Genomic DNA, 115,343 nt, shown 5'->3' with positions numbered 1-115,343 from the left:
GGCCAGGCAGGCGAGGGCAAGGGATTGCTTCCTAATCATTGGCGTACTCCTTTCTTTAATACGTGCGATCTGTTTCGTGCGGTCTCGAAGCCAACCGTCAGTTGGCTTTGAGGACCGCGGGCGGGGTCCATTTGCCTTGAAGAATCTCCTGTTTGGGCCAGTAGTTGCGCTGATACAGCGAAAACTTGCCCTTGGGGGTAGGGATCCAGTTGGATTCCTTGTCCGGCCCGGGAGAGTCGGCCTGCACATACAGCGTCAGCGTGCCATCCGCATTGCGCTTGAGCGATTTGCTTTTCGTACCCAACGAGTAGCGATTCAGCGAGTTCGGCTCAAAGAGGTGGTGCTCGTTGTACACGGTCAGCGACCAGAAGCCATTGACGGGTGGAAGCGTCTTGAACGTGACCGTGTAGCGATTGGCACCATTGAGAAGCTGGTCCGCGCTGTCCACGTCCAGATAGAAGTAGCGGGTTTCCTCAGGCCGGTTCACGTACATGTTGGAACGGGCGATGGCTGCTCGGGTAAGGTAGTCGTAACCGAAGCGACCGCCGTTCGGCGCCGTTGTCCAACCATTGCCGACGGCGATGCCATTGTTGCGGAACTCGAAGATCGGCCCCATGAGCGTTTTCTCCGCATCAATTGCCAGGGCCTTCAATTGGTCCTTGACGGCCGGGTCTTTCGCTGCGGCATCCAGCACAACTTTCATCTGGGCGTACCAGGCTTCTTCACCTGGCAGCGGCGGTACCTCGCGAAGCACGTCAGGCAGTTCGTCGAAGAATGTCTCTGGGTTGACCCACTTGGTTTCGCCCTGGCCTTGATCGCCAGCCGGAAACTTCGGTACCTTCGACCAGTCTTTTGTCTGCGCCTTGCCCGTGAACTTGCTCAAGGGGTAAACCATGACCTGGTTGAGCAAAGGCTGGATGGCCTTGCGGTCCTGGTCCGTGTCATCCATGAATATGCGCGGCCCCATGCCGATGGTGTCCGTGGGTGCGTGAATGACCTGGGTAACGCCCTTGGGTGTCTTGCCTTTCCAATTTGGCCCCACGACCATATAGATGCCCGGCTTTGTGCCGTACTGCTTGCCCAGCCCGCCGAAACTGTTTGTGCGCGCGTCGTAGAGCGCATAGACCCAATAGCGGTTCCCGAAGTCCGGCACCTGGATGATGACGGGCTCCTTGTCGACCTTGGCGAAGCCGAACCCATACACAACGTCCTGGTTCGGGCACGTGACGAAGCGTTGTTCGGGTGCGATGTAGTCCGTCAGCAGGCCGACATAGCCCGACGGGCCGACGGGAACCACGCCGCCGAGCAAGCCCGGCTCAGGGGCTTTATTGAAGGAGTCATGGCGGTGCCGCTCGTTGATGAGCGGCCAGCCCCAAAGATAGGCCATACGGCCGACGGCCTCGACATACTCCTTGGTGACGATGACATCGGGCAATGGCGGTGTGGTCATGTTCACGGGTGGAACCGGCATGGTTTGCTGCGCAGGCGCTGCGGCCGAGAACATCGAGATTACTGCGGCTGCCAATATCGACTTGGTGGCTCTCATGATGAACGCTCCGGATTGTGGAAGTCGTGCGTTGTCGCGGTGCTTACTTGACGCGCTCGATATCGCCCGGCTTCCAGCTTCCGTCCAGAGCGGGCTGCGATGGTGCGTAAAGGCGCAGGATCGCGAAGAAACCACGTGCCGGAGCCGTTGCCAGCCAGTTATGCTCCGCGCCCTTCGGCGCTTTCGGACCGATGTACAGCGTGGTGCTGCCGTCTGCGTTCTGTTTCGGGTTGTTGAGCTTTCCCAATGAGGGGAAGCCTTGGCCGTTTGCCAGCCCCGATGCGTTCTCGGCCTCATAGAGCGTGACGGACCAGAACAGCTCTGCGGGGATGTTCGCCGGGAGGGTGACTTTGTAGCCGTTCGCTCCGACTAGTGGTCTGCCGTCCTTGTCGTTAAAGGCGATCATGTAGTACGCGCCCTTGCCGGGCGTCATCGAGACCATGCCCGGGCTGATGGAGTAGTAGTCCGTGAAGAACCAGGCACGGCTATCGATATCCCGGTAACCGCCGGTACGCGACGTGAAACTCAGGTCGACCAGCGCGTCGGGCCAGCGCGCCGCCATATTGTTGACCGGATTCAACCACTGCCGATCGGCATACACGCGGAAGTCGGCGTCGCCCGACTTTCCTTGCAGGCCGATGACGCGGCTGGTCTTGTAAGCCGTCTTCGCCGCGGCGGAAAGGACCTTCTTCGTGCGGGCGTCCGGTTCGAATGGCTTTCCCTTGACGATTCCCAGGCCAGCGAGCATGCCCAGCCAGTCCGGATCGGCGAGGTTGGCGCCTTCGGTGTCGACGAGGTACTTGAGCTGCCGGAACGCGTCGGCATCGGAGCGGGGCAACATGTTGTGAGGCTTGCCCGATGCGTCGAAGAACTTCATCTTTTCGGCGCTGTCCTTTTTGCCCAGGGGATAGAGCACCGATTGCTTCAGGACGTCCACGGCGGGCTGGATGTTGTCCAGGCTCTGGTAGAACGAGCGCAGGAATATGAAGACGTTATTGGTGGCCGAACGGTAGACATAGTATCCGTCTGGTACGTCGCCTTTATAGCCAGGTGGCAAGATCAGGAACTTTCCACCCTTGCCCCCATCGGGGCCTGGCAATCCGACGTCGCCAAAATACTGGCCGCCGTCTACAGGAATCGGGCGCTGCCAGAAGTCGAGCAGGATGCCTTGCAATTTGGGAGGGGCCTCAAACACCAGCGGCCCCGTATCGGCAAGGTTGACGAACACCATGCCGTAGATGAGATCGGAGTTGGGCGTTGTGATGAGAGTCTTGGCGTCCAGGCGCTTTTCCCAGATTGCCATGGTGTTGTAAGTGGGGGGGTACGACGCCGCGAAGCCGTCCCGCATGCCCATCGTGTTCAGCAGTGGCATGGCCCAGAGATACGTCTGCGTCGCACGCTGAAAGACGAGTTCTTCCGCCAGCGTTTTGGCGGTTGCCGGTGTGGGCCGATTCTGCTTGAAGGGCAAATTCGCAAGCGATTCGAAACGGTCGGTCTCGGCTTGGGAAGGCGCGATCATGGTAGCGCCGATGCTGAGCGAGGCTACGCACATGGCAGCCATCTTGCGTGTTGCTGGAAAAGCCATCGATCTCTCCTTGCTGGAAATCCTGCTTGCCGCCTGCATTACCGCGCGAGTCAGTTCGGGAATTGCATATTCATTCCGAAGAACAACTGCCATTTAGGCTGGCCCGGCCCTCTGTCGGCGACCGAGACCTGGGGCTCGACAAAGAAGTTATACACGGTCTTTCCGCGCTTGATGACCTGGCCGACGCCCAGGCCAATCGGCACGCTATAGGCGTCGTTTTGGAAGTTGTAGGCCCAGATTGGCGCTGCGCGAAGATAGGTGCCGCCACCAAGCTGGTAGAAAGCGAAGGGCTGGAATGCGCCGATGTTCACGCCGGCCCGATTGCTGTTGCCGGCGAAGCTTGTCTGCCAGGTCAGCAGGTATCCATATTGAAATTTCGACGAGCTGGCATCGAACAGCACGTTGACCAAGCCAGCGGACCACTTTTCGCTGCCCACCTCGTTCTTGCTTGCGGTCGGAGCGGTGATCTGCGGTCCCACGCCGAAACTCACTGCGGGATTGCCGACATCTATCAGGTACGCTGCGAAGGCGTTGAGATCGCCGATTCCTGTCTGATGGCCACCCGATGACGCGCCAGGAAAGCTATTGACCGGAAGCGAAGCGCGAAAGATCCAGTTGGCGCTACCGACTGAAAACGGTTTGGCATAGCGCATCCAGAATTGGTTGGCGTCTTTTTCAGATCCCGAGACGTCGCCGATGTAGTAGTTCTGTAGGTTGAATGCGGTCGTCTTGGCCAAGGGATTGTTGGCCTGGGCGGACTCATCAGCAACTGCAGCGCTTGCAATAGCTGCCAGCACGACACCCAATGCGGCACACTTTCTTTGCATGAAATCACCTGCGACGACGTTGGGGACCTGGAGCACGAGAGGGCTAAGCAATGCGAAAGCGTGCGCGGTCCTTCCCACGAATCCAATTGGGCGGCCGGCCGAACCCGCACCAGGTGTTGCCTGTCTCTGGATCTTGGTAGCGAACGAGCTCAGCAAGTGCCGACAAATCAGGGTTTCCACTACCGTTTGGAAGTTCGGCCTTGGATAGATCAGTCGGCGCCTTAGCGCCAGGGGGGCCTTTTCTCGGATGGTTCTTGGGCGTCATGGATCTGCTTTGTTTGAAGGTTGGGGATCAAGGTAGTGCTAATCTGCCAACGCTGCTATCCAAAAAGCGAAATCTTTGGGGTGGATGCCGAATGCTGTTTCAGCCGACCTATATGCGACACGTCTATACGGGCTTAGAACCGTCCCAGGCGTTTGATATCGTTTACGGAGGGACGTTCGAACATCGCCTACTGTCCTCCAAACTTGCGACCATGGAGCACCAGCGCCTCAACCTCGGCAATCTGAGACTTGAGACAGGTTGCTATGATTTTCCGGTGGTTGCACAAGGGTCCATGCCAAAAGAGGCCGTCTGCATTGGGTTCATGGCGGCGGGTGGTCACGTCACGCGATACAACACCTCTTTGATCGGTGACGAAGATATTCAGATCTATCCGCCTGGCGCGGATCTTCTGTATCACGCATCCGGTTCGTCTCGTTGGGTAAATTTCACAGTACCCGAAGACCAACTTCAACAGGCCGCTTTTGTTCGCAACGGGCGGCCACTCGAAATCTTGAAGAACGCTGCCTACTCGGTGCGTTTGCGTGCCGGGGAAAGACGCGCCTTGACCGTGCTCGCTGATGACGCTATGGCTGTCGCGAGGCGACTGGAAAACTCAGGAGGCATGGCGCCAGACTTGGTGTCGGTGATGGGTGACTCGATGTTGACGCGCTATGTCGATGTATTGCGGGATGCAGAGCCGACCGCGAAGCCCAAAGCATCGTCGGCGTCGCAGCGCCATCATTACCTGGTTTCGGCCTGCGAACGCTTGGCCATTTCCGGCGCGAGTTCGGAGATAACCCTGGTCGAGATTGCTCGGCGTAGCGGCTATACGCTGCGCTCGCTGGAGTTGATCTTTCGTCGCAGCGTGGGGATGACGCCGGGGCGCTGGTTCATGAACGCGCGGCTAAACGGTGCGCTTCGCGATTTGATTGCATGCAGTGCAGAGCGAACAATCTCTGACATTGCAATCAAATGGGGATTCCGGCATCTGTCTCGTTTCTCTCAGTACTATCGGCAAGCTTTCGGCGAGTTGCCCAGTGATACTTTGAAACGTGGTCGTTCAGGCATACTCGGCACATCGCCCTGTGATGGGATCCGTTTCAAGGACTGAAGCCGAACACGTCCTTGGCTGCGCCACTTGGATACAAACCGAATGATATTTCTTGACATGAATATCTAGGGGCGGAGTATTCTAAATTGCTACTGCATGAGTCAGCACCCGATGTTCGTTTCCCATCCATGTCGCGGGATGCCGCTATGAATTGCTTCGCTTGCTGGAGAAGCCGATGCGACGGTCGTTGCGGTGCCGGTGTTGCCCGACGTTCCCCTGTCAGACCTTTCCCCTCCCATATCACTCAGAAGGCCGGATTTTTTCCGTGCGCCCTGCGCGGCGTGCCGCCGTGGCCGATCGAATAGCCGTCGTGTGACCATTTCCCTGCGGAGTCAATCCGCGCGAGCAAGCAACACTGATCCAATCGGAGTCAGCGCATGCAACAGGAAGACCGTCTAGCGTTTCATCCGATGTCGCGGACTTTGGCGCTTGAGCCCCGTCTGCTTTTCGACGCGGCGGGCGCCGTCGCCGCCGAGCAACAGCACAACGCCCAGCCCGACGCCGCTCACGCCGACTCAGGGTCCGGCGATACGGCCCCCGCCAAGAACGTGCTGGTGATCGACGCCCGGGTGAACGGCGCGAAGGCACTTGCCGATAGCGCCACGCCCGGTACAAAAGTCGTGGTGGTGGACGCCGCCCGCGACGGCATCGCTGCGGTGCAAGCGGCGCTGGATGCGCTGGGCCAGGTGGATTCCATTCAAATTCTGGGCCATGGCACACCCGGGCAAATGATGTTGGGCAGCAGCGTGTTGTCGGCACAGTCCGCCGACACGCTGCGCACCGCTGGCTGGGGTTCGCACTTGAGCGCTAACGCCGACATCCTGCTCTACGGTTGCGACACCGGCCAAGGGCAGGGGGGAAACGACCTGATGGCCAAGATGGCGTCCTTGACGGGCGCCGACATCGCTGCCTCGACCAACGATACCGGCAACGCCGGGCAGGGCGGGGACTGGCTGCTGGAAACGTCTACCGGCCCTATCGAAAGCCGGCTGGCGATCAGCGCCGCGGCGCTGGCGTCGTACCAAGGGCTGCTAGCCAACGCTGATCCGACCCTGACGGTCAGCGGCACCTCAGCCGACATCCTTTTGGGCAGCGATGCGCTGATCCAGGCGACCGTGACCAATCCGTCCACCCAGACGGGTTACGCGCCATTCATCGACGTGCTGCTGCCCACCACCGGATTCGACGGCGATGACGGCGTGACTTTTGTGTCCGCCAGCGCGCTGGGCATCAACCTCGTCAGCCATGTGGTCACCTTTGGCGCGGACGGCACGGCGCTGCATCCGCTTGCGCGCGACGTCAACGGCAACCCGCTGGTGATTCGGGCGTCGGACTATGGCTATCGGGCCGGTGATCAACTCGTGGTGCTGGAGCTGCCATTCGCAGGCTTCGGCAAGGACCAACCGGCCATTGTGGTGGACATCAAGTTGCATATGAGCGACCTGGCCGATGTGAACAAGGACCACATCGTCAGCCTGCGCAGCGGCTTCCAATACGGCAATGATGCGCTGGACAACCCGCAGCAGGATCCGTCTATCCTGGAGGCGTCGTTTGACACCTACGCATTGCGGTCAACGCCGCTGACCGTGACGCAAACCTTGGACATGGTGGAAGGCGAGACCGTCACCGGCGAGAACTTTCCGCACACGTTGACGGTCACGGCCACACCCGCGCCTGGCCAGACCTTGCAAAACGTGGTGCTGAACCAGACACTGCCCGACACCATTCGCGTGCAGAGCATCACGCCGGACGCGGGCGGCGTGATCACTCGCCTGGTGTTGGCCGACGGCACCGAACTGACGTCGTCCCTCGCGATCACGGCGGCCTTGTCGACCTCGCCGTACCTGAAAGCCTACACCGTTACCTACGCCAGCCTGTCCGCGCCTGCGGACACCTTGGTGAAGTTCTATGTGGCGCAGACGGACGCGGGCGGCGTCGCCGTGCTGGACCCGGTGTCGGGCGACAACCGCACGATCGATATCGGCAGCCCCACCGTGGCCGGCGGCTGGCATCCGTTGGACCCGCGCGATGTGCCGTCGCCGTTGCCGCTGGTGCCGGTGGTCGACATTGGCGACCCGGCCGCCTTCGTGGCCAAGTCCATCACGTTGCACAAGACCGGCGCCATCGCCGTGGATCAGGGAATTTCAGGCTTGTCGCCCGGCGACACGCTGGGCTTTCAGTACGATATCGCGCTGTCCGACTACTTCGCTTTTGGCAAGACCGTGCTGGGGCAGGGGCAGTTGTCCGTGACGGACATGTTGGGCAATGGACTGACGTTTACCGGCACGCCGATGCTGACCTTCACGCAAGACGGCCAGGTCTATACGGTCGCGCTGGTCTATTCGCTAGGCGCGAAGACGGCCGCCGGCACGCCCATCACGTTCGACATCGCCGCGTCGCTGCGCAATGCCGGCCTGCCGCTGGAGATTCTGGCGGGCGACATTGCCAGCAACGACACGAAGGAAGCCGCCACGCGCGCCACGGTCACCTATCAGGCCGTGGTGGATCAGGCCTACCAGGGCGCATATCCGCAAGCCGAAATCAATGAAGGCGATACGCTGGGCAACAGCGCGGTGCTGGAAGGCACCGTCGTGCAGAACCGAGTGAATCTGGGCGGCAGCGAAAGCGACAGCTCTGACGTCACGTTGACCATCCCCACCGGAACGGTCGATATTGGCGTCTTCCAGGTCAACGGCAATGTAGTGTCGCCGTCTTACGAGCTGAAGCCCGGCGACGTGGTGACTTTCCGCCTGCGCTACGACCTGCAGACGGGCGACTATGAAAACTTGAAACTCACGGCCTACCTGCCGTTGCCGCTCTTCAATACCAGCGGCGCGTGGTCCCAAGGCATCGGTGACCACAATTGGTCGTACGGTTTGAATGACAGCCATCCCGGCACCGTCCAGTCGGTCACGGCCGCGGCGGGCGACGCACTGGTGTTCGACTTTGGCAACTACGCCATGCAAGCCGACCCCACGGGGCAGAATCGTATCGAAGTGCTGTTCACGTTACGTGTGACCGATCAGCCGTTTGCCGACCAGCGGTCCATCACCGTGCTGGGGCAATCGAACCAATTGACGACCATCGGCCAGCAGCAGCTCGTCAGCACCGATACGGTGTTGATTCAATCCGTGGCGGAGCCTGTCCTTTCCATCAAGCACGGCGTGGTCGCATCTACCGGCGGCGCGGTCACCGGAACAACCGGCACGTGGTCGGGCGCGGGCACGGGCGGGCCGGCCTTCACAGGCTCGGTCACGGACCTGGCGGCGCTTGAAGGAACCGTTGCAGGCATGGACGCCGGCGACATCGTGCGCTTGGCCACCGGCATCGAGAACACGGGTGGCGGCGGCGCGTTTGACGTCAGTACGACGGTGCAACTGCCGTCGGGGCTGGGCTTTCTGGGCGGTAGCCTGGCCGCCGCAAATCTGGTCGTGACGCGTGGCGACGGCACGGTGTTGCAGCTGAACGTGGACTATGTCGTCAACGGCAACGCCATCACGTTTCTGGACGCGGGCGGGCAAGCATCGCTGCTGGCCGGGCGTGCGGGATCGGCGGCGGACACGGCGGGCAGCAACGTTGTGGTCATCACCTATGACACGGTGGCCAGCGCGTCGGTGGCCGCCAGCCAGAATCTGCGCAGCACCGCTGTGTTGACGCGCTATGCCAGCACGAACGACGGCACGGATTTCACGCCCACTGATCTGACGGATACGGCCGATGCCTCTGTCGCCGCGCCCACCGTTGAAAAAGTCTTTGCGGGCGGCAGCCTGGACCCCACCGATTCCAGCGCGGCTCACACCAGCGGCAGTGATCTGGTGGTGGGTGAACGCATGCTGTACGACATTATCGTGACCTTGCCCGAAGGCCAAACGCAGAATTTGCGGCTGGATGACCTGATCCCTGCGGGCATGGCGCTGGACACGAGCTTCGGAACGGGCGGCTACCTGCTGATCACGACGCGGTCTGGCAGCACGGCGCTCAGCGCGGACTTTGCCGGCGTGGTTGCGGTGGCCAGCGTGGGAGGCATTGGCGGCACGGCAGGTACGGATGGCACCGACGTTCGGATGACCTTCAGCGCTAGCTCCGCGTCGGCCAACAACAACGCGGCCGACAATCGCTTCGTGATTCGCGTGGCGCTGATTGCCGTGAACGCGCAATCGAACCAATCGGGAACGCTGCTGGTCAACGACGCGCGGCTGACCTATAGCGATCCGGACGGCGACACCCCCAATGGCGCCACGCCCGCCGACCGCAATGTGGCGGCGCAGGGCGCTTTGCCCACCGTCACCATTGTTGAACCCACGCTAAGCGTCACGCAGACGGCCGTCAGCAGCGGGTCGAGTGTCGGGGTGGACCGCGGCGATACGCTGACCTATACGATCACCATCAGCAATGGCACGGCGGCAAGCGATGTCGACGCGTTTGACGTGACCCTGCGCGACGTGTTGCCCACTGAGCTTAGCGGCGCGCAGATCATCGGCGTAACGCTGTATTCGGGCGCCACCATCACCGGCACCGGCGACTTCATCATTCAGAACGGTGAACTGCGCACGGCGGATGGCAGCAAGCTGGATATCCCGAAGGGCGGCGCGGTGGTGTTGCGTGTCACCGGAACCCTGAATGCGTTGACCGGCACCCAGGGCTCCGTCGATAACCAGGTCAACGTGCAGTGGACCAGCCTGAATGGGGCGGCGGCCGGAGAGCGCACGGGCGTTGACGGCGTGCTGGCCAGCGGCGTGCTGAATGACTACCAGCTCAGCAACACCTTGTCCGAGCGGATCGCGGCCGACGCCACGATCAGCCACGTGGGCGGGCTGACGGATACCGCCGCTGGCACGCCGTCCACCGCCGACCCGCAAGACGTCGCGGTGGGCGAAATCATCCATTACCGGGTCGCCTTCGTGGTGCCCGAAGGCACGGACCCCGCCGCCGCCATTCGTGTGCTGCTGCCGCAAGGTTTGACCTTCATGAACGACGGCACTGCCACGCTAGGCTTCATCGCCGACAGCGTGGGCGGCGTGGCGGGCTTGCAATCGACGCTGGCTGGGTTGATCGCGTCCGGCAGCGTCGCCATCAATGGCGGCATCACCGACGAAAGCCAGACCTTGCTGGCGCCCGACCTGTCCGGCACCCGCGCCACCGGGGTCATCAATCAGGCCAACATCAATACCAGCGACCCGCGCGCGGTCATGCTGCAACTGGGCACACTCGTCAACGCCAACAACGACGCCGATTTCGAAGTGATTTATTTCGAATTCAATGTGCGCGTGGATAACGCCGCGGGCGTGGCGGCGGGCCAGCAATTGGCGGTCAAGGCCGATTTCCTGAGCGGCGGGGAAGTGCGGACCAGCACGGATTCCGCCGTCGAGCGGGTCGTGGAACCCAAGATCGACAATCTGGACAAAACCGTCACCGCATTCGACCCTGGGGTGGGCGGCGCTACGGGCCAGGCTACCTATGGGATCACCTTCGGCAATACCGGCAGCGCCATCGCCTATGACGTAACCCTTACCGACACGCTGCCCGCGGGCGGCACGAACCTGACCGTGCAGGGGCTGACGATCGACGGCGTGCTGTACGCGCCCGGGGCGTATCCGGCCGGCGTCGTGGTGACGGTAGCGGGCGACACCATCACTGTCACGATGGATCGCCTGGCTGTCGGCCAAACCGTCGGCTTGGTCTATACCGCCGACTTGCCCAACAACGTGCTGCTGGCCGACACACAGGCGCGCGTCGCCTACACCAGCCTGCCCGACAGCTTCCAAAGCTACGCCGGCACAACGGTCGGCGCGGCAGGCACGACGGGCGGCGAACGGACGGGCGCCGGGGCCGCGCCCAATACCTACACAGACAACGACGCCGCCGGCGTTAGTTTGATCAGCGGCGTGTTGTGGAACGACACCGATAGCGCCACCGGCAGCACCGCGGCGGACGGCCCGGGTTTGCAGGGCCAGAACGTGACCCTGACGTGGGGCGGGGCGGACAACGACTTGGCCACCACTGCCGACAACCGCACCTGGACGGTCGCAACCGACGCCAACGGCTACTACCATTTCGGCGTGCTGGGCGCGGGCGTCTTCCGTATCGACGCCGCGCCGGGCATCACCCTGGCGGCGCCTGTGGGCCAACTGAACGTCAGAATCGATAGCGATGGTGGCACGCTGGCGCAGGTGGGCGCGCAGTTTGGTGACTTGGGCGCAAGCACCACGGGCAACATCGGTTATGTGGAGCGCAACGACGCGCCCACGGTGACACCGTCCGGCGCGCAGACCGTGGATGAAGACACCACGCTGTTGATCCCCGGCGTCACCGTGGACGACCCGGATTCCGGCACCGGTTTGATCCGCGTAACGCTGACCGTGGGGCATGGCGGATTGAATCTGACCTTGGGCGGCGCAACCGTCGTCGCCGGGGCCTTGAACAGCCGCACGGTCACCTTGCAAGGCAGCAAAGACGACTTGAACACGGCGCTGGCCACCTTGGCCTATACGCCATCCGCAAACTACAACGGCGACGAAACCCTGGCGATACGGGTAGACGACCAGGGGCAGCGCGGCGATGTGGATGGCGATGGCATCCCGTTCGAAACCGGTGACGACAACCTGAGTGCGTCTGCCACCGTGGCCATAACCGTGACGCCGGTGAATGACGCGCCGCTGGGCGTCAATGACACCGACGAAGCCGTCGAAGCGGGCGGGGTCGCCAATGGCACGCCGGGCGTCGACCCGCGCGGCAATGTGTTGGCCAACGACACCGATGTCGATATCGAAACCAATCAAGACATCCTGAGCGTCACGTCAATTTCGCAAGGCGGGGCGACGCAAACGGTATCGCCCGGCACCACCGCCGTGCTGATTGGCGTGTACGGCGAATTGCATATGGACGCGCTGGGCGGCTACCAGTACGTGTTGAACAACAACAATACGGCGGTTCAACAGCTGTTGACCTCCAGTGCGCCGCTGACCGAAACCTTCGGCTATACGTTGCGGGATATTGCCGGCCTGACGTCGTCCGCCAGCCTGACGATCACCATCCGTGGCGCAAACGACGCGCCGCAGGCGCAGCCCGACACGGCTGGCGTCACGGAAAAGGGCGGCACGAACAACGACACCGGCGGCGGCCCGACGACGGGTGAAGTGCTGTCGAACGATTCGGATGTGGATCTGGGCGATACGCGCACGGTCACGCTGGCGCGGCCGCTGCTGTCCACCGGCTTTGGCGAACTGGTGACCGTGGCCGCCGGCACCACGCGCGACGACGCGGCGCCAGTAGTCGGCCGCTACGGCACGCTAACACTGGGTGCAGATGGCACATACCGGTATGTGCTGGATGACGCCAACCCGCAAGTCCAGGCCCTGAACGTGGGCCAGACGCTGACCGAAGTGTTCCAGTACGCCGTCACTGATGCTGGCGGCCTGAATGCGGTGGCCACCATCACCATCACCATCAACGGCGCCAACGACAACCCGGTGGCCCGCGATAACGCGGCCGACGGCTACACGGCTCGCGTGGATACGGCGAACGGCACAGTCATCGGCACGCCGGTGAATCCGTCGGGCAACGTGATTCTTGACGAGCGCGACGCGACGACAGCGGGTGACGTGGATAGCGATGTCGATAACCCCGTTGCCGCAGACACCATCAGCCAGATCCGACTTTCTGGCGGTGCCGACCAAGACCTGACTGGCCCCGGTGATGTGCAGGTGGTCGGCCAGTACGGCACGTTGTTCATCCGCCCGGACGGCACGTATCGCTACGAAATCAACAGTTTGAGCCCCGCGCTGATTGCACTGGCCCCCGGTGAGACGGCCACCGAGAATTTCATTTACACCTTGCAGGATGCCCAGGGCGGCAAGTCGTCGGCCAATTTGTCCATCGTGATCCACGGCGTACAGGACCAACCCGTGGCCAGCGACATCATCGGCGTGGCCGTCGAGGCGGGTGGCGTCGCCAACGGCCAGGCCGGCCTGGACGCATCGGGCGATGTGACGCGTAACGACACGGACCCCGATGGCGATGCGCTGAACGTGGTCGGTATCCGTACCGGACGGGAGGCGGCTACCGGCAGCACCGGCACCATCGGCACGGCACTCACTGGCCAGTACGGGACGCTGATCCTGGGCGCAGACGGCCGCTACACCTACGAATTGAACAACGACGACGCCACGGTACAGGCGCTGCGCACGGCGGGCGACACGCTGGTGGACTATTTCACCTACACGGTTAGCGACGGTACGCTGACCGACACCGCCGAACTGCGTATCCGCATCTTCGGCCGCAACGATGCGCCCGACGTCAAGGACCATACCGGCGAAGCCGTGGAAGCGGGCGGCACCAACAACACAAGCGGCGGCCAGGCGGCATCGGGCAATGTGCTGAATGATGCCGAAGATGTGGACAGCGGCGACACGCTCACCATCACCGGCGCACGCACGGGTGCGGCTGGGCCGCCGGTGGCCGATGGTCCCGGCGGGGTCATCACCATCGTCGGTACCTACGGCACGTTGACGCTGCGGCCCGACGGCAGCTATGGCTATACGGTAGACAACAACAATCCGCTGGTGCAGGCGCTGGCGCCCGGCCAGACTTTAAGCGAGACCTTCAGCTACAAGGCGACGGACACGGGCGGCCTGTCTGACGTGGCGGAGCTGACCATCACGATACGCGGCGCGAACGACGCGCCCACGTCCGACAACGAAACCGCCATCGCCGAAGAGAAGGGCGGCACCGCTAACGGCACGGGCGGCCTTGATCCCACTGGCAATCTGCTGGACGCGGGCGACACCGACCCCGACAACGGCGACGCCTTGCACATCAGCGGCTTCCGCACGGGGGCGCTTGGCGACGGCGGCGCGATGACCAACGCCGGCACCGATCTGGTCGGCCTGTACGGCACCTTGCGGGTGAATGCAGACGGCAGCTACACCTACACGGTCAACAACGACCTGACCGCCGTGCAGCAACTGCGCTTGAGCACGCAAACGCTGATCGACACCTTCACATTCCGCGTATCGGACACGGGCGGGCTGTTCAGCGATTCCCAATTCACCGTCACGATCCGTGGCGCGAACGATGCGCCCGTGGCCGCGCCCGATGCCGGATCGGCCGAGGAAGCGGGCGGGGTGAACAACGGCACCGGCGGCCAGGCCGCCAGCGGCAATGTGCTGAACAACGACAAGGACGTGGACGCGGGCGACACGCTAAGCGTGGCGGCGGTCGTCAATAGCAACAACGCGGCGGGCGTGATTGGCGGGGACTCGGCCGGTTTGTACGGCACGCTGCGCCTGGGTGCCGATGGCACGTATACCTATGAGGTCAACGACGCGCTGGCCGCCGTGCAACAACTGCGCGCCGGGCAGTCGCTGCAAGAGACCTTTACCTACACCGTGCAGGACGCAGGCGGCTTGACCCACACGGCCGTGCTGACCATCACCATCGCCGGCCGCTACGACACCCCCATTGCCGTCGACGATACCAACACCGCCACGGCAGGCTCGTCGGTAGTGGCGCCCATCGACGCCACCGGAGAAGTGCTGGGCAACGACCTGGACGTGGACGGCGGCGACACCAAGGCGGTCAATGGCATTCGTGCCGGCATCGAAGACCCGATCCGTCCGCTGGTCAGCGTGGGCGGCACGCCGGTGCGCGTGAACGGCCAGTACGGCTGGCTTGAGATTGGCTCCGATGGCCGCTACACGTATCACGTCGATTCCAGCAACGAGCAAGTGGCGGCGCTTGCGGCGGGTCAAACCCTGGTGGACTCCTTCACGTACCGTGTCGTTGACGGCGGCGGCCTGACCGACCTGGCGCAGCTGGACATCACCGTCATCGGCGTGAATGACCCGCCCGTTGCGGCGCCCATTGTCGGTGTCGCCATCGAACAAGGGGATGTGGCTGGCCGGTCCGGCGGGCGCGACGCCAGCGGCGACTTGACGCGTAACGACGTCGACGTCGAAGGCCGGGCGCTGACGATCACGGAAATTCGCACGGGGCTCGCGGGTGGCGCTGGCACCGTCGGCACCGTGGGCGTGCCCTTGCAGGGCAAGTACGGCACCTTGCTGGTGCTGGCAGACGGCACCTACCGCTACACGCTGGACAACAGCCTTCCCGAAGTCCAGGCGCTGCGGACCTTGCGCGACACGCTGATCGACACCTTTACCTACACTGTGGCGGACGATCAGGGCGCCAGCGACCAGGCGTCTATCGCCATCTTGATCCTGGGCCAGAACGACAAGCCGGTGGCGCTGCCCGACCAGGCCATCGCCATCGAGGCGGGCGGACGCGACAACGGCACGCCGGGTGTGGACCCGACGGGGAACGTCTTCGCCAATGACACGGACGTGGATGCGGGCGACACGCAGACCGTGTCGGCCATTCGCACCGGCGACTTGACGGCCACAGGCGTTCAAGGGCAGGTAGGCGGCATCACGGCGGGCCTGTACGGCACGTTGACGCTGGCCGCCGACGGCACCTACCGCTATGTGGTCGACAACAACAATGCGCGTGTCCAGGCGCTGCGCACCAACGGCGAAACGCTGACCGAGGTATTCACCTACACGCTGACCGATACCGCCGGCGCCTCCGTGCAAGCCACCTTGACGATCACCCTCCATGGCCAGGACGACACGCCGGTGGCGCGTGACGACGCGGGCAGTGTCAACGACGTGAGCGGGCCGCCGGTCACGCAGGGCAATGTGCTGACCAATGACAGCGATGTCGATGCGAACGAGCAGTTGACGGTGGTGGGCGTGCGCACGGCGGGCGAGGGCGGGTCAGTCGTTACGGCGGGGCAGATCGGTCAACGGCTGGCCGGCCGCTACGGTTTCCTGACCTTGAACGCCGACGGCAGCTACACCTATGAAATAGACCTGAGCAATCCCGAGGTCGAGGCCGCGCGCGGCCAAGGCCCGCTGTTGCGCGATGTGTTCGTCTACACGATCAGCGACCGCAGCGGGCAGACGGACTCGGCGCAATTGACCATCACGCTGGATATGGACGCCATCTACGTGGCTGGCGCCGACCCGCATGCGCTGTTCCGCGACTTCGAGCCACCGGGGCCGTTCTCTGACCTGACGCTGGACCCGGCGGTGTACGTGACGCCGGCCGTGCGCGACGCCTTGCTGCTGCATCAATGGCTGGATGCGCTGGTGCGGGGCGAACGCCCCGGGATGGCGCTGCCGCCCGAGATTTCGCTGGAATCGTTGGCGGACGGTCTGGGGCAGGACGGCATGTCGCTGTCGCTGACCGGCACCATCGAGGCCTTGCAACGCTTGTCGCGCTACGAGGACGCGCGGATGCAGGCGCGACATGGCGCGATTTCGCTGTCTGCGGACGGTTTGCTGCCGGACGTGTCGGTATTCGCCCGCAAGGAACTGGAGATGCATCGGCCGCACAAGAGCGTTCCGCAGGACAAGGCCCCTGCACAAAAAGAGGCCCCGAAAGAGGCCGCCCCGAAGCGGGGAACGTTCAGTGATCAGATCAATCGGCTGGCGTTGCGGCAGACGTTCAACGCTACACCGACCACGCCGCAACGGTGAAGACGGAGCACGCGGGATGAAACTGAAGCAAAACCGACGTTACTCAGGCGCTATCGCCACCATCGCCATCTTGGGACTGACTGCCTGTTCGTCGCCCCAAACCCCGCAGGCTTTCAGCCGCGACGAAGTCCGCCAACGCGTGGAAGACGACCGCAAGCTGATGTACGCGGATCAGGAACCCATTACGCGACCGCTTACCTTCTACGACGCCGCCGCCCGGGCCCTCAAATACAACCTGGATTACCGGTTGAAGCTCATGGAGACGGCGTTGTCGCGCAATCTGGTCGACGTGACCCGGCACGAAATGCTGCCCCGCCTGGTGGCCTCGGCCGGCTATACATCACGGTCGAACGATTCGGGCGGCACCTCCGTCGGCATCGAAGACGGCGAAGTCAGCTTGCGTCCGTCGACGTCGGAACAGCGCTATCACCGGCTGGCGGATCTGGAGATGACCTGGAGCACGCTGGATTTCTTCGTCGCCTATGAGCGCACTCAGCAGAAGGCCGACCAGGTGCTGATGGCTGAAGAGCGCCGCCGCAAAGTGATTCAGAATGTCTTGCAGGATGTGCGCAATGCGTACTGGCGCGCGCTGGGCGCCCAGCGCCTGATTGCCGCCGTGGATATCTTGACCGTGCAGGCACGTAACGGCATCAAGTCCGCGCAGGAAGCGGAAACGCGCGGGCTGTTGCCGCGTCAGCAGGCGCTGGCTTATCAACGTGCGCTGCTGGACGCGGTGGGCTTGCTGGCCACGCGTCGGCAAGATCTGGAGCTGGCGCGCGCCGAGCTGGCGGCGCTGATGTCGCTACCGCCGGGCACGGAATTCCAGGTGGCCGACGACGCCGAGGAAAAGATTCCCCCGCCCAATTTCAACATCGCCGCGTTGGAGCGCCTGGCGCTTGAGAACCGGCCTGAGATCATGGAAGAGTGGTATCGCAAGCGCGTCACCGACAACGACATCAAGATCGCCAAGGCCGAACTCTGGCCCAACCTGAGCCTGACCTTGGGTACGCATTACGATTCCAACGACTATCTGTACAACAACAGCTGGTCGTCGGTGGGGCTGCGCATTTCGTGGAACCTGCTGAACATCCTGAAGGCGCCCGCCTTGCAGGCGGCGGGCGATAACCAAAGCAAGGTGGCCGACTTGCGCCGCATGGCCTTGTCCATGGCCGTCTTGACGCAGGTGCGGGTCGCAGCGCAGCGCTATTACCTGGCGCGCGAGCAGCTGGACTTTGCCGACCAGAGCATGCAGGTCGATGGGCGTTTGCGCGACTACGCCAAGGCCAGCGCCAGCATTTCCGCCGACTCAAAGCTGGAATTCCTGCGCGCGGACGCCCGCTGGCTGCTGTCGCAGTACCAGCGCTATGCGGCGTATTCGGATGCGCAGGCGGCCTGGGGCCGTTTGTACAACTCGGTGGGACTGGACGTGATGCCTGAAACCATCGCCAGCCACGATCTCAGCACGCTTGCCACGCAGATCGAACAGACCATGCACGGCTGGGAGCATTCGGCGCTGCAAGCCATGAGCACGCCCCAATGACGATGCACGGATGAAGATGCACCCATGACGATGCCCCTTGCAGGTTGGAGCGGCGTAGCCGCCCTGGTATTGATGTCAGCCGCCTCGGCGCAACCCCTTACCCCCCGCGCCGGGCAGAATGACCCGAACGCCATCCGCGTATTGCTGAGTGCGAATCCGGAAAGCACGATTTCCGCACCGATGACCGGACGCCTGGAAAGCCTGGACGCGTCATTGGGCCAGACGGTGGCCAAGGACGCGGTGCTGGTCCAGCTGGAATGCGCCGAACCCAAGGCGCGGCTGCGGATGGCGAATGCGGAGTTGGCCGGCGCGCGGGAATCGCTGAAAGCCAAGGTGGGCTTGCGCAAGCTGGATGCGGCGGGCGATACCGAGGTCAATCTGGCCCGCGCCGCCACCGACCGTGCCGCCGCTGCGACCGCACTGGCCCAGGCGCAGGTGGACTACTGCGCCGTGGCCGCGCCGTATTCCGGACGTATCGCCAAGGTGTATGTGCGCCCTCACGAAAGCGTGGCTGCGGGCGCGCCGCTGGTGGATCTGGTGGGCGACGGCCCATTGAAGGTGCGCCTGAACATGCCGTCCCGATCGTTGCGCGACATCAAGATAGGCACCGAGTTCCAGATCGATGTCAGTGAAACCGGCAAGACCTATGGCGCGGCCGTGTCCGCCATCAACGCGCGCGTGGACGCCGTGGCGCAATCAATTGAACTGGAAGCTGAGGTGCGCGACCCTGCCGGCGAACTCCTGCCTGGCATGAGCGGCATCGCGGACTTTCCGTTGCCCCGTTGAACACGATGCAGAACGATCTCTTGCTGTTGCTGCAACTGGCGGAAGTGGAGGGGCTGGCGCGTCAGGCTGATAGCGTGCAGCAACTGAGCTTTCATATCGCCAATGACGCGCACCCGCTGCTGGCCTACCGGCAGGCGCTGGTCTATGCAGACGACGGGCACGACTGGAAGCTGCTGAACATTTCCGCGCTGGTGTCGGTGGATGAGCAGTCGCCTTATATCGTGTGGCTCACCGAGGCGCGCAAATGGTTGCGGCAGCGCACGGCGGGCGGGCAGGCGGTGTGGATCGATGCACCCGCCGCGGATGAAGCCAGCCCGCTGATTCGTGATGGCTGGCGCGAATGGTGGCCGGCGGGCGTCTGGGCCTTGCCCCTGAAAACGCGTAGCGGCGCGGTGCTGGGCTGGGTGCTGTATCTGCTGGAACAAGCGCCCACTGCCGGCCAGGCCACAGTCATGGGTCGGCTGTGCCAGACCTGGGCCTACAGCTGGGAACTCCTTGAACGCCGTCGCAAACCCATGCGTCGGCTCTGGAAGCGGCGGTTCCGCTACTTGGTGGCGCTGGTGCTGCTGGCCCTGTGCCTGATGCCGGTTCGCCAAAGCGCCTTGGCGCCTGCAGAGGTCACGTCCCTGGACTTGCAGGTAATCAGTGCGCCGTTGGATGGCGTGGTGAAGAGCGTGCACGTCAGTCCGAACCAACCCGTCAAGGCAGGGCAGCCTCTGTTTTCGCTGGATGACACCACGCTCAGTAACCGGCTTGACGTCGCGACTCAGGCCGTGGGGGTTGCCGATGCCGAGCTGATGGCGGCGCGGCAGACGGCATTTCGCAGCGAAGACAGCCGCGCCCGGGTGACCACATTGCTCAGCCGGGCCGAAGAGCGCCGCGCGGAACTGGAATCCATTCGCTCGCAGCTGCAACGGCTTGACGTGACCGCGCCGCGTGACGGCATTGCCGTCTTTGTCGACGTCAACGATTGGCTGGGCAAACCGGTGGTGACGGGCGAACGCATCATGCAACTGGCCGACCCGCGCCAGCCCTCCATGCTGATTCAACTGCCCGTGGCGGACGCTTTATCGCTGGAAGTGGGCGCGCCCGTGACGCTATTCCTGACGGTCAAACCGCTGGACCCGTTGTCCGGCAAGATCATCGAAACCAGCTATCAATCTGCGCTGACGCCTGAAGGCGTGCCAAGCTATCGGCTGCGCGCCAGCATTGATGCGGCCGACGCGCAAGATGCGCGCATCGGTTTGAAAGGCACTGCCCGCATTCAGGGCGGGCGCTCGTTCCTGGGCTACGAGGCGATCCGCCGGCCACTGGCCGCGCTGCGCGCCTTTACGGGCCTGTAGGGCAGGGCGGGGCGCACCATGGATGATCCGCTCGCCCAGCCGCTAGCGCCCATGCGCGAAGACTTGCGGCTGTTCGCGGGTGCGCCGTACCCGGACGGCAGCCCGGCGTGGATCATTGAAGATCCGGTGCGCAACCGGCATTTTCGTATCGGCTGGCTGGAATTCGAATGCCTGGCGCGCTGGCATCTGCTGCCGGCCGCGATGCTGGAAGACATCCGCAAACAGACGCCGTTGCAGCCGGACGGCGCACAGGTGCTGCAATTTGCAGGGTTCCTGCATCACAACCAATTGCTGCGTCCGCATCCTGCTCGCAGCCAGTCCATGGCGGCCGCCGCACCGGCGGGTCGCGAATGGCTGACGGCGAACTGGTGGCTGCACCATTACCTGTTCTTTCGCGTCCCGCTGCTGCGGCCAACCTATCTGTTGCAGCGTCTGTATCCCTGGCTGCGGTGGCTGTTCCGGCCGGCAACCGCCTGGACGATCGTGGCCCTGACGCTGTTGGGCCTGTTCCTGACTGTGCGCCAGTGGGACACGTTCCGCCATACGCTATTCGAATCCGTGTCGTGGGAAGGCGCGTTGGGATTTGCCTGCGCGTTGGTGGTCGCGAAAACCTTGCATGAACTCGGCCATGCGCTGATGGCCACCCACATGGGCGTGCGCGTCGGTCACATGGGCGTGGCCTTCCTGGTGATGTGGCCGATGCTGTACACGGACACCAGCGAATCCTGGCGCCTGGCCGACGCGCGCAAACGGCTGATGATCGCCAGCGCCGGCATCATCACCGAACTGGCCATCGCCGGGCTGGCGACCTTGGGCTGGGCGCTGCTGCCGCCCGGCGTGCCGCGCCAGGCGTGCTTTTATCTGGCCACGACCAGTTGGGTCTTGTCATTGGCGCTGAACGCCAGCCCGTTCATGCGCTTTGACGGCTACTTCATCTTGTCCGACTGGCTGGACATGCCCAACCTGCACGAGCGCGCCAGCGCCCTGACGCGCACCGCGATCCGGCGGCGGCTTTGGGGCTGGCAAGACCCGTGGCCGGAAGCGCTGCCCGGACCCTTTCGACGCAAGTTGATCGTGTTCGCCTGCGTGACGTGGGTGTACAGGCTGATCGTGTATTTCGGCATTGCGCTGGCCGTTTATCACTTGTTCTTCAAGGCGTTGGGGCTGTTCCTGTTTGCTGTGGAAATTGCCTATTTCATCGTGTTGCCCTGTTGGCGGGAGGTCAGAATGTGGATGCAGCGACGACAGGAAATCGAGCGGTCGCGCCGGTGGCTGGTGCCGCTCGTTCTGGTCCTGGCGCTGGCGTGGCTGGCCGTGCCGTGGCCCACAGCCGTGCGGGCGCCGGCGCTGGCCCGCAGCATCACGCTATGGACGGCATATGCGCCCGCGCCGGCCTTGATCCAGGACAATCATCCGCCTGGCATGGTCAAGGCGGGCACGCCACTCGTGGTGCTGGATCGGCCGGAGCTGGCCAGCGAAGCGCGTGCCGCGCAGGCGGGCGTGGCAGGGCAGTCCGCGCGTTTGACGGGTCTGTTGGGGCAAAGCGCAGGACTTGACCAGCAGGCCGCCGCCATCGAAGCGCTGGCCCACAGCCGCGCCACGGCCAGGTCCGTCTCCGCCGAGCAAGACAAGCTGCTGCTTGCGGCTCCTATCGACGGGCTGTGGGTGGACACTGCCGCAGAACTCCGGCCTGGCACGTGGGTCGGCCCCAAACAACCGCTGGGTCATCTGATCGACCCGACGCGTTGGGTGGTGGACACCTATGTGGGCGAGGCAGATGTTCATTTGCTGGCGGTAGGCGGTTCGGGTTGCTTCTATCTGGAGGATGGGCCAAAGCGTGTGTGCGGGCGGATTCGCACCATTGCACCGGCGCGCACGCAGCAACTGAACGCGCCGTTGCTGGCGACAAGTCATGGCGGACCGATTCCGTCCGTGCAAAAGCAGGGTGCATTGATGGCCGAAGATGCGCTGTATCGCGTCATCCTCGACATTGACGCGCCGATGCCGGGCTTGATGGAGCGACGCGGAAAAGCTTACTTTGAAGGCGCCGCACGCAGCCGCTTGCTGCACTGGATGCGTTCGCTGGCAAGTTTGGTTGTGCGCGAAAGCGGGCTGTAATTTCCGGGTTTGGATGGTCCGTAGTCGGACGGTTCGGGCTAGCCAAGCACTCGTGGCCGTCGACCCGGCAGGCGTGCTGCGTGCGGATCTCGAATGGATCTTTTGTCGCCCCGAAAAGGGCGGAGGCTGCCGTTCGGAATTCGCCGGAAGGCCCATTGCTCTGGGGAGCAACGGGTCAATCGGCAGGTTGCGCTTCCAAAATGAAAAGGCTCCGATTCGGGTACGGACAGAGGTCCAGCAGGAATGATGGCGCCAGACACCCACGGCACCTATTACTGCGGCTCGATTCTTGCTGCTCTTACCACTTGCGCATACTTTCGCATCTCGTTCTGGAAATACGCGGCCGTATCCGAGGGATTGCGCAAGGTGATCAGGTTGCCCTGCTGGTCCATGGCTTTGCGGGTTACCGGGTCCCGGTAGGCCTTCGCAAAGGCCTCGTACGCACGCTGCACCTGCCCGGCCTCCAGGCGGGCAGGGCCGATGGCGGCAAACCAGCCTTCCACCTCGTAATCCGGCATGCCTTGCTCGCGCAGCGTCGGGATTTCGGGCGCCGCCGCGCTACGTTCCTTGCTGCCCGTGCCGATCGCCTTGAGCGCGCCGCTTTTCAGGTGGGGCAGGATGGAGGGCAAAGAGGTCACCCCAAAATCCACTTGTCCACCGATGATGTCCGAGACCATCGGGCCGGTGCCCTTGTACGGGATATGCCGAATCTTCAGCCCGTTTTGTTGTAGGAACAGCTCACAGGCCAGGTGCAGGATGGTGCCGTTGCCCGACGATCCGTAGTTGTACGCGTCGGGGTTGGCCCCCAACGCCGCCACGAGATCGTGCACGTTGCCCTGAGGCAATTTCGTCGGATTGACCACCAGCAACAAAGGCGTGGTGCCGATAAGCGTGATGGGCGTGATGTCCTTTATCGGATCGAAGGGAAGCGATTTCAATACGCTGGGAAAGATAACGTGGTTGTTGGACACGACTCCGAGCGTATTGCCATCGGCCGTGGCGCGCGCAATGGCGGACGTGCCCAGGATGCCGCCTGCGCCTGGTTGGTTCTCCACGACCACCGTTTGCCCGAACGCCTGGTTCAACGCTGGCCCCGCCGACCGCACAATCGTGTCCACTCCGGATCCCACACTGATGGGCAGGATCAGGCGCAAGGGCCGGCTGGCCTGTGCCTGCCCGGCGCGCCACGGCAAAGCCGCGCCTATCATGCCCGCGCCCATCGCGCCTAGCAACGCACGGCGCTGGTGTGAAGCTTCATTAGTCTTCATGGTTGTCTCCTTGATTTATAGGTATGGAATTCGTGCGTGAAGTCAGTGGATGGCACCCCGCTCGCGCAGTGCTCGGATCTCCTCGGTCGAATACCCTAGTCCGCCCAACAACTGCATCGTGTGTTCGCCCAAAAGGGGCGGATGCAATCGCACGGCCAGCCGTTCGCCTCCCATCGTGAGGGGGAACAGGGTAGCCTGCGCAGTTTGGCCGGCGCGCTCGCCGTCAGGCAGCCGGATGTCTGCCAGGCCGCCGGTTGCGCGAAGATGGGGATCGGCAAACAGCTCTTCCGGTTTCACGATGGGTGCAAACGGCAGGCCACACTGCTCGAAGATGCGCTCCAGCTCGTCCACCCCATACTTTTCCAGACGCGATCGCAGATCGGTCAGCAAGGCCGGTCGTACTCTTACGCGGTCGTTGTTCGTCTTCAGGTGCGGAGCGTCTTTCAGATCGTCGAATCCGAAGGCGTCGCAGAAAGTGATCCACTGGGCATCGCTGACCGCCGCCAGGAATATCTGCCCGCCATCCTTGACGTTAAATACGTCGTACAAGGCCCAGGCGGAGATACGTTCAGGCATGGGCGCCGCCGCTTGGCCCGTGATCGCGTACTGCAACATGTGCTGTCCCACCAGGAAGACATTGTTTTCGAACAACGCCGACTGCACCTGCTGGCCGTGGCCCGATGTCTTGCGTTCCAGCAGCGCTCCCAGGGCCCCGATCGCTCCGAACATGCCGCCCATGATGTCGTTGACGCTGGAGCCGGCGCGCAGGGGATCGCCGGGACGCCCGGTCATGTAGGCCAGCCCGCCCATCATCTGTACCACTTCGTCCAGCGCCGTGCGGTGTTCATACGGGCCAGGCAGGAAGCCCTTGCAGCTGACATAGATCAGCCCGGGGTTTTGTGGGCTGAGCCCGGCATAATCCAGTCCGTATTTGGCCATCACGCCGGGCCTGAAGTTCTCGGCGACGATGTCGGCGCTGGCGCACAGCTTTCGCGCGATCTCGGCACCCTCAGCGCTACGCAGGTCCAGCGCGATGGACTTCTTGTTACGGTTGAACATGGGGAAGAATCCCGCACCGGCGCCCAGCAGATGGCGTGTGCGGTCGCCGTCGATGGGTTCGACCTTGATCACCTCAGCGCCTAGGTCGGCAAGAACTAGTCCACAGGTCGGTCCCATGACCATGTGCGTGAATTCCACCACGCGGATGCCGGCCAACGGCAGGCGGCGAGGCGCCGTGGCGGGCGTGGCGCGCTCCGTTGGAATGGCATGCGGGGCCGGGCGCGAGGCAGTGTTACCCGCCTGGCCGGACCCGGCGGCCGGCCAGGTTACGGGCAGGCCCGCCTGAGCGATCGCGCCGCGCAGCGTCTCGCCTTCGAGCCAAGCGCCCGCCTGCTTGCGCAGGGCGAGCAGGCGCGCCATGTCCACCCCCGTCTCCACGCCCATGCTGCCCAGCAGGTACGTTACGTCCTCTGTGGACACATTGCCGCTGGCGCCCGGCGCATGCGGGCATCCACCGATGCCCGCCAGGCAGGCGTCGAACCGGGTCATGCCCGACTCCAGGGCCGCCATGACATTTGCCATGCCCAGGCCACGCGTGTCATGGAAATGCGCGCATGTGAGGCGGTCGCCGGCAATCTTGCGTGCAGCATCGAACAAGCGCCGCACCATCAGGGGGTCGGCATACCCCACGGTGTCGGCCAGGCTGACTCGGTCGGCGCCGGCGTTCAGCAAGTCTTGCATCAGGCGCAGCACCTCGGCCGGCTGCACGACGCCCTGCAGCGTGCAACCGAAGGCCGTTCCCACCCCACCCTCCAGCAGGGCACGCGAGCCCGCAGCGTCGCGCGCCGCCCGTATGCGGCCGACCTCCTTGACGACCTCGTCCGGTGTCTTGCGCAGATTGGCCAGGCTGTGGGAGCGGCTGGCCGACAGCGGCACGATCATGAGGTCGACGCCAGCCTCGATGGCGCGTTCCGCGCCTTTCAAGTTCGGAACCAGCACCGAGACATGCAACCCAGGCAGCGTCTTGGCATAGGCGACGAGTTCCGCGGTGTCGGCCAATTGTGGCAGCAGGCGTGCGGGCACAAAGGAGCCGACTTCGATTTCACGCAGGCCAGCCGCATAGGCCTGGGTTATCCATTCGAGCTTGATCTTGGTAGGCAGCACACGGGCCAAGCTTTGCAAACCGTCGCGCAAGCCCACTTCGCGCACGATCGCGCGTGCGGGCCAGTCGGTAGGAAATTCAGTAGTAGACATGGATGACAAGCGCCCAGAGTAGACAGCAATAGGCACAGTTTAGATTTCGTGAATTCTTCCGATAGCGATTATTTGGAATGCATGAAGTTCCTAAATGGAATATCTTGGGTGTTTCGTGGTGACGCGATTTTCTCGAGGGCCTCTTCTCATGCGCGATCTGGATCTGACTTCATTGCGGCTGTTCGTGGCCGTCTGCGAAACCCGCAATATCGCGCGAGCCGGTGCGAACGCAAATATCGTGGGATCCGCCATCAGCAAACGCATGGCGCAACTGGAGGATGTTGTGGGCACCAAGTTGCTCTCCCGCCGCAGGCATGGCGTGGAGCTAACGTCTGCGGGCGAGACGCTGCTCGAGCACGCGCGCGCGATCCTGACCAGCACGGCGCGCATCGAACGCGACATGTCGGCCTATTCCCATGGGCTGCGCGGCCAGGTGCGCGTACTGGCCACCTCGTCAGTGCTGGCGGAATCGCTGGCCGAGGACGTGGCCGTGTTTCTGCAGGATCCGCGTCATCGCAGCATTCGGATCGACTTGGAGGAAGGCCTGAGCCATCAAGTGATCCGCGGCATTAAGGAGGGCGTAGCGTCGCTGGGCATATGTTGGGATGCGTCACCGCTGGACGGGTTGCAGTCGCGGCGATACCGCAATGATCATTTGGTCATCGTAGTGCACCCCAGCCATCCGCTTGCGCACATGCGCAGTCTGCAATTCCATCAGACGCTGGACTACGAACACGTGGGTATGCCTGTGGCAAGCTCCGTGCAAGTCATGCTGCATCGGTCCGCGGCGCAGGCCGGGCAGGCTTTGCTGCACCGGGTGATCGTCTCCAACTTCGATTCTGCATTGCGTGTGGTGCGCGCCAACCTAGGCATTACGGTCGTACCGTTCGAGGTCGCGCAATCCTATGCCGACGCGACGGGATTGGTCGTGATCCCGCTGACCGACGCTTGGGCCACGCGCAGTTTCATCATTTGTTTCCGTGATGAAGAGAGCTTGGCGCCGGCAGCGCGCGTCCTGCTGGAGCATTTGGCGAGTGTCGAGCCCGTTGCGTAGATCGAATAGCGGTCACCCCCAACCGTAATTCGCTCCCGATCCTACTGCTCCAGGTTCGCGCCTTGCGGCTAACCGCGGGCAAGTCGGCCACGGGCAGACGGGTTCCGCCTGTTCTGCCTGCGCGACCGGGCCTGCTGGCGGTGCTGCTTTCTGGCCCGGGCCGTGCACGCAGCGGCCAGAGCCAACAGCTTGCCTTCATCCAGGCGCTCCACGTCGACCAGACCTGCGTCGGCACCCTTGACTGCGATTAGCAGCTCGTCAAGCTTCAGGTGTAGGGCCTCGCTGTCCTTGTTCTGGCTTTGCTGGATCAAAAAGACCATCAGGAACGTTACGATGGTCGTGCCAGTATTGATGACCAATTGCCAAGTCTCCGAATACCCGAACGCCGGCCCCGATATGCCCCAAACGATTACGGTGATCAACGCGATGCCGAATGCGACAGGGGACCCGGCCCATTTCGTCACCAGTGCGGCGAAGTGGTCGAAGAACTGGGAAATTGTCATTCCCTGGCGATTCTTGTCGGACGGTTTCTCCGGCTTGGACTTTTGCCGCCGAGCTTCGAAGTTGTTCGACATGGCGCTCTCTTCCTGCGGGTACGGAAACCGTTTCCAGCAAGCTGCGTGCCCGGGAGCGCTGCCTATCAGACGCGGGTGCGTGCGCTGGTCTCAAAATATACTGGCCCGTTACGTTAGGATGAATTTCATGCTGCGGTCCGAAAAGCCCTTGCTGATGGTCTGCCTGCTTGCGGCAGGTGGATATGCCGCAACCCCGTTGCTGGAAAGGCTGAGTGAGTGGCCCAGCCTACTGGAGACGGTAGTGCTGATTGTGGCCATACTGGTGGCATCCCTGAGCGTGGCGCGACACGCCGAACGCATCGCACAGAAGCTGGTGATCCCTACGGGAGCATGATCCTCACACTGTCCGCCGTGCTCGTCGAGGTCATCGTGTTGGTGATCGTGTCGGCCCGCGCCGGATCGCCCACTCTGGTGCGGGACAGCATTTATTCCGCCGTCATGCTGGACATCAACGGCATCCTCGGGGTGGCCGCCCTGATCGGAGGCTTCAAGCACGGCGAACAGGCCTACAACGACGATTCCGCACGTACCTACAGCGTGATGATCCTGACTGCGGTCACGGTGTCCATGATCATTCCCGCATTCGTACCGCAGTCCGGATGGCAGGCATACAGTGCTTTCACTGTGGTGGCGATGCTCCTGCTCTATGGCGTGTTCCTGCGTATGCAGACGGGACCGCACAGCTACTTCTTCAGCTATAGCTACCCGGAAAAGAACTCCCGCCGGCAGGCGCCGGCCAGCGGCTTTCCGCACTGGCGCCAGTCGGCCGTCGTGATAGCTGTTGGCATCGTTACGGTAGGAGCGCTGGCGGAACTGATGTCGCATTCGCTGAACCGCAGCCTGAAAGGCTTTGACGTGCCCATCGGCCTGCTTGCGCTGATCGTGGCCGGCATTTCGGCCGCGCCGGAAATGCTGACTGCGTTTCGCGCTGCGCTTGCCAACCGCATGCAGTCGGTGGTCAACATCGCTCTGGGAGCGTCTCTGTCCACGGTGATCCTCACCGTGCCGGCGATGGAGGCAATGGCTATGATTTCCGGCCAACGCATCAACATGGCGATGACGCCCCTGCAGACGCTGATGATGTTAGTGACGCTGCTGGCGGCGGCCATCAACCTGAACGACGGCCAGACGAACGCCATTGAGGGGATGACGCACTTTGTGCTCTTCGGGGCCTTCCTCACGTTGCTCGCGTTGGGGGTGTAGCGCAGCAGGATGGCGCGGTGCTCCAGCCCTGGCCACGATGGAGGGGTATGGACTACATGCGACACGCTGCCGTCAGGCGCCAAGCGCTTCCCGATGGCTCCGTCAGTAACGCCAGCTGAGTAGGACCGACGCCGAGTCCTCGCGGTCGCCGCCGCCAAACTGGCCGCCGTAGCTCACTCCAAGCTTGGCGTTGCGCGACAGCGTGACGTCCGCGCCCAATTCGACCAGTGCCGCGTCGCGCGCGATCGGCAGGCCGGCCACGGTGAAGGCTTGGCCGGCCTGGAAGGCCAGGGTAGAGATGGGGTTGACGTCGCCGAAGGCGTGGCGCCAGCCCAGGCTGGCCCGCGCCGTGCCCTGCATCCGGCCCAGCGCCAGCTCGGTCTGCGCGCGCAGACCCAGGGTGGTGCTGGTCTGGTCTTCGCGCTTGGCGCTGCCGCTCAGGGCAGCGTCGCCGCCCGATTCGGAAAATCGGCGCGTGCGGGTGTCGGTCCATGCAATGCCGGCGAACGGTTCCAATGTGACGCCGCTGCCTAAGGGGCGCGCATAGCCGGCTTCTGCGAACAGCTGGCTGGTGCTGGCGCCGTAGTCGGCTTTCAGCGTCTGGTCCATGCCGGCGGTGTTGACGGCGCGCTGTGTGCTGATTTCGTTCCAGGTGTAGGCGCCGCCCATCAGCAGGTTCACCTTGGCTGGGCCGGCGCCGAACGCCTTGCCGCCGTACAGTGCGGCGCTGTAGGCGCTGACATCGCTCTTGGCGCTGCGGCCGTCGACCTCGATGTTGCTGTCTGTGTAGCCCAGCGCGGCGCCCAGCCTCCAGCCATTGCCGATGGCATGGTCAGCGCCGACGAACAGGCCGCCAGTGCGTTGGGTGGTGGTGGCCGCATTGCCGTCGCCGCGTAGCGTCCGCCAGTTGCCGATGATCTCGGCCCAGGCCGGCAGCGCACCGGAACCAGGCATCGCGCTCAGGGACGGGGCGGCGTCGCTGGCGCCGACTTGCGCGGTGGGTGCCCCGGGAAGCTGGGGCGCGGCCAGGCCGGCGCGCAGGTATTTGAAGGGGGTGGCGCGCACGGTGGTGGCGCCGCTGTAGAGCGCGGAACCGATGCTGGCGTGAGCCTCGCCGGACAGATTGTCAAACACCGCCGGCGGTGAGCCTTCGGGTAGGGACAGGACGCGTTGATACAGCGGGTTGCTGGTGGGCAGGCTGTCGAGCGCGTTGGCCACGGCACGCTGGTTGCCGCTGCGGGCCGCGTCGGCAAAGCGGATCGGACCGGTGGCGGACTCGCGCCGCTGCAATGTCAAGGTAACGTCGTTGGCGCCGTAGGCCAGCGAGGGCGTCAGGAATGCGTAGTTCGAACTCACTTCGTCAAAACGCCCGTTCACGCCGCCCGCCGCCGTGAGCACGGTGTAGGTGGAGTAGGGCGCGAAGTTGCCATCGGGGCCGGCATGCAGCACCGACCCGCCCAGCAGGTTGGCGCGACCCGTCACTGCGACGCGGCTGCTGGCGGTTGAGGCGGAATCGGCCTGCACCTGGTAGATCGAGCCGGGCTGCATCGTCAGGTCGCCCGCGACCGACAAGGTGGCGGTTGTGTTGCCCGGCGCCAAGACGCCGCCCGCCAGGACGGTGGTCGCGCCCACTACACCGGTGCCGGCCAGCGTGGCGCCCGAACCGACTTGCAAGCCGGATGACGCCGCGATGGAACCCGTCACCCGCAGCACGCCGCCCGTCAGGGTGGTAGAGCCGGTATAGGTGTTGATGCCCGACAGCGTCAGGGTTCCGGTGCCTTGCTTGACCAACGCCGCGCCTGTGCCGCCGGCCAGCCCGCCATCCGCGATGACGCCGGATACTTCCGTGCTGGCGTTACTGGCACCCACAGTGAGCGTATTGCCGCCCAGCGCATAGCGGCCGCTGCCCGCGATGGAGCCGGCGCTCACGCGAGCATCGCCTGCGGGGCCGCGGCTGTCCGAGAAGTCAACGGTGCCGCTATTGCTGATCGCCAGCGCGGCGGCGGATGCGTCGTTCTGAAACGCCAAGGTAGCGGCGTTGTTCACCGGGCCCGAGCCCAGTGCGCCGTCACGCGCTGCCACCAGGGTGCCGGCTGCGATGGATGTGCCGCCCGTGTAGTGGTTGGCGCCGTTCAGCACCAGCGTGCCGGCGCCCAGCTTGGCCAGGCTGCCCGGACCGGTCAGTGCGTCGCTCACCGTAAAGGTATGGCCGGCGTCGGCGATGTCCAGACCGCCGCCCGCCGTGCCCAACACGATGGCGCGGGGCAGGGCCTGCAAGCTGCTGCCGCTGATGCGTAGCGCACCGCCATCCAGCGTCACGGCTTGGCCGGCCGCGCCCAGATTGCGGTCGTCGCTGACCGACAGGGTGCCGCCCTGAACCCAAGTGCCGCCGGAATAGATATTGGCGCCGTTCAGCACCAGCGTGCCGGCTCCGGTCTTGGCCAGGCCGTTGGCGCCAGCCAGCACGTTGTCCACGGTGGCGGTATAGCGCCCACTGCTGTGGCCACCGTCGCCCACGCGCACTTCCACCGGGCCTGCCGGCGCGGCGCCGGAGGTCAATGTCAGCGTGTCTCCCGCCAGGTAATAGCCGTCGCTGGCGAATTGCAGGCCAGTGGCCTGCACGGGGGCGGGCGTGCCGTCGACGATGACGGTGCCGGGCGTGCCAGCGAAAATCGCCATGCCGGGCTGCGGGAACATCGTGCCCGTGGCGGAACCGTTCGCATCAGCCCACACCGGCGAGGTCGTGGACCAAACGCCCGAGCCGCCGCCGAACTGACCTGGACCGGCCAGGCCGTTGGCGTTCCAGTAATGCAAGGGGTTTACCCCCTGAGCGCTCAGCAAGACGCGCTTTTGCGCGGCGTCTTGGACAATGACTGTCGAACCCGATGGGGACGACACCGGAAGGCCAAAGTTTCCCCCCAGCGTACCGCCATATTCGAGCAGGGTGTACAGCCCCGTCGCATAGCCACCCGCGTCGGTGATGCGCACCGTGGCATTGCCAAGTGACACGTTACCGATGACTTGCAGTGCGCTGGTGGAGTTGGGTGCGCCCAGGCCGAATTGCAACGTACTGCCCGTCTGCATGATCAGGTCGCCATTGATGGTCAACGGGCCGGTGGCGCCGTTCGCGCCGCCCGACACGAGCGTGCCGCCGGCTTGGACGGTGGTGACGCCCACCGTGCCATAGCCGCCCAGCCGGGCGCCGTTGCGTACTTGCACCACGCCGGGAAGGCTGGCCGACGCGTTGGCCGGGGAGCCGCCCACGAGCAGGGTGCCGGTTGACACCTCGGTGATGCCACGGTAGGTGTTGACGCCGTTGAGCGTCAACACGCCCGCACCATCCTTGACCACCGCTCCATTGCCCGAGATGACGCCGTCATAGGTCACGGCATCGCTGCGGTTGAAAACGACGCTGGAGTTGTTGGCGATATTGCCGCTGACCGATCCGGTCGTGCCGCCCGCGCCGATGCGCAATACGCCCAGGCTGGTGGAGACGTTACGGGTCACGGCGACATCGCCGGTCACCAGGGTATCGCTGCCTGCGGACAGCGCGAGGGAAGCCGCGTCCACATTGCCGCTGATCATGAGGGCGCCTGCGGCGGTCAAGCTGGCGTCGTTAGCGGCGTCCAGGCGAGCGATCGTCAGTGCGCCCGACGACTGCAACATCACGTTGTAGCCCGCCAGGGCAACCGCGCCGCCGAAGCGGTTGCCGGCGTTGGTAAGGAATAAATTGCTGGAGCTGGCGTCGATGGCCGTTGTGCCGGTTACCTGCATGGCATCGAGCTGGAACAGGGACCGCTGGTTGCTTAGTGAGAAATTGCCTCCCACCTGAATCGCGTTCAACAGGTTGATCTGGTTGTTGCCCGTCAAGGCCAGATCTCCCGTTGACGAGGCGGTCAGCGCATTGGCGTTTAGTTGGCCCGTGACGCGGATATCCATATCGGATTGCAGTGACAGCGTGCCACTGGCCGCGTCCAGCGTGCCGCTGGATGCGATGCTGCCGCCTTGTGCGGCCAGGGTGATGTTCTGCGCGGTAATGGTGCCCGTATTGCTGATCACGGGCGTGGTCAGCGAGGCCTGCGTTCGCGCCGTGCTGGCCTGCAGCAGAACGCTGCCGTTGGTCGCGGTCAGCGTTCCGGCGTTCAAGACCTTGGGGGTGGCGCCGGCCGCGCCAGTGGTGCCGGCCAGGGGCGCGGTGATCGAGAAGGCGGAGGGCGTGGAGGTGGTGGCGTCGGCGATCAGGCTGGAACCGGTGACCAGGGTGATGCGGCTCGCGGTGATCTTGCCGCCCGTCTCGTTCGAGACCGTCGGCCCGGACAGGTCGACGCTGCCGGAAGCCGAGATGGTGCCGGCGTTGCTGACCCCTCCCTGGCTTTGCCCATCAGTCAAGCTCAGTATCATGGCCGGTTGCGCCAGCAGCCCCAGGCTGGTCAACAGGACAGCCTGGGCCCCTATGATGGTGCCGGTGGACTGCACTTGCAGCCCGTACACGTTGGACACGGCGAGCAGGGCGCTGCCCTGGATCGTTCCCGCAAGGCTGCTGGCTCGGGCACCTCCCACGGCATTCAACAGCAAGGAGCCGGCGGTCGGCTGAGAGATATTCAGCGTGTAGCCTTGGGCGACGTCAAAGGATGCCCACTGTATCGCCGTGGCCGCGGCACCGGGCGTCGTGACTCCGATGGACAATTCGGTTGAGTTGAGCTGGGAAAAGCCGCTACCTGCCAACCACGCGCCGTTAATGGGCAGATTATCGGCGGCCCAGCCCGGCGCGGACGCAGCCATGGCCAGCGTTGCGGCGCCCAGCTCGATTGCGGCCCGCCTGGCGCGGCGACGCAGCCGGTTTCCCCCACAGGTCCGGCTTCTGGCGGTGTCGCTGACGACCTGCCACAGACCCAAGCTGCGGTTGAAAATAATGCGATAGAGGTGATTGTTCATGGGCTTGGCAGTTGTCCCAGTTTGCGCAATTGATTCGTGTGCGCAGGCAAGAGGGGCTGATTAAAAACCAAACCAAACCGCTCGCATATAACTGAAATTAGTGAATTGGAGGGGATGGGCAATGTCGACGTTGGGGCATGCAGAGCGCAACGGCCTCAAACATGCCAGTTATACGCATAATGTGTATTATGTAAAGCAAAGGATATGGGCTCGCAGTGCTTTGCGGGCAAATCTCTCTTTATTGATTCAATAATCGTTGTATCATCGATTCATGAACGAAGATCGAGCCATCTCGGCGCTAGGCGCCCTTGCCCATCCTCAGCGGTTGAGGACCTTCCGTGCTCTTGTCGTGGCCGGCTTGCCCGGACTCACGCCCAGCACGTTGGCCGACCAGCTTGGCGTCGCGCGCAATACGTTGTCCTTCCACTTGAAGGAGTTGTCGCATGCCGGGCTGGTCACCGTCGAACAACAAGGACGCAATCTGATCTACCGCGCCGACTTCTCCCAGATGAACGGGTTGCTGGGCTATCTGACCGAACATTGCTGTCAAGGCGCCTCTTGCGAGGCTTCCGACCCCAGCGCCTGCAAGACTTGCTGAAAACCAGGACTACCCGCCATGCCGCATCTTCCTTTCAACGTGCTGTTCCTTTGCACGGGTAATTCCGCGCGCTCCATCCTTGCCGAAGGGCTGCTCAAAGGGCTGGGCGGCGACCGCTTCCGGGCCTATTCCGCCGGCAGCACACCCAAAGGCGACGTCCACCCGCTGGCGCTCGCCACCCTCCTCTCGTTTTCGCTTCCCGGCGACGGTTACCGGAGCAAGAGCTGGGACGAGTTCGCGGAACCCGACGCACCGAAAATGGACTTCATCATCACGGTCTGCGACAACGCCGCCGGAGAAGTCTGCCCCGTCTGGCCAGGCCACCCGACGACCGCGCACTGGGGCATTGCCGACCCCGCCGCCGTCGAGGGGACCGAGGACGAGCGCCGCAAGGCGTTCCAGGATGCCGCGCGCGTGCTCAAGCGCCGCATCGAGCTTTTCCTGTCTTTGCCCCTCGAGCGCCTGGACGCGATGTCGCTCCAGACCGAATTGCGCGGCATCGGCAACGCTGAGGAGTAAGCCGATGCCCCCCAGTACGCAGGTAGCGCCCGTGGCGCAAGGGCGCGACGGGATGAGCGTCTTCGAGCATTATCTGACGCTCTGGGTATTGCTCTGCATCGTCCTTGGGGTTGCCCTGGGCCAGCTCATGCCGGCCCTGTTTCAAGCCATCGGGCACCTGGAGGTCGCGCAGGTCAATCTTCCCGTCGGCCTTTTGATCTGGGTGATGATCATCCCGATGCTGCTCAAGGTGGATTTCGGGGCGTTGGGCCAAGTCAGGCAGCATTGGCGCGGCATCGGCGTGACGCTGTTCATCAACTGGGCGGTCAAGCCTTTCTCCATGGCGTTCCTGGGGTGGCTATTCATCCGCCAGGTCTTTTCCCCCTGGCTGCCTGCCGACCAGCTGGACAGCTATATCGCGGGCTTGATCCTGCTCGCTGCGGCGCCGTGTACGGCCATGGTGTTCGTGTGGAGCCGCTTGACGGGCGGCGATCCCGTTTTCACGTTGTCCCAGGTCGCATTGAACGACACGATCATGGTTTTCGCCTTTGCGCCGATCGTCGGGCTGCTGTTGGGCTTGTCGGCGATTACCGTGCCGTGGGACACGTTGCTGATCTCCGTCGGGCTGTACATCGTTATTCCGGTCATCCTCTCCCAGCTCTGGCGCCGCGCGCTGTTGCGGCGCGGGCAGGCATCCTTCGAGGCGGCATTGGCGCGGATCGGCCCGTTCTCCATGGCCGCACTGCTACTGACGCTGGTATTGCTGTTCGCATTCCAGGGGCAAGCCATCATCAGCCAGCCGCTGGTGATCGCCATGCTGGCGGTGCCGATCCTGATCCAGGTGATTTTTAACGCGGGCCTGGCGTATTGGTTGAATCGTCGCGTCGGCGAAAAACACAGTATCGCTTGCCCGTCGGCGCTGATCGGGGCATCCAACTTCTTCGAGCTTTCCGTCGCGGCCGCGATCAGCCTGTTCGGGTTCCAGTCCGGCGCGGCGTTGGCGACCGTGGTGGGTGTGCTGATTGAAGTGCCGGTGATGCTGCTGGTGGTGAGGGTCGTCAACCAGTCCAGGAACTGGTACGACGCCGGGGCCACGCGGTGACCGGAACCCCCGTCCGGGTCGTCGGATCCCTGGGCACCGCCCAGACGCTGGCCTGGGCTTCGTCGTATTACCTGCCGGCCATGCTGGCCGCTCCGATGGCGGATGAACTGGGCATTTCGACTCCAACCGTCTACGCGGCTTTTTCCGGTGCAATGGTGGTGTCGGCCCTGGTCGGCCCCTGGGCTGGGCACGCCATCGACCGCCGCGGCGGCCGCGTCGTCCTTGTCGGCACCAGCCTGATATTCGCGCTGGGCTTGGCCGCGCTTGGTTCGGCAGAGGGGCTCTGGACGATGGCAGCCGCGTGGCTCATCGTTGGGGTCGCGATGGGTTCCGGCTTGTACGAAGCCGCCTTCTCCAGCCTGGTGCGCCTGTATGGCCACCAGGCCCGCGGCGCCATCACGGGCATTACGCTGATTGCGGGGTTCGCCAGCACCGTCGGGTGGCCGCTGTCGGCCTGGATGGAAACACAGTTCGGTTGGCGCTATGCGTGCCTCGGCTGGGCAGGCCTGCATCTGCTGGTCGGCCTGCCTCTGAACGCCTGGCTTCCGAAATCGCCCATGGCGAACAAAGCGGTTGCTGCCGAACCCGCTGCGGCTGTGCCCCTGCCTGCGCCGGCGCGCCAGGGGGCCACAACCGCCCTCCTCGCTTTCGTCTTCGCGGCGACATGGTTCATCAGCACGGCCATGGCCACGCATTTGCCGCGGATGCTGGAAGCCGCTGGCACCACGCTTACGGCGGCCGTCGCGGTGGGCGCCCTCATCGGTCCCGCGCAAGTCGCCGGGCGGATTCTGGAGTTCGGATTCCTGCGCCGCGTCCATCCCTTGCTGTCGGCACGTCTTGCCGCGTTGGCGCATCCGGCGGGCGTGGCGGTGTTGCTGCTGGCCGGTCCAGCTGCAGCACCGGTATTCGCGGTCTTGCACGGCGCCGGCAACGGCATCCTGACCATCGCGAAAGGCACGTTGCCGCTGGTGCTTTTCGGCGCGCAGGGATATGGCGCGCGCCAAGGCTGGCTGATGATGCCCGCGCGAATCGCGCAGGCGCTCGCCCCGCTGATTTTCGGCCTGGCGCTGGACGCCTGGGGCGCCAACGCGTTGTGGCTGTCCGGCAGCATCGGCCTGGCCGCTTGCGGCGCGCTGATGCTGTTGCGCGCTCAGCCAGGCCGCCATTGAATTTTCAGTCTTGCATCAACAGAGGTATTGCATGGGTTCCACCACCAATCATCACAACCCGACCAGCGGCACGTCGGGCAACGCCGACTTGCCTAATATTGATCCATCGTTGCTGGAACAGCCGTCCACCGCAGCGTTGTTCTCGCCCCAACGGGCCACCCACGCGCCGCGCTTCCTGGTGTTGTATGGGTCATTGCGCGAACGTTCCTACAGCCGTCTGGTCGCGGAGGAATCTGCGCGGCTGCTCCAAGCCTTGGGCGGCGAAACCCGCATGTTCAACCCGTCCGGACTGCCCCTGGTTGACGACGCCGACGACGACCATCCCAAAGTCCGCGAGCTGCACGAGCTGGTTCAATGGGCCGAAGGCATGGTGTGGAGCTCGCCGGAACGCCACGGCGCCATGACGGGTCTGATGAAGACGCAGATCGACTGGATTCCCCTGTCGATGGGGGCCGTGCGCCCTACCCAGGGCAAGACCCTGGCGGTCATGCAGGTATCGGGCGGATCGCAGTCCTTCAACGCCGTGAACCAGATGCGGGTACTGGGCCGGTGGATGCGGATGCTGACGATTCCCAACCAATCGTCGGTGGCCAAGGCTTATCAGGAATTCGACGACGCGGGCCGGATGAAGCCTTCGCCCTACTACGACCGTGTCGTGGACGTGGTCGAGGAACTGATGAAGTTCACCCTGCTCACGCGGGATGCCGCAGCCTACTTGGTGGATCGCTATAGCGAACGCAAGGAAACCGCCGCGGCCCTTTCCAGCCGGATGAAGCAAACCTCCATCTAGGCGGCCTGGCGTGCGGTCACGCTGGCCGGGTTGCCGCAGCCGGAAGACAGCGCGGACACCGTCGCGTTCCTGGTATGGCATGAGGGCTGCGGGATCACCGGGCAGCGCCTGTCGTGCAAACCGTGGGAGTCTCTGGCCTATTGCACGGCCAGATCGTGGGACGCCAGGCGCTCCGCCATCGAATAGCCGTCGATGTAGTCCCGGAAATGCTTCAGGAAAACCTTCTCGGCGGGCGTCAGCTGCGCATCGCGGTGCCAAAGCAGATGAAGCTCGACCGAGCAGACCCCTTCCCCGGGCGGCAGGCGCCACAGACGTCCTTGTTCCAGGTCCGCCTGGACGCTGTGCTCCGGCAGGCAGCCGATGCCGAACCCCGCGATCAGCAGGCGCTTGACTTCATCGTGCTGGGTCGACGACGCCACGATGCGGCCCGAGAAGCCGCGCTGATCGCGGAAGATGGTCAGCGGGGAAAGGCTGTCGCCCAAGGCGTCGCTTGCGAACGACACGAAGTTCTCGCCCAGCAAGTCCTCGATGCGGATGTCGGGCTTGCCGAACAAGGCATGGTTGCGTCCGCAGAACAGCGCATACCGCTGCTGCAGGAACACCTTGCTTTCCAGGCGCTTAGGGCTCCGGCGGCTTAACGCGATACCCGCCGTGGCGGCCCGCTGCTGCATCAGCGTCACGATTTCGCTGCTTGGCATCACGTCCATCTGCACTTCGATCCGTGGGAACGCGCGATGGAAATCGGCCCAGAAGTTGTCGTACACCGTCGAGTGAATCCGGCTGGCCACAAGCAGATGGATGCGGCCCGTGGCTTCCACCTTCGTCTGCGAGACATCCGTCAGCAGCTGCGACACGCTGCCGTAAATGGCCTCGGCGGCCCGGCACGCCTCCTCGCCCGCGTTCGTAACCGTAAAGGCCATGTTGTGCCGCTCGATCAGCCGGCGCCCAAGCTGATCCTCCAGGCGCTTTAACGCCTGACTGACCGCGGATTGCGTCAGATGCAATTTGGCGGCCGCGCCGCTGATGCTCCGCTCCTGAACAATCACCAGAAACGTACGGAGCAGATTCCAGTCCAGCCGATCGCCGGTGCGGGTGTCGAGAAGCGTCGCAGGGGTCATGAGGATCGCTTGCGGTTAACCGATGTTTGGCCCTGTTTCGCTAAAAAATGGCGGGAAACGCCGCGGCTGCGCCGAACATCAAAGTGGCTTAAGTCGATTATTAAAAAGCATAAATTGACGTTATGTCCAGCTCGGAGCGATAAACGCGCCTTCGAACAACGATATTCAGTCAAGGGGAAACCATGGCCGCCTCCGCCAGTCCTTCCACGGCGCGTCAGCCTGTTCGGGCCGCAACCGCCGCATTCGTCGGGACCACCATCGAATGGTATGACTTCTACATCTACGCCACGGCTGCCGCCCTGGTGTTCGGCAAGGTGTTCTTTCCCACCGCGGACCCGTTCATCAGCACCATGGCGTCGTTCGGCACGTTTGCCGCCGGCTTTTTGGCCCGGCCGCTAGGCGGCGTGATTTTCGGGCATCTGGGAGACCGGGTCGGCCGCAAGAATGCGCTCATGGCCACCTTGGTGATCATGGGCGCCGCCACGGTCGGTATCGGTCTGCTGCCGAGCTATGCGACGGCCGGCCTGTGGGCCCCCGCCCTCCTCTTGCTGCTGCGCCTGGCTCAAGGCCTGGCGGTCGGTGGCGAATGGGGCGGCGCCGTCCTGATGGCCGGCGAACACGCATCGCAGCGCCGACGCACCTTCGCCGCCTCGTTCGCGCAGTTGGGCAGCCCGGCGGGACTGATCCTGTCGCTGTTGGCCTTCCGCCTGTTGACGACGCTGGATGAAGCCGATTTTGTCAGTTGGGGCTGGCGCGTGCCGTTCCTGATCAGCGCCGTCCTGCTGCTGGTGGGCTACTTCATCCGGGTGGGCGTCAACGAATCGCCCGACTTCGCGCAGGTGCTCGAACGCCAGGAACGCGCCGAGATTCCGGCCAAGGAAGTGCTGCGCACCGCGTGGCGCACGGTCTTGCTGTGCATGGGCGTCTGCACGGTCGCGATCGGCGGCATCTACTTCACCAACACGTTCATGCTGTCGTACACCACCCAGACGATGGGCCTGTCCCGCACGTTGATCCTGGACTGCCTGTTCGTCGTCGCCGTCATCCAATTCCTGGTCCAACCACTGGCGGCCTGGCTGGCGGACGTGATCGGACCCAGCCGCGTCTTGATCACCGCGGCGGCGTGCTCGGTACTGGCGCCCTACCCGATGTTCATGCTGGTGAGCCAGGGCACGGCCTTCAGCATCATCGCCGGCATCTCCATCGTGCTGGTGTTCATGGCAGCGATCTATTCAGCGATGGCCGGATACATCAGCTCGGCGTTCGCCACGCATGTGCGCTATTCCGGGATCTCGCTGTCGTATCAGCTTTGCGGCGCGGTGGCCGGCGGCATGACGCCGCTGATCGGCACGTGGCTGACCTACCACTATCCCGGCCAATGGCTGCCCCTGGCGATCTTCTATTCCACCTTGTCGGCCATCACGCTGATCTCGCTCTGGGGGCTGGCCGGCCACAAGCGCCGCCTGGCGCTGGACACGCCGCGCACCGCCCCGTCGGCCGCCTGACCCCGATATCCGCCCCATCACAGAACAAGGAGTTCACATGACGCAATCCACGACGCCGCCCGCGCTTACCGAGGCGCAGACCCGACGCATCCTCCAGGCGGTCGACGCGCAATTCGATGCGCAACTCGCGTTCACCCAGGATCTTGTCCGGTTCCCGTCCCTGCGTGAGCAGGAACACACCGCCCAGGATTTCCTGTACGAAGCCATGCGGGGACGCGGCTTCTCGATGGACCGCTGGCGGATCGACGTCAAAGACATCGAGTCGCACCCCGGCTTTGGCCCCGTGACGGTGTCATACGAAAACGCCTTCAACGTCGTCGGCACCTATCGCCCCGAGCAGCAAACCGGCCGCTCGCTCATCCTCAACGGGCACATCGATGTCGTGCCGACCGGCCCGGTCGAGATGTGGAGCCGTTCGCCGTGGGATCCAGCGATCATCGACGGCTGGATGCACGGCCGCGGGGCGGCGGACATGAAAGCAGGCCTGGCCGCCAACCTGTACGCCTACGATGCGGTGCGCGCGGCGGGCTATGCGCCTGCGGCACCGATCTACTTCCAGTCGGTCGTTGAAGAGGAATGCACCGGCAATGGCGCGCTCGCGGCACTGTTGCGCGGCTACCAGGCTGACGCCGTGATCATTCCCGAACCCGAAGAGAACATGCTGGTACGCGCCAACGTCGGCGTGCTGTGGTTCAAGGTGCGCGTGCAGGGCCATCCCACCCACACCCGCGAGATGGCCAATGGCTTCAATGCCATCGACGCCGCCTATGCCGCGATCGAGGCGTTGCGCGGCATCGAAGCCAAGTGGAACGGCGAACACCATTGCCATCGCCACTTCGAGCACCTCGACCATCCCATCAACTTCAACATCGGCAAGATCGCGGGCGGCGATTGGCCGTCGACGGTACCGCCCTGGTGCGAATTCGACGTGCGCGCGGCCATCTACCCCGGGACCACCGCCGATTCGGCGCGGGAGCAGATCGATGCGTGCCTGCGCGACGCGGCGTCGGACCCGAGATTCGGCGGCACGCCGCCCCAGGTGACCTACACCGGTTTCTACGCCGAAGGCTATGTGCTGGAGGAAGGCAGCGACGCCGAGAACACGCTGCGCGAATGCCACAAACAGGCCTTCCACAGCGACCTGGAGACCTTCACCACGCCCGGCTACCTGGATGCGCGCGTGTTCGTGATCTACGGCAACATGCCCACGCTGGTCTATGGCCCGAAATCGCTCGATATCCACGGGTTCGACGAACGGGTCCATATCGAGTCGCTACGCCTCATCACAAAGTCCATCGCGCTCTTCATCGCGCAATGGTGCGGCATCAACGAGGCGGCGGCGCAACGCTAAGGGGCGGAAGCGCCGCCAACGGCAGGCGGGCCGGCCACGACCTGGTCCGCCTGCGCTTCCGAGCCGAAACGGCCGCCCAGCGCAAGGTGCAGATTCACACGCTGGACCAGCCGCTCCGCGCGCACGTGGATCAGGTCGCTCTGCACCCGCAAGAGGTCGCGCTTGCGCTGCAAGACGTCGAAATCGTCGAACTGGCCGATCTGCCGTTGCACCCGCGCCAGTTCCAGCGCCCGGCTGCTTTCGGAAAACTGGCGCTGGATCGACCGTTCGCGCAGCGCGAGCTGCTGTTCGCCTGTCAGGCCGTTCTCGACTTCGGTCATGGCGGTAAGGATCGCGCGCGCATACAGCGCCAACGCCTCCCGTTGCTGCTCTGTGCGCAATTCCAGCGTGATCTGACGGCGCCCCGCGTCGAACAGCGGCCACGCCAGAGAAGCCCCGACCGGAAAGACCCAGCTTTGCATGCTGGTCGCCAGGCCGGAGTAGTCCTTCGTGAAGCGCCCTGCTCCGGCGAATATCGCAATGGTCGGCAATCGGGCCGCTTTCGCCTCCTCTGCGCCGAAGTACGCCGACACCAGCCGCTCTCGCGCCGCGACCAGGTCGGGCCTGCGGTCCAGCAGGTCCAACGGCAGGCCTGGGGCCAAGGGCGCGGGCGAGTCCGGAATCGGCTCGTCGGCTTGCGCGGCGCCGGCGGGGTAACGGCCAAGTATCAGTTCCAATGCCCGCAGCGCTTGCGCCCGCGCCTGTTCGCGCTGCGCGACCACGTCGGCGGCGGCGGCGACCTGCTCCGACCAGTACGCGACGTCCAGCTCGCTGACCTTGCCGATGCGGCGGCGGTACTCGATCAGCTTGAGCTGTTCGCCGGTGGTGCTTTCCAGCTCTTGCGCCAGGGCGAGCTGACCGCTGGCTTCCAGGGCGGCAAGCCAGCTCCGGGTGGTCAACGCGCCGATGGATTGGCGGGCATAGGCGTAGTCCGCTTCCGACGAACGGTAGCCGGCCTCGCCGGCCTTCTTTTCCGCCCTTGCCCTGCCCCACAGGTCGATTTCCCAATTCATGAGGACGGCATAGCCGTTGGCCGAAAAGGCGCTGCCGGGCGTCGGGTCCGTCGCCGTGCGGGCGCCTATGCCGACGGTGGGAAGCAGGTCCGCGCCGGCTAATCTGGCTTGATGCGCCGCCTGTTGCATCCGGCTGGCGGCCACGCGCAGATCCAGGTTGTTGGCCAGCGCCTCGTCGATCAGCGATTGCAGCGTGCCGTGTTCGGGAAAACCAGCCCATTGGGGCGCGAACGCGGCGGCCTCTGCGCTGGCCACCCATTGGGGCGGCACTTTCGTGCCCGCCATGGCCTCTTCATACAGCGCATCGCTGGCGGGCGGATCCAGGTTGGCGCAGCCCGCCATCAAGACCGCGGCGCTGCACACCGCTGCGAGGACGCGTGGGACGATCGTGCTGCGCGCTGGCATGTCGGCCCCGTCAGTGAAGCTTGAGAACCAGATAATCAAGCTTGGCCGAGACGCGGAATATCACTTTGCGCACCATGTGCAGCGCCCCTAGGCTGTCGGTGTAGATGGCCGCGTTGCCGCGCGCGCCCATGGCCAAGGCCATGTCCTGCGGCGTCTCCAGGTCGATGCGTACCGCATACTGCATGGGCGCTTCGGCGTGATCACCCTCGGACGTCGTGCCCGGCAGCAGCCCGGATGCCTGGAATTGCCCCTGGGACGTCGCCCAGACGATCGAATCGACCTTGCCCTTGAAGACGTGCCCCGGCACGGTGCGCAGCGACACCTCCACCTCGTTGCCGGGCTTCACTTTGGTTAGCTGGTTCTGGTCGAAGAACGCGATCACCTGCTGCGTCGTCTCGACGAACGACATGATGGGGCGTATCGGGATCGCGGCCGCATACGACCCCACGCGGGCTTGCAGATTGATCGCGTAGCCGTCGGCAGGCGCGTAAAGCGTCGTCTGCGCGAGTTCCCATTTCGCCGTATCCAGTTCGGCCTTGACCTGCGCCACGGCGACCTGGTCGCCCTCGAACACCGCGCCCACGCTGAGCCGGACCTTGCGTTCCGCTTCCTGCGCTGCCGCCCAGTTCGCAAGCCGGACCTTCAATTCGCTTTGATAGCTCTGCACGTCGTACTGGCTGCCCGCCCCGCGCGCCGCCAAGGCGGTGCTTTGGCGCAACCGCATGCGGGCCAGCTCGACTTGCGCCAGGGCGGCGGCCGCCATCGCCTGCGCCGAGGCGAGGTCGCGGTCCAGGGATTGCTGGCTGGCCTGGGCATCCACCAGTTTGGCTTCCAGCTGCCTGACCTTCAGTTGATAGGGCTCGGCGTCCAGACGCAGCAGCACATCGCCCTTTTTGATCGGCCGGTTCCCCTCCACGGCGATTTCCACCACGCGCCCGGTGACCCTGGGCACGATTTCGACCACGTAGTTGATGACCCGCAATTCCGTCGAAGACGGCGTGACGACATTGATCGTCAGGACAAGCGCTGCCAAGCCGGCGGCGCCCACGGCCACCACGCCGACCTGAGATTGGATGTTCCAGGGAAGCAGCTTCAGCTTGATGAAGACCAGCCAGACCAGCAGCGCATAGACGACGCAGATGAGTTCAAGCATGTCGCCTCCCTCGTCAACCCACGGCTTCGGAACCGGGCCGCACTTCCTGTTGGGGACCGGTGGCGCTACCCGGAGGGGGCGGCGCCTCCTCTTCTTCCTTGGCGTTCATCTCCTGGTAGAAGTCCTCGTGCTTGTCGTGGCCGTAAGCCAGCCGGTAGCCGATCGGTTTGGTGTGGGCCCACAACCACGCGAACGGCCAGAGCATGCCCCCGAACGCCAGGGACAGCAGGCACAGCGATTTGATCGCTTCGGCTTGAGGATGGTGCCGTTTTTCGGCGATGACCTCGGGCAGGACGTGCAGCTTCCAGAAGATCCAGATCGCCAGGATGGGCACGAAGACCAGCACGACCCAGACGAGCACATCGGCGATGGCGTCTTCCAGGTGTCCGCCCGCCGCGTGGCCCGTTACGGGCAGAAGCGGGGTCGCGATGGCAGAGATGACGATGAGTCCACGTCGCGGATTGGCAAGAAACATATCGAACCCCCTCTTCCCAATGGGATGCCGGTGGCCCGGCACGTCGTCGCGGTGGTCTTCGCTTCGGAATGCCTGCGCAGCAGCGCTGTACCGCATTTTGACCAGTGACCAACCCGCAAGTCCATGCTAATTTCGGCAATATGTAGTCAGCTTCCCGCTGCGGAGGGCCAGATGAACGTTCATCGATTCGAGTCATTTGATGCGTATGCGGACGCGATATTCGATGCGGACGCCCGGGTGTTTCTACTGGGGGCCCGAGACGGCGGCTGGGGGGTCGGCCATCTGGATGTGGACGGCATCGACGTTCAGCACGGCGTCGCGGCCGTGCCGAACCTGTGCGAAGGCGTCGGCTGGCCCTCGCATCTGACATTGCTCCTGTCGCAGCCTTCGCCCAGCCCGACCTGGCTGAACGGCGTTCCGTTTGATCAGGAGTCCCTGGGGGTGCTGGCGCCAGGCCGCGGATTCGTCTTTCGCGCCGCCGGACCCAATGAATGGATCACGATCGCGGTGCCGATGGGTTCCGCACTGTTCGCGGGCGGTACCGTCATGGCCCAGACGCTGCGGCAATGGGCGCGCGTTGCGGACATCGTCAGAACAGACCGTTTGCAGTTGGCCGCGCTGCGCGAAGCCGCGCTCCTGTCGATGGCGCCGGCTTGTCCGCCGGCGATCGGCCGGCGGCTGCTGGAACAGCGGCTGTCCGATTTGATCGCCTCCCGTGCGCCAGCCAGCCGCTGCAAGGGGCGCCCAGGCTCGCCGATGCCGCTGTTGTGCGAAACGGCCTTGACGGTCTTTCGCAAGCAAGGCCAGGCGGTGGATGTCGACGGCTTGTGCAAGGGCCTGAGGATCAGCGAGCGTAGCCTGCGGGATTTTTCCCAAGCCTGTTTCGGCATGGCTCCGGGGCACTACCTCTGCCTACGCAAGCTGCACGATGTCTATCTGGATCTGGCGAAAAACGCAGGCCCGCGGATGTCGGTGGCGGACTGCTTCCTGCTGCACGGCTACCCCTATTCCACCTATGCGGCGGCGCGCTACCGCGCCCTGTTCCTTGAAACACCGTCCGAAACGCGGCACCGCCGTGGTCAGCCCGGATGTCCAACCTGACGGGTTTTCGCCGGAATCATCATGGACCTGCGATGGCGTCACGGCTCACAATTCCAAGTCAAGGAGTGCGATGATGGCAAAGAAAGGCGAAGTGGAAAACGGCGGCGCGTCCGCCCGGGCGCGGCTGTCGGCGAAACGGTACGAACAGGAGTTGGCGCGCCTGCACGTCGAACTGGTCAAACTCCAGCAATGGGTGATCCATACCGGAGCCAAAGTATGCATCTTGTTCGAAGGCCGTGACGGCGCCGGCAAAGGCGGAACGATCAAGGCCCTCACGGAGCGCGTCAGCCCGCGCGTGTTCCGCGTCGTGGCGCTGCCCTCGCCCACCGACCGCGAGAAGACGCAAATGTACGTGCAGCGCTACCTGCCCCACTTGCCCGCCGCTGGTGAAATCGTGATTTTCGACCGCAGCTGGTACAACCGCGCCGGTGTCGAACGCGTACTGGGCTTTTGCACCAAGGACCAGGTGAGATCTTTCCTGAAGGCGGTGCCGCTGGTCGAACGGGCCATCATCGAATCCGGCGTCATCCTGCTCAAGTACTGGCTTGAAGTCAGCGAGGAGGAACAGACGCGCCGGCTTCAAGCGCGCATCCACGACGAACGCAAGATCTGGAAGCTGTCCAAGCTGGACCTGGATTCCTATAGCCACTGGTACGACTATTCGCGGGCGCGTGACGACATGTTCGCGGCGACGGACACGGATTTCGCACCCTGGTTCGTGGCCGATTCGAACAACAAGAAGCGGGTGCGATTGAACATCATCAGCCATATCCTCGGCCGCATTCCCTATAAAGCGCTTCCCAGGGCGAAGGTCAGACTGCCGAAGCGCCAGCAGAAGCCGCAAGGCTATCGCGAGCCCGACCATTCGCGCATGCAGATCCCGCAGAAGTTCTAGCTAGCGCCACAAGGGAGAACGGACATGGCAGAGTTGCTGATCAACCATGTAGCAGACAGCACGTCGGACGAAGACGTCAGGGCGTTCCTCAGCAAATATGGTTTCCCAGTGTTCGATCGAATCGAACGCATTGCGGGTGACCAGTCGCGGCCTGCGGTACTCGTCACATTCAACGAGACTGGCCCAGCGGCGTTGCGCGCCTTGCTTCCCCGGATACACGGCGTCTTCTGGCAGGGCCATACCATTACCGCCCTGGTCATGAGGACCCCGATCCTGTAAGACGCCATGGGCAGCGTGCCGCGCCCGGTTCTGCGCCAATCGAACCGGAGTTTGCTATCGTGAGCGGGTTTCGGGTCCGACGCAAAACGGCCCGGCCACTTCCCGCCCCAAACCGATAGAGGATGACGATGCCCCGTTGGACTTTTTATTCCGCCCCTGGAACCTGCGCGCTGGCGACCCATATCGCGCTGCATGAAGCGGGGGCCGACTTCGATCTGGTCAAGCTGGATTTCGGCGCCGGCCAGCAGCAGAGCCCCGAGTACCTGCGCGTGAATCCCAAGGGCCGGGTGCCGGCGCTGGCCACCGAACATGGCGTGCTGACCGAGACCCCCGCCCTCCTCTCCTTTGTGGCGCAGCGTTTTCCGGCGGCCAAACTGGCGCCGTTGGACGACCCCTTCGCCTTCGCGCGGATGCAGGAATTGACGAGCTATCTGGCGGCAACGGCCCACGTGGCCCACGCGCACAAGCGGCGCGGCGCCCGGTGGGCGGATGATCCCGCGGCGCATGAATCCATGCGCGTGAAGGTCCCGCAGACGATGACGGCCTGCGCGGCGTATCTGGAAGGCCAGATCACCGGCCCGTGGGCCATGGGCAACGACTACAACGTGGCCGACGGCTACCTGTTCACCATCGGCAGCTGGCTCGACGCCGACGGCGTCGACATGGCGCAGTTTCCGAAGCTGACCGCCTACCTGACCCGCGTCGCGGCAAGGCCGGCGGTGCAGCGCGCCCTGGAAGACGCCCGCTAGCAGCCGGTCGCGCCGCCTGCGTGGGTTAGAGCGCCAGCACGAGGCGCTGGCCGCAGGCGCGCGAACAGCAGCTCATCATCTTGCGGTTCGCATCGCGTTCCGTGCGAGTCAGTACCACGTCGCGGTGGTCGATCTCACCGGCCAGCACGCTGACCTCGCAGGATCCGCACAAGCCCTCCTCGCAATCGCTTTGCACGTCGATATTGGCGGCGCGTAGCGCGGCCAGCAATGTCTGATCGGCGCGCACGGCGACCACCAGCCCGGAATCTTTCAGTTCCGCCTCGAAGGCGTGTTCCCGGTCGGGGTCGAGCGTGCCCAGCGTGGAATGGAAATGCTCCACGCGCAGCGCGTCCTGCGGCCAATGGGCGCTGGCCTGCTGCAAGGCGTCCAGCAAGCGTTCCGGGCCACAGGCGTAGATCTGCGCAGTCGGGTCCGGCTGCGCCAGCAGCGCGCCGAAGTCGTTGCGCTGTCCCTCGTCGCTGGCGTAGACGTGCAGCCGGTCGCCGTGCAGGGCCGCCAGTTCGTCCAGCAACGCCATGCCGGCGCGGGTGCGGCCGCTGTAATGCAATTCGTAGTCGATGCCCAGCGCCTGGGCCCGCCGGGCCATGGCGCTGATGGGCGTGATGCCGATGCCGCCGGCGATCAGGATTGTCCTGCCCGCGCTTTCGTCCAGCCGGAAATGGTTGCGGGGGCCGCGGACGCGCAGGCGCTGGCCGGGCGCGACGTGGTCGTGGACCCAGGCCGAACCGCCGCGGCCGTCGGTTTCGCGCAAGACGGCGATGCGCAGGCGGCCGGTATCCGAAGGATCTCCGCAAAGCGAGTATTGGCGAGACAAGCCGGTGTCGCCGCATTCGATGTCGATATGCGCGCCGGGCGCCCAGCGCGGAAGCGCTTTGCCATTGGGCGAGGCTAGCGTCAGCATCACGATGCCGTGCGCGGCGGGTTCCACCCGTTCGACCACCAGGTTGCGCGCGCTGGCATGGGCGGAGGGTTCGCCGATGCGTACCGGCTGGCGCTGATCCAGCAGGCCGGGTTGGCGGCGTTCGGGGTTCTGCGCCGGATCCCATTCGACCTGCAAGTGTTCCGGCCCACGAAACGAGGTATTGGGCACATAGGTGAATTGCTGTGCCGACAGGCGCAGATGCGGCAGGCGGCGCGTCAGCTCTTCCAGGAAGATCTGCATCTCCATGCGCGCCAGGTTCTTGCCCATGCATTGATGCGAGCCATAGCCGAAAGTCAGCTGATCGCTGGCGTTGTCGCGCCGGATGTCGAACAGGTCCGCATCCGCGAATTGCCGTTCATCGTGATTCGCCGACGAACTGACGATCAGCAGCTTTGCGCCCGCCGGGATCGCCGTGCCGGCGATCGTGGTGTCGCGCGTGGCCAGGCGCCGCCAGGCCGCGACCGAACCATTGTGCCGCAGGCATTCTTCGACCGCGTTGGGAATCAAGGACGGGTCTTCGCAAAGGTCGCGCCACGCGTCGGGGTGCTGCAGCAGCAGCTTGAGGGCGTTGGCCGATGCGTTGGCGGTTGTCTCGTGCGCCGCGACGATGCCGGCCATCATCATCGAATGCAGATAGGAGTCGGTCACGACGTCCGGGTAATCGCGCTGCTTGCGGATGCCGTACTGCATCCAGCCGGGCTGGTCCGGATCCTGGCGCATCTTGTCCAGGATCTTGCCGGCCAATTGCCAGAAATTGCCCACTGCATGCGCCACGGCCACTTGTTCCTCGGGCTTGGGGCGGCCCCAGGTATTGACGGTGTGCGCGATGGAATAGCGCCGCAGCAGATCCATGTCCTCTTCGGGAACGCCCAGGAAATGCAGCGCCACCGTCAGCGGCACTTCCCAAAGCAGCTGGTCGACCAGGTCGGCGCTTCCGTCGTCGATGAAGCGGTCGACGTATTCGCGGGTCAGGCGCCGCACCATCGGTTCGTGGTGCGTCAGGGCGTCGGGCGTGAACGGTTCCATCAGCACGCGCCGCCGCGGCATGTGGGCGGGCTCGTCTTCATTGACCAGCGTGCGGTTCATCGCGTACCCGTAGGACGCTAACACGGCGTTGGCTTCCGGTCCGGTCGGGGTGATCTTTTCCAGCGCGATGGACGGACTGAACGTGATGTTGTCGCGGAAGATGGCCTTGATGTCTTCATACCGGGTCACCACCCAGTAGCCCAGTTTCGGGCTGTAGAAGACGGGTTCCTGCTCGCGCGCCCACCGCACGTACTCGGGCGGGTCTTGCTGGTAGCCGTCTCCGAAGGGGTCGAATTCGGCGGCGCGCTCGCTGACGTGCATGGGGCAGCCTTCGACGCCGGCAGCAGCGTGCACCGGACAGCCCGACGAGCGGGGGGCGGGTTGGACGGGTTGGGACATGTCTGCACTCCGGATATGATCAGTTTTATGCGTAAATCATATACGCATTGCGTAACTTGATAAACCCGGTTTACCCTTCGATCCTCCCCTACCCGCCCGCCGCCAATGACCGCCACCGACTCCCCGCGTCCCCGCGAACGCCGCCAGCGCGTGCAAGCCGCCGAAACCAGCATGGCCGTCCTGAAGGCCCTGGGCGAACTTGGCGGGCGCGCGGGCTTGAGCCTGATTGCTGCGCGGATCGACGAAAGCCCCGCCAAAGTGCATCGCTATCTGGTCAGCTTGATGGAAGGCGGTCTGGTCGGCCAGGACGCAGCCACCCAGCAGTATTTCCTGGGACTGGAGACCCTGTTGCTGGGGCTGGCCGCCATGCGGCAGGCGGATCCCATCCGCCTGGCCGAAGCGTCGCTGACCCGCCTGCGCGAAGAATTGGAGGTGACGTGCTTCGTGGCGGTGATGGGCAACAAGGGCCCGACCATCGTGCGTTTCGAAGAGCCGGGGCTGCCAGTCACGGTGAACGTGCGCGAGGGGTCGGTGCTGTCGATGCTGTGGTCGGCTACCGGCCAGGTATTGCTCGCGACGCTGGACGAGAGCGCCGTGCGGGCGCTTGCCCAGGCCGACCTGGACGCGGCCACCCCCGAGCAGCGGGCGATGCTGCATGCCAGCGACCCGATAGGCGCCCTGCAACGAGAGGTGCGCGCGGCGGGCTGCGCCGTGGTGCGCGACACGAATCTGCGCGGCATCAGCGCGGTATCCGCGCCGATCTACCATTACGCCGGCCGGCCTTGCGCGGTGCTGACCGCCTTGGGGGCCACCGGCGGCTTCGACGCCTCGCCCGACGGCCCCGTGGGGCGGGCCGTGCGCCGCGAGGCGCAGGCCATCAGCCGCCTGCTGGGCAGCGCACCGGCGCACGAAGGCATCAGAAGCTGACCGCCAATCCCACCGAAAACCCCGACACATTGGTGCCGAAGACATAGCGGCCGACCAGCCGGGTTCGGGTGATGAAGACGTTGTAGGCGCTGGAATCCAGTTCCAGGCCGGCGCCCACGGACGTCAGCCGGTCAAAACCCAGCACGCCGCGCTGGTCGCCCAGGAATTCAGAGTGAGTCAATTCCAGCACATAGCGCAGCGGGCGTTGCAGCATCGTCAGGCCTGTGGGCGCCCGGTAGCGCGCCCACAGGTTGGCGGATTGCGCGATGGCGTTGCCCTGAACCGCCGCGGAACTGGCAAAGCTCTTTAAGCGGATGTCGGAATACCGCAGCTCCACGTCCACTTCGTAGCCGGGCCGGTAGTGTTCGTAATCCAGCATGAGCGATCCGCCCAGGCCATACGCGTTCAACGAGCCTTTGTCCAGGAACGTCACGTCCTGGCCGGTCTGGCGCCCCACGTACCAACTGGCTGCGCGCAGGTCGCTGGTGACGTTGCCCAAGGCCACGTTGAAGATGGGGCGCAGCTTCAGTTCGTCGGTCAACTTGAAGTCCCAGCCGATGCCGCCCGTGGCGGAAACGCTGTTCCATTTGGTGGGAATCTTGCGGGATTCCAGGCCTTCGGAGGCGACGAACGTCGGGTCGTAGCGGCTGCCGGCCAGCACGCCTTCCAGATAGATGGGCACCGATTTCGATATCGTGTCGCCGCCGCCCAGTTGCGTCATGTAGAACTCGGTCGAACCCGTCGTGCCGCCACCGCCGCCGATCGACAACGCGCTGGTCGTGATGTCCGGAACGATTGAAAACGACATCAGCGCCAGGACGCCGTTGGCGCGCTTCTGCAGGTCGTCCTGCGACAATCTGATGGTCGGTTGCGCGCTTGCCGCGCCGCCCGCGGCGCACGCGTGCGCCGCGATCAGCCACGCGGATAGCCGACGTGCCGCCCAGCCCCGACTCCCTGCCTTGCGGTTAACCATGCCGTTTCTCCGCTCAGTTACTTCACCGCGCCCGCCGCGGCGCTCCCCATGGCCTGACGCTGGGACAACAGCAACGTGTCGCTTTGGTCGATGCGTATCGCGCCGATGCGCGGGAATTCGAAGTCAACGATGATGTAGAGCGCCACCGTCATAACCAGCGCGTAGATGATCTGGTGGAACAGCGTGTCGCGCTTGGCACCGGCCAGGTTCAGGCCGATCAGGCATGCGCAGACCAGCGCCAGGAACCCCAGGAACGCATAGGTGACGATGGGCGGATGGACCTTTTGCGCGACGGTTTGGGCGGTGGACACGTCGAACATGTCATTGACCGATGCGATGTACGACGCGGCGAACGGCGGCACCGTGTTCCTGCCCGCCGCGATGGAGCTTTTCCAGATTTCGTTCTGGATGGCACCCACTTTCGTTGCGATGGCGTCGCGCTGGTCCAGGTCGGCGACATGCTTGTAATAGTTGACGCGCTCGTCCACGTAGCGGCGGAACTGTTCCCGCAGTTGCGGCTGGTCGTCGGCATTGAGCAGGTCGATGCGCAGCCAGGCGGTGCCGATGGCGTTGACCTCGGTGACCAGCAGATTCCTGCGGTCCGCCATCCGCTGCGCGGCCCCGGAAAACGTGAACGCGATCAAGAGGCCCAGCAACGCGAAAACGGAGGCTTCGATGGCGGCCGAACCCGCCGTGCCCTTGTCTTCCGAGCCGCCCCGCAGGCCCAATAGCCGTCCGAACCGGATGGCCCCCAGCAACATGAAGAAGAAGACGACCGCCGAACCTGCCAACGCAAATGAATAGTTCACATTGCCACCTTACGCCTGGTCTTTGTTGATCGGACACGTTGGAAAAGCGGAACAGACTTTCGAATAAAGCGGGAAGTCCCTATTGCGGCAGGCCTTCTTTCCAGAGCGTAACGCGGTTGCGTCCCGCCGCTTTGGACGCATACAGGGCCTCGTCCGCGCATTTGACAACAGCCTGCGGGGATTTTCCATGCTGTGGCCATAACGCGACACCCACCGACACGGTCGCATGCCCGACGCCGTCAGGCATCGCCTTTTTGGCCACGTCGGCGCGGATGCGTTCGGCGGCGTGCATCGCGACCTCCGGCGACGAGGCCGGGACGATCACCACGAATTCCTCGCCGCCCACCCGAAACGGCCTGTCCTGCTGGCGCACGCTGTCGCTCAGGGTTTTTGCCAGCAAGATCAATACCTTGTCGCCGACCGGGTGGCCAAATACGTCATTGACCTGCTTGAAATGGTCCAGGTCCAGCGCGATGACCGCGAATGGCGTTACGGCGGCGGCCAGTTCGTCGAACCGCAGTTCAAGGGCGCGGCGGTTCATCAGGCCGGTCATGGGATCGGTCATCGTCTGGGTGTTCAGTCGGCCGACTTCGTGCCGGTGCTGCGCCAATGTGGCGATCAGGGCCTCGCGCAGCTTGTCCGCTTCGAAATACCAGGTCTTCAGCAAACTGGCCCGCGGGCCTTGCTTGTCGATCGCTTCGGGGCTGCCCATGGCGCGGGTCAGTCGGGCCAGCGGCCGGGCGATGGCATAGGCCAATCCGCACACCAGCAGCAGCGTGACGATGACGGCGGGGATGGCGAAGCGTAAGGACTCGGCCAAGAGTGTCTTCAGCGGCGACAGGGCCAGGTCCAGCGGCCGCTGGATGACGACCGCCCATTTCCCTTTCGTGATCGGCGCATAGCCCGCCAGCACCGGGGCGCCCGAGGCGTCACTGACTTGTGCCGAGCCCGGCCCCGACGTGGGCGACACGTCGGCCTTGACCAGGCTGAGCACGCTTTCGTCCGGCCCGCCGGCGGCGTGGCTATACAGCACACGGCCATCGACATTGACCAGGTAGACGGATGCGCCGTCGCCATAAGGGTGTTCACCGATCAACCGGTCCAGCCGGCTGCCGCGTTCCAGGATGACGACGGCGGCAAGGAACCCGGCCGCCGTACCGTCCTTGCCCGGCACCGGCTCGACCAGCATCAGCGCGGCGCGCTGGCCGTCATGCTCGCAGCAAGGGACCACCCAGTCTGCCGGGCGCTGCCCTTTCATGCCCAGTTCGGCCAACGTATTGAAGGCGGCCAGTTGCGCGGGCGCCTGCGCGGACCGGGCGATGATGGTGCCGCCGGCATCGGCAAGCAGCACGGCCGTTACGCCTTGGGCCTGCGAGGCGACGCGGGACAATTCGGCCGTCAGCGCCTGCGGCGTGCCCTGGGCATCCGGCAGGCGGGCGGCGCTGATCTTCAATTGCCGGTGCAGCGCATCGATGTACAGGTTGATGAATTCGGCCAGTTTCTCCGCATAGGCCACGTTCGAGGCTAGCGAATTCTTGACGACCTGCGCCTTCTGCACCTGGTAGCCGGCATAGAGCGCATTGAAAAAGCCGATCGCCACGCTTAGCACCGCCAAGGCGATGAGCACCGTGAACAAGCTGACTTTTCTTTTCATCGTGGAGGATCCCGCCCGCTATCGGCCTGCAAAGCAGCATACAGAATCATGCAAAACGGGTCCACACCCCAACCATCATTCATTTGCCCGGCTTGAAATCCATCGCTGCCATGGCCGGTCCGATTGCCTGGGGCGCATATCCCTGCCAGGGCGTGTTGCCGGCGTCCAGTCTGGCGTGGATGTTGGCGATGGTCCAGTGCGCGCCGCCGCTGAGCGTCGGCAGTTCTGCCCACGCCACCGGCACCGACACCCCCAATCTCGGCCGTGCCCTGGCCGACCAGGCGGCGACCGTCGTGGCGCCGAAGCCGTTGCGCAGGTAGTCCACGAAAATCTTGCCGACGCGGTTCTTCGGCCCGCTCTTGGCCACGAAGATCTGCGGCAGCGTTGCCGCCAGATGCGCGACGATCGCCTGCGAGAACGCCTTGATGGTGTCCCAGCCGTACTGCCGGCGCAACGGCACCACCACGTGCAAGCCCTTGCCGCCACTGGTCTTCAGCCAGGCCGTCAGGCCGATTTCGGACAGCATCGTCTGCACCAGACGCGCCGCCTGCTGCAGGGTCGGCCACGCCACGCCTTCACCCGGATCCAGGTCGAACAGCATGCGGTCCGGTTTGCCGATGGCGGTCTTGACGGCGTTCCAGGTGTGGAACTCCACCACATTCATTTGGACGGCGGACATGACGGCCTGGGCTGTGGGCACTTCCAGCAACGGCGGATGCCCAGGGTCCAGCCGGACGGGCAAGGACTTGACGCCTGGCATGGCCGCTTCCAGGTGCTTCTGGAAGAACAGTTGGCCCTGGATGCCGCCCGGCGCACGCAGGAACGACACCGGGCGGCCGGTCAGATGATGCAGCAACAAGGGGGCAATCAGACCGTAATAGCGCGCCAGGTCCAGCTTGGTCAATCCGGTCGAGGGGTCGATGACGCGTTCGGGATGGGTCAGCTTGCCGAGCTTGCCGGCGGCCTTGGGGCGCTCCGCCGCAACTGCGGCGCGTGGTGCAGGCACGGCCTTTTCGCGGGTGATGCCACGCGCCGGCTTGTCCGCGCGCAGGCCCTGGAAGACCGAGTGGCGGATATGGCCCCCCGTGGTCCAGCCGGAGAACGACACTTCGGCGATCAGTTGCGGCTTCACCCACCGCACGCCCCTGCCCTGCCCGCCTGACACCGGCTTGTCGGGGGTTTCGATGCGGGCGAGTTTTTTCTGAAGCGAGAGCAGCCCTTGGCGGTCGAATCCGGTGCCCACCTTGCCGGCGTAGCGCAATGCGCCGTCGTCCTCATGGACGGCCAGCAACAGCGCGCCGAGCCCCTCGCGGCTGCCTTGCGGCGCGGTATAGCCGACGATGACGAATTCCTGCCGGCGACCGCACTTGATCTTCAGCCAGGTATCGGCGCGGCGCGACACGTAAGGGGCGGATTCGCGCTTGGCGATGATGCCCTCCAAGCCCATCTTGCAGGCGGACGCCACCAGATCGGCGGGCGCCGCTGCGAGCGTTTCGCTGAAACGCAGGCAATCGTCGTCGGCCGTCGCCATCAACTGCGCCAGCAACGCCCGGCGCACGCGCAAGGGCTCGCGGCGCAGATCCCGGCCGCCGATGAACGGCAGGTCGAACGCGTAGAACACGATGCCGCCGGTGGCGTCGCCGTCGAAGGCGTTCTGCAGCGCCTGGAAGTCGGGCACGCCGTGCTTGTCCAGCACGACCGCTTCTCCGTCCACCCAGGCGCACTTCGCCGGCAGCCGGCCAAAGGCCTTGACCAGATGCGGCAGCTTCGCGCTCCAGTCATGCGCGTTGCGCGTGTGAAGGCTGACCGTGTCGCCATCCAGCCGCGCCAGCAAGCGGTAGCCGTCGAACTTCAATTCATAGAGCCAGTCCGCCGAGTCGGCGGGCATGCCGTCGGCCAACGTGGCCAGTTGGGGCTTGAAGGACTCGGGCAACTCGGCCGCCACCCCAGGCAGCGCCGCCGCCTTCCGTTCAGGCTTGGCCGGCGGCGCGCGCTTCTCGGCCTGCTTCTCGGCCTGCTTCTCGGCCTGCTTCTTGGCCCGTTTCTTGCGCAACGCCACCACGCTGTCAGGCATTTCATCCACGACGCTGAACTCGCGCTCAGGCCGCGCGAAACCATCCTTGTCTTTGATCAGCAGCCAGGCGGGCTGTTTGTCGGACGCCTTGCCCTTCATCCGCACCAGCGCCCATCGGCCTTGCATCTTCTTGCCCTGCAAGTCGAATTTCAGGTGCCCATCCCGATAGCCCTTGCGGGCGTCTCCGACCGGCGCCCAACGCCCTTCGTCCCAGATGATGACTTTGCCGGCGCCGTACTGGCCAGCCGGGATCTGGCCTTCGAACTGGTTGTACGCGATGGGATGGTCCTCGACCTGCACGGCCATGCGCTTGACGGCCGGGTCGTAGCTGGGGCCTTTGGGTACCGCCCAGCTCTTCATCGTGCCGTCCAGCTCCAGCCGGAAGTCATAGTGCAGCCGGCTTGCCCAGTGCTTCTGGATGACGAAGGCCCGGGCGTCCTCGTTCGCGTCGCCGCCCTCGGCGGGCTCCGGTGTGACCGTGAAGTTGCGCTTCTTGCGATAGGCCTTGAGGGAATCGGCCATGTCAGGCCGCCTTGCGTGCCCGCGCCGCCTTCTTCGCCGGCGCTTTCACCGACGCTTTTTTCGCCGGCGCCTTCTTTGCCGCCGCCTTTCGCGGCGCGGCCTTTTTCGCGGCGGCAGGGGCTGCCTTCCTGCCCCCTTTCAGGCTGCGCTGCAGCAGCTCCGTCAAGTCGATCACGTTGTCCGCATAGGCGGGCGCGTCCTCTTGCGGTTCAATGACGGTTTCGGTCTTGCCGGCCTTGACCTTCTTGGCCACCAGGCCCATCACGGCTGCCTTGAATTCGTCCTTGTACTGTGCGGGATCCCACTTGCCGGACATGTCCTCGACCAGCATCTTGGCCATTTTCAGTTCGCTGGCGCTGGGCGTCATGCCCCGGGCGCCAGACTTGGGCAGGTCCAGTTCGTCCTGCGGCTTGACGTCGTCGCCCCAACGCATCAGGTCCAGCACCAGCGCATCGCCCGACGGGATCAGCGCCGCCAGATGTTGCTTGGTCTGGATCACCACCTTGGCGATGCCGATCTTGCCGGTCTTGGCCAAGGTGTCCCGCAGCAAGGCGTACACCTTCTGGCCCTTGTTGATGGGCGCCACGTAGTAAGGCCGTTCCAGATACACGAACGACACGTCCGCCGCGTCCACGAACTGTTGTATTTCAATGGTTTGCGTGGTGCGCGGATAGGCGTCGGCGATCTCTTCCGGGGAAATGACGACGTACTGGCCATCTTCAAATTCCACGCCCTTGACGATATTGTCCTTGTCGATTTCCTTGCCGGTGCGCTTGTTGATGCGCTTGTACCCGACGGGGTCCATGGAGCGCTTGTCCAGCCAATCGAAGTCCACGCCGGACTCCGTGGTGGCGGTGTGCAGGCCGACGGGAATGTGGACGAGGCCGAAGGAGATGGCCCCTTTCCAGATGGTTCGTGTTGCCATGATCAGCTCCTCTAGACCGGGAAGTGATCAGCAAATAGTATTCCTGCGCGCTGCGGCAGGCCACCTCAGTGCATGCGCGCCTTCGCGGTGGCCAGTTTGACGGACCGGCGGCGCCACCAGAGCCACACGCCGCTTATGCCCAGGCCGCCCAGCGTCAGCCCGCCCAGCGCCACGGCGGTTTCCAGCGCCACGCCGCCCAGCTCGCCGGTGTGCAGCGGATAGACCACCGCCGTCGCCCGGGCGCCGGGGTCCAGCGTGTTCCAGCGTTGCACCGCCAGCACGTCGGCCGTGCGGGGATCGATCCAGACGGAAGTCATTCCGTTGGGATGCGGGTCATCGCCCAACATCATGCGGAAACGGGTCGGCGCGCCGGCATGCGGCGGAACCACGATGTAGCCGATGGGCGCCGGCTCCTGGAATTGCGCCACGGCCTTCGCGGCCAGTTCGTCCAGCGTCAGCGGCTGGCCGGCGATGCTTCCCGCCTGCCCGTTGGCGGCCAACACCGGCAATTTCGGCGCCTTGACCGGCGTGGCGCCGCTTAGCCACGTCACCGCCGCGCCCAGTGGACGCCACGCCATGTAGGCGCCGGTCGCGACCGATACCGCGATCAGGAGGCCCAGCGTGGCCCCGCCGACCCGGTGCAGGTCGAACAGTGAACGCAGCAGGCCGCGGTCCAGTGCGATGTTCCAGCCCTTCGCCCAATGGCGCGGCCACCAGAGGATCAGCCCCGAGACCAGCAGGAACAGGTAGGCCAGCGCCACCCAGGCCAGGATGGCCTTGCCGGTGCTGTCCAGGTACAGCGCGCTGTGCAGTTTGAACAGCACGTTGGCGGCGCCCTCGGTTTCCCCGCGACGGCCTTGCTCGGCCCCGGTGGCCGGGTCCAGGTAAAGCGTGCCGCGCCAGGCGCCGCGCACCCGGACTTCAAGCGTTTCGTCCGGCGCGCGAGCGGGCCGGAACACCAGATTCGCGCTGTCGCCGAACGCTTTCCTGGCCGACCGCAGCACGGATTCCAGCGCAACGCCCGCCTGGCCCGGCGCCAGGCGGGAATGGGCCTGGAACAGTTCGGGGTTCGCCCAGCGGTCCAGCGCCGGCGTGACCACCAACGCCGCGCCGGACAGTCCCGAGAAGATCAGGATCCAGCCGGCGCTGAGCGCCAGCCAGCGGTGGACCCGCAGCCACACGCCGCGCAGGCCTTTCACGAGGTCGATCCGGTGGAGACGATGCCCATGCTTAGAACGCCATCGACGCCTGCATGTAGATCGTGCGAGGCTGACTCACGAACTTGCCGCCGTTGTTGTCGGTGGAGCGCGTGTAGTAGCGGCGGTCGAACAGGTTCTTGACGCCCACGGCCAGCTTCAGGTTGTTCATGTCGCGGCCGAAGTCGTAGCCTGCGCGCAACGCCACCGTGGCAAAGCCGGGGATGTCGCCTAAACGTCCGCTGGCGTCTTCCTCGGTCACGTAGCCCGCGCCGGCGTCCGGCGAACCCGGCGAACGTTGCTTGGATTGCGCGAAGACGTCTGCGTTGAAGGTCCAGCGTTGCACGGCGTAGCGGGCGCCGACGGACGCCACCTGGCGCGAGTACAGCGGCAGGTCGCGGCCTTCGAAGGCGCCGGCGCGCGCGATGGCTTGCGTGTAGGTGTAGGTGGCGTAGACGGACAGCCCGCGCAAGGCGTCGCTGAGATCGCCCATGTCGTACCGCAACGCGGACTCCACGCCGCGGTGGCGGGTAGCGCCCAAGTCGGTCCACATCCCCTCGCCCACGATCGACCGGGTCAGTTGCAGTTCCTTGTCGAAGTCGATGTTGAACAGCGTCAGTTCGCCGCTCCAGGCCTGGCCGGCGAAGTGCGTGCCCATTTCGTAGGTCTTGGCGGATTCCGGGTGCAGGCCTTCAGTGGTGGACGCCAACTGGCTGTACTGCTGCGGGCCGAACGACTTGCCGGCGTTGGCGAACAGGGACCACTTGTCGTCCACGCGGTACAGCACCGACAGCGTGGGCAAGGTCACGCGCGAATCGATCGACGGCGACAAGGCGCTGGTGACGGCGCCCGTCGCCGTGTTGAAGTTGGTGACGTTGTTGTAGGTGCTGATGCTTTCGAAGCGCACGCCGGGCGTGATAGTCCACTTGCCGATGTCGATGCGGTCATCGATGTAGAAGGCGTGGGCGGTGGTGCCGCCGTCGCTCGTCTGATAGGTCGGCATGTTCAGGTCGAACGCGTCGCCGCCGGCGGCCGGGTTGTAGTAGGCCGTGCGCCCCGCCACTTCCGAGCTGCTTTCCTTCAGGTAGCGGTAGCCGACGGTGACTTCCTGCACGAACGAGCCGGAATCGAACAGGCGCGAATAGCGCGGCTCGAAGCCGAAGTAGTGGTAGCTGCGGGGCGCGGTCGTCAGGCGAAACTGGTTCGCCGTGGCGCCGGTGCCGCCCTGCTCGATGTCGCTGCCTCGGAAAGAATCCACGTAGTACGTCAGGACTTCGAAGTTGTTGACGCCGTCATTATGCGTGTACTTCAACGATCCGTCCGTGCGGCGGCCGGTGAACTGGTCGTACTGGCGCGTGGATTGGAACGGGTCTTCCGAGTATTGCGCCGTGGTCAGGCCGCCCGGCATCCGGCCCTTACCTTCGAAGTGATGCAGCGAAACGGCTACGTCGTCGGTGGCCGAAAAGCGGTAGGCGCCCTTCAGGATCACGTCGTCGATGTCGGTCGAATCGTTGCTGGAGCGGTAGCCGTCGCCGTGCGTGCCCGAATACAGCAGCGCGCCGCCCAGGCCCTTGTCGGTCGTGCCCCCCACGAACAGGCTGGGCGAGGTCTTGACGTTGCCGCCGTGGCTGTAGATTTCGCTGTCGACATTCAGGCTGGTCGTGAAGTCCTGCGGAATCTGGCGCGTCACGAAGTTGATGATGCCGCCCACGTTCTGCGGGCCGTAACGGACCGAACCCGCACCGCGCACCACGTCGACCGATTCCAGGTTGCCCAGCGACACGGGCGCCAGCGACAGCTGCGGCTGGCCATAAGGCGCGTATGCCATCGGCACGCCGTCCATCAAGATGGTGGACCGGGGCGACAGGCGCGAGGTCAGGCCGCGCACCCCCACGTTCAGCGACACGTCGCTGCCGCCGGTACCGTTGCTGTCCTGCACCTGCACGCCGGGAATCTGGCGCAGCACGTCACGCACGTTGCTGGACCCGCTTTCCTGGATCTGTTGCTGTTCGACAACGGTGCGTGCGCCCGGGTGGGACAGCACCTTTTCTTCGGTGGGCGTGCCCAGCCAGTCGCCAGTGACCGTAACGGGCGCCAGTTCACCGCCTTCGCCAGCGGCCGCCGCAGGCGCCGCCTGCGCGTGCGCCATGCCGGACAGGCCGGCCAAGGCGGCGGCAATCGCGGCCGCGCGGCGGTTCAACGGGAACCCTGCCCGCGCGTGTTCGTTTCTGGCCCTAACCATCTTGCTTCTCCAAGCGCCTGTCGAGGCGTCACCATGATTGGCGGTCATCCTCAGTGCGACCTAGAGCAGCAAGAGTCAATGACGCGAAAGCCGGACCATCAAGGGCCGACTCGGGGCCGGAGTATAAATAGGATCCATTTGCAAGTAAATAGGCGCCAAAATAGTCGCCACATTGACGCAAGCCATTGCTGCGTTAATGTTTTTCGGGGGCAAGAACGTCCAGCAACACGTATCGCCTGCTGGTGTACAGCGGCGTGACGGTGCCGGAAATGCGTGCGCGGATGTCGGCCAGATCCCTCTTCTCGACCGCCAGCAGCACCCGGCCGCCCTGGCTGGGCAACACGTCGGCCAAGTCGCCCCGGGACACGGCGACGGCACTTCCGCGCGAATAGAACCTGGCGGAAAACGGCATGCTGTCGACGAAGTAGAGCTTTTCCCCTGCCCGTATTTCGGCGTCGGCCCGCGCGATCAGCTGCTTTTCCGTCTTGAACCGGTCTGGCTGCGCGAAGGACAGGATTCCCAGCACGATGGCCACCGCGGGCACCAGCATCAGGCAGGCCAGCGCGACACGGCGCGGCGCGATGCCGTCCAGGCGGCTGAGGCCCGCGCCGATACCGAGCGCGACCGGCGGCAAAGCCGGCAGCACGTAAGTCCAGAGGATATTGCCGGACAAGGTGAAGAACGCGGGCGTCGCGACCGCCCACGCGAACAGGTACGTCGACGGGACGGATCGTCCGAACGCCCGCATCCGCGCCGCCAGCGCGCCGCCGCGGCCCTGGCGCAACAGCAGCCACAGTCCGACCGGGCTCCAGGGCAACGCCGCCATCGCCCAATCCAGCCAGATCGCGCCATAGGGCCGGCTGTGCGCGGAGCCGTAGCGGTCGCCCGTCCAGCCCGGGTCGATGAAGCGCAGGACGTGTTCGCCCACGACGAAATACTGCAGGAAACCGGGCGTCTTCCACTCCGCCAACAGATACCAGGGCAGCGTCAGCCCGCTCAACAGGGCCGTGCCGCCTACCCATGGCAAGGCCCGAAGGTGGCGTGCCGCGTTGCCGTGCCACAGCAGCCACGGCACGATTGCGCCGGCCATCAGCACGGCGGCCAACGGCCCTTTGGACAGGAACCCGATGGCCAGCCCGATGAACAAGCCGTAGCGCCAGAACCACGACCGGGCCGCCGGCGCCAGGATGAACGACGCCATGCCCAGCGTGACGCCCAACGCCAGGAACGGGTCGGTCAACACCGCGCCTGCGGCCACCAGTGGCAGCAGCATGGTGCTGAACACCAGCACCGCCCACCGCGCGGCCTGGACCGTGTACAGGCGCCGGCCCAATTCGTGCAGGATGGCCAACACGCCCAGCATGGCCAGCCAGGACGGAAGCCGCAGGCTCAATTCGCCCATGCCCAGCCAGGCGCCGGACACGGCCTGGGCCCAAAAGGCCAATGGCGGCTTTCCCCAGAAGGGTTCGCCCGGCGCGAACCAGGGCGTGATCCAGTCTCCGGATGCCGCCATGACCCGGGCGATCTCGGCATAGCGCGGCTCGGACGTGTCCGCAAACGGAATGACGGCCATCGCCAGCAGGCGGACGCCCAGGATGGCGGCCAGGCCAAAAAGTACGGTTCTAGCGGTCAAACGCATGATGGGGAGCAAGGTGGCACGCATCAAACGGCGAGCTGGACAGCGGATCGTGCAACGCGGTCGCGCGGCTGCTCCGCACATCGCGCACCAGGTAAACGGGCCGCTGCTTGGCCTCCAGATAGGTTTTGCCGACGTATTCGCCCAGCAGGCCGATGGTCAGGAGCTGCACGCCGCCCATGAACGTGATGGTCGCCATCAGCGAGGGGTAGCCGGCGACGTCGCCGCCGTACATCAAGGTCTTCGCGATGATCCCCGCGCCGAACAGTCCGCCCAGCAAGGCCGCGATGGCGCCCATGCCCGTGGCCCACCGCAAGGGCGCGGTCGAAAACGACGTGATGCCCTCCATCGCCAGGCGGAACAAGGCGAAGTAGTTCCACTTGGTGGTGCCGGCCGCGCGCGCGGCCCGGTCATAGTCGATGATGCGCGTCGGCATGCCGACCCAGGCGTACAGCCCCTTCATATAGCGGCAACGTTCGGGCAGCTTCAGCAAGGCCCGCACCGCCCGCCGGCTCATCAGCCGGAAATCGCCGGTGTCGGCCGGGATGGCGGCCCGGCTCAGGCGGTTCAGCAGGCGGTAGAACGCGTAGGCCGACGCGCGCTTGGCCCAGCTCTCCCCTGCCCGGCTGCGCCGGCGCATGCAGACGACGTCCGCGCCCGCCTGCCAGGCGCGCACCATGTCGGGAATGAGTTCAGGCGGGTCCTGCAAGTCGGCGTCCAGCAGGATCACGGCATCGCCTTCAGCGTGGGCGATCCCGGCGGTCATGGCGGCTTCCTTGCCGAAATTGCGGGCCAGGCGGACCAGTTTCAGGCACGGTTCCGTCGACAACAGGCCTTGCAGGTATTCGGCGCTGCCGTCGCGGCTGCCATCGTCGACAAAGACGATCTGGTAAGGCAGGCCCAGCCCGTCCAGGACCTGCCGCAAGCGCGCCAGGCACAAGGGCAGCACCTCGCGTTCATTCAGAAAGGGAATGACGACCGATAGCGACGGCAAGCGCGCCGCGGGATCAAGTTTTCGCATGAGCGAGCTCCTCTTCCTCGGGATCGCGCCGGTGCACCAGGCGGTACAGCGCGGGCAGCACCAGCAGCGTGAGAATGGTGGACGAAATGATGCCGCCGATCACGACGGTGGCCAGCGGGCGCTGCACCTCGGCGCCCGTCCCGGTCGCGATCGCCATGGGCACGAAGCCCAGCGAGGCGACCAGCGCCGTCATCAGCACGGGCCGCAACCGGGTCAGCGCGCCGATGCGCACCGCCTGGTCGACGCTCTTGCCTTCGTCGCGCAGCGAACTGATGAAAGACAGCATCACCAGCCCGTTCAGCACGGCCACGCCGCACAGCGCGATGAAACCGACCGCCGCCGTGATGGACAGCGGGATGCCCCGCATCCACAGCGCCATCACGCCGCCGGTCAAGGCGAACGGGATGCCGGTGAAGACGACCAGCCCGTCCTTGACGTTGCCGAACATGGCGAACAGCAGCGCAAACACCAGCAGCAGCGCGGCCGGCACCACGATCTGCAGACGCTTGGCCGCCGATTGCAACTGTTCGAACGTGCCGCCCCACGAGGTCCAGTACCCGGCGGGCACCTTGACCTGTTCGCCGATGGCCGTGGACGCCTCCGATACGAATGACCCCAGGTCGCGGCCGCGCACATTGGCGCTGACCACGATGCGGCGCTTGCCGTCTTCGCGCGAAATCTGATTGGGCCCCGGGGCCAGGTCGAACGACGCCACTTCGCTCAAGGGGATGTAGGCGGTCTGGGCCTGGCCGTCCGCCTTGGGCAGCGCCACCGGCAGCTTGCGCAGCGCCGTCAGGTTCTCGCGCACCGATTCGGGCAGGCGAACCACGATGTCGAAGCGCCGGTCGCCCTGGAAGAAGGTGCCTGCCTCGCGCCCGCCGACGGCGATGGCGATCGTGTCCTGCACATCGGCCAGGCTCAGCCCGTAGCGCGCCGCCCGCGCCCGGTCGATGTTCACGGTCAGCATGGGCAGCCCCGTGGTCTGCTCGACCTTGACCTCGGAGGCGCCCGGCACCTTCTGCAGGACTTCCGCGATTTGCGCCGCGGTCTTGTTCAGCACGGCGTTGTCGTCGCCGAAGACCTTCACCGCCACGTCGCTGCGCACGCCGGAAATCAGTTCGTTGAAGCGCAGCTGGATCGGTTGCGAGAACTCGTAATTGTTGCCGGGCACCTGCGCGGCTTCGGCCTGGATGCCCGCCAGCAGTTCGGCATGGGTCTTGCGGGGTTCGGGCCACTGGTCCACGGGCTTCAACATGATGTAGCCGTCCGAAATGCTGGGCGGCATGGCGTCCGAGGCGATCTCCGCCGTGCCGGTGCGGGCGAACACGCGTTCGATCTCCGGGAACTTGGCCTTCAGACGCTTTTCGATCTGCTTCTGCATTTCGACGGACTGCGTCAGGCTGGTGCCCGGGATGCGCAGCGCCTGGATCGCCATGTCGCCTTCGTTCAGATTCGGGATGAACTCGCTGCCCAGGCGCGACGCCAGCACGCCGCACAGGACCACGAACAGCGTGGCGCCGGCCAGGATCATCGGCGTGCGGCGCAGCGCGAAATCCAGCAGCGGCTCGTAACGGCGCTTCGCCCACACCATCAGCCGGTTTTCCTTTTCGGACACCTTGTTGCCCATGAACAACGCCACGGCCGCGGGCACGAAGGTCACCGACAGGATCATGGCGCCCAGCAGCGCCAGCACCACGGTCAGCGCCATCGGGTGGAACATGCGTCCTTCCACGCCGCTCAGCGCGAAGATCGGCAGATAGACGACCATGATGATCAGTTGGCCGAACAGCAAGGGCCGGCGGGCCTCGCGCGCCGCCGCGAACACCTCGTGGAACCGTTCGGCCCGCGTCAGCGGCCGCCGGTGATGTTCCTGCGCGTGGCTCAGGCGCCGCACGCAGTTCTCCACGATCACCACCGCGCCGTCCACGATGATGCCGAAGTCCAATGCCCCCAGGCTCATCAGGTTGGCGCTGACCTTGTAGGCGACCATGCCGGTGAAGGTGAACAGCATCGACAAGGGGATGATCATGGCCGTGATCAGCGCGGCCCGGATGTTGCCCAGGAAGACGAACAGGATGACGATGACCAGCGCCGCGCCCTCCAGCAGGTTCTTCTTGACGGTGGCGATGGCCTTGTCAATCAGGTGGGTGCGGTCGTACACGGTCACGGCCTGCACGCCCTTCGGCAGCGATTTGTTGATGGTCTCCAGCCGGGCCGACACCGCCTGCGAGACGCTGCGGCTGTTTTCGCCGATCAGCATGAACACCGTGCCCAGCACCACCTCTTCGCCGTTGTCGGTGGCGGCGCCGGTGCGCAGTTCGCGCCCGATGCCGACGTCCGCGATGTCGCGGATGCGGATGGCCTGGCCCTGCACCGAGGTCAGGACGATGTCCTTGATGTCATCGATCGACTGGACCTGGCCGGGCGCGCGGATCAGATACTGTTCGCCGTTGCGCTCGATGTAGCCCGCGCCGACGTTCGCGTTGTTGCGGTCCAGCGCCGTCATGAGGTCGGTCAGCGTCAGCCCGTAGGACGCCAGCCGTTCCGTGCTGGGAGCCACCTGGTATTCCTTGGCGTAGCCGCCGATGGAATTGATCTCGGTGACGCCGGCCAGGTTGCGAAGCTGCGGCTTGATGACCCAGTCCTGGATTTCGCGCAGGTCCGTCGGCGTATAGGGCGTGCCGTCTTCCTTGCGCGCGGCCGGGTCGGCTTCCACCGTCCACAGGTAGATCTCGCCCAGCCCGGACGAGATCGGGCCCATGGTAGGCGTGACGCCCTCCGGCAGGCTTTCCCGGGCTTCCTGCAGGCGCTGGTTCACCAGCTGCCGGGCGAAGTAGATGTCGGTGCCGTCTTTGAAGATGACGGTGACTTGCGACAAACCGTAGCGCGACGTCGACCGGGTCTGCTGCAGGCCTGGCAGGCCCGCCATGACCGTTTCGATCGGATAGGTGATGCGCTGTTCGGTCTCCAGCGGCGAATAGCCGGGCGCGCCCACGTTGACCTGCACCTGCACGTTGGTGATGTCGGGCACCGCGTCGATGGCCAGCTTGGAATAGTTGTAGACGCCGATGGCGGCCATGCCGAGCGTGACGAACAGCACCAGCCAGCGCTGCTCGATGGCAAAACGGATAAGGCGTTCAAACATGCTTGGGCTCCGGCTCAATGCGCGTGGTCGGCGCTGGCTTTGCCCAGCTCGGATTTCAGGACGAAGGCGTTGCGGGTGACATAGCGGGTGCCGGCCTCCAGGCCGGACAGCACCTCTACCTGATCATCCGACTGCTTGCCCAGCGTGACGGGCTTCGCCTGGAAGCCGCCGGGCACTTCGACGAACACCGCCGGGCGGTCTTCGATCGTCTGGACCGCGTCGGCCGATACCGCCACCGCTGCGTCAGACGTCTGGACCACCACGTTGACGGTCACGAACAGGCCGGGGCGCCACGCCATGTCCGGGTTGTCCAGCGTGACGCGGGCGGTCGCGGTGCGGGTCTGCTGGCCCAGCAGCGAACCGATGTACGACACCTTGCCGTCCGCGGTTTCGGTGAAGGCCGCCGAGGCGACGCGGGCCCGCTCGCCGACCCGGACGTCCTGCAGGTCCTTCGGTGCAATCACGAATTCCGCCCAGACCGTGCGCATGTCCGACAGCGTGAAGATGCTGGCGGTGTCCGCCAGCGCCTCGCCCAGCGCGATGTGCTTTTCCACGATGACGCCGTCGAATGGCGCGCGGATCTCAAGAATCCCCAGGTCTTTGGACTGGGGCGACGCGCCGGCCGTGCGCAGTTTCTGCTCAGCATTCTGCACGGCGATGCCCGCTTCCGCCAGCGCCGTCCGGGCCTGCTGATAGTCCTGTTCGGCCGACACCTTCTCTTGCCACAGCCGGCGTTCCCGCTGGTGGTTCTGCGTGGCCAGGTCGCGCCGTTTCACCGCCGCCAGCCATTCGCTACGCAGTTCGGACAAGGTGGCGCTGGAGATCGTGGCCATCAAATCGCCCTTCTTGACCTGCTGGCCCAGATCCGCCGACACGCTTTCGACCACGCCTGCCATGCGCGGCACGACGTGGGCCGTGCGGTCGGCGTTGAACTTGATTTCCCCCGGGAACGCGGCGGACCTTGCCAGCAGGGCCGGCTCAGCGACGGCGACCTTGATGCCCGCCACGGCGATCTGTTCCGCGGACAGCGCGACGCGCCCTTCTTCTTCATTTTCGGACTCGTCGTGGTCCGATTCCCCCTCGGCGTGGCCGTGCTCCGCGGCTTCCGCGGGTTTGACGGGCTTTGCGGTTTGAGCTGGCTGCGCGGGTTGCCCCGGCTTGGCCGGCGCATCCGCCCAGGCGGGGCCCACGGGAGCCAGCAGCAGGCCGGAGAAGATGGCGATAGCCAGCGCGTTGCGCGCGCGGACGGATTCGATTCGGTGCTTTGCCATGTCTAAGGTTCTTTTCAACGTCCAAGAATGCGGTCGATTTCCGCGGAGGCCTGGTAGGCCGAGGCCAACGCCGTCAGGTAGGCGATATTTCCCTGGGCGAGCGTGCGCTGGGCGTCCAGCACTTCCAGGAATCCGAACTTGCCGGCTTCGAACCCTTTACGGGCGGCGTCATAGGCCTGCGCGGCCCCGGGCAGCACCGCACCCCGGTACTCGCGCGCCGATCCCACCGCCAGGTCGAATTGCGACACGGCCTGCAGCAGGTCGCCCGTCAGGCGCGCCGCCAGGTCGCGATAGGTGTCTTGCGCCTTGTAGGCCTGCATCGTGGCCGCATAGACGTTGCCCTGGTTGCGGTCAAACAGCGGCAACGGGATCGACAAGCCCAATTGGGCCTTGTTGCGGCCGGCCTCGTTGTCGCGGGCCATGCCGGCGCTGAGCGTGATGTCGGGATATCGCTTGCTTTTCTCGACTTCCAGCTGCGCGCGGCCCAGGTCCACCGCCAGCTTTCCGCCTTGCATCAGCGGCGCATCGCCCAACGCGGCGCTCAAGTCATCCAGCGAGCCGCGCTGGGGCAAGGTGTCCAGATTGCCGTCGACGCTGTCGAAATCCGGCCTGGCGTTGCCCCACAGCAAGCCCAGCTTGCGGCGAGCGGTTTCCAGGGAGGCCTGCGCCGCGCGCGCCTCGATGCGGGAATTGGCCAGCGCCACCTGGGCCTTGCTGCTTTCCAGCGGCGGCGTCTTGCCGGCGGCCACGCGCCGTTCGGCCAGGCGCAGCGCGCTGTTGGCGATATCCATATTGCCGGCCGCCACGCGCACGGCTTCCTGAGCGATCGCGGCGTCGAAGAACGCGGCAATGACCGCCGAGCGCAGGCTGGCGCGCGCCGCCGACAGGTCGCGTTGCGCGATCTCGCGGGACAGGCCGGCCGCTTTGATGCGTGCGCCGCGCTTGCCGCCGGTTTCGATCGGCACACTCACTATGGCGGTGGTGGTGCGCGTGGCCTTTTGGGTGTCGTCCACGCTGACATCCAGCGACGGATTCGGCAGCAGGCCGGCTTGCGTCACTTGGCCCTCGCTGGACGCGGCCTGGTTGCGGGCGGCGGCAAAGGCCGGATTGTTGTCGAATGCGGCGGACAGCGCCCCTTCCAAAGTCAGGGGCTGGGCCTGCGCATACGGGGATAAGGCGAACGCCGCGGCCAACGCCGCAGCGGCAAGCGGTAAGACGGATAAACGCATGGGTCAACCAACGAAGACGGCCTGCGGCAATGCCAGGCGGGGATCAAGAGGATGGGTGTGCCCCGCACTGTATCCAGGCAGCTTCGTCAAAATCTCGACCGCTACATGACAATTCCGTAAGGTTCGCGGCATTACGAATTCGTAATCAGGGTGTATGCGAATTGACGAACTTGAATTCGTAAAGTGTCTCCACCGTTTCACAAACAGCGTGTAGTCGCGGGCGCAGCAACCGCCGCGATCCGGCCGCACGCAACAAGGAGATTCCTGATGAAGAACCGTATCGCAGCCGCCGTCGCTTTGACCGCTTTGATCAGCGTGCCCGCCGTGGCCAGCGCCAATAACGTCTGGCACCAGACGGATACAGAAATCGGCTACGCCATCGCCCCCGAGCACGCGGCCGCCGGCAAATCCCGTGAACAGGTCCAGGCCGAACTGGCCGAGGCGAAAGCCGACAAGCGCCAGTGGTTCCTGACCTACCGCAACTTGCCGAAGCCCGCCTGGGCCAAGCAAGGAACGTCGCGCACCCGCGCCGACGCGCTGGCCGAGGCCGAAGCCGTCACCCCGGCGGAACGCGCCCGTCTGGCGGATATCTACACGCCCGGTTGATTCCGCCCCGGCATTCATGCCTTGATTACCCTGCGGCCGCAGCGCTTGCGGCCGCCTCCCCCCTCCTCCAATCCGATTGCGCCGTAAAATCGGCACGGATGCTCCCTGCGGGCTTCTTGCCCGCGCCGCCCGTGCCGTCGGGCAACGGCGGCACGACGCTACCGCGTTCGCCCCCTTCTTCCTGGCCCTCCATGAAAGTCCTGGTAATCGAAGACGAGAAAAAACTGGCCGAGTATCTGCGGCGTGCGCTGACCGAGCACAACTATGTGGTCGACGTGGCGCACGACGGCATCAACGGCCTGCATCTGGCCCGCGAAGGCCAGTACGACCTGATCCTGCTGGACGTGATGCTGCCCGGCATGGACGGGTTTTCAGTCCTGCGCGACATCCGGGGCACCTCGCGCACGCCCGTCCTGATGCTGACTGCCCGCGACAAGATCGAAGACCGGGTCAAGGGGTTGCGCGACGGGGCCGACGACTATCTGGTCAAACCCTTCGCGCTGTCTGAACTGCTGGCGCGCGTGCTGGCGCTGGGCCGGCGTAGCGGCCATCAGCACACCGAGGCCGGCGGCCAGAACCTGTTGCGGGTCGACGGGCTGGAACTGGACCTGCTGCGCCGCCGGGCAAGCCGCGATGGCGTGCGTCTGGACCTGACGGCCAAGGAATTCACCCTGCTGGCGCTACTGATGCGCAAGCAGGGCGAAGTCCTGTCGCGCCTGGAGCTTGCCGAGCAGGTCTGGGACATCAACTTCAACAGCAACACCAATGTGGTGGAAGTCGCGGTGCGGCGCCTGCGCGGCAAGATCGACGACCCGTTCGAGAGGAAGCTGGTGCATACCGTGCGCGGCATGGGCTACGTGCTTGAGGTCCGTGAGGACTGATGCCCGCCGCCCGCCGTCCCCGATCGCTGCGCCGTTGGCTGTCGCGCTGGCTCGCCATCCAGACGTTCATCGCGCTTGGCCTGGTTTGCATCGCCGTCTACTACGCCACCAACCTCAACCTGGGCATCCGCCAGGACGCGCTGCTGCAGCAGAAGGTCGAGGTGATCCGCCACCTGGTTGAAGAGAACCGGGGCAACGGCGACTCCACCCGCTTGCGCCACAAGCTGGACGATTTCTTCTATGGCCGGCCGGACTTTTCGCTGGAACTGGAGATCGACGGCGAAAAAGTCACCTACGGCGGTCCGGTCAGCGGCGACCACGTCGCCAGCCACGACCGCCGCATCACGTTCTCGCTGCCCCACCCCAGCACGCCGGGCGACTCCATGAGCGCGGAACTGGTGCTGGACATCACCCCCGACATCCGGTTGCGCCGCGCGTTGGCGTGGACCTTGTTCGGCTGCGCGCTGGTCGGCGCCATCGTGGCGGCCAAAGTGGCCACGATGCTGGTGCGCCGGGGGCTGGCGCCGCTGGACGCCCTGGCCACGCAGGCTGCCCAGCTGTCGCCGGACCGGATCGGCGAACGGCTGGATGGAAGCGGCCAGGCCGATGAAGTCCGGCCGCTGGTGCATCAGTTCAACGCGGTGCTGCAGCGGCTGGAGCGCGCCTACGTCCAGATGGAAGGCTTCAATGCCGACGTGGCGCACGAGATGCGCACGCCGCTGGCCACCCTGATCGGCGAAACGGAACTGGCGCTGAAGACCCGCCCGTCGCAGAACGCCCTGCGCGAGATCCTGGGGTCGAATCTGGAAGAACTGCACCGGCTGTCCAGCATCGTCAACGACATGCTGTTCCTGTCGCAGGCAGACCGGGGCGCACAAGCCCGGGCCACTTGGGAAGGCGAACTTGCCGAGGTTGCCGGCGAAGTCGCGCAATACCACGAAGCCGAAGCCCTGGAGCAGAACCTGCATATCCGCGTTGTCGGCACGGGCACCGCCGCCATCGACCGCAGGCTGCTCCAGCGCGCCGTTTCGAATCTGGTGTCCAACGCGGTCCGCTATGCCGACCCGGGCAGCGTGATCGACATCATCCTGTCGCCCAGCGGCGAGGACGCGGTGCAGGTTGCCGTGCGCAATACGGGCGAACCGATACCGGCCGAACACCTGCCGCGCCTGTTCCACCGCTTCTACCGCACGGACGAGGCCCGGGGCTTCGACGGCAACCACCACGGGCTGGGGTTGGCCATCGTGGCGGCCATTGCCCGCATGCACGGCGGAACCAGCTTCGCGCGGTCCGAAGGACGCTCCACCATTATCGGCTTCAGCGTCTTAAAACCGCATGCCAGCGGCTTCGCGCGCGACATTACAGAAAACTAATCTGCCGGTCCGCTTTCTGTCGAAGGCCCCTCCATAGACTTGTTGGTACGCCCAACCCGTTCCATGGAGAAATGATGAACCGTCCGACTCAACGCCGATCGCTGCTGCTGATCCTTGCCCTTTCGATCGCAGCCGCGGCCTCCGCCGTCCAGGCCGAGCCCAAGACCCGGGAACAAGTCGCTGCCGAACTGCAGCAGGCCAAAGCCGCCGGGCTCGTCACGTATGGCGAGCAGGAATATCCCCCGCAAATCTATCAACCGTCGTCCAAGACCCGCGCGGAAGTTCGGGCCGATCTCAGGCTCTGGACCCGGGCCGGCCTGACCGAGCTGCATCGCGGCGAGCTAGAGCCCGATGTCTTCGGCCTGGACTACCGCACGCGCTATGCCGAGTACGTCCGGATGCGCACAGGCCCCGAGTACCAGCAGGCGCTTGAGCTTGAGGGCGGGCTTTCCAACGCCAACCGGTGAATGCCATGACGACGATCTCTCGCCCTCTTCTCCTGGCCCTGACGCTTGCCGCGTTCGGCGCCACCGCCCAGGCGCAGCCCCGTGCCCCAACGGTACAGCCACGTCTGGCCGACACGGCGCTTTCAACCTGCGATGCGCCGCCTGAAAACCTGGCCAAGTACCTCGGCATGCAGGAAAAAGGCATGAAGACCCGCGCGGAGGTGCGCGCCGACACGCTGATATGGAATCGCGCCGGCATGGACGAATTGTTCCAAGGCCGCCAGCGGCTGGACACGACCAACCCGGTATACCGGCAGCGGTATGCCGAGTACGTGCGAATGCGCAACGGCCAGGAATACGCGGCCGAACTTTGCAAGCAACTCGGCGCGGCCGGCTAGGCGCGGCCGGCTAGGCGCCCCCCGGCCCGCTCGCGCCGGGCGCCGGGGCCGGGCTTGCGCCGGTTCCCGCATAGTCCTTCAACACGCGCACGAAACGCTGCGCGTGGCGGCTGGGGGCATCGAATCGCGACCGCACCAGGCTCAGCGCCAGCGGAATCGATTCGCGCAATGGACGCACGACCAGCCCCGGCCACCCGTCCTGCCCCACCGAGAACTGGTCCACGATGGCCACGCCCGCGCCTGCCCGCACCAGCGCGCACGCCAATTCGGCGCGCACGATATCAACCGATGCGGTCCAGGCCACGCCCGCCCTCTGGAATGCCGCCGCGACCAACTGGCCGAAGGGGATGTTGCGGCTATACAGCACCAGCCGGTAGGCGGCCAGTTCGGCCAGCCCCACCTGCGCCTGGGCGGCCAAAGGATGGCCCGTGGGCAGGATGCAGACCATTTCGCCGGTGGCGAACGGTTCGACGATCAGGTTGGGATGGTCGATGGGCAGCACCGACACCGCCAATTCCGCCTTCCGCGCAAGGAGTTCATGGCCCATGTCGGCCAGCAGCGTGGTGTGGTATTTCAGCCGGACATTCGGATAGCGTTCCAGATACCGCGCCATCACCGGCGGCAGGAAGTTCAACCCCAGGCTGGGGCTTGAACACAGGGTCAGCGCGCCGTCCGGCCGCGCCGCCAGATCCCGCGCGAAGTCGTCGATGCGCAGCGCCTCTTCGAACAGCGGGCCGACCTCTTCGAACAACCGGTGGGCCTCCGGCGTGGGCGTGAGCTTGCCCTTGTCTCGGTCGAACAAGGTCAGGCCCAGGCTTTGCTCCGTGTGGGCGATCAGCCGGCTGACGGCGGGTTGCGACACGAAAAGCAGCTTGGCCGCCCCGTTCATCGAGCCGGTCAGCATCACCGCCCGGAAGACCTCCATTTGCCTCAATTTGAACCGCATTTCGTCATTCCGATAATCAATTGTTATATCCCCCGGCCAACTTAGCATAAGAGGAAATCCCGTCGCATCGGTAGCATCCACAGTCGTCGCCGGACGCGCTTCCGGCCATTTCGATAAAGGGATTGCATGACGTTGACATTGGGATTCGTCGGCCTGGGCATGATGGGCCTGCCGATGCTTGAGAACCTGGCCCGCGGGGAAACCTTCCGCATCCACGCCTACGACCGCGATCCGCAGCGGCTGGACCGTTTGCAGTCCCATCCCGCCTGGGGCCGCACGCTGCTGCCCGCCGCCCGCCTGGCCGACCTGGCTGGCTGCGACGTGGTCATCACGATGCTGCCCAACAGCACCATTACCAACGCGGTCATCGAAGGCACGCCGGACACGCCGGGCCTTGCCGCGCTGCTGCCGTGCGGTGCGACCCTGATCGACATGGGTTCGTCGAACCCTGCCGACACGCTGCGGCTGGCGCCGCTGCTGCACGAGGCCGGCATCACGCTGATCGACGCCCCGGTCTCCGGCGCGGTCGCCAAAGCCGCCAGCGGCACGCTGGCGATCATGGCGGGCGGGGCGACGGACGACCTGGCGCGTGTCCAGCCGATCCTGTCCCGCATGGGCGCCACCCTGATCCCTACCGGCGCGGTGGGCTCGGCCCATGCCATGAAGGCGCTGAACAACTACGTCTACGCTGCGGGCCTGCTGGCCGCGAGCGAAGCCATGCTGATCGCCCAGAACATGGATCTGGACCCGGCGGTCTTCACGCAGGTGCTCAACGCGTCCAGCGGCCGCAACGTGGCCACCGAAACGAAGCTGGCGCAATTCATCGTGCCGCACACGTTCAATGGCGGCTTCGCGCTGGCGCTGATGGCCAAAGACCTGCGCACCGCCGACAGCCTGCAGCAACTGACGGGCGTGCCGGCGCCGCAGTTGTCGCTCTGCGCGGGCCTATGGCAGCAGGCCCTGGAAAGCCTGCCCGCCACTGCGGACAACACGGAGATCTACCGCTATCTGGAATCGCGGCAAGGCGCCGAATAGGCGCGTAGCAAGACACCTATAACAAAGGCATACCTGCCATAAGGGAGACAACACCATGCACAGAACCGGCCTTTCCATCGCCTTGACGTTGGGTCTGACCGCCGCCGCCCCGGCGCTGGCGACATCCCCCTATCCCGACCACCCGATCCGGATGGTCGTCCCCTTTCCGCCGGGCAGCATCACCGACGTGGTGGCGCGCAGCCTGGGCAAGCACATGGCGGCAGACCTGGGCCAGCCCGTCGTCGTCGAGAACAAGCCCGGCGCCAACGGCATCATCGGCACCCATGACGTGGCCCGGGCCAAGCCCGATGGCTACACGCTGGTGGTGGTCGGCGTGTCCACCGCGGCCAGCGGCGTAAGCCTGTTCAAGGACTTGCCCTACGACCCCGCGAAAGACCTGTCGCCTATCGGCGCCGTCGCGGAAACCCCGTACCTGCTGGTAGGGTCGCCCAAGGTGGCGGGCGCAACCGTCGGCGAACTATTCGACTATGGCCGCAAGCACCCGGGCAAGCTCACCTACGCCTACGGATCGGGCAGCGCCCAGGTCTTCGGGGCCAAATTGGCCGCGATGGGCGACATCACGGTCACCGCCGTGCCGTATCGGGGCGGTCCGCAGGCGCTGACAGACGTCATCGGCGGCACGGTCGATCTGACCTTCACGGACCTGGCCAACGGCCTGCAGCAGGCCCGCGCGGGCAAGGTCAAGACTTACGGCGTCAGCACGCCCGACCGCTTCCCGCTGGCGCCCGACATTCCGACGCTGAACGAAACCGGCGCGCCGGGATTCAACCTGACGGTCTGGTTCGGCCTGATGGGGCCCGCCGGTTTGCCTCAGCCCGTGGCCGATCGGCTGGCGCGGTCGCTGGACGTCGCGTTGGCAAATAAGGAACTGCAAGAGACGTATGCGCGCCAGGGGCTGACCGTCAAGACGCAAAGCCCCGCCGAATTCGGCGCATTTGTCGTCGCCGAGATCGGCAAATGGGCCGCGATCGTCAAGGAAACCGGCATTCCGCCGCAATGAACCGCTTCTTATCCTTCCCTTTCCACCTGACAGGACTCCCATGTCGTTGATTGAAATCCGCAAGCGCTGCCTGATCGTCGAAACCACTTTCCACGAGAACGGCCCCGCCCCGGCCAAGCCGCTGAAGCTGGCGGCATCCTGCGCCGTCGTCAAGAACCCCTACGCCGGCCGCTACGAACCGGACCTGATGCCCTTCATGGCCGAACTGCGCACGCTGGGCACGCTGCTGGCCGCTGAACTGGTCGACACGCTGGGCAAGGACGACGTTGAGGTCTATAGCAAGGCGGCCATCGTCGGCCTGGATGGGGAAATGGAGCATGGCGCCGTCTGGCACGAAGCCGGCGGCTGGGCGATGCGCACGGTGCTGGGCGAACCGAAGGCGATGGTGCCGGCGGTGAAAGCGGTGGCGGTCGCCGGCTACCGCATCATGGTGCCGGTGCATTACATCCACGCGTCCTACGTGCGCAGCCACTTCAACAGCATCGAAATCGGCATCCAGGACGCGCCGCGCGCAGGAGAGATCCTGTTCGCGTTGGTGATGGGCACCGGCGGACGCGTGCATTCGCGGCTGGGCGGCCTGACCCAGGATGCCGTGTCGGTCCATGACGGCCAGCGTTAGGGCTACGTCTTCAGTTCACGCGTGATAAATCACTTTAACTAATTCACTTTAAGTTGATATTTTTTTAGCTATAAATCAATAACTTATTTAACGTAGTTAAAGTGATTAAGACGCTATAAAACGGCAGTGGCAAACGTTTTTCCGCTTTTCCCGGGAAAACCCGGAGAAACTTTTCGACGCTCGCGTCGGTCGCAAATTGTTCAGGTTAACGTCAGGCGCCTTCTCCGGCACGCGCTGCGCCTGAGCCCTGCCGCCGCCTTGCGAGAGCCTCCATGTCACTCAACCGTCCGCCCGCCGCCGCGCTACCGACCCCTATGCGGCAAGAGGCGTCGCCGGGCTTATCGGTGATGGACGCCACCGTGGTGCTGGTGGGTGTCGTGATCGGCATCGGCATCTTCGGATTCCCGCCGCTGGTCGCGCAGCACGCCGGGTCCGAGGCCATGTATATCGCGCTCTGGTGCGCGGGCGGCCTGGTGATGCTGGTGGGCGCGCTGTGCTATGCGGAGCTGGGCTCGGCCTACCCCGGCGCCGGCGGCGAATACCTGTACCTGACCCGGGCGTGGGGGCCGCGCGTGGGCTTGATGTTCGCCTGGGCCCGCTGCACGGTGATCCAGACCGGCGCCATCGCGGTCGTCGCCTACATCTACGGCGATTACGCGCAGCGCCTGATGCCGCTGGGCGCCTACGGCCCGGCCGCGCATGCCGCGATTTCAGTCGTGGCGCTGACCACGCTGAACGTGGTCGGCACGCGCTATTCCAAACGCGTGCAATGGGTCTTCACCCTACTGACCCTGGCGGCACTGGGCGCGGTGCTGGTCGCCAGCCTGACTGCGGCGGGCGATCCGACGGCAGCCGCCCAGGCGCCCGCGTCGCTTGGCGGCAATCCGGCGGGGCTGATGGGGATGGGCATGGTGTTCGTGCTGCTGACTTATGGCGGCTGGAACGAAGCCGCTTACCTCAGCGGCGAGCTGCGCGAGCCCAGCCGCAACATGAGCCGGGTGCTGCTGATCGGCACGGCCGTCGTGACCGGCGCCTACGTGCTGACCAATCTGGCGCTGCTGGAGATCTTCGGCCTGCAAGGCCTGCGCGACACCCCGGCGCTGGGCGCCGACGTGATGCAGCTGGCCGCCGGCCCGTATGCCGCCGCGCTGCTCAGCCTGACCATCTGCGCCACCGCGCTCAGCACCATCAACGGCACGATCATCACCGGCGCCCGCGTCTATTACGCCTTGGGCCGCGACGTGCCGCGGCTGCACGCGTTGGCCGGCTGGAGCGCCCGCAATGAAACCCCGGTCGCCGCCCTGCTGGCCCAAGGCGCGATCACCGTGCTGCTGGTGGGCCTGGGTGCCTTCAGCCAGAACAGCGTGCAGACGCTGGTGGCCTATACCGCGCCCGTGTTCTGGATCTTCATGTTGCTGGTGGCGGCGTCGGTATGGCGCCTGCGGCAGCGGGACCCCGACCGTCCCCGGCCGTTCCGCGTGCCGCTTTATCCCCTGCCCCCGTTGCTGCTGGGCCTGACCTGCGCCGGCCTGGTCTATTCCAGCGCCGTCTACGCGGGCGCCGGCGCCCTGATCGGATTGGCAGTGCTAGCCGCCGGCATTCCCATGCTGCGCTTGCTCAAGCCCGCCCGTTTGCCTGACTGACCCCCAAAAGGAGAGCCCACCATGCAACCCTCGACGCAACCGCTTGCCGCCGGCCGCCGCCTGCGTCTGCCACCGGCCCTGGCCCGAACCGCGGCGGCGGCCACGGCCATGGCGCTGTCCCTGGCGTTCAGTGCCACGGCCACCGCCCAGCAGGCGCCCCCCTCTGGCGCCCAGCCGGACACCCAGAAGGAATACGTGCCGGACGTCGGCCAGGAAGGCAAGGACGTGATCTGGGTGCCCACGCCGCAGACACTGGTCGACAAGATGCTGGATATGGCCAAAGTCACCCCGACAGACCGGCTGATGGACCTGGGGTCGGGCGATGGCCGCACCGTGATCACTGCGGCGAAGCGCGGCCTGACCGCGCAAGGCATCGAGTACAACCCCGATCTCGTCGAGTTGTCGCGCCGCAATGCGCAACTGGCCGGCGTCGCCGACCGCGCGACGTTCGTGGCGGCCGACCTGTTCCAGACCGACCTGTCCAAGGCGGATGTGATCACCATGTTCCTGCTGTCCACCATCAACGAAAAGCTGCGGCCCACGCTGTTGCAGCTGCCGCCCGGCACCCGGGTGGTGTCCAATACGTTCCGCATGGGCGACTGGGAGCCGGACGCCTCGGAAACGATCACGCAGAATTGCTCGACCTACTGCACGGCGCTGTTGTGGATCGTGCCGGCCAAGGTCGACGGCAAATGGGACGTGGATGGCCAGACGCTGCACCTGACGCAGCAATACCAGGTGCTGTCGGGCAAGCTGGGCAGCGCCAACATCTCGGATGCGCGCATGAAGGGCAACCAGATCTCGTTCAGCGCCAACGGCGTGCGCTATACCGGGGAGGTCAACGGCAAGACCATGAGCGGGACGGCGGCCGGCAAAGGCAACTGGACGGCCAGGCGCGGTTGACGCGTTTGACCGGGCCGCTTCTCATGCAATAGCATCCGTTGCATGAGAAGAGACAGCAAACTTTCGGGCGTGCTCCATGTCCTGTTGCATATGGCCGAAGCGCCCGGCCCCATGACCTCCGACGACCTGGGGCGGGTGATGCAGACCAATCCTGTCGTCATCCGCCGCATCATGGCGGGGTTGCGCGATCAGGGGCTGGTGCATTCCGAGAAAGGCCACGGCGGCGGCTGGACGATTTCGTGCGATTTCAACCAGGTCACGCTGCGCGACATCTACGAAGCCCTGGGTTCGCCCGAGATCTTCGCCATGGGCAATCGCAGCGATGCGCCCGGCTGCCTGGTCGAAGCCGCCGTGAACAAGGCGCTGACCGGCGCCTTCGAAGACGCCGAAGCCTTGCTGATGGCGCGCTTTGGCGCCGTGACGCTCGCGGCCCTCAGCAAGGACTTCCACGCCGGCATGCTGCGCCACGGCCGGGGGTTCAACCTGGCGACGGCGCACGCCGGATAGTGCTTCAGCGCGGGGGCCGCTGCGGAAAACTGCGTTCGAAGATGCCTTCGGCGATGCGGTTCTTCAAGATTTCAATAGAGCCGCCGGCGATCATCCATCCGCGGCACCGGCGCACGCAATACTCCACCAGCGACTCCCGGCTGTAGCCCAACCCGCCCAGCACCTGCAAGGCGTCGTTGGCCACGTCGAAGCCCACCTGATTGCAATAGGCCTTGGCGATCGCCGTGTCGGTCGCCGACGGGAATCCGGTATCCGCGCCGCTGGCCGCCCGATACAGCAGCAATTGGGCGGCATCCAGCTTGATCCGCATGTCCGCGAACTTCCACTGCAAGCCCTGGAATTCGCACAACAGGCGGCCGAACTGCTTGCGCTGCATCGCCCAGTTGCGCGCTTCTTCGTATGCATAGCGCCCCAGCGCCAGCGAGCGCGCCGTGTTGCCGATGCGCTCCACGTTGAAGCCGGCGATCTGCTTCTTGAAGCCGCCCTCGCCCAGGACGACCATGTCGTCCGCCACGAACACGTTGTCGAAAAAGATTTCGACCCACTCCTCGCCGGACATGAACGCGGACCGCTTGCCCAGCTTCACGCCCTCGGCCTTGGTGTCGATCAGGACCGAGCCGATGCCGCCCGTGCCCGGACCGAAACGCACGTAGGTCAGGATCACGCTGGCGTGCGGGCCATGGGTGGTGAAGATCTTGGTGCCGTTGATGCGCCATCCGCTTTCGGCGCGGGTGGCGCTGGTCTTAAGCTCGGTCACCGCAGACCCGGCGTCGGGTTCGGTCATGCCGACGGAGATCAGGCCTTCGCCCGCCAGCAGCGCCGTCAGGTACTTCTGCTTTTGCAGCGCGCTGCCGTACTCGGCCAGCACGCGGATGGCGCCGAAGTTGCCCGCTTGCACCACGTCCGCGCTGCGCGGGCAGACGGAGGCCACGGTCTCGATGGCGATGACCGCGTCCATCAACGAACCGCCCACGCCGCCATCCTGTTCGGCGATGGTGATGCCCAGCAAGCCCTGCCCGGCCATCTTGCGGGCGACATCCCAGGGGTAGTCGTCGGAATGGGCGCGCGCGACAGCGCCCTCGCGCAATTCGCGGTCTGCGAACCGGCGCACGGCGGTTTGAAAGTCCTGCTGTTCCGGAGTCAGTGTGAAGTCCATCTAGGGGGTTCCCGATGCAAAGGTGGAGAAATGGGGGGTCAGGCCAGGCGCGCCAGCCCGTCGACGGCGACCACGCCGTCGGCGCGGACGAACAAGGGGTTGATTTCGGCTTCTTCGACCCGAGCGCCGGACACGCACGCCAGCCGTGAAAATGCCGCGATGGCGTGGGCCAGCGCGTCGCAATCGCCTTCGGGCAAGCCGCGGAACCCGCGGATCAGGCGGGTCTGCCGCACTTCCAGGATCATCCGGCGGGCTTCGTCCACGTCCACCGGTGCCAGGCGCAGCGCGAAGTCGGGCGCCAATTCGGCGGCGATGCCGCCCGCGCCCAACAGCACCGTGGGGCCCACCAAGGGGTCGTGGCGATAACCCAGGATCAATTCGATCAGCCGGCTTTCCATGGGCTGGACCAGGATGCCGTCGATCCGCGCCTGCGGTGCCTCGCGGCGCACGGACTCCAGCATCCGGCGCACGGCGTCGGACAACGCCTCTGCGTCCGCGATGCCCACGTGGACGGCGCCCAGTTCGGTCTTGTGCGCCAGGTCCGGCGAGCACACTTTGGCGACCAGCGGGTAAGGCACGGCGTGGTGAAGCGCATCCGGCGCCAGAAGCTGGCCGCCCGCCACCGGCACGCCCAGGCTGCGGAACAACGTCCCCGCCTGGTGTTCGCTGAGCATGCCGTGTTGCGGCAGGTCTGCCGGCCACGCGACGGGGCCGCCGGCGGCAGGCGGACGGCCCGCATCGGCGAAGAACACCGACAACGCGTCGGCGCACGCCTCCGGGGTGCGGAAGGCGGCGATGCCGCCCGCGCGCAGCAACGCCAGCGATTCCGGCGCTTCCGGCGCCAGGAAGACCGCCAGGGGTTTGCCGTCCGGCTTGTCCGCCTCCAGCAAGGGCTTGACCGCCAGGCCGGGATGGAATTGCGCCGATGACCCGACCACGCTCAAGACCGCGTCGCACCAGTCGGCGCGCAGCAGGTGTTCAAGCAGCATCTTGTATTGGGCGCTGGTGGCGGCCAGCGTCAGGTCGATGACGGGCGTTTCGCGGATGTTCAGGCCGGCTTGCGCGATCAACCGGACGAACTCCGGCGGCGGCGCCACGGCGGCCAGACCGTGCAGCCCCAGGTTGTCGACCACGGTGGCGGCGCCTCCACCGGTCGTGGTGATCACGGCCACCCGGGCGGCCGGCCCGGTCGCGGCAGCCGGTGCGCGCTGCGGCCTGGCATAGCGCGAGGCCAGCGGCGCCATCTCGAACAAGGTCTCCAGATGCTGGACCCGCATCACGCCATGCGCCTTCAGGAAGGCGTCGACCGCCGCGTCGTTGCCCGCCATCGCGCCCGTATGCGATTGCGCCAGCGCGTCGCCTTGCTCGGAGCGGCCCAGCTTGTAGGCGATCACCGGCTTGCCGCAAGCACGCGCACGCGTCAGCGCCCGGGCCAGCGTGGGCGCGTCGCGCAAGGTCTCCAGGAACAGCAGGATGACCTTGCTGTGCGGGTCGTCCACCAGCGCGTCGACGACCTCGCCGACGGAAATATCGCTTTCGTTGCCCACCGACACCGATTTGGCGAAGCCGAACCCGCGGGCCGCGGCGCGCGACAGCAGCGACCCCATCATCGATCCGCTCTGCGACACCATGCTGATGTCGCCGGCCAGCAGCGTATCGGCCTCGAAGGCGGCGTTCACGGACAGGATCCCGCCGGTGTGCAGATCGGCCAGGCCGATGCTGTTCGGGCCCAGCAAGCGCAGACCCAGGCCGCGCGCCTGAGCGACCAGCGCGGCCTGGCGGGCCTGGCCGTCGGGGCCGGTTTCGCCGAACCCGTCGGAATAGATCGTCACGACCCGCGCGCCGGCCTGGGCGCAAGCGGGCAGCAGCGCGGCCACGTCGCTGCCGGGAATCATCACGAAGACATGGTCCACCGGCCCTGGCAGGCCGGCGAGCGACGGGTAGGCGCGTTCGCCCAGGATGTCGGCGCGGGCGGCGTTGATGGGATAGACGGCACCGGTGTAGCCGTGCTTGCGCATGAAGCGCAAGGGGCGTGCCGTGTTTTTGCGCACGTCGCCCGAGGCGCCCACAAGGGCGACCGCGCGGGGGGACAGCAGCGCGTCGGCGAAGGACGGCGATAAGGAAGAAGACATGGATGCGGCGGATGTCATGAGTTGCGGAAAAGGGGATGAAGGCATCACAGCCGGGGCATGTCGGCGGCCAGGCGCAAGGCGCGCACCGGCATCGTGTCCAGGCGCCAGACGGCAACGCGCAACGCACGGGCGCGTGCGCCGCCCAGGACAGGGCCGGCCAGTTCATCGAACTTGTCGTCCAGGTCAGCGTCGGACAGCGGGGATTCGGGATCGCCCTTGCGGTACGGGGAATGGTGTTCAAGCCCCAGGCCGCCACGGGTCGTGACCGACAACCGGGCGGCGCGCATCTTGGGAAAGCCGGCGGTGAATGCCGGGTCGGCGCAGAGCTCCAGCCGTTGCATCAACTGGCGCACGCGTGGATCCTGCAACCGGTCGGGGCTGAAGGCGTCCAGCCGGACGGACCCGTGGACCAGCGCGTGCGCCACCACGTAAGGCAGGCTGAACTTGGCCTCGAAAGCGGTAGCTGGCGTGAAGTTCCCCGTGACATCCAGGGCGGTCTGATAGGCGTCCACGCGCAGCGATGCCACGTCTTCCGCGCGCAAGCCTTGCTGGCGCAACGCCAGCGCGGCGTCGATGGCGGCGAAGGTGTGGCCGCAGCAGCCATGGTTCTTCTGCGTGATCGACAGGATGTTGTAACGCTGACCCAGGCCGTCGACGGCGGCCGCCCAGTCCGGGGCCTCCGCCAAGGCCGCGCCGAATCCGACCTTGCCTTCCAGGATGTCGGGCACGCCCGTGATGCCGTGCGCGGCGCCCTGCCCGGCCCGCACGCCTACTTCGGCGGCATGGCCGGCATGCAGCGCCTTGCTCATGGCGTCGGACCGGAACGCTTGCTGCAAGCCGCTGGCCAGCGTGCCGGCGGTGGCCAGCGCGTGCAGCATCGCCTGGGCGTCGCCCGGCGCACACAAGGCAGCGGCCGCCGCCGCGCTGCCGAAACAGCCCACCGTACCGGTCGTATGGAAGTAGCGGTAGTGGGACGGCTGCACGGCGGCGCCGATGCGGGTCGAGATCTCGTAGCCCACCACGATGGCGTTCAGCAGCGCCTGGCCGCTGGCGTCGCCCTCTTCGGCCAGGGCCAGCGCCGCGGCGATGGTCGGGCAGCCCGGGTGGTAGATCGCGTCGCGAAAGATGTCGTCGAATTCCATGGCGTGCGACACGCTGCCGTTGATCCAGGCCGCCGTGGCCGCGAACGCCGTCGTCGCGCAACCGGGCAGGCTGGAGGCGCCCGATCCCAGTTCCGCGCCATGCGCGCCCAGCAGTTGCAGGCAAGGCGCGGTGCGCGTACCCGGATACAAGGCCGACAGCCAATCCAGGAACGCGCGTTTGGCGTGGTGGATGACCTCGTCCGGCAACCGGGCCAGCGTGTCCTGCGCGCCATACGCGGCGATCGTCTCCAGCAGCATGCTTGTCTCTCCTCTTGTCTTGGCGGCGCCGCGATGGCGTCGCTGATATCTGCCGTCCACTCTAGGCGTTCGCCCCGCCTCAGCATTGATAAAAAGGAAAACGAGCGTTCTTGATCTTGGGGGGGCGGATTTGGAGATAGTTGCTTTGCCAATTTTTCATACCGCCGGGCGGAGGCCTTCCGTAAGCTGCATGGCAATAGCTAGAAAAACAGACGTCATACCAAGGAGGAAGTAATGAGTGAGACAAAGACCCCGCTGGGCTTCATCGGCCTGGGCGTGATGGGGGAACCCATGTGCGCCAATCTGGTCCGCAAATCCGGGCACCCGGTATTCGTGACCGATATCAGCCCCGATCCGGTGGCTCGCATCGGCGCACTGGGCGGCCACGCCTGCGCCTCGATCGTCGAGGTGGCGCAGACCGCCGAGATCGTGTTCCTGTCGCTGCCCAGCATCGTGCAGGTGGAACAGGTATGCACCGGACCGGGCGGCCTGGTGGAAGCTGGCGGCCGCGTGCGTATCGTGGTCGACATGAGCACCAGCGACGTCGGCCGCACCCGCCGCCTGGCCGAGGTGCTGCGCGGCCATGGCATCCTGTTGATCGACGCGCCGGTGGCTCGCATGCGCGAAGCCGCCCGCCTGGGCACGCTGATGATCACCGTGGGCGCCACCCGCGAGGACTGCGAGGCGGTCTTGCCCTATTTGTCGTGCATGGGCACGGACGTGCTGCTTTGCGGCGGCATCGGCAACGGCCAGGTCGTGAAGATCATGAACAACATGGTGGTGTTCATGACCGTCCATGCGCTGGCCGAAGCCATCACCATCGGGCGCAGCGCGGGCGTGGACGGCACGCTGCTGCTGGATGCGCTGAGCAAAGGGTCGGCCGACAGCTTCGTGCTGCGCAACCCGGGCCAGAAGGCGCTTGCCGCCGACACCTTCCCCGAAAAGACCTTCCCGACCGAGTACGCCATCAAGGACATCCTGCTGGCGCTGGAGCTGGCGAACCAGGGCGACGTCGACGCCCGCGCCGCCAAGCTGACGCACGACCTGCTGGAGCGCACGCGCGCCGCGGGCTACGTCAAGGAGTACTACCCGGTGATGGTCAAGCTGATCGAACGCGGCTACGCCTGAATCCCCCCGTATCGCCACCGGCGCCCGCCGCGCCGCGCACTTCCCTATTCGAGACCCTCATGACATCCATGCTTTGCAGGTGGGCGCTGCCCGTGCTCGCCACCGCGCTCGGCTTTCCCGCCGCGGCCGCGGACTATCCCGCCAAGCCGATCACCCTGGTGATCGGGTTCACCGCCGGCGGCCCGACGGACGCCGTCGGCCGCTATCTGGCCCGTGGCCTGGAGGCCGAACTCGGCCAGACCATCGTGGTGGAAAACCGCCCGGGCGCCAATGGCGTCGTGGCGCTGCAGGCGGTCAAGCGCGCCGCCGCCGACGGCTATACCCTGATGCTCGGCAGCAGCGGCACGCTGTCGATCGAACCGGTCTACAAGCAGAAAGTCGACTATCAGGTGCTGAAAGACTTCCAGCCGGTCGGCCTGGTGGCCAGCTATCCCTACCTGCTGGTCGTGCCGGCAAGTTCGCCGTTCAAGACCGTGCAGGAATTGATCGCCGGCGCGCGCCAGAAGCCCGGCGCGCTGACTTTCGCGTCCGCCGGCAGCGGCGCCGTGAACCACCTGGCCGGCGAATGGTTCAAGAGCGCGTCCCACGTCGACATCACCCATATCCCCTATAAGGGCGACTCGGCGGCCATTGCCGATCTGGTGGCCGGACGGGTCGACATGGCGTTCCTGAGCGCGATCGCCGCGATGCCGCAGGTGCAGGCGGGCAAGATGCGCGCGCTTGGCATCGCCGCGGCCCAGCCGTCTTCGGTAGCGCCGGGCGTGCCGACGGTGGCGGACTCGGCCGGCATTCCCGGATTCACCGCCGAACCGTGGAACGGGGTGCTGGCACCCGCCGGCGTGCCGCCCGCCGTGACGCAGCGGTTGAACGCCGCGATCAACAAGGTGATGAGCTCCGATGCCTCGCGCGAGGCCTTGCTGAAGCTGGGCCAGTATCCGATGACCGGCAGCCCCGAAGATTTCGCGCGGCATATCGGCACGCAAACCGAACGCTGGGCGCAAGTCATGCAGACCAGCCACATCGCAAAGGCGGACTAGATGCGCTATCCCGAACTGAACCTGCTGATCGACGGCCGCGCGGTGCCCGCCGGCAACCGCCCAAGCCTGGAAGTGATCGACCCCGCAACGCTGGCCGTGCTGGGGCGCGTGCCGGTGGCCGCGCCGGAAGACATCGACGAGGCGCTGGATGCCGCGCACCGCGCGTTTCCCGGCTGGCGCGATACGCCGGCGCTTGAACGGGGGGCCGTCCTGCGCCGCGCCGCCGCCCTGATGCGGGAGCGCACGCCCCAGTTGGCGTGGTTGATCACCCGCGAGCTAGGCAAGCCCCTGGCCGAATCGGAAAAGGAAGTAGCAACCGCCGCCGAGATGTTCGAATGGGCGGCGGAAGAAGCCCGGCGCACATATGGCCGCCTGATCCCCGGGCGCGTCGGCGGCATCCGTCAACTGGCCATCCCTGAACCCGTCGGCCCGGTCGCCGCATTTGCGGGCTGGAACGCGCCGGCGATCACGCCGTCGCGCAAGATCGCGGGTGCGCTGGCCGCCGGCTGCTCGATCGTGATCAAGCCGTCCGAAGAGACGCCCGCGATCGCGCTGGAGATCGGCCGCGCCTTGGCGGATGCCGGCCTGCCCGCCGGCGTGCTGAACATGCTGTTCGGCGACCCGGCCGAGATCTCCCGGCGCCTGATCGCCTCACCCGTGATCCGCATGCTGACCTTCACCGGGTCCACCGCCATTGGCCGCGATCTTGCGGTGATGGCCGCCAGCGGCCTGAAGCGCGCCACGCTGGAGTTGGGCGGCCACGCGCCGGTGCTGGTCTTCGACGACGCCGACCCGGAAGCCGCCGCCGATGCCCTGCTGGCCGCCAAGCTGCGCAATAGCGGCCAGATCTGCACGTCGCCCACGCGGATGTTCGTGCAGCAAGGCGTCTATGAACGATTCATACAGCGCCTGGCCGACCGCGCCCGAGGCTGGCGCGTGGGCAACGGCCTGGAGCCCGGCGTGCAGATGGGGCCGATGGCGAACCCCCGCCGGCTGGCCGCCATGGCGTCCATGGTGGCGGATGCGGTCCAGCACGGCGCGCAGGTCGCCGCCGGCGGCACGCGCCTGGACTTGCCGGGCTGGTTCTGGGCGCCGACCGTGCTGCGCGATGTCAGCGCCGAATGCCTGGCCGCCAACACCGAGCCCTTCGGACCGCTGGCGCTGGTGCAGCCTTTCCGCGAGGTGGACGAAGCGCTGGCAGCGGCCAACCGCCTGCCGTTCGGCCTGGCGTCCTATGTGTTCACCCGCGACGCGGCGACGGCGCGGCTGGCCTCCGAACGCATCGAAAGCGGCGTCGTCTGCATCAACCACTGCCAGGCATCCCTGCCTGAAACCCCCTTTGGCGGCTTCAAGGACAGCGGACTGGGCAAGGAAGGCGGCGTTGAAGGCCTGCAGGAGTTCATGCAGGTCAAGTATGTCAGCCAGATGTAGCCGCCCCATTCCAAGGAGAAGACCATGAATAAGAAGATCACCGCCCTGCTCGCCCTGGCCGCTGGCACGGGCCTGGCCCAAGCCCCCGCGCAGGCGCAGGCGCCCGATGGCATTTCGGACGGCGTCGTGCGCATTGGCGTGCTGACGGACATGTCCGGCGCGTATTCGGGCAACGTCGGCCCCGGGTCGGTCCTGGCCACCAAGCTGGCCATCGAGGACTTCGGCGGCAAGGTGCTGGGCAAGCCGATCGACATGCTGTCGGCCGACCACCTGAACAAGACCGACGTCGCCGCGGGCCGCGCGCGGGAGTGGATGGACCGCGAAAAAGTCGACGTAGTGACCGAACTGGGCAACAGCGCGGTCGCGCTTGCCGTCATGAACATCGCCCGCGAGAAAGGCCGGATGACGATGGTGACGGGCGCGGGCGCCACCCGCATCACTGGCGAGGACTGCTCGCCCAACAACGTCCAGTGGGTCTATGACACCTATGCGCTGGCCAAGGTAGGCACGCTGCCGCTGGTCGAGGCGGGCGCCAAGAAGTGGTATTTCGTCACGGCCGACTACGCCTTCGGCCATTCGCTGGAAAGCGACGGCATGCGTTTCGTGAAGGAAGGCGGCGGCACGGTGGCGGGCTCGGTGCGCTACCCGTTCCCGGGGACGGATTTCGCGTCCTTCCTGCTGTCAGCGCAGGCCAGCAAGGCCGACGCGGTGGGGTTCGCCAGCGCCGGCGCAGACCTGCAGAACGAGATCAAGCAGGCGCGGGAATTCGGCTTGGCCGACCGCCAGAAGCTCGTCGCCATGCTGATGAGCATCACGGACGTGCATGGCGTGGGCCTGGATGCGGCCCAAGGCATGACGTTCGCCGAGACCTTCTATTGGGACATGGACGACGAAACGCGCGCGTTCGCCCAGCGCTTCTTCAAGGCAGCGAACAAGATGCCCACCGCCTTGCAGGCCGGCCAGTATTCCGCGGTGCTGAACTACCTGCGCGCCGTCGAAAAGTCCGGCTCGGACAAGGCGGATACCGTGATGCAAACGCTGCGCGGCATGCCGATCCATGATGCGTTCGCCCGCAACGCCCGCCTGCGCGAAGACGGGAAACTGGTCCACGACACCTACGTCGTCGAGGTGAAGTCGCCGAAGGAATCCAAGGCCGCGTGGGACTACTACAAGATCGTCAAGACGGTGCCGGGCGACCAGGCGTTCATGCCCTTGGCCGAAAGCCAATGCAAATTGGTCAAGAAATGACCGCGCCGCCGGCCGCCAACGCCCCGCTGCCGGTCTACGAGGCCTACGCCATCCGCTATGCCAGCGTGACCCGGCGCGCCGCCGACAATTTCCTGTCGCGCGCCGATGTGCACGACGGGCCGATGCCGATGGACTTCTACTGCTGGCTGCTGCGGGGGCCGGCCGGCAATGTGCTGGTCGATACCGGTTTCAGCGCGTGTTCGGCGCGCGCGCGGGACCGGGCCTTCACGCTGCATCCCGAAACAGCGCTGGCCCGGCTGGGGCTGGCGCCGGGCGACATCGACCACTTGGTCCTGACGCACCTGCACTATGACCACGCCGGCAATGTCGAGGCCTATCCCGGCGCGCAGGTCCATTTGCAGGATGACGAAATGCGGTACGCCACCGGCCGGTACATGTGCTTTGCGAGCATGCGGCATTTCTTTTCGGTCGACGACGTGCAGGCGGTGGTACGCCAGGTCTACGCGGGGCGCGTCCGTTTCCATGACGGCGACGCCGTGCTGGCGCCCGGATTGGAGCTGTATCGCGTCGGCGGGCATACGCAGGGCCTGCAAGTGGTGCGGGCGCATACCGCGCGCGGCTGGATCGTGCTGGCCTCGGACGCCCTGCACTACACGCGCAACTTCACCGACAACAACCCGTTTCCCGCTATCTTCCATCTGGGCGAGATGCTCGACGGCTATACGCGCATCCGCACGCTGGCGGACTCCGACGCGCACATCGTGCCGGGCCACGATCCCGCCGTGGCCCGGCAGTACCCGCTGGCCGATGGCGAAGCGGGCATCTACCGGCTGGACATGCCGCCCTTGTGACAAGGAAAACCTGATGCAAGACGACGACTTCATCCTGAACCGCCTGGCCGACGCCGTAAACCGGCAGGACCGCCTGGTGTGGCGGGGGCGGCACCTGAACACCGTGTTCCTGCTGGAACGCGGCCCGGACGCCTACCTGATCACGGTGGCGGCGGGCCGTATCCAAACGGTGCGTCCGGGCCCCTTCGTGATGCCGCGCTGGCAATTCGCGCTACGGGCATCGGCCGAGGACTGGGCGCAGTTCTGGCGCCCGCTGCCCCCGCCGGGCTACCACGACCTGATGGCGCTGGTGAAATTCCGGCGGCTGCGCGCCGAAGGCGACCTGTATCCCCTGATGTCCAACTTGCTGTATTTCAAGGACGTGCTGGCCTGCCCGCGCGCCGAAGGAGCGTCCTCGTGAATCCGCAACAAGCCAATCCCCCCGCCGCCGTCTTCGAGCCGGTGATCGGGCGCTACCTGCATTTGACGCTGGGCGGCCGCGCGCACCGCGTGTATGTCGAGGAAGCCGGCAGCGGCTTCCCGTTGCTGTGCCTGCATACCGCCGGCGCCGATACCCGCCAGTACCGCGCGGTGATGAACGACCCGCGAATCCTGGAGTCCTTCCGCGTCATCGCCTTCGACCTGCCGTGGCACGGCAAATCGTCGCCGCCCGAGGGCTGGCAGCAGGAAACCTACCGGCTGACGTCCGAGGACTACGCGCAAGCCATCATCGCCGTGGCCGACGCCATGGCGTTGGACCGACCGCTAGTGATGGGGTGCTCGATCGGCGGGCGCATCGTGCTGCATCTGGCGCTGGAACACCCGCAGCGCTTCGGCGGCGCGATCGGGCTGCAATCGGGCGCCCATGTGGATCCCTATTACGACCTGGAATGGCTGAACCGGCCCGACGTGCACGGCGGCGAGGTCTGCGCCGGCATCGTATCGGGCCTGGTCGGCCCGGGCAGCCCCGACAACCACCGCTGGGAAACGCTATGGCACTACATGCAGAGCGGGCCGGGCGTGTTCAAGGGTGACTTGCACTTCTACACGGCCGACGGCGATATCCGCGACCGCGTGGCCGGGATCGACACCCGCCGCTGCCCTTTGTGGCTCTTGACCGGCGAATACGATTATTCCTGCACGCCGCAAGACACCGAGTTCCTGGCCGGGCGCATCGCGGGATCCCATTGGCAGATCATGGAAGGCATGGGCCACTTTCCCATGAGCGAAGACCCCGACCGGTTCCTGGCCTATCTGCGGCCGGTACTGGCGCAGGCGGCCGAGGCGCGCCTGGGCGAATAGCGCCGCCGCGTCCGGGCCGGCGCGGCTATCGCGCCGGCTCGGACGCCGTCAGCGCTTTTAGCAATTCTTCCACGGGGCGCGCCAGTTGCGCCGTGTCGCGCACGCAGACATAGAACTGGCGTTCGGCCCAGTCATCGCGCAGCCGCAGCAGCACAAGCCCCATCGACGCCAGATAATGGCGCGCGATGCCTTCCGGCACCACGCCGATGCCCAGGCCTTCGCGGATCATCCGGCACCGGGTTTCGAAGTTGGACACTTGCAGCTTGACGTTGGGCGGCCGCGACAGCGTCTGCCCGGCATACGCCAGGAACTGGTCCAGCGAATGCCGGGGAAAGTAGCCCAGCAGGTCATAGTCCAGCGCGTCTTCCAGGAACAGCTCCGTCCGGTCGGCCAGCGGATGGCCGACGGGCACCACCAGCCCCACGCGGTCGCGCCGGAACGGGAACGAAGCCACCCCGGGCACGGGATGATCCGCGTGGTAGATGCCGATATCGACCGACGCTTCGGCCACCAGGCGCGGAATGTCGTAACTGTGGCCTTCCAGCAGGTCCACGCTGACATCGCTGCGGCCCGCCAGAAAGCGCCCCATCACGCCGGGCAGGAACTGCAGGATGGTGGACGGGTTGGAAGCCAGCCGGATCTTCGCCTGCCCATCAAGGGAGAAGCCGTTGATCGCCTGCTCCGTCAGTTGGACGCTGCGCAAGATAGCCTTGGCGCGCTGGTACAGCAAGGCACCCGCGGGCGTGGGTTCGACGCCACGGCCATGGCGGTGCAACAGCGTCCGGTCCAGGTGGCGTTCCAGCTCGGCCACCCGTTTGCTGGCGGCGGACGTCACCAGATTTTCCCGTTCGGCCGCTTTCGACAGGCTCTTTTCTTCGACGGCCGCGACGAAGATTTCCAGTGCAGGAATATCCAGCTTTTTCATACCGGCAATATACCGTGCCGCCACGCCGTCAACGTCGCTTCCACCTGCACGATTTCGCCGCGGCTCATCCCTGCGCGTTCATAGAATTCGGCGCGTTCCGACACGACTTCCCGCACGCGGTCGAGTATCGATTGCGCCGCCGCCTCGGACCGCAAGCCAAAGCGCCGGTACTCGGTCAGGCAATTCTCGAACGTGCTGTCGCGCCCGGCCGCGCCGATGTGCAGGTAATGCTTGGCCGACCCTTCCTGCGTGACCACGTCGAACAGCGGCGACAGCCGGTACGTGCCTGCGCCTTCGTCTTTCACGAAGCCCACATTCTTCAGATGGTCGTCGGTGTTGTGTACCGCCACGTTCAGGATCATGCGGGCATACAGTTCTTTCAGGTCCTGGACCGGATTCGACGAGATGCGGCGCAGCACATCCGCCAGCCGCGCATACGAATACGTGGCCTTGCCGCGTGCGCCATCCAGTTCGCGCTTGCCGATCTGCGCCGACGGGCTGATCAGCGACGCGCCGCTCAGGAAATGGCGGCGCGCCACCACGGGTTCCCCGCCGCGCTCGGCCGGCAGCCGTTCGCGGTCGAAGCGCCGGGTCAGCAGCACCGCGCCCAGATGGGTGTCGGTCAGGTGGATGTCGGGCACGGTCAGCCCGATCGCCCGCGCCATCTCCAGGTTCGCGAACTCGACGCGTTGCCGGTCATACGAATCGCCTTGGCGCGGAAACTTGGCGATCCACATCTCGCCCTGCCCGTCGCGCACGATGGTCTTGGGTCGCGCGCCGCCGATGTCCCAGGAACTGCCCAGGATGTCCCGGTACAGGCCCTTGGGCTGGACGCCCTGATCGATGTCGGTCAGCAGATCCGCCAGCGATTCCAACTGGCTGATTTCCGGCAGGCGATAGGTCTTGCGCATGTTGGGCGTCAGTGGGCGCGCGCTGAAAAACAGCGCGCCCACGCCCATGCCCCGTCCCCGCAGCAGCACTTCGTCTTCCGTCACCCGGGCGCCGGCTTTGTCCAGGCGCATGACATTGCGGCCCCAGGCGTCCGGCGCCGCATCGAAGATCGCACCCAGCGTCTCGTAGCGGCTTTCGGTGCGGAAAGTCGTCTTGGCGTCGATCAGGGGCAAGTTCAGCGGGTCCAGCGCAAAGGCGCGCGGATCGTCCGCATAAGACTGCACATACGTGAATTCGGCGAAAAAATGGTTCTCGTCCGAGTCGTCCAGCGTCAGCACGCCGGTCAGGACCGCTTCGCCGCGGATGTCCACATAGACGAACAGCTGGCTTTCGACGGATTTGTGTTTCCTGGCGCGCGCCATGCCTGCCCCTTACAGCTTGGTGGGATCGACGCGGTGCGCTTGCGCCGCGCCGCCGCCCCGGCTGGGCCGGCGCAAGGCGTCCAGCCGCTTGCCCACACCGTCCTGCTCCGGGTCAGCCAGCGCGAACAACGCGTCGCCAAAGCCGTATTGCAGCAAGGCCTCCACCGCCAGCGCCAGCGACACGCCGCCGTCGCCGCGTTCCAGGCGCGCAATGGTGGCGCGCGAAACGCCCAGGCGGCCGGCCAGCACGCTCTCCGATTCGGCGCGGCGCAACCGGGCCGTGCGCAAGTTCGCGCCAAGCCGGACCAGCGCGTCGGCGGCCTCGAAACTGGGTTCGATCTTCTTTTTCATGTCTTGATAATAGCGCTTTAAGATAAATTTTGCGCTATTAATGAGGCATAAATTGCCTAAACCACGACCGCCTGGTCCAGCCTCAGGGCGCCACGGCCCGTATCCAGGGTGACGCGCGCGCCCAACGGCAACGTCAGGTTCGGGTCGCCATGGCCGCTGGGCCATCCGCCCAGCACCGGAATCCCGCGGGAACGGAATTGGTCCAGGATCAGCGGATACAGCAGGCCTTGGGCCTGGGCGTCGTCCATCTGCACGCCCAAACGCGTGAAGTTGCCCACCAGCAAGCCCTTCACGCCGTCGAACTTGCCGGCGGCCGCCAATTGGCCCAGCAACCGGTCGACGCGCGGCACGGCTTCGTTGACGTCTTCGATGAACAGGATGGCGTCGCGCGTGTCGATCTCGTTGCGCGTGCCTGTCAGCGCGGCGATCAGCGCCAGATTGCCGCCGATCAGCCGTCCGCTGGCCGCGCCCGGAATCAACTCGGTCGGCAGCGCATCCTGCGGCGGCGTGATCCACGACCCGCTCCCCATCTGGCCGGTGATCATGGCCAGCAGAGTGGATTCCGTGGGCTCGCGCTTGCCGGCCAGCAAGTCCTGACCCAGCATCGGCCCGTGGAACGTGACGAAACCGGCATGGCGCTGCATGGCCAGATGCAGCGCCGTGATGTCGCTATAGCCGATGAACGGCTTGGGATGGTTGCGCAGCAACGCGTAATCCAGCTGGTCCAGCAAACGCCATGACCCGAAACCGCCTTGCAGGCACCACACCGCGCCGATGTCCGGCGCGGCGAAGGCCGCGTGCAGGTCCGCCAGGCGGTCGGCGTCGCTGCCGGCCAGGTAGTCATACGGCGAATCCAGGCGCGTCCGGCTGGCGGGCATGACCTGCGCGGCAAAGCCCCGCGCCTCCAGCCATTCCGCCGCATCGTCGCTGGCGCCAGGCGCGGCGGAGGCCGGTGCCACGATGGCGATCCGCGCGCCGGGGCGCAAGGCGGGCACCGGAAGCGCGCCTTTGCCGTGCGCGGGTGCAGGAGGCGTCGGCGCGCCCGCTACCGGCTGGCGTCCGACTGGCGCGCGGCTGGCGCAGCCGCTTAGCGCCAGCGCCGTCAGGCATAGCGCGCCGGTCTGTTTCAGAAAGCCGCGGCGGCCGGGGTTCTGATTGCGCGCAAGCTCGCCAGGCAGGTTCATGGTCGTCGTCGGTCGTATCAATACGGCGTTAAAACAAGGTGGCGTCAAATCAATGCGGCGCCAAAACAAGGCCGCGTCAAAACCGTTCGTAGTCCAGCCGGTAGCGCCATTGGCCCGCGGCCAGTCCCGCCATCGGCAGCCGGCCGATGCGGATGCGGCGCAAGGCTTGCAGCTGCAAGCCCGCCGTATCGCAAACGTATTCGATGAAGCCCAGCGGCGGCGTCTTCAGCGCAAAGCGCAGGTGCGTTTCGTTCTGCCAGCTGACTTTCATCGGCGTGGCGGCGCGCCCTTCGAAAGCCAGCCCTCGCTGAAGCCGGGCCAGATCGCCCTCGCTCAGCTGGCCGCTGACCTGCGCCACGTACTCCTGCTCCACCAGCTTGCCCTCTTCCACCAGCTTGCGCGACACGGGGTATTCCTGCGTGTAGACGACCAGGCCGCTGGCCGCGCGTTCCAAAGGCGTGACAAGCTTCAGTCCGTTGAACATGCGTTTCAGGTAACGCTGGCCGGAACGGTCGCCCGGCATCAGGTTCTTCTGCACGATCAGGTCGCGCGCCGAACCCGGTTCGTTGTCGGCGTACATGCCCTCGGGCTTGTGTACCAGCACGGTCACGGGCCGCATGTCTTCCAGCTTGGCGCCGGGCAGCAGGCTGACGGTCTGCCCGGGGGCGACGCGAAAGCCGGGTTCTTCCACGGGCTTGCCGTCGACGGCGACCCAGCCGCCTTCGATATAGCGTTCGGCATCGCCGCGCGAGCAGGACTGTTCCGTGGCCAAGCGCTTGGCCAGTCTTTCGCTTTCGCTCATTGCGACACCGCCTTGCATGCGGGCGTGGCGGGTCGGGATAGGGATTCAGGCGTGCTGTCAGCCAGCACAAACGGGTGCATCGTCATTAAGTATTGCCGGGGTGTTGCAAAACGCGGGCGAAGCGCCCGCGGCGTCAGGCAGATGTTACGCCTTTTCCGGAGGCGATCCGGGCAGTTGGCCCGCTGCCGTCTCCGGAATTTCCGCCGTCGCCACTGGCGGCGGCACGTCCGAGATCCAGGCATTCACGAGCGTTGACGTCACCGCCAGGATCACCGGCCCGATGAACAAGCCGACGATGCCGAAAGCGAACATGCCGCCCAGCACCCCGGACAAGATCAGCAGCAACGACAGGTTCACCCCGCGCTTGATCAGCATCGGGCGCAGCAGGTTGTCCAGCATGGCGACCAGCACCGCCCAGATCAGCAGCAGGATCGCGGCCACCTTCATATCGTTCTGGAACAGCCAGATCACGCCTCCCAGCATCGGCAGGAACGGGCCCAGTTGCGCCAGGCACAGCATCACCATCAAGGCGGTCAGGATGCCGGCGGCAGGCACGCCCGCGATCCACAGCCCCACGCCGCCCAGCACGGACTGCACCACGGCGGTCACCACGATGCCCAGCGCGACCGCCCGGATGGCGGCGCCGGCCAGGCGCACCGCGGCCACGCCGCGCTGGCCGGCCAGGCGGTTGGCGAAACGCTTGACGAAATCGGCCGCCGATTCGCCCTGGCTGTAGAGGATGCCGGCGATGACGATGGTGATCAGCATGTGCATCACGAACACGCCGACGATGGCCGCATGGCTCAGCAACCAGTGCGCGGCGATGGTCAGATAGGGTTCCAGCCGGGCCAGCAGGCCGCCCGCGCCCGCATCGGACAGCGTCTGCCACTCCTGCGCGATGCGCGGGCCGGCCAGCGGAATGGCGCGCACCCAGCTCGGCGGCGCCAGCAGCGCGTAATCCGGCAGGCTTTTCACGGCCGCCATGATCGCCCCGCCATGTTCCGCCAAGGTCGATATCACCTGATACAGCGGCAGCACGATCACGAACAGCAGGATCAGCAGCATGATCCCCGTCGCGGCCCAGCGGCGGCCGCCGAACCGTTGCTGGATGGCCAGCAGCACGGGCCAGGTCGCCACCACGATGGTGGTCGCCCAGATCAGACCGGGCAGGAACGGCTTCAAGATGTAAAGACTGCCCACCATCAACGCGGACAGGATCACGATGACAAGCAGGATTCGGGCAAGATCGGCTGTAGGACGTGTGTTCACCCGCTGCTCCTGGCAAGGCTTGACGCCCCGCGTGATGACGCCTCGTGGCCCGTGGGCGGACTGCCCGGGGATGCGCATGGATGCGCGTCGATGCGATCCCCAGGAATTTATCCGAAATCCACGCGGACTTGTACCTTGCCGTGGCACGTTCCGGGCACGCCGCTTGCTCCTGGGGCCGATGCCGCCGGACTCGGATGGCGATGGCGCCGGGCTCCCCGGGCGCCGCATGTCGACGGCGTCTATCTCTTAAGGAGGTATGCCATGAAGCTATTGACCACCGCCAGCGTCCTGCTGGCCATCGCGTTAGCCGGGTGCACCGCGCCCACGTCGTACAGTTCCAACTCGCCGCGCGGGAACAACAGCATGAAGGACCAGGCCAATTACCACGCGGAAAACTTCGGCGAACCGGACAACACGCCGTTCCAGGGCGTCTATCCCGGACATTAAGGCAGTCGTTGCGCGGGCAGCGCCGCCGCAGCCGCCGTGGCGGCTTTCTCGTTGGCCAGTGCCATCAAATGGCGGGTCAGCTCGGCCAGTTGCCCGTCCTTTTGCTCCAGTTGCGCCAGCAGCGACGCCGATTGCGCGTCCCCCGCGGCCAGACGGGCTTCCAACGCCGCCTCGCGTTGCCGCGCCGTGGTCAATGCGTCGCCGGCTGCCCGGTCGGCGGCAAGCAGCCGTTGCTGGACGGACGAGATCTCGCCGCGCAACGCCTGAGCGCCCTGCTCCGCTGCGCGCTTGGCTTCCCGCGTCTCGGCCAATGCCGTCTGCAATTGGGCAGCCTGCCGTTGGCTCGCGGCCTGCGTATCGTCCAGACGCGCCTGCAGCTTCTTGACCGCCCCGCGTTCCGCGTCCAGCTCGTTCAGCCAGCGGCGTTCGTGCGCCGCATGGCGTGTTTCGGTCGCCGCTAGCGCCTGGGCGTGCAGGTCGCGCAGCTTCTCTGCCTCGGTCAGCAGGGTCTGCACGGCGCTGCGGGCGTCCTCCAGCTGCAACTGGCTCTGCTTGAGCTGATCGTCGCGGTGACGCAGTTGCTGTTCGGCTGCGCGCAAACGGTCTTCGGTGGCCGCTAATTGGGCCGTTGCCACTTTCAGGCCTTCCTGCAGGTCCTGTTCGCGATTGGCCAGCTGGATTTCGCGTTGTTGCAGTTGTTCCGCATCGGCAGCCAGCCGTTCGCCTTCCTCCGCCAGTTCCCCCCACCGCCGCCGATAGGTTTCGGCCTGTTCGGCGCGCGCTTCCGCCTGCGCGGTTGCCCAAAAATGGGCCGCCGCCTGGGCGACCGGGTCCGGGATCGCCGGCGACGCGGCGAATGCGCCGGGGTCCTTGATGCGCGCGCCCAATGCGCGGAACCAGGTTTCCAGGTGCGGGCTGACCGTATTGGGCGACCCGCGCCCGATCTTCTGCCGCACCCGTTCGATGGTGGGCCGGGCACCTTCCAGCAACAGCGCGTCCGCTGCGGTCCAGACGTCGGTTTCGGTGATTCCTGTGGCCATGGCCCGCTACTCCGTGATTGGCTCGCGCCGTGAAGAATAACTAGTCACGATAATGGAACCTTATCGAGACTTAAATGTTGTTTGTGTTATATATCATACAGCATATGTATTGTTTAGTTAATGGACGACGGAAGCCGCCCGCCAGGTGCCCACGAAAGAGAATTTCAATGTTAAAAAAGCCCCGCGCCCTTGATCAAGGGGCGCGGGGCCATGCGGGCACGCGTTTACAGGTTCCCGGTAGCCTTACCGATGCGCCAATAGATACCGCCACCGGTCATGCCCCCATCCACCGGCAAGTCCGCACCGGTAATGAACGAGGCCTCGGGCCCCAACAGGAACATCACGGCAGCGGCGATCTCGTCGGCGTCGGCGCCGCGCGAAAGCGGCGTGGCATCGCGATTGCCTTCGTAGAACAGCCGAGCGCGGCCGGCGTCGTGGACGGCGTTGGGCTGCATGATCATCGGCGTTTCAACCAGGCCCGGGCAGACCGTGTTCACCCGGATGCCCCGCCCTGCCAACTCCATCGATGCCGCCCGAGTCAAACCGCGCAACGCCCATTTGCTGGCCGTGTACGCGGCGCTGAAATAGCCGGTCAGCCCGGCGGTGGACGAGGTGTTGACGATCGCGGCGCCGGCTGGCATCAGTCCGGCAAGCGTACGGATAGCCAGGAAAGGCCCGTCCAGATTGATGTCCAGCAGGCGGCGCCATTCGCGATACGTGGTTTCGGTCACGGTCTTGCGCAGGGTCACGCCGGCGTTGTTCACCAGCCCGAACAAGGGCGCCTCGCCTTGAGAGAGGTCTTGCGCCAGGGCAAGCCAATCCGATTCGCTGCTGACATCTGCGATCCGCACCCGCAACCGGTCCGCATCCTCGCCGGCGGCAGCCCTCAGCGCCGCCCAGCTTTCGTCATCGTCGGGCAACACATCCAGCGCATGGACGACCGCGCCCGCCCGCAGCAGCCGCAGCACCTCGGCAGCGCCCTGTCCGCGCGCCGCGCCCGTGACGACGGCAGCCTTGCCCTTCCAGTATTGGTCCATTCCAGGTTCGCTCCTCATGTCTTGGACACGCCGCCGTCCACCAGCAGCACGTGACCCGTGACGTAGGACGACGCCTGCGACGCCAGATACAACGCCGCGTCGGCGATTTCGGCGGGCTGCCCCATGCGCCGCGCGGGCAGGCGCTCTACATATTCCGCGTAGGTGCCGGCGTCACCATGCATCCAGCTGCTCATCGGCGTTTCGATGAATCCAGGCGCGATGGCGTTGACGCGAACGCCCTTGGGGCTCCATTCAAGGGCCAGGCATTGGGTCAGGTGCGCGACACCCGCTTTCGCCGCCGCGTAATCGGCGCAGTTCGGCCGCGGCTTCACGCCCGCATAGCTGGACAGGTTGATGATGACGCCGCCGCCTTGCGCGATCATGTGCCGTGCGGCGGCCTGGGCGCCGAAGAAGGTTCCCTTCAGGTTGATGTCCATCGTGCGCTGCCACGCCGCTTCGTCGATATCCAGGGCGGGCGCCCGCGCCATGAAGCCGGCATTGTTGATCCAGATGTCCACCGCGCCATATTGCGACGCCACGGCGGCAGCCAGCGCTCGCGCCGCCTTCGCCTGGGTGACGTCGAGCTCGCGGCAATCCGCGTCCACCCCGGACATCGCGCCGGCGTCCCGATCCGTAGCGACTACGATTGCTCCCTGGGCCCGAAGCGCCGCCGCCACCGCGCGTCCGATGCCGCCGCCCGCGCCCGTGACGACCGCGACTTTCCCTGCAAGATCCGCATAAATCATGTTGCTCATACCGTAGTGAAAAGTTTGAAAATCAGTTGAAGGCCGCGCGCTTGCCCGTTGCGCCGCCGGATGCCTGCCCAGGCACGCGGATGTCGTTCAGGTCCATCCCCGCCGTCTCCTTGATCAACAGGCCGCCCGCGAACGCCATCAATCCCAGCGCGCCCACGTAGGCCGTGTAGACCCACTCCAGCCCCTGGGCGCCCAGCCAGGCATTGATGTAGGGCGCGGTCCCGCCGAATATCGCGACCGACAGCGAAGAGATGAACCCCACGCCCATCGCCCGCGCGCCGGTGGGAACCTGTTCCGCCAGCACGGCCGGAAAAATGGCCGCGAGCAACGCCCATACCAGCAGCCCGATCAACTGGGCGACGAACAGCGTCCACGGCTGGTCGGTGACCAGGTGCGACACCGGGAAGACCACCAGCGCCACCGCCAGGCCAAAGGCCATGACCATGGGCTTGCGTCCATAGCGGTCGGCCAGCCAGCCGCAGACCGGCAGCCACAGCAGGCAGATCAATTGCGCAATCAGGCTGGCGGTATAGGCGCCTGCCGGGTCCATGCCTTTCGTGGCGATGGCCGTGGCGGGCGCGAACGTGACCCAGGTGTAGTACGTGGCGTTGGACGCCGCCGCGATCATCACGATGTTGCGTGCGATGCGCAGCGCTTGGCCTTTTGACACTTTCTGGCGCCCGCCCTGCTCCGCCTGATGCTCGAACACCTCGCTTTCGCTGGCGCTGCGGCGCAGGAACAGCGCGTAGACGCCCAACAGCGCCCCCACTGCAAACCCCACCCGCCATCCCCACGCCTCCATCGCCGGCTTGCCCAGCCAGGACGTCAACAGCGCCGCAAGCGCGGTGGCCGCCATGACGCCGATGGTCACGCTGACGAACACCGAGCTGGACCACAGGCCGCGGCGGGCGGGCGGCGCGATTTCGGCGACATAGGTATAGGCCACGCCCGACTCCCCGCCATGCGCCAGCCCCTGCATCAGGCGGCAGGCGAACAGCAGGATCGACGCAAGCACGCCCGCCTGTTCGTAAGTCGGCAGCACGGCGATGGCCAGGCTGGTCAGCGCCAGCAGGCACATCGTGAGGACGAGCGTGAACTTGCGGCCATAACGGTCGCCAATGCGGCCGAACAGCCAGCCGCCGACGGGCCGGGCAAGAAAGCCGCCCGCAAACACGGCCAGCGTGGCCAACAGCGCCGACGTGCGGTCGGCAGGGTCGAACAGGTTCATCGCCAGATAGGCCGAGAACGTGCCATACAGCGTCCAGTCGAACCATTCCAGCGCATTGCCCACGGCGGCGGCGCGTAGCGATGCAAGCCGCCGCCGGCGGTCCTGTGTCTCCATGATTGTCGTTGTCATTTTTTTTCCGTTGGCGCGTCAGCGCAGGTGATGGGCAAACCAAGCGGCCGCTTCGCGGCTGGTACGTTCAAAGTGTTCCGTGTAGACGGAGTAGTGGCCGCCGGGCAGCAGCAGCAATTGCTTGGGCTGATGCGCGGCATTGAAGGCGTCCTGCTGCAGATCGGCAGGCGTCAATCCGTCGCCCGTCGCCACGATCATCAGCAATGGCGTGGGCGCGATGCGGCGGACATACATGCCCGGCTCATAAGCGCGGGCCAGTTCCAACGACCTCAGGGTCACTTCGTTGACCCACGACGGGCAGCGCTCGGCCTCGCCGCTCATGTATTCGTACGAATCCGGTCCGGGGTAAGCCACCGGCGCGTCCGGATCCGCATCGACCATGCGCAAAGTCGCGGGCGGCAGCCCCGCGTCGCGGGCCTCGCGGTCGGCCTCGAACGCGGCCTGCAGGGCTTGCGCCTTGTCATATCGCACGCGCCGTTGCGCGGCCGAAAAGCCACTGGTCGTCGGAACCTGGCTCACGACGCACTTGACCCGCCGGTCGATCGCGGCAACCGTCAGCGCGTGTCCGCCGCTGTAGCTGCTGCCCCAGATGCCGATGCGTTCTCTATCCACCTCCGGCCGCTGGCGCAGGTAGGAGATGGCCGACCTGAAATCCTGGATCTGCCGCTGCGGATCAATCTCCTGGCGGGGCAATCCGTCGCTGCGCCCCAGGTTACGGAAATCGAACGTCATGGCGGCCAGCCCTTCGTTGACGACGGCGGCGGCGTAGTCCTCGAGGTCTCCGCCCGCCACCATGGACCAGCCGTGCGCCAGGGCAACGGCGCCCACCGGCCCTTCGGCCTTCGCCGGCAGATACAAGGTGCCGCGGATACGGTCGCCATCCACCAGGAATTCAATCGGCTCTGCCGATTCTTTGATTGCCGCGCGCTTCTGTTTTATCTCTTCCACTTCTGTCCCTCCGTCATGATTGATTTGCCTGTTTGTTGGCAGGCGGAGGAAATTCTGCCCATCGCCGGAAGGGGGAACAAGCGGTATTATTCGCCCAATCAATCGGTGTTTCCGATCAATCTGGGCGACGCTCCGCCCTGCCTTCGACGACCGCGAGCATGGATCTACGCCAACTGGAATGTTTTCTGACCGTCGCCGAGACGCTGCACTTCGGACGCGCCGCCGAAGCGCTGCACATGGGCCAATCGTCTGTGTCGGAAGCCGTCAAGGCGCTTGAAAGGACGCTCGGCGGCCCGCTGTTCGAGCGCAGCAGCCGTCGCGTCGCGCTGACCCCGCTGGGAGAAACCTTGAAACTGGGCGCCGGGCCGGCCGTCATCATGATCAAAGGCGCCCTGGACGATTGCAAGCGCCAGGCGGCCGGCAAGCCGCGCCATTTGCGCATCGGTTTTCTGGGCGGCGGTTTCTACGAGCTATACCGCCCGCTCGTATCCGAATTCAAGGCCGCCCACCCCTACGTGGAGCTGGAGTTCATTGAGCTGACCTACGTCACCCACTATGCCGCGGTGGCGGATGGCTCCGTCGACGCCGCCTTCTGCCGGCTGCCCCTGGGCGCGGACGGCCTCAGCCACGGCCCGATCGTCCTGCGGGACCAGCGCATGCTTTGCGTCGCGCACGATCATCCGTTTGCCACGGCGGCGCTGCTGGATCCGGAGGTGTTGGCCGACGAACGCCTGGTGCGCATGGTGCCGGGGTCGGTCAATCAGGAATGGCAGGACTATCACTTCCCGCGGCACACCCCGAAAGGCCGCCCGATCGGCGACGGACCCGTGGTCCGCACCATTCGGGAAGGGATCGCGGCGGTGAATACGCGGCAGGGCTTGCTCATGCTGACCAAGCGCGCGGCCAGCTATTACGCCACGCCCGAGATCGCGTTCGTCGAAATCGACCTGCCCGCCATGCCCTCGGCGGTGGTGCGCCGGGCGGACGACAATCGGCAGATTCTTCAGGAACTGGACGCGTTGTTGCTGCGCATCGCTGAACGCCATGGCGTGGCGGCCTGAGCGGCGACACTCGACAGGAAAGGCAGAGGGCGCTTGACCTTGACCGCATGGAAGGCTGGAAGCTCCAAGCTGGTTTCAACGGACAGGAGCTCACATGAACGATCGCAACCACACCCCGCCCGCGCATTCGACCACGCCCCGGCCGCCGGCCGCCGGAAACGAGCCTCGATGGGGAATCGAAGAGGTCACTGCGCGCGCCGACGTGTCGGAACGTCTGGTGCGCCATTGCGAAGCGCGAGGCTTGCTCGTCGGCGCCGAACGCGCCAAGCACGCCACACGCGCCCGCGCATCCGAACGACGCTATACGCACGACGATATCTCCGTGTTGCGCTTCATCAGGCGGACGCACGTCCTGGGATTCGGCATGAACGAGACCGCCCAACTGCTGTCGTTGTGGCGGGGCGGCCAGGCGCCGCAGCAGGTCCTGCAGCGCCTGGCGGACGCGTATCCCGACGGGCCGCAACCCTCCTGCCCGATCCTGGAGGCATTGATGCAGGCCGCGCAGCAACGCCCAAGTGCCGGCCCCATGCCCTAAAATGGTGGGGCCGATGACACGTTCCAGACCCCTCCCCCGATGCAGCTGACCCTGCTTGCCTCGCTGCCTTTGCTGGACCCGCATGCGCTGGACAGTCAGGCCGATGCCGCAGTCCGCAACCTCATGCGGGAAGGCAGTTCGGCCAACACCGCCGCCAGCTACCGCGCGGCCATCCGGTACTGGACGGCCTGGTTCGAACTGCGTTACGGGCAGCCTTTCGCGCTGCCCCTGCCCGAAGCTGCCGTCATCCAGTTCGTAGTGGACCACGCCCAGCGGTCGACCGATCACGGCCTGAAATGGGAACTGCCGTTGGCGCTGGACTTGGAACTGGTGCGCCTGAAAGCCAAAGGCAAGCTGGGCGCACCCAGCCTGAACACGCTGCTCCAGCGCCTGTCCGTGCTGTCCAAGGCGCATGAACTGTTGGGCCACCCCAACCCTTGCCGCGCGGCTCCGGTCCGCGAGCTGTTGGCCAAGACCCGCCGCGCCTACGCCCGGCGAGGCGTGGCGCCCGCCAAGAAAGAAGCGCTGACCCGCGAGCCCCTGCAGGCGATGCTGGCCACGTGCGACGACACGCTGCGCGGCGTGCGCGACCGCGCCCTGCTGCTGTTCGCGTGGGCAAGTGGCGGCCGCCGCCGTTCGGAAGTCGTGCGGGCGACGGTTGAAAACACGGTGCGCACGGGAGAAGGATTCCTCTACACGCTGGCGCATTCCAAGACCAATCAATCAGGCGCGCAGCGTGCGGACGACCAGAAGCCCATCTCCGGTTCCGCCGCCCAGGCCCTGAACGCCTGGCTGGCCGCAAGCGGCATCCGCCAAGGGCCGATCTTTCGCCGCGTGCGCCGAGGCGATGTTGTCGGCGAACCCCTGGCGGCCGCCGCAGTGCGGGACATCGTGCAGGAACGCTGCCGGCTGGCGGGCCTGGAAGGCGACTTCTCGGCGCACAGCCTGCGCTCGGGCTTCGTGACCGAGGCCGGCCGGCGCAATGTGCCGCTGGGCGACACGATGGCCATGACCGGGCACGCCAGCGTGGCGACCGTGATGGGCTATTTCCGTGCCGGCGCCGCCGCCCGGTCCCCCGCGGCGCGGCTGCTGGACGAGCCCGACGCAGACGGCCTATAGATCGGCTCAGGCGCTGCCGTAACTGTTGGCGTAGACAGGACCGAAAGAATCTTTGTTTTGTTTACAATCGTTTGCAATCAGCGGTTCTTGAACGTGGCCCTGCCCGCCGGCATGACGCCCCTCCTATCACCCGCGGCCTGGCGCCGCGCCTGCCCTGGCCCCCCCAGCCCGCCCCGACCATGCGAATCAATCTACGCGGGCTTGTGCTTGCGCTTACCGTACTAAGCGCCGTCGCCGCGACGGCCAACGCGCTCTATGCCAGCTATCGCGTGCAGCGTGACCTGCTCATCACCAACACGCTGGAATCGAACCGCGTGTACGCGGCCAAGCTGGCCGAAAGCACCGGCAACTTCCTGAAGGGCGCGCAGCAGCAGTTGGCTTACAGTGCCCGGCACATGGCCGCGCAAATCGATGCGCCCGACGTTCTTGCCGCCGAAGTCGCGCGCGTGCAAGAGCAGACCGACAGCTTCAACTCCGTGGGCATCGTCAGCGCCGACGGCGTCATCCTGGCCACCACGCAGAATTTCCGGAATTTCCTGGGCACGCGGGTGGACAGCCCGGGCAGCCGCGCCGCGTTGCAGGCTCGCCAACCGGTAATCAGCAAGCCCTATGTGTCGATTGCTGGCAACATGCTCATCAACCTGTCGCACCCGATCTATTCCAACGACGGCCGCTATAGGGGCTACATCGCCGGCACGATCTATCTGCGCAATGAAAGCGCCTTGCAGGAGCTGCTGGGCAAACACCACTATCAGGACGGCTCGTATCTGTTCGTGGTGGATAGCGACGGCCAGCTGATCTATCACATGGAGACCGACCGGGTGGGCGAAAACGTCATGCGCAATCCGGTGGTGGCAGCCGTGACCACAGGCCATGCGGGCGCGCAGCGCGTCGTCAACACCCAAGGCGTGGACATGCTTGCGGGCTACGCGGCCGTGCCGATCAGCGGCTGGGGCATCATCGCGCAGCGGCCGGCCGAGGTCACGCTCAAACCGATCAACGCCTTGATCTGGACGCTGATCGGCTACGCCGCGCCCCTGGCGCTGGTGTTTTTGTTGGCCATCTGGTGGTGCGCGCGCCTGATCTCGCTGCCCTTGTCGCAACTAGCCGCCAATGTCGAGCACCAGGACCTGGCGGTGGCGATGCAACGTGTGAAATCGGTCAAGGCGTGGTACTTCGAGGCCGAACGCCTGAAGCGCGCGGTGATCTGGAGCTTCACCGCGCTGCAGGAGAAGATCGGCAAGCTGAACCTGGCCAGCATCACCGACCCGCTGACGGGCTTGCGCAATCGGCGCGGCACCCAGGATGCCGTCGAGGACCTGCAGGCATCCTGCACGCCGTTCGCGGTCGTGGCGCTGGATCTCGACCACTTCAAGCAAGTGAACGACACCTACGGCCACACCGCAGGCGACGAGGTCATCCGCGGCATGGCGCAATTGATGCGGGACTGTTCGCGGCCCTCGGACATCCTGTGCCGCAACGGTGGAGAGGAATTCCTGATCTTGCTGCCCAACGTGGGGGCCAAAGAGGCCAGCCAAGTCGCCGAGCGCCTGCGCGGGCGCTTGGCCGATCGGTCCTTGCATGGCGTGAGCGGCATTACGGTGTCGGCCGGTGTGGCGCATTGGCCGTCCTGCGGCTCGGACATCGGGCAGGTTTTCCAGGCCGCTGATAAGGCGCTGTACGCCGCCAAGCAACAGGGGCGCAACCGCGTCGTCACCCACGCCGCGTGACCCGCACGCAGTTCGCCAATTCTTGCGTTTGTCGTGCAATGCTTTGTATTTGCATGAAATACTATTTCTTGCGTCGCAAGGTTTATGTTCGACCAGGCCAAAGCCAGCCCCCGCGCAGGGGCAATTACAGTATCCTGCGCTGCTACGGCTTTATGTTTTCCCTGGTCCTTCAGCATGTCGCGCCGCGCGTTCGCTCCAAAGTCCCTGGAACGGTATTTTTTGCTACTGGCAGTGGGCGTGTTGTTGCTGGTCTCGGTCCTGGCCGGCATTCTGCTGTTCCAGAGCTGGAAGACCTATTCATCCGCATCGCAGGCACGCGACGCGTTCGCCGTCATTCGCGCCACGGTCAGCGTCATGGAACTCGCGTCGGCCGAACGCGGCCCCATGAACGCGGCGCTGGGCGCCGACCTGCCCGTCCCGGAATCCAATCTGGCCGCCCTGCGCGCCGCGCGCGCCAGGACCGACGCGCAAATCGACCAGTTGCTGGCGCTGTACGCCACGCCGTCGCCGCGTTTCGGGCAAATCGGTGCGCGCGCTGACATCCAGCGCATCCGCGAGGCGTTGGAGCTGGCCCGGCGCAATGCCGATCTGCTGATCGCCACACCGCGTGAACCGCTGACCGGCGACGCCGTCTGGGAAGTCGTCAGCGCCATGGTCGCGGTCATCCCGCAATGGCAAGCCAGCATGGGCCGCGACGTCGGCGTGGCGATGCTGAACGAAGTGGACACGCCCGGCATGCTGTCCCTGGCGCTGCTGGCCAGCGAACTGCGGGAACAGGCCGGCTTGCTGGGATCGATCTACACGCCCGCGCTTGCCGGGCACCGGCCCTTGACGCAGGTCGAGCATTTCCGCATCGAACGCGTGCGGGGTCGCATCGACGAGCTGCGCAGCCTGATCGATTCGCGCCTTGCGACCCGCCCCGAGCTGATGCGGTCGCAAAGCTTCGCGCAATTGCAGCGGCGCTACTTCGGCGACGGCCTGGAATACCTGGAGCACGTGCGCCAGGATGCCACGCTACCCGGCGCGGGCGTCACGACCAGCACCGGGCAACTCGCTGCGATCTACGTGCCGATGATGGGTTCCATCATCCAGTTCCGCGACGTCCTGCTCGATGCGATCGGCCAGAGCATCGACGGCTACCGCGCGGGCGCCTTGCGCTTGATGCTGGTGACGTTGGCCGCCACGGCCTTGCTGGTGGCGGCGCTGGGCCTGGCGCTGGTGCAATTCCGGCGCCGGGTGATCGGGCCTTTCGGCCTGGCTTCCCGCATCATCACCGCCATCGCCAACGGCACGCCGCCGCCGCGCATCCCCGAGGGCAAGCACCAAGGCGAAGTCGACGAGGTCTTCAGCGCATTGCGGGTCCTGAAAGAGAATTCCGCCGTCAAGACAAGATTGGAAGCCGAGCGCGACAGGCTGATCGTCGACCTGGCGAACCTGGCCGAAACCGACTACCTGACCGGCCTGTTGAACCGGCGCGCCTTCGAGACGCGCTTTGAAGTCACCCGAGCGCAATGGCAGGAGCAAGGTCCGGTACTGGCTTTCATCCTGTTCGATATCGACAATTTCAAGAACGTCAACGACACCTACGGACACGCCAGCGGCGATATCGCTTTGAAATCGGTGGCCGAGCTCTGCCGCAAGATCTGGCGCCAGTCCGACACCGTGGCACGGGTGGGCGGCGAGGAATTCGCCGTGCTCTGCCATACCGGCAACGCCGACGAAGCCGTCGAGATGGCCGAGCGCATGCGCTCGGCCATGTCGGCCGAACCGGTCACGGCCGAAGATGGCGCCATATTCTCGCTGACGGCCAGCTTCGGGGTGGCCTGCGCCCGATGGGAGCACGCCGCGGATGCCCGCAAGCTGTTCCATGTTGCCGACGAACTGCTGTATCAGGCAAAACTGAACGGCCGCAATCAGGTGCTGCAACGCATGCTGGGCTGACGGGCTTGCCTGCGCTGCCAGCAATATCAGCCAGGCCGTCAAACGGTCCGATTCCCGGCAACCCCCACTGCCCCGCCACCTAGACTCCCTTCACCTCGCGGCCCGCTTGTCACGCGGCTGCCGAGGATCCTTGTGCCCATCGCGGCATACCGGTCATTCAAGGGGGTTTCATGATCGCAGCAAGAACAACGCGCAGTACATTGGTCGCCGTGTTGGCGGCCCTGTCCACGGGTGGCGCCGCGCAGGCGTCCACCACAAGCGTCACGCTATATGGCTTGATTGACCTGGGATTGAGTTATGAGCGTGAGCGCCAGGATGCGGGCGGCGCCTCGTCGCGGATCGGCATGAGGAACGGCACACAATCCGGGTCGCGCTGGGGATTGCGCGGCGTCGAAGACCTGGGCGACGGATACCGCGTCGTGTTCCGGCTGGAAAACGGCTTCCAGGCATCGAACGGCACGCAAGGGCAAGGCCGCTTGTTCGGCCGGTGGGCTTACCTGGGGCTGGCGGGCGGATTCGGCGAACTGCGCGCCGGCCGCCAACTGGTCTTGAGCGACAGCTGGGGCGGAATCGCTTCACCATTCGGCACCAGCTGGGCCGGTGCGGCCGCGTCCGTGACGTCCGGCTTCAATGACGGCGACTTCGGCATCGGCGGGCGCATCAACAATGCGGTGACCTACCGCACGCCGGTCTGGAGCGGCTGGCAGGCCGCATTGGGCTACAGCTTTTCGTCCCACGACGAAGGCCGGTTCGCAACCGCCGACCACGACCGCGTCTGGACCGCCGGGTTGCGCTACCGGAACGGGCCTTTCTCCACGGCCCTTACCTATGAACGGCTGAATCCCAACGCCGTCGTCCGGGGCGTGAAGCGCGCCTCGAACGTCCAGTTGGGCGGCGCTTACGACTTCGACTGGATGCGGCTGCACGCCGGCTATGGCAACTTGCGTAATCCCAACACGGGCCCGTCAGCCGGCTACCGGCGAATCAACTCGTTCGTGGGCGGCGCCAGCTTTCCGGTCAGCGGCCGCGGCACCGTGCTGGCGGCTTACCAGCGCGCCACCGCGTCGCACATCAAGGGTTGGGGCTTGGGTTATCAGCATGACCTGTCCAAGCGCACCAACCTGTACGCCCTGCTGGACCGCGTGGACCGGCGCCAGTCGCACATGCTGCAAACCGTAGTGGGGTTGCGGCACCACTTCTAGGCGCCACCGCCTCTCGTTACTACACCAGCATCGGCCAGAATGTCGGCGCCAGCCGTAACCACATTTCGGTACTCATCGCATCCGGCCTGCGCGTCGGCAGGCTGGTGCGGTCTTTCAACACATCCCCGCGGCAAGCGAACACGATACTGTGCGCACGAGCAAGGTCGTTGATCTCCATCACCGACCCGGCAAAGCGCTGTTTGATGTGGCCCAGATAGCTGCCGTACTTGGGGTGCGATGCGTGGAAGTTGCAGACCATCATGCCATCGGGCGCCAGCGCGTCGAAGCAGGCGTCGTAAAACGCGTCCGTCGTCAATTGCGGCGGCAAGCCATTGATGTCGTAGCCGTCGACCAGCACGGCGTCGTACTCGTTCCGGTATTGGCGGATCAGGGCCGCGCCGTCGCCTTGCAGGACCGCGAACCGGTGATCGTCGCGCGGCACCAGAAAGGCGTCCCGCAATGCGATGACATGCGGATTGATCTCGAATACGTCAATCCGGGTAGCCGGCAAGTGCTGATAGCAGAACTTGGCCAGCGACCCTCCCCCCAGGCCAACCATCGCAATCCGCCGGGGCTGGGGGTTGAACAGCAGGAACGCCATCATGATGCGCGTGTATTCCAGGTTGAGCGCGGACGGGTCCCGCGTCCACATGCGGCTCTGTATTTCGGCATGGGAGAACATCAGGGACCGCGACGTCGTCGTGGCATAGATGAAAGGCCTAACCTGTTGATTGCTCGATGTGCTTTCAGGCATTTCGAATACTCGCTTAGGGCAATTAAGGGGCGGCCGGCCGCCGCGCCCATCGATGCGTCTGCACGCCGCGCGCGCAGGCGAAACGCCGCTGGCACGCGGCGTGCAAGCGGAAGGCGGAAAGCGCGGGGACGGGAACGGTCGAAAGGAAAACCAATAAGTTCGAACGGCGCGCACAGGGCGCGCCGCTCAACACCGATCGATCAGAATTGAATCAGCCCGGGAATGCGGGCTGGACCGCGAAAGTCAAAAGAAGGGATCAGGCGGTTAGTCGCGGCTTATCGCCGTCTTTCGAGGCTTCCGCTTCTGCGGGTGCTGCGTCGGCCTCGGAATCAAGGGTCGCTTCGGGGGCCTTCCAGTTCAAGGGCGGAATCTCGAAGCGCCACTTCTTACCAATCAGTTGATGCGACATGAGCGTTCTCCTGTGCGAGGCGCATGGCCTCCCCCGCGTAAGCAAAGTACCTGCCGGATTCGAGCGTGCCAGGAATGCCGTGTGGGGACGCGGGGGAGGCATTCGGAAAAGGCAGCGCCGTGTTTCGCGTATTTCGCTTTTGGCCTAGGCAGTCTCTACTGCCGCGTCCGTGTTGTTGTTTTTTCTGCGAATTAAAAGATATTAGCATAATTTTGACAGAAAAAGCAAGCAAATCATGCTAGGTCGCCCTGTCTGATCCCGCTTCCAACAAATCAATTGACGCGCGAGAATGATCGTTCTACCATTCATCCGACACAACGAAGAACGACCATTCTCCAATAGCGCATCCATGACATCCGCCACAATCCGCCGCTCGCCCGACGCCTTCGAGGACACTCAGGAACGCCTGCTCCGAACCACCGAGCACCTCATCTATCAAGGCGGCATCAACGCCACCGGCATGGACCTGATCGTCAAGACCTCCGGCGTGGCGCGCAAAAGCCTGTACAAGCACTACCCCACCAAGGAAGCATTGGTGGCCGCGGCCTTACAGGCACGCGATGAGCGCTGGATGCAGTGGTTCGTCGCCGCCACTACGCAAGCGGCGACGCCGCGCGCGCGCTTGCTGTCCATCTTCGACGCTTTGCGGGAGTGGTTTGCGTCGGACGGGTTCCGCGGCTGCGCGTTCATCAACGCCGCCGGTGAAATCGGCGACCCGGCCAATCCGATCCGCGAGGTGTCCCGGCTGCACAAGGCCCGCCTATTGGCCCATGTGCTGACGCTGACCCAAGCCGCAGGCTTGCCGGACCCCGATGAAACGGCGCGCCAACTATTGGTGCTGATCGATGGCGCCATCGCCGTCGCGTTGGTGACGGGCGACCTGTCCATTGCCGACAGTGCCGAACGCGCCGCGGCCGCGCTGCTGCCCGCTGGCGCCTGAACCGCATTCCCCCCACGCACGAGGCCCTTCCCATGACATCGACCCCTGAAGTCCGTCCGCCCCTTCCGCCTTTCACCCACCAAAGCGCCGTGCAGAAGGTCAGGCTGGCCGAAGACGGCTGGAACAGCCGCGACCCCGACAAGGTCGCGCTGGCCTATAGCCTGGACACGCATTGGCGCAACCGCGCCGAATTCGTGAAGAACCGGGACGAAGCCCGCGCCTTCCTGGCGCGCAAATGGGCCAAAGAACTGGACTACCGGCTGATCAAGGAACTGTGGGCCTATACGGGCAATCGCATCGCGGTGCGCTATGCCTATGAATGGCACGACGATTCGGGCAATTGGTTCCGGTCCTACGGCAACGAAAATTGGGAGTTCGGCGAAGACGGCCTCATGGTGAACCGCTACGCCTGCATCAACGACCTGCCCATCAAGGAAACCGACCGCAAGTTCGACTGGCCGCTGGGCCGGCGTCCAGACGACCACCCGGGCTTGTCGGAACTTGGCCTGTAGGCCGCACGCGCCAGGCCGTTCGCGGCGCCTTACTCGTAGGCCTTCAACAGCTTGCCGAGCAGGCGGCTCAACTGCTCTTGTTCGGGCGCGCTCAACGGCGACAGCACCTCGGCCTGGTTGCGCAGGTGCGCCACCACGGCCTCGTCGATCAACTTCAGCCCGGGCTTTGTCAGCATCACCAGCGTGGCCCGCCCGTCGTCCGGGTTGGGCGTGCGCACCACCAGACCAGCCTTCTCCAGCCGGTCGATGCGGTGGGTCATGCTGCCTGACGAGATCATGGCGTCTTCGTACAACGCCGTGGGCGTCAAGGCGTAGGGCTTGCCGCTGCGGCGCAGCGTGGCCAGCACATCGAATTCGCCCGGTTGCAACCCGAACTCGGCGAACAGCGGATTGATGCGGTCGCGCGTGATCGCCAGCGCGCACTCGCCCAACCGGCCCAGCACCCGCATCGTCGACACATCCAGGTCGGGACGCTCGCGGTTCCATTGCTCTACCGCCCGGCTTGCTCTATCCACGGTCTTCCCCTATTTATCTTGACGTAGAGATACAATACAAATATCTTGATGCCAAGATAGTTTACCGGAAGCCGCCGCGCGCGGCCGCCCTTTCCGGGTTTGGAGCCACCGTGCCTTTTCCCCGCATCACCGCTTGGCGCATCGCCGCCATCATCCTCGTCGGCCTGAACCTGCGCCCCGTCCTGGCTTCCGTTCCCCCATTGCTGGACTGGGTGCAAGCCGCCACCCGCATGTCCGACACGGTGGCCGGCCTGCTGACCGCCCTGCCCGTTTTCGTGATGGGCTTGGGCGCGCTGAGCGTGGCGCCCCTGCGCCGCCTGCTTGGCGAACATCTTGGCGTGGCCCTGGGTCTGGCGCTGGTCACGGCCGCCGCCACCGGCCGCTTGTGGGCGGGGCACACCAGCCTGATGCTGGCAAGCGGCGTCGTCGCAGGCCTGGGCATCGCGGTCACGCAAGCCTTGCTGCCCAGCTACATCAAAACCCGTTTCACGGCGGGCAGCAGCGCCATGATGGGCATCTATTCCACCGCCATCATGGGCGGCGCGGCCGTGGCCAGCGTGGCCTCGCCCGTCATGGCGCAGCACGCCGGCTGGCTGCAGGCGCTGGCGGTGTGGGCGTTGCCCGCCGCTGTCGCGTTGGCGGCCTGGCTGCTTGCGAACCGGTCGTCGCCCCGCCCATCCATCGGGCAAGGCATGGCCAGCCCCCTTCACACGCCGCGTGCGCGCGCCTGGCTGTTGGCAGTGTTCTTCGGGCTGGGCACCGGCGCCTACACCCTGGTGCTGGCGTGGCTGCCGCCCTACTACACCGCGTTGGGCTGGCGGCCTGTTGCAGCCGGTCAGTTGCTGGGCGCGGTGACCATGGCCGAAATCGCCGCGGGCCTGCTGGTGTCGTTGTGCATCGGCCGCTTGCCCGACCGTCGGCCAGCACTGTTCATGGCGATCGGCGCGCTGTTCCTGGGGTTGATCGGCCTGATCGCGGCGCCTGCCGCGCTGGCCTGGCCTGCGGCCGTCCTGGCG

The 115,343-nt window shown here is 65.5% G+C and carries 93 protein-coding genes and 1 pseudogene (2 of these 94 cut by a window edge); 49 read left to right on the top strand and 45 right to left on the bottom strand.

Going from position 1 to position 115,343, the window contains the following annotated elements:
• The 5 genes in view from A9973_RS03745 to A9973_RS03725 are tightly spaced (at most 58 nt apart) and all read right to left on the bottom strand, a layout consistent with a single transcriptional unit that may run on beyond the window.
• A protein-coding gene (locus tag A9973_RS03745; RefSeq protein WP_183012429.1) for a DUF1254 domain-containing protein crosses the window boundary here: on the bottom strand, window positions 1–39 show its 5' portion. Its footprint begins 1,002 nt before the window's first position; the window shows 39 of its 1,041 coding nt (coding positions 1–39); the start codon lies at window positions 37–39; its stop codon lies off the left edge, out of view.
• Window positions 40–97: 58 nt separating this feature from the next.
• Entirely contained in the window at window positions 98–1,546 is a 1,449-nt protein-coding gene (locus A9973_RS03740; protein ID WP_183012428.1) for a DUF1254 domain-containing protein, read from the bottom strand.
• Between the two features lie 43 nt (window positions 1,547–1,589).
• Window positions 1,590–3,131: a DUF1254 domain-containing protein gene (locus A9973_RS03735; RefSeq protein ID WP_255469010.1), complete on the bottom strand. Its 1,542-nt coding sequence runs from the start codon at window positions 3,129–3,131 to the stop codon at window positions 1,590–1,592.
• A gap of 50 nt (window positions 3,132–3,181) precedes the next feature.
• A complete protein-coding gene (locus A9973_RS03730; RefSeq protein WP_183012427.1) occupies window positions 3,182–3,958 on the bottom strand; it encodes a hypothetical protein in 777 nt (258 codons plus the stop codon).
• Between the two features lie 43 nt (window positions 3,959–4,001).
• Window positions 4,002–4,223, bottom strand: a complete 222-nt coding sequence (locus A9973_RS03725) for an H-NS family nucleoid-associated regulatory protein (RefSeq protein ID WP_183012426.1) — start codon at window positions 4,221–4,223, stop codon at window positions 4,002–4,004.
• 91 nt (window positions 4,224–4,314) lie between these two features.
• Here A9973_RS03725 and A9973_RS03720 point away from each other — a divergent pair, with 91 nt between their 5' ends.
• From A9973_RS03720 to A9973_RS03695, 6 genes are all read left to right on the top strand, one after another.
• Window positions 4,315–5,334, top strand: coding sequence for a helix-turn-helix domain-containing protein (locus A9973_RS03720; protein WP_183012425.1), 1,020 nt, complete (start codon window positions 4,315–4,317; stop codon window positions 5,332–5,334).
• Between the two features lie 377 nt (window positions 5,335–5,711).
• Entirely contained in the window at window positions 5,712–16,871 is an 11,160-nt protein-coding gene (locus tag A9973_RS03715) for a VCBS domain-containing protein (protein WP_183012424.1), read from the top strand.
• Between the two features lie 16 nt (window positions 16,872–16,887).
• On the top strand, window positions 16,888–18,411 hold the full coding sequence (locus A9973_RS03710) for a TolC family protein (RefSeq protein WP_183012423.1): 1,524 nt from the start codon (window positions 16,888–16,890) through the stop codon (window positions 18,409–18,411).
• Between the two features lie 24 nt (window positions 18,412–18,435).
• Window positions 18,436–19,197, top strand: coding sequence for an efflux RND transporter periplasmic adaptor subunit (locus A9973_RS03705; RefSeq protein WP_220805350.1), 762 nt, complete (start codon window positions 18,436–18,438; stop codon window positions 19,195–19,197).
• Window positions 19,198–19,202: 5 nt separating this feature from the next.
• Window positions 19,203–20,540, top strand: coding sequence for an efflux RND transporter periplasmic adaptor subunit (locus A9973_RS03700; RefSeq protein WP_183012422.1), 1,338 nt, complete (start codon window positions 19,203–19,205; stop codon window positions 20,538–20,540).
• 18 nt (window positions 20,541–20,558) lie between these two features.
• On the top strand, window positions 20,559–22,658 hold the full coding sequence (locus tag A9973_RS03695) for a site-2 protease family protein (protein WP_183012421.1): 2,100 nt from the start codon (window positions 20,559–20,561) through the stop codon (window positions 22,656–22,658).
• Between the two features lie 272 nt (window positions 22,659–22,930).
• On the opposite strand, the gene A9973_RS03690 is transcribed toward A9973_RS03695, so the two are convergent.
• The 3 genes and pseudogenes from A9973_RS03690 to A9973_RS31040 form a co-directional block, all read right to left on the bottom strand.
• Window positions 22,931–23,851: a tripartite tricarboxylate transporter substrate binding protein gene (locus tag A9973_RS03690; RefSeq protein WP_255469009.1), complete on the bottom strand. Its 921-nt coding sequence runs from the start codon at window positions 23,849–23,851 to the stop codon at window positions 22,931–22,933.
• Window positions 23,852–23,968: 117 nt separating this feature from the next.
• Complete coding sequence (locus A9973_RS31045) at window positions 23,969–25,189, bottom strand: CaiB/BaiF CoA transferase family protein (RefSeq protein WP_370539457.1); 1,221 nt, start codon at window positions 25,187–25,189, stop codon at window positions 23,969–23,971.
• A gap of 138 nt (window positions 25,190–25,327) precedes the next feature.
• Window positions 25,328–26,179: pseudogene (locus tag A9973_RS31040) on the bottom strand (hydroxymethylglutaryl-CoA lyase); the annotation flags it as partial.
• Window positions 26,180–26,327: 148 nt separating this feature from the next.
• Here A9973_RS31040 and A9973_RS03680 point away from each other — a divergent pair.
• On the top strand, window positions 26,328–27,233 hold the full coding sequence (locus A9973_RS03680; RefSeq protein ID WP_183012418.1) for a LysR family transcriptional regulator: 906 nt from the start codon (window positions 26,328–26,330) through the stop codon (window positions 27,231–27,233).
• Between the two features lie 68 nt (window positions 27,234–27,301).
• Here A9973_RS03680 and A9973_RS03675 read toward each other — a convergent pair whose 3' ends face one another.
• Window positions 27,302–27,808 carry a low affinity iron permease family protein gene (locus A9973_RS03675; RefSeq protein WP_183012417.1) on the bottom strand — a complete coding sequence of 169 codons (507 nt, stop codon included), beginning with the start codon at window positions 27,806–27,808 and terminating at the stop codon, window positions 27,302–27,304.
• 127 nt (window positions 27,809–27,935) lie between these two features.
• Here A9973_RS03675 and A9973_RS31035 point away from each other — a divergent pair, with 127 nt between their 5' ends.
• Both A9973_RS31035 and A9973_RS03670 read left to right on the top strand, forming a co-directional pair.
• Window positions 27,936–28,142 carry a hypothetical protein gene (locus tag A9973_RS31035; protein WP_255469008.1) on the top strand — a complete coding sequence of 69 codons (207 nt, stop codon included), beginning with the start codon at window positions 27,936–27,938 and terminating at the stop codon, window positions 28,140–28,142.
• Window positions 28,139–29,011, top strand: a complete 873-nt coding sequence (locus tag A9973_RS03670) for a calcium:proton antiporter (protein ID WP_255469007.1) — start codon at window positions 28,139–28,141, stop codon at window positions 29,009–29,011. Before A9973_RS31035 ends, A9973_RS03670 begins: the two co-directional genes overlap by 4 nt.
• Before the next feature lie 102 nt (window positions 29,012–29,113).
• Here A9973_RS03670 and A9973_RS03665 read toward each other — a convergent pair whose 3' ends face one another.
• Window positions 29,114–33,946: an autotransporter domain-containing protein gene (locus A9973_RS03665; protein WP_183012416.1), complete on the bottom strand. Its 4,833-nt coding sequence runs from the start codon at window positions 33,944–33,946 to the stop codon at window positions 29,114–29,116.
• Between the two features lie 271 nt (window positions 33,947–34,217).
• Between A9973_RS03665 and A9973_RS03660 the strand changes: the two genes are divergently transcribed.
• From A9973_RS03660 to arsH, 5 genes are read left to right on the top strand one after another with little or no spacing between them, the layout of a single operon-like run.
• Window positions 34,218–34,544, top strand: coding sequence for a helix-turn-helix transcriptional regulator (locus A9973_RS03660; RefSeq protein ID WP_183012415.1), 327 nt, complete (start codon window positions 34,218–34,220; stop codon window positions 34,542–34,544).
• A gap of 18 nt (window positions 34,545–34,562) precedes the next feature.
• On the top strand, window positions 34,563–35,063 hold the full coding sequence (locus A9973_RS03655; RefSeq protein WP_183012414.1) for an arsenate reductase ArsC: 501 nt from the start codon (window positions 34,563–34,565) through the stop codon (window positions 35,061–35,063).
• Window positions 35,064–35,067: 4 nt separating this feature from the next.
• Entirely contained in the window at window positions 35,068–36,144 is a 1,077-nt protein-coding gene (gene arsB / locus A9973_RS03650; RefSeq protein ID WP_183012413.1) for an ACR3 family arsenite efflux transporter, read from the top strand.
• Window positions 36,141–37,313 carry an MFS transporter gene (locus A9973_RS03645; protein ID WP_183012412.1) on the top strand — a complete coding sequence of 391 codons (1,173 nt, stop codon included), beginning with the start codon at window positions 36,141–36,143 and terminating at the stop codon, window positions 37,311–37,313. Before arsB ends, A9973_RS03645 begins: the two co-directional genes overlap by 4 nt.
• 31 nt (window positions 37,314–37,344) lie before the next feature.
• The gene (gene arsH, locus A9973_RS03640) at window positions 37,345–38,103 is read left to right on the top strand and encodes an arsenical resistance protein ArsH (RefSeq protein WP_183012411.1); all 759 of its coding nucleotides are present in this window, start codon (window positions 37,345–37,347) and stop codon (window positions 38,101–38,103) included.
• A gap of 137 nt (window positions 38,104–38,240) precedes the next feature.
• Here arsH and A9973_RS03635 read toward each other — a convergent pair whose 3' ends face one another.
• A complete protein-coding gene (locus A9973_RS03635) occupies window positions 38,241–39,221 on the bottom strand; it encodes a LysR family transcriptional regulator (protein ID WP_183012410.1) in 981 nt (326 codons plus the stop codon).
• Between the two features lie 182 nt (window positions 39,222–39,403).
• Here A9973_RS03635 and A9973_RS03630 point away from each other — a divergent pair, with 182 nt between their 5' ends.
• Window positions 39,404–40,726 (top strand): MFS transporter, encoded by a 1,323-nt coding sequence (locus A9973_RS03630; RefSeq protein ID WP_183012409.1) that lies wholly within the window; start codon window positions 39,404–39,406, stop codon window positions 40,724–40,726.
• A gap of 37 nt (window positions 40,727–40,763) precedes the next feature.
• Entirely contained in the window at window positions 40,764–42,077 is a 1,314-nt protein-coding gene (locus tag A9973_RS03625) for an ArgE/DapE family deacylase (protein ID WP_183012408.1), read from the top strand.
• Here the strand turns inward: A9973_RS03625 and A9973_RS03620 are convergent.
• The 3 genes from A9973_RS03620 to A9973_RS03610 are packed head-to-tail and all read right to left on the bottom strand — an operon-like array spanning window position 42,074 to window position 45,162.
• The gene (locus A9973_RS03620) at window positions 42,074–43,534 is read right to left on the bottom strand and encodes a TolC family protein (RefSeq protein WP_183012407.1); all 1,461 of its coding nucleotides are present in this window, start codon (window positions 43,532–43,534) and stop codon (window positions 42,074–42,076) included. The two genes, A9973_RS03625 and A9973_RS03620, sit on opposite strands and share 4 nt — an antisense overlap.
• 10 nt (window positions 43,535–43,544) lie before the next feature.
• Window positions 43,545–44,687 carry an HlyD family secretion protein gene (locus A9973_RS03615; RefSeq protein ID WP_183012406.1) on the bottom strand — a complete coding sequence of 381 codons (1,143 nt, stop codon included), beginning with the start codon at window positions 44,685–44,687 and terminating at the stop codon, window positions 43,545–43,547.
• A 13-nt stretch (window positions 44,688–44,700) separates the two neighbouring features.
• Window positions 44,701–45,162, bottom strand: a complete 462-nt coding sequence (locus A9973_RS03610) for a DUF3302 domain-containing protein (protein WP_183012405.1) — start codon at window positions 45,160–45,162, stop codon at window positions 44,701–44,703.
• Between the two features lie 171 nt (window positions 45,163–45,333).
• On the opposite strand from A9973_RS03610, the gene A9973_RS03605 reads away from it, so the two are divergent.
• From A9973_RS03605 to A9973_RS03590, 4 genes are all read left to right on the top strand, one after another.
• A complete protein-coding gene (locus A9973_RS03605; protein WP_183012404.1) occupies window positions 45,334–46,263 on the top strand; it encodes a helix-turn-helix domain-containing protein in 930 nt (309 codons plus the stop codon).
• Window positions 46,264–46,336: 73 nt separating this feature from the next.
• The gene (gene ppk2, locus A9973_RS03600; RefSeq protein ID WP_255469006.1) at window positions 46,337–47,158 is read left to right on the top strand and encodes a polyphosphate kinase 2; all 822 of its coding nucleotides are present in this window, start codon (window positions 46,337–46,339) and stop codon (window positions 47,156–47,158) included.
• A gap of 24 nt (window positions 47,159–47,182) precedes the next feature.
• A complete protein-coding gene (locus tag A9973_RS03595; protein ID WP_183012402.1) occupies window positions 47,183–47,437 on the top strand; it encodes an RNA-binding protein in 255 nt (84 codons plus the stop codon).
• 128 nt (window positions 47,438–47,565) lie between these two features.
• On the top strand, window positions 47,566–48,186 hold the full coding sequence (locus tag A9973_RS03590) for a glutathione S-transferase family protein (RefSeq protein ID WP_183012401.1): 621 nt from the start codon (window positions 47,566–47,568) through the stop codon (window positions 48,184–48,186).
• A 25-nt stretch (window positions 48,187–48,211) separates the two neighbouring features.
• Here A9973_RS03590 and A9973_RS03585 read toward each other — a convergent pair whose 3' ends face one another.
• Entirely contained in the window at window positions 48,212–50,554 is a 2,343-nt protein-coding gene (locus tag A9973_RS03585) for a cytochrome P450/oxidoreductase (protein ID WP_183012400.1), read from the bottom strand.
• Window positions 50,555–50,659: 105 nt separating this feature from the next.
• Here A9973_RS03585 and A9973_RS03580 point away from each other — a divergent pair, with 105 nt between their 5' ends.
• Window positions 50,660–51,481 (top strand): IclR family transcriptional regulator, encoded by an 822-nt coding sequence (locus tag A9973_RS03580; RefSeq protein ID WP_183012399.1) that lies wholly within the window; start codon window positions 50,660–50,662, stop codon window positions 51,479–51,481.
• Here A9973_RS03580 and A9973_RS03575 read toward each other — a convergent pair.
• The 12 genes from A9973_RS03575 to A9973_RS03520 all read right to left on the bottom strand — a co-directional run bounded on the left by A9973_RS03575 (window position 51,471) and on the right by A9973_RS03520 (window position 70,178).
• Window positions 51,471–52,454, bottom strand: coding sequence for a hypothetical protein (locus A9973_RS03575; RefSeq protein WP_183012398.1), 984 nt, complete (start codon window positions 52,452–52,454; stop codon window positions 51,471–51,473). The two genes, A9973_RS03580 and A9973_RS03575, sit on opposite strands and share 11 nt — an antisense overlap.
• 17 nt (window positions 52,455–52,471) lie before the next feature.
• The gene (locus A9973_RS03570) at window positions 52,472–53,263 is read right to left on the bottom strand and encodes a hypothetical protein (RefSeq protein ID WP_183012397.1); all 792 of its coding nucleotides are present in this window, start codon (window positions 53,261–53,263) and stop codon (window positions 52,472–52,474) included.
• Window positions 53,264–53,342: 79 nt separating this feature from the next.
• Complete coding sequence (locus tag A9973_RS03565) at window positions 53,343–54,917, bottom strand: diguanylate cyclase (protein ID WP_255469005.1); 1,575 nt, start codon at window positions 54,915–54,917, stop codon at window positions 53,343–53,345.
• Window positions 54,918–54,996: 79 nt separating this feature from the next.
• Complete coding sequence (gene ligD / locus A9973_RS03560) at window positions 54,997–57,513, bottom strand: DNA ligase D (protein ID WP_183012396.1); 2,517 nt, start codon at window positions 57,511–57,513, stop codon at window positions 54,997–54,999.
• A gap of 1 nt (window position 57,514) precedes the next feature.
• Window positions 57,515–58,438: a Ku protein gene (locus tag A9973_RS03555; RefSeq protein WP_183012395.1), complete on the bottom strand. Its 924-nt coding sequence runs from the start codon at window positions 58,436–58,438 to the stop codon at window positions 57,515–57,517.
• A gap of 65 nt (window positions 58,439–58,503) precedes the next feature.
• Window positions 58,504–59,637, bottom strand: a complete 1,134-nt coding sequence (locus tag A9973_RS03550) for a PepSY-associated TM helix domain-containing protein (RefSeq protein WP_183012394.1) — start codon at window positions 59,635–59,637, stop codon at window positions 58,504–58,506.
• Between the two features lie 31 nt (window positions 59,638–59,668).
• Entirely contained in the window at window positions 59,669–61,876 is a 2,208-nt protein-coding gene (locus A9973_RS03545) for a TonB-dependent siderophore receptor (RefSeq protein ID WP_183012393.1), read from the bottom strand.
• Window positions 61,877–62,069: 193 nt separating this feature from the next.
• A complete protein-coding gene (locus A9973_RS03540; RefSeq protein WP_183012392.1) occupies window positions 62,070–63,515 on the bottom strand; it encodes a glycosyltransferase family 39 protein in 1,446 nt (481 codons plus the stop codon).
• Window positions 63,499–64,533 carry a glycosyltransferase family 2 protein gene (locus tag A9973_RS03535; RefSeq protein ID WP_183012391.1) on the bottom strand — a complete coding sequence of 345 codons (1,035 nt, stop codon included), beginning with the start codon at window positions 64,531–64,533 and terminating at the stop codon, window positions 63,499–63,501. The genes A9973_RS03540 and A9973_RS03535 overlap by 17 nt, the downstream gene beginning before the upstream one ends.
• Entirely contained in the window at window positions 64,520–67,678 is a 3,159-nt protein-coding gene (locus A9973_RS03530) for a CusA/CzcA family heavy metal efflux RND transporter (RefSeq protein ID WP_183012390.1), read from the bottom strand. Before A9973_RS03530 ends, A9973_RS03535 begins: the two co-directional genes overlap by 14 nt.
• A 14-nt stretch (window positions 67,679–67,692) precedes the next feature.
• The gene (locus tag A9973_RS03525) at window positions 67,693–68,949 is read right to left on the bottom strand and encodes an efflux RND transporter periplasmic adaptor subunit (protein WP_183012389.1); all 1,257 of its coding nucleotides are present in this window, start codon (window positions 68,947–68,949) and stop codon (window positions 67,693–67,695) included.
• A gap of 14 nt (window positions 68,950–68,963) precedes the next feature.
• Window positions 68,964–70,178: a TolC family protein gene (locus A9973_RS03520; RefSeq protein WP_183012388.1), complete on the bottom strand. Its 1,215-nt coding sequence runs from the start codon at window positions 70,176–70,178 to the stop codon at window positions 68,964–68,966.
• Between the two features lie 267 nt (window positions 70,179–70,445).
• Here A9973_RS03520 and A9973_RS03515 point away from each other — a divergent pair, with 267 nt between their 5' ends.
• The 5 genes from A9973_RS03515 to A9973_RS30945 all read left to right on the top strand — a co-directional run bounded on the left by A9973_RS03515 (window position 70,446) and on the right by A9973_RS30945 (window position 73,882).
• The gene (locus tag A9973_RS03515; protein WP_183012387.1) at window positions 70,446–70,784 is read left to right on the top strand and encodes a DUF4148 domain-containing protein; all 339 of its coding nucleotides are present in this window, start codon (window positions 70,446–70,448) and stop codon (window positions 70,782–70,784) included.
• 191 nt (window positions 70,785–70,975) lie between these two features.
• Window positions 70,976–71,665 carry a heavy metal response regulator transcription factor gene (locus tag A9973_RS03510; protein WP_183012386.1) on the top strand — a complete coding sequence of 230 codons (690 nt, stop codon included), beginning with the start codon at window positions 70,976–70,978 and terminating at the stop codon, window positions 71,663–71,665.
• Window positions 71,665–73,038, top strand: a complete 1,374-nt coding sequence (locus A9973_RS03505) for a heavy metal sensor histidine kinase (protein ID WP_183012385.1) — start codon at window positions 71,665–71,667, stop codon at window positions 73,036–73,038. Before A9973_RS03510 ends, A9973_RS03505 begins: the two co-directional genes overlap by 1 nt.
• A gap of 74 nt (window positions 73,039–73,112) precedes the next feature.
• A complete protein-coding gene (locus A9973_RS03500) occupies window positions 73,113–73,505 on the top strand; it encodes a DUF4148 domain-containing protein (RefSeq protein WP_183012384.1) in 393 nt (130 codons plus the stop codon).
• 5 nt (window positions 73,506–73,510) lie between these two features.
• On the top strand, window positions 73,511–73,882 hold the full coding sequence (locus A9973_RS30945) for a hypothetical protein (RefSeq protein WP_220805349.1): 372 nt from the start codon (window positions 73,511–73,513) through the stop codon (window positions 73,880–73,882).
• Between the two features lie 10 nt (window positions 73,883–73,892).
• Here A9973_RS30945 and A9973_RS03490 read toward each other — a convergent pair whose 3' ends face one another.
• Window positions 73,893–74,828, bottom strand: coding sequence for a LysR family transcriptional regulator (locus A9973_RS03490; RefSeq protein ID WP_183012383.1), 936 nt, complete (start codon window positions 74,826–74,828; stop codon window positions 73,893–73,895).
• Between the two features lie 126 nt (window positions 74,829–74,954).
• Here A9973_RS03490 and A9973_RS03485 point away from each other — a divergent pair, with 126 nt between their 5' ends.
• The 6 genes from A9973_RS03485 to A9973_RS03460 all read left to right on the top strand — a co-directional run bounded on the left by A9973_RS03485 (window position 74,955) and on the right by A9973_RS03460 (window position 80,556).
• The gene (locus A9973_RS03485; protein WP_183012382.1) at window positions 74,955–75,863 is read left to right on the top strand and encodes an NAD(P)-dependent oxidoreductase; all 909 of its coding nucleotides are present in this window, start codon (window positions 74,955–74,957) and stop codon (window positions 75,861–75,863) included.
• Window positions 75,864–75,918: 55 nt separating this feature from the next.
• Window positions 75,919–76,884 carry a tripartite tricarboxylate transporter substrate binding protein gene (locus A9973_RS03480; RefSeq protein WP_255469004.1) on the top strand — a complete coding sequence of 322 codons (966 nt, stop codon included), beginning with the start codon at window positions 75,919–75,921 and terminating at the stop codon, window positions 76,882–76,884.
• Window positions 76,885–76,924: 40 nt separating this feature from the next.
• The gene (locus A9973_RS03475) at window positions 76,925–77,503 is read left to right on the top strand and encodes an amino acid synthesis family protein (RefSeq protein WP_183012381.1); all 579 of its coding nucleotides are present in this window, start codon (window positions 76,925–76,927) and stop codon (window positions 77,501–77,503) included.
• A 347-nt stretch (window positions 77,504–77,850) separates the two neighbouring features.
• The gene (locus A9973_RS03470) at window positions 77,851–79,146 is read left to right on the top strand and encodes an APC family permease (RefSeq protein ID WP_255469058.1); all 1,296 of its coding nucleotides are present in this window, start codon (window positions 77,851–77,853) and stop codon (window positions 79,144–79,146) included.
• Between the two features lie 21 nt (window positions 79,147–79,167).
• Window positions 79,168–80,049: a cyclopropane-fatty-acyl-phospholipid synthase family protein gene (locus A9973_RS03465; RefSeq protein WP_183012380.1), complete on the top strand. Its 882-nt coding sequence runs from the start codon at window positions 79,168–79,170 to the stop codon at window positions 80,047–80,049.
• A gap of 42 nt (window positions 80,050–80,091) precedes the next feature.
• Window positions 80,092–80,556, top strand: a complete 465-nt coding sequence (locus A9973_RS03460) for an Rrf2 family transcriptional regulator (RefSeq protein WP_183012379.1) — start codon at window positions 80,092–80,094, stop codon at window positions 80,554–80,556.
• 4 nt (window positions 80,557–80,560) lie between these two features.
• Here A9973_RS03460 and A9973_RS03455 read toward each other — a convergent pair whose 3' ends face one another.
• From A9973_RS03455 to A9973_RS03445, 3 genes are read right to left on the bottom strand one after another with little or no spacing between them, the layout of a single operon-like run.
• Window positions 80,561–81,712: an acyl-CoA dehydrogenase family protein gene (locus A9973_RS03455; RefSeq protein ID WP_183012378.1), complete on the bottom strand. Its 1,152-nt coding sequence runs from the start codon at window positions 81,710–81,712 to the stop codon at window positions 80,561–80,563.
• 38 nt (window positions 81,713–81,750) lie between these two features.
• Entirely contained in the window at window positions 81,751–83,844 is a 2,094-nt protein-coding gene (locus A9973_RS03450; RefSeq protein WP_255469003.1) for an acetate--CoA ligase family protein, read from the bottom strand.
• 44 nt (window positions 83,845–83,888) lie between these two features.
• Entirely contained in the window at window positions 83,889–85,244 is a 1,356-nt protein-coding gene (locus A9973_RS03445) for an MmgE/PrpD family protein (protein ID WP_183012376.1), read from the bottom strand.
• A 234-nt stretch (window positions 85,245–85,478) separates the two neighbouring features.
• Here A9973_RS03445 and A9973_RS03440 point away from each other — a divergent pair, with 234 nt between their 5' ends.
• The 7 genes from A9973_RS03440 to A9973_RS03410 are packed head-to-tail and all read left to right on the top strand — an operon-like array spanning window position 85,479 to window position 92,181.
• On the top strand, window positions 85,479–86,372 hold the full coding sequence (locus A9973_RS03440; protein ID WP_183012375.1) for an NAD(P)-dependent oxidoreductase: 894 nt from the start codon (window positions 85,479–85,481) through the stop codon (window positions 86,370–86,372).
• Between the two features lie 59 nt (window positions 86,373–86,431).
• Window positions 86,432–87,409: a tripartite tricarboxylate transporter substrate binding protein gene (locus tag A9973_RS03435; protein WP_183012374.1), complete on the top strand. Its 978-nt coding sequence runs from the start codon at window positions 86,432–86,434 to the stop codon at window positions 87,407–87,409.
• On the top strand, window positions 87,410–88,840 hold the full coding sequence (locus A9973_RS03430) for an NAD-dependent succinate-semialdehyde dehydrogenase (protein WP_183012373.1): 1,431 nt from the start codon (window positions 87,410–87,412) through the stop codon (window positions 88,838–88,840).
• A 24-nt stretch (window positions 88,841–88,864) separates the two neighbouring features.
• Window positions 88,865–90,088 (top strand): ABC transporter substrate-binding protein, encoded by a 1,224-nt coding sequence (locus A9973_RS03425; RefSeq protein WP_183012372.1) that lies wholly within the window; start codon window positions 88,865–88,867, stop codon window positions 90,086–90,088.
• Complete coding sequence (locus tag A9973_RS03420) at window positions 90,067–90,900, top strand: N-acyl homoserine lactonase family protein (RefSeq protein WP_370539437.1); 834 nt, start codon at window positions 90,067–90,069, stop codon at window positions 90,898–90,900. The genes A9973_RS03425 and A9973_RS03420 overlap by 22 nt, the downstream gene beginning before the upstream one ends.
• A 13-nt stretch (window positions 90,901–90,913) precedes the next feature.
• Window positions 90,914–91,300 (top strand): hypothetical protein, encoded by a 387-nt coding sequence (locus A9973_RS03415; protein WP_183012371.1) that lies wholly within the window; start codon window positions 90,914–90,916, stop codon window positions 91,298–91,300.
• Complete coding sequence (locus tag A9973_RS03410; RefSeq protein ID WP_183012370.1) at window positions 91,297–92,181, top strand: alpha/beta fold hydrolase; 885 nt, start codon at window positions 91,297–91,299, stop codon at window positions 92,179–92,181. Before A9973_RS03415 ends, A9973_RS03410 begins: the two co-directional genes overlap by 4 nt.
• Window positions 92,182–92,206: 25 nt before the next feature.
• Here A9973_RS03410 and A9973_RS03405 read toward each other — a convergent pair whose 3' ends face one another.
• The 6 genes from A9973_RS03405 to ydiK all read right to left on the bottom strand — a co-directional run bounded on the left by A9973_RS03405 (window position 92,207) and on the right by ydiK (window position 98,025).
• Window positions 92,207–93,106: a LysR family transcriptional regulator gene (locus A9973_RS03405; protein WP_183012369.1), complete on the bottom strand. Its 900-nt coding sequence runs from the start codon at window positions 93,104–93,106 to the stop codon at window positions 92,207–92,209.
• Window positions 93,103–94,419 (bottom strand): type II toxin-antitoxin system HipA family toxin, encoded by a 1,317-nt coding sequence (locus A9973_RS03400; RefSeq protein ID WP_183012368.1) that lies wholly within the window; start codon window positions 94,417–94,419, stop codon window positions 93,103–93,105. Before A9973_RS03400 ends, A9973_RS03405 begins: the two co-directional genes overlap by 4 nt.
• Window positions 94,420–94,428: 9 nt before the next feature.
• The gene (locus A9973_RS03395) at window positions 94,429–94,770 is read right to left on the bottom strand and encodes a helix-turn-helix transcriptional regulator (RefSeq protein WP_183012367.1); all 342 of its coding nucleotides are present in this window, start codon (window positions 94,768–94,770) and stop codon (window positions 94,429–94,431) included.
• 56 nt (window positions 94,771–94,826) lie between these two features.
• Window positions 94,827–95,765 (bottom strand): LD-carboxypeptidase, encoded by a 939-nt coding sequence (locus tag A9973_RS03390; RefSeq protein WP_183013134.1) that lies wholly within the window; start codon window positions 95,763–95,765, stop codon window positions 94,827–94,829.
• Between the two features lie 265 nt (window positions 95,766–96,030).
• Complete coding sequence (locus A9973_RS03385; protein WP_183012366.1) at window positions 96,031–96,756, bottom strand: RNA pseudouridine synthase; 726 nt, start codon at window positions 96,754–96,756, stop codon at window positions 96,031–96,033.
• Between the two features lie 144 nt (window positions 96,757–96,900).
• Entirely contained in the window at window positions 96,901–98,025 is a 1,125-nt protein-coding gene (gene ydiK, locus A9973_RS03380; RefSeq protein ID WP_370539436.1) for an AI-2E family transporter YdiK, read from the bottom strand.
• Between the two features lie 261 nt (window positions 98,026–98,286).
• Here ydiK and A9973_RS03375 point away from each other — a divergent pair, with 261 nt between their 5' ends.
• Window positions 98,287–98,472 carry a hypothetical protein gene (locus A9973_RS03375; protein ID WP_183012364.1) on the top strand — a complete coding sequence of 62 codons (186 nt, stop codon included), beginning with the start codon at window positions 98,287–98,289 and terminating at the stop codon, window positions 98,470–98,472.
• Here A9973_RS03375 and A9973_RS03370 read toward each other — a convergent pair.
• From A9973_RS03370 to A9973_RS03350, 5 genes are all read right to left on the bottom strand, one after another.
• Window positions 98,469–99,512, bottom strand: coding sequence for a DNA-binding protein (locus tag A9973_RS03370; protein WP_183012363.1), 1,044 nt, complete (start codon window positions 99,510–99,512; stop codon window positions 98,469–98,471). The genes A9973_RS03375 and A9973_RS03370 overlap by 4 nt on opposite strands.
• Window positions 99,513–99,736: 224 nt before the next feature.
• A complete protein-coding gene (locus A9973_RS03365) occupies window positions 99,737–100,549 on the bottom strand; it encodes an SDR family NAD(P)-dependent oxidoreductase (RefSeq protein WP_183012362.1) in 813 nt (270 codons plus the stop codon).
• Between the two features lie 14 nt (window positions 100,550–100,563).
• Window positions 100,564–101,304 (bottom strand): SDR family NAD(P)-dependent oxidoreductase, encoded by a 741-nt coding sequence (locus tag A9973_RS03360; RefSeq protein ID WP_255469001.1) that lies wholly within the window; start codon window positions 101,302–101,304, stop codon window positions 100,564–100,566.
• A gap of 22 nt (window positions 101,305–101,326) precedes the next feature.
• Entirely contained in the window at window positions 101,327–102,661 is a 1,335-nt protein-coding gene (locus A9973_RS03355) for an MFS transporter (RefSeq protein WP_183012361.1), read from the bottom strand.
• A gap of 18 nt (window positions 102,662–102,679) precedes the next feature.
• The gene (locus A9973_RS03350) at window positions 102,680–103,549 is read right to left on the bottom strand and encodes an alpha/beta hydrolase (RefSeq protein WP_220805371.1); all 870 of its coding nucleotides are present in this window, start codon (window positions 103,547–103,549) and stop codon (window positions 102,680–102,682) included.
• Between the two features lie 218 nt (window positions 103,550–103,767).
• Between A9973_RS03350 and A9973_RS03345 the strand changes: the two genes are divergently transcribed.
• From A9973_RS03345 to A9973_RS03320, 6 genes are all read left to right on the top strand, one after another.
• Entirely contained in the window at window positions 103,768–104,670 is a 903-nt protein-coding gene (locus A9973_RS03345; protein WP_183012359.1) for a LysR family transcriptional regulator, read from the top strand.
• Between the two features lie 94 nt (window positions 104,671–104,764).
• Window positions 104,765–105,205 (top strand): MerR family transcriptional regulator, encoded by a 441-nt coding sequence (locus A9973_RS03340; RefSeq protein ID WP_183012358.1) that lies wholly within the window; start codon window positions 104,765–104,767, stop codon window positions 105,203–105,205.
• Window positions 105,206–105,244: 39 nt separating this feature from the next.
• Window positions 105,245–106,324: a site-specific integrase gene (locus A9973_RS03335; protein WP_183012357.1), complete on the top strand. Its 1,080-nt coding sequence runs from the start codon at window positions 105,245–105,247 to the stop codon at window positions 106,322–106,324.
• Window positions 106,325–106,503: 179 nt separating this feature from the next.
• The gene (locus A9973_RS03330; protein ID WP_183012356.1) at window positions 106,504–108,054 is read left to right on the top strand and encodes a diguanylate cyclase domain-containing protein; all 1,551 of its coding nucleotides are present in this window, start codon (window positions 106,504–106,506) and stop codon (window positions 108,052–108,054) included.
• A 219-nt stretch (window positions 108,055–108,273) separates the two neighbouring features.
• The gene (locus A9973_RS03325; protein WP_255469000.1) at window positions 108,274–109,995 is read left to right on the top strand and encodes a diguanylate cyclase; all 1,722 of its coding nucleotides are present in this window, start codon (window positions 108,274–108,276) and stop codon (window positions 109,993–109,995) included.
• Window positions 109,996–110,165: 170 nt separating this feature from the next.
• Entirely contained in the window at window positions 110,166–111,197 is a 1,032-nt protein-coding gene (locus A9973_RS03320; protein WP_183012354.1) for a porin, read from the top strand.
• 19 nt (window positions 111,198–111,216) lie between these two features.
• Here A9973_RS03320 and A9973_RS03315 read toward each other — a convergent pair whose 3' ends face one another.
• Together A9973_RS03315 and A9973_RS03310 are read right to left on the bottom strand one after the other, a co-directional pair.
• The gene (locus tag A9973_RS03315) at window positions 111,217–111,849 is read right to left on the bottom strand and encodes a fused MFS/spermidine synthase (protein WP_255468999.1); all 633 of its coding nucleotides are present in this window, start codon (window positions 111,847–111,849) and stop codon (window positions 111,217–111,219) included.
• Between the two features lie 358 nt (window positions 111,850–112,207).
• A complete protein-coding gene (locus A9973_RS03310) occupies window positions 112,208–112,360 on the bottom strand; it encodes a hypothetical protein (RefSeq protein ID WP_183012352.1) in 153 nt (50 codons plus the stop codon).
• A gap of 349 nt (window positions 112,361–112,709) precedes the next feature.
• Here A9973_RS03310 and A9973_RS03305 point away from each other — a divergent pair, with 349 nt between their 5' ends.
• On the top strand, window positions 112,710–113,300 hold the full coding sequence (locus A9973_RS03305; RefSeq protein WP_183012351.1) for a TetR/AcrR family transcriptional regulator: 591 nt from the start codon (window positions 112,710–112,712) through the stop codon (window positions 113,298–113,300).
• A gap of 32 nt (window positions 113,301–113,332) precedes the next feature.
• Window positions 113,333–113,812 carry a DUF1348 family protein gene (locus A9973_RS03300; protein WP_183012350.1) on the top strand — a complete coding sequence of 160 codons (480 nt, stop codon included), beginning with the start codon at window positions 113,333–113,335 and terminating at the stop codon, window positions 113,810–113,812.
• A gap of 29 nt (window positions 113,813–113,841) precedes the next feature.
• On the opposite strand, the gene A9973_RS03295 is transcribed toward A9973_RS03300, so the two are convergent.
• Window positions 113,842–114,327, bottom strand: a complete 486-nt coding sequence (locus tag A9973_RS03295; RefSeq protein ID WP_183012349.1) for a MarR family transcriptional regulator — start codon at window positions 114,325–114,327, stop codon at window positions 113,842–113,844.
• 110 nt (window positions 114,328–114,437) lie between these two features.
• Between A9973_RS03295 and A9973_RS03290 the strand changes: the two genes are divergently transcribed.
• Window positions 114,438–115,343, top strand: partial view of an MFS transporter gene (locus tag A9973_RS03290; RefSeq protein WP_183012348.1) — the 5' portion only. The gene runs 264 nt beyond the window's last position; the window shows 906 of its 1,170 coding nt (coding positions 1–906); it begins with the start codon at window positions 114,438–114,440; its stop codon lies beyond the right edge, outside the window.

Source organism: Achromobacter sp. UMC46, from assembly GCF_014170335.1.
Taxonomy (GTDB): domain Bacteria; phylum Pseudomonadota; class Gammaproteobacteria; order Burkholderiales; family Burkholderiaceae_B; genus Achromobacter.
This window is presented reverse-complemented; position numbering and strand designations above follow the sequence as displayed.

Bases quoted from the DNA above. Each gene is read 5' to 3' on its own strand.
- A9973_RS03665 (WP_183012416.1), bottom strand. From the start codon at position 33,946: ATGAACAATCACCTCTATCGCATTATTTTCAACCGCAGCTTGGGTCTG.
- A9973_RS03450 (WP_255469003.1), bottom strand. From the start codon at position 83,844: ATGTCTTCTTCCTTATCGCCGTCCTTCGCCGACGCGCTGCTGTCCCCC.
- A9973_RS03420 (WP_370539437.1), top strand. From the start codon at position 90,067: ATGCAAATTGGTCAAGAAATGACCGCGCCGCCGGCCGCCAACGCCCCG.
- A9973_RS31035 (WP_255469008.1), top strand. From the start codon at position 27,936: ATGCTGCGGTCCGAAAAGCCCTTGCTGATGGTCTGCCTGCTTGCGGCA.
- A9973_RS03720 (WP_183012425.1), top strand. From the start codon at position 4,315: ATGCTGTTTCAGCCGACCTATATGCGACACGTCTATACGGGCTTAGAA.
- A9973_RS03530 (WP_183012390.1), bottom strand. From the start codon at position 67,678: ATGTTTGAACGCCTTATCCGTTTTGCCATCGAGCAGCGCTGGCTGGTG.
- arsB (WP_183012413.1), top strand. From the start codon at position 35,068: ATGCCCCCCAGTACGCAGGTAGCGCCCGTGGCGCAAGGGCGCGACGGG.
- A9973_RS03475 (WP_183012381.1), top strand. From the start codon at position 76,925: ATGTCGTTGATTGAAATCCGCAAGCGCTGCCTGATCGTCGAAACCACT.
- A9973_RS03310 (WP_183012352.1), bottom strand. From the start codon at position 112,360: ATGTCGCATCAACTGATTGGTAAGAAGTGGCGCTTCGAGATTCCGCCC.
- A9973_RS03365 (WP_183012362.1), bottom strand. From the start codon at position 100,549: ATGGACCAATACTGGAAGGGCAAGGCTGCCGTCGTCACGGGCGCGGCG.
- A9973_RS03540 (WP_183012392.1), bottom strand. From the start codon at position 63,515: ATGCGTTTGACCGCTAGAACCGTACTTTTTGGCCTGGCCGCCATCCTG.
- A9973_RS03625 (WP_183012408.1), top strand. From the start codon at position 40,764: ATGACGCAATCCACGACGCCGCCCGCGCTTACCGAGGCGCAGACCCGA.
- ppk2 (WP_255469006.1), top strand. From the start codon at position 46,337: ATGGCAAAGAAAGGCGAAGTGGAAAACGGCGGCGCGTCCGCCCGGGCG.
- A9973_RS03545 (WP_183012393.1), bottom strand. From the start codon at position 61,876: ATGGTTAGGGCCAGAAACGAACACGCGCGGGCAGGGTTCCCGTTGAAC.
- A9973_RS03300 (WP_183012350.1), top strand. From the start codon at position 113,333: ATGACATCGACCCCTGAAGTCCGTCCGCCCCTTCCGCCTTTCACCCAC.
- A9973_RS03525 (WP_183012389.1), bottom strand. From the start codon at position 68,949: ATGGCAAAGCACCGAATCGAATCCGTCCGCGCGCGCAACGCGCTGGCT.
- A9973_RS03515 (WP_183012387.1), top strand. From the start codon at position 70,446: ATGAAGAACCGTATCGCAGCCGCCGTCGCTTTGACCGCTTTGATCAGC.
- A9973_RS03370 (WP_183012363.1), bottom strand. From the start codon at position 99,512: ATGGCCACAGGAATCACCGAAACCGACGTCTGGACCGCAGCGGACGCG.
- A9973_RS03415 (WP_183012371.1), top strand. From the start codon at position 90,914: ATGCAAGACGACGACTTCATCCTGAACCGCCTGGCCGACGCCGTAAAC.
- A9973_RS03595 (WP_183012402.1), top strand. From the start codon at position 47,183: ATGGCAGAGTTGCTGATCAACCATGTAGCAGACAGCACGTCGGACGAA.
- A9973_RS30945 (WP_220805349.1), top strand. From the start codon at position 73,511: ATGACGACGATCTCTCGCCCTCTTCTCCTGGCCCTGACGCTTGCCGCG.
- A9973_RS03345 (WP_183012359.1), top strand. From the start codon at position 103,768: ATGGATCTACGCCAACTGGAATGTTTTCTGACCGTCGCCGAGACGCTG.
- A9973_RS03580 (WP_183012399.1), top strand. From the start codon at position 50,660: ATGACCGCCACCGACTCCCCGCGTCCCCGCGAACGCCGCCAGCGCGTG.
- A9973_RS03715 (WP_183012424.1), top strand. From the start codon at position 5,712: ATGCAACAGGAAGACCGTCTAGCGTTTCATCCGATGTCGCGGACTTTG.
- A9973_RS03620 (WP_183012407.1), bottom strand. From the start codon at position 43,534: ATGCCAGCGCGCAGCACGATCGTCCCACGCGTCCTCGCAGCGGTGTGC.
- A9973_RS03315 (WP_255468999.1), bottom strand. From the start codon at position 111,849: ATGTGGACGCGGGACCCGTCCGCGCTCAACCTGGAATACACGCGCATC.
- A9973_RS03555 (WP_183012395.1), bottom strand. From the start codon at position 58,438: ATGGCAACACGAACCATCTGGAAAGGGGCCATCTCCTTCGGCCTCGTC.
- A9973_RS03335 (WP_183012357.1), top strand. From the start codon at position 105,245: ATGCAGCTGACCCTGCTTGCCTCGCTGCCTTTGCTGGACCCGCATGCG.
- A9973_RS03700 (WP_183012422.1), top strand. From the start codon at position 19,203: ATGCAGAACGATCTCTTGCTGTTGCTGCAACTGGCGGAAGTGGAGGGG.
- A9973_RS03440 (WP_183012375.1), top strand. From the start codon at position 85,479: ATGAGTGAGACAAAGACCCCGCTGGGCTTCATCGGCCTGGGCGTGATG.
- A9973_RS03430 (WP_183012373.1), top strand. From the start codon at position 87,410: ATGCGCTATCCCGAACTGAACCTGCTGATCGACGGCCGCGCGGTGCCC.
- A9973_RS03465 (WP_183012380.1), top strand. From the start codon at position 79,168: ATGCAACCCTCGACGCAACCGCTTGCCGCCGGCCGCCGCCTGCGTCTG.
- A9973_RS03635 (WP_183012410.1), bottom strand. From the start codon at position 39,221: ATGACCCCTGCGACGCTTCTCGACACCCGCACCGGCGATCGGCTGGAC.
- A9973_RS03660 (WP_183012415.1), top strand. From the start codon at position 34,218: ATGAACGAAGATCGAGCCATCTCGGCGCTAGGCGCCCTTGCCCATCCT.
- arsH (WP_183012411.1), top strand. From the start codon at position 37,345: ATGGGTTCCACCACCAATCATCACAACCCGACCAGCGGCACGTCGGGC.
- A9973_RS03740 (WP_183012428.1), bottom strand. From the start codon at position 1,546: ATGAGAGCCACCAAGTCGATATTGGCAGCCGCAGTAATCTCGATGTTC.
- A9973_RS03425 (WP_183012372.1), top strand. From the start codon at position 88,865: ATGAATAAGAAGATCACCGCCCTGCTCGCCCTGGCCGCTGGCACGGGC.
- A9973_RS03605 (WP_183012404.1), top strand. From the start codon at position 45,334: ATGAACGTTCATCGATTCGAGTCATTTGATGCGTATGCGGACGCGATA.
- A9973_RS03655 (WP_183012414.1), top strand. From the start codon at position 34,563: ATGCCGCATCTTCCTTTCAACGTGCTGTTCCTTTGCACGGGTAATTCC.
- A9973_RS03705 (WP_220805350.1), top strand. From the start codon at position 18,436: ATGACGATGCCCCTTGCAGGTTGGAGCGGCGTAGCCGCCCTGGTATTG.
- A9973_RS03460 (WP_183012379.1), top strand. From the start codon at position 80,092: ATGAGAAGAGACAGCAAACTTTCGGGCGTGCTCCATGTCCTGTTGCAT.
- A9973_RS03710 (WP_183012423.1), top strand. From the start codon at position 16,888: ATGAAACTGAAGCAAAACCGACGTTACTCAGGCGCTATCGCCACCATC.
- A9973_RS03500 (WP_183012384.1), top strand. From the start codon at position 73,113: ATGAACCGTCCGACTCAACGCCGATCGCTGCTGCTGATCCTTGCCCTT.
- A9973_RS03730 (WP_183012427.1), bottom strand. From the start codon at position 3,958: ATGCAAAGAAAGTGTGCCGCATTGGGTGTCGTGCTGGCAGCTATTGCA.
- A9973_RS03400 (WP_183012368.1), bottom strand. From the start codon at position 94,419: ATGGCGCGCGCCAGGAAACACAAATCCGTCGAAAGCCAGCTGTTCGTC.
- A9973_RS03520 (WP_183012388.1), bottom strand. From the start codon at position 70,178: ATGCGTTTATCCGTCTTACCGCTTGCCGCTGCGGCGTTGGCCGCGGCG.
- A9973_RS03585 (WP_183012400.1), bottom strand. From the start codon at position 50,554: ATGTCCCAACCCGTCCAACCCGCCCCCCGCTCGTCGGGCTGTCCGGTG.
- A9973_RS03510 (WP_183012386.1), top strand. From the start codon at position 70,976: ATGAAAGTCCTGGTAATCGAAGACGAGAAAAAACTGGCCGAGTATCTG.
- A9973_RS03615 (WP_183012406.1), bottom strand. From the start codon at position 44,687: ATGCTTGAACTCATCTGCGTCGTCTATGCGCTGCTGGTCTGGCTGGTC.
- A9973_RS03340 (WP_183012358.1), top strand. From the start codon at position 104,765: ATGAACGATCGCAACCACACCCCGCCCGCGCATTCGACCACGCCCCGG.
- A9973_RS03735 (WP_255469010.1), bottom strand. From the start codon at position 3,131: ATGGCTTTTCCAGCAACACGCAAGATGGCTGCCATGTGCGTAGCCTCG.
- A9973_RS03375 (WP_183012364.1), top strand. From the start codon at position 98,287: ATGAAGCTATTGACCACCGCCAGCGTCCTGCTGGCCATCGCGTTAGCC.
- A9973_RS03725 (WP_183012426.1), bottom strand. From the start codon at position 4,223: ATGACGCCCAAGAACCATCCGAGAAAAGGCCCCCCTGGCGCTAAGGCG.
- A9973_RS03480 (WP_255469004.1), top strand. From the start codon at position 75,919: ATGCACAGAACCGGCCTTTCCATCGCCTTGACGTTGGGTCTGACCGCC.
- A9973_RS03330 (WP_183012356.1), top strand. From the start codon at position 106,504: ATGCGAATCAATCTACGCGGGCTTGTGCTTGCGCTTACCGTACTAAGC.
- A9973_RS03405 (WP_183012369.1), bottom strand. From the start codon at position 93,106: ATGAAAAAGCTGGATATTCCTGCACTGGAAATCTTCGTCGCGGCCGTC.
- A9973_RS03385 (WP_183012366.1), bottom strand. From the start codon at position 96,756: ATGAGCGAAAGCGAAAGACTGGCCAAGCGCTTGGCCACGGAACAGTCC.
- A9973_RS03435 (WP_183012374.1), top strand. From the start codon at position 86,432: ATGACATCCATGCTTTGCAGGTGGGCGCTGCCCGTGCTCGCCACCGCG.
- A9973_RS03680 (WP_183012418.1), top strand. From the start codon at position 26,328: ATGCGCGATCTGGATCTGACTTCATTGCGGCTGTTCGTGGCCGTCTGC.
- A9973_RS03695 (WP_183012421.1), top strand. From the start codon at position 20,559: ATGGATGATCCGCTCGCCCAGCCGCTAGCGCCCATGCGCGAAGACTTG.
- A9973_RS03360 (WP_255469001.1), bottom strand. From the start codon at position 101,304: ATGAGCAACATGATTTATGCGGATCTTGCAGGGAAAGTCGCGGTCGTC.
- A9973_RS03630 (WP_183012409.1), top strand. From the start codon at position 39,404: ATGGCCGCCTCCGCCAGTCCTTCCACGGCGCGTCAGCCTGTTCGGGCC.
- A9973_RS03445 (WP_183012376.1), bottom strand. From the start codon at position 85,244: ATGCTGCTGGAGACGATCGCCGCGTATGGCGCGCAGGACACGCTGGCC.
- A9973_RS03455 (WP_183012378.1), bottom strand. From the start codon at position 81,712: ATGGACTTCACACTGACTCCGGAACAGCAGGACTTTCAAACCGCCGTG.
- A9973_RS03590 (WP_183012401.1), top strand. From the start codon at position 47,566: ATGCCCCGTTGGACTTTTTATTCCGCCCCTGGAACCTGCGCGCTGGCG.
- A9973_RS03485 (WP_183012382.1), top strand. From the start codon at position 74,955: ATGACGTTGACATTGGGATTCGTCGGCCTGGGCATGATGGGCCTGCCG.
- ligD (WP_183012396.1), bottom strand. From the start codon at position 57,513: ATGGCCGATTCCCTCAAGGCCTATCGCAAGAAGCGCAACTTCACGGTC.
- A9973_RS03490 (WP_183012383.1), bottom strand. From the start codon at position 74,828: ATGCGGTTCAAATTGAGGCAAATGGAGGTCTTCCGGGCGGTGATGCTG.
- A9973_RS03675 (WP_183012417.1), bottom strand. From the start codon at position 27,808: ATGTCGAACAACTTCGAAGCTCGGCGGCAAAAGTCCAAGCCGGAGAAA.
- A9973_RS03505 (WP_183012385.1), top strand. From the start codon at position 71,665: ATGCCCGCCGCCCGCCGTCCCCGATCGCTGCGCCGTTGGCTGTCGCGC.
- A9973_RS03470 (WP_255469058.1), top strand. From the start codon at position 77,851: ATGGACGCCACCGTGGTGCTGGTGGGTGTCGTGATCGGCATCGGCATC.
- A9973_RS03535 (WP_183012391.1), bottom strand. From the start codon at position 64,533: ATGCGAAAACTTGATCCCGCGGCGCGCTTGCCGTCGCTATCGGTCGTC.
- A9973_RS03575 (WP_183012398.1), bottom strand. From the start codon at position 52,454: ATGGTTAACCGCAAGGCAGGGAGTCGGGGCTGGGCGGCACGTCGGCTA.
- A9973_RS03355 (WP_183012361.1), bottom strand. From the start codon at position 102,661: ATGACAACGACAATCATGGAGACACAGGACCGCCGGCGGCGGCTTGCA.
- A9973_RS03670 (WP_255469007.1), top strand. From the start codon at position 28,139: ATGATCCTCACACTGTCCGCCGTGCTCGTCGAGGTCATCGTGTTGGTG.
- A9973_RS03320 (WP_183012354.1), top strand. From the start codon at position 110,166: ATGATCGCAGCAAGAACAACGCGCAGTACATTGGTCGCCGTGTTGGCG.
- A9973_RS03305 (WP_183012351.1), top strand. From the start codon at position 112,710: ATGACATCCGCCACAATCCGCCGCTCGCCCGACGCCTTCGAGGACACT.
- A9973_RS03395 (WP_183012367.1), bottom strand. From the start codon at position 94,770: ATGAAAAAGAAGATCGAACCCAGTTTCGAGGCCGCCGACGCGCTGGTC.
- A9973_RS03565 (WP_255469005.1), bottom strand. From the start codon at position 54,917: ATGAAAAGAAAAGTCAGCTTGTTCACGGTGCTCATCGCCTTGGCGGTG.
- A9973_RS03610 (WP_183012405.1), bottom strand. From the start codon at position 45,162: ATGTTTCTTGCCAATCCGCGACGTGGACTCATCGTCATCTCTGCCATC.